Origin of the sequence: Azospirillum agricola (assembly GCF_017876095.1) — a bacterium.
Lineage (GTDB): Bacteria > Pseudomonadota > Alphaproteobacteria > Azospirillales > Azospirillaceae > Azospirillum > Azospirillum agricola.
In genome coordinates, this window is record NZ_JAGINM010000009.1 from 111856 (window position 1) to 220517 (window position 108662).

Annotated in this window: 112 protein-coding genes (1 of these 112 running past the window's edge); 43 read left to right on the forward strand and 69 right to left on the reverse strand. The window is 70.0% G+C overall.

Translation table 11 applies throughout. The features are described 5' to 3' along the window. Nucleotides 1-72: 72 nt before the first annotated feature. Together J2847_RS15315 and J2847_RS15320 are read left to right on the forward strand one after the other, a co-directional pair. Nucleotides 73-2412, forward strand: coding sequence for a mechanosensitive ion channel domain-containing protein (locus J2847_RS15315; RefSeq protein WP_209779796.1), 2340 nt, complete (start codon nt 73-75; stop codon nt 2410-2412). A gap of 131 nt (nt 2413-2543) precedes the next feature. Further along, nucleotides 2544-3014: a low affinity iron permease family protein gene (locus J2847_RS15320; protein WP_209779797.1), complete on the forward strand. Its 471-nt coding sequence runs from the start codon at nt 2544-2546 to the stop codon at nt 3012-3014. Nucleotides 3015-3032: 18 nt separating this feature from the next. Here the strand turns inward: J2847_RS15320 and J2847_RS15325 are convergent, their stop codons facing one another. Both J2847_RS15325 and J2847_RS15330 read right to left on the reverse strand, forming a co-directional pair. Continuing rightward, a complete protein-coding gene (locus J2847_RS15325) occupies nt 3033-3575 on the reverse strand; it encodes a DUF2244 domain-containing protein (RefSeq protein WP_209779798.1) in 543 nt (180 codons plus the stop codon). 91 nt (nt 3576-3666) lie between these two features. Next, complete coding sequence (locus J2847_RS15330) at nt 3667-4092, reverse strand: hypothetical protein (protein ID WP_209779799.1); 426 nt, start codon at nt 4090-4092, stop codon at nt 3667-3669. A gap of 326 nt (nt 4093-4418) precedes the next feature. Here J2847_RS15330 and nth point away from each other — a divergent pair, with 326 nt between their 5' ends. After that, nucleotides 4419-5066, forward strand: a complete 648-nt coding sequence (nth, locus tag J2847_RS15335; RefSeq protein WP_233474550.1) for an endonuclease III — start codon at nt 4419-4421, stop codon at nt 5064-5066. 102 nt (nt 5067-5168) lie between these two features. On the opposite strand, the gene J2847_RS15340 is transcribed toward nth, so the two are convergent. From J2847_RS15340 to J2847_RS15355, 4 genes are all read right to left on the reverse strand, one after another. After that, nucleotides 5169-6014: a bactofilin family protein gene (locus tag J2847_RS15340; RefSeq protein ID WP_209779800.1), complete on the reverse strand. Its 846-nt coding sequence runs from the start codon at nt 6012-6014 to the stop codon at nt 5169-5171. Nucleotides 6015-6137: 123 nt separating this feature from the next. Further along, entirely contained in the window at nt 6138-6815 is a 678-nt protein-coding gene (locus tag J2847_RS15345; RefSeq protein ID WP_209779801.1) for an EI24 domain-containing protein, read from the reverse strand. A 143-nt stretch (nt 6816-6958) separates the two neighbouring features. After that, on the reverse strand, nt 6959-8215 hold the full coding sequence (fabF, locus tag J2847_RS15350; RefSeq protein ID WP_209779802.1) for a beta-ketoacyl-ACP synthase II: 1257 nt from the start codon (nt 8213-8215) through the stop codon (nt 6959-6961). After that, nucleotides 8212-8715 carry a winged helix-turn-helix transcriptional regulator gene (locus J2847_RS15355; protein WP_085555513.1) on the reverse strand — a complete coding sequence of 168 codons (504 nt, stop codon included), beginning with the start codon at nt 8713-8715 and terminating at the stop codon, nt 8212-8214. The genes fabF and J2847_RS15355 overlap by 4 nt, the downstream gene beginning before the upstream one ends. Before the next feature lie 138 nt (nt 8716-8853). Here J2847_RS15355 and J2847_RS15360 point away from each other — a divergent pair, with 138 nt between their 5' ends. Beyond that, nucleotides 8854-9849: an adenosine kinase gene (locus J2847_RS15360; RefSeq protein ID WP_209779803.1), complete on the forward strand. Its 996-nt coding sequence runs from the start codon at nt 8854-8856 to the stop codon at nt 9847-9849. A 66-nt stretch (nt 9850-9915) separates the two neighbouring features. Here J2847_RS15360 and J2847_RS15365 read toward each other — a convergent pair whose 3' ends face one another. Beyond that, nucleotides 9916-10404: a hypothetical protein gene (locus tag J2847_RS15365; protein WP_209779804.1), complete on the reverse strand. Its 489-nt coding sequence runs from the start codon at nt 10402-10404 to the stop codon at nt 9916-9918. A gap of 140 nt (nt 10405-10544) precedes the next feature. Between J2847_RS15365 and J2847_RS15370 the strand changes: the two genes are divergently transcribed. From J2847_RS15370 to J2847_RS15385, 4 genes are all read left to right on the forward strand, one after another. Further along, nucleotides 10545-11090: a hypothetical protein gene (locus J2847_RS15370; RefSeq protein WP_209779805.1), complete on the forward strand. Its 546-nt coding sequence runs from the start codon at nt 10545-10547 to the stop codon at nt 11088-11090. A gap of 95 nt (nt 11091-11185) precedes the next feature. Continuing rightward, entirely contained in the window at nt 11186-12103 is a 918-nt protein-coding gene (locus J2847_RS15375) for a sulfite exporter TauE/SafE family protein (RefSeq protein WP_085555516.1), read from the forward strand. Beyond that, nucleotides 12103-12870 carry a TIGR02186 family protein gene (locus J2847_RS15380; protein ID WP_209779806.1) on the forward strand — a complete coding sequence of 256 codons (768 nt, stop codon included), beginning with the start codon at nt 12103-12105 and terminating at the stop codon, nt 12868-12870. The genes J2847_RS15375 and J2847_RS15380 overlap by 1 nt, the downstream gene beginning before the upstream one ends. A 27-nt stretch (nt 12871-12897) precedes the next feature. Continuing rightward, nucleotides 12898-13401, forward strand: coding sequence for a universal stress protein (locus tag J2847_RS15385; protein ID WP_085555518.1), 504 nt, complete (start codon nt 12898-12900; stop codon nt 13399-13401). A 30-nt stretch (nt 13402-13431) separates the two neighbouring features. Here the strand turns inward: J2847_RS15385 and phoB are convergent, their stop codons facing one another. The 6 genes from phoB to J2847_RS15415 form a co-directional block, all read right to left on the reverse strand. Then, the gene (phoB, locus tag J2847_RS15390; RefSeq protein ID WP_209779931.1) at nt 13432-14136 is read right to left on the reverse strand and encodes a phosphate regulon transcriptional regulator PhoB; all 705 of its coding nucleotides are present in this window, start codon (nt 14134-14136) and stop codon (nt 13432-13434) included. A gap of 118 nt (nt 14137-14254) precedes the next feature. Further along, the gene (gene pstB / locus J2847_RS15395) at nt 14255-15073 is read right to left on the reverse strand and encodes a phosphate ABC transporter ATP-binding protein PstB (protein WP_209779807.1); all 819 of its coding nucleotides are present in this window, start codon (nt 15071-15073) and stop codon (nt 14255-14257) included. Nucleotides 15074-15076: 3 nt separating this feature from the next. Next, the gene (gene pstA, locus J2847_RS15400; protein WP_209779808.1) at nt 15077-16375 is read right to left on the reverse strand and encodes a phosphate ABC transporter permease PstA; all 1299 of its coding nucleotides are present in this window, start codon (nt 16373-16375) and stop codon (nt 15077-15079) included. Next, the gene (pstC, locus tag J2847_RS15405) at nt 16368-17750 is read right to left on the reverse strand and encodes a phosphate ABC transporter permease subunit PstC (RefSeq protein ID WP_209779809.1); all 1383 of its coding nucleotides are present in this window, start codon (nt 17748-17750) and stop codon (nt 16368-16370) included. Before pstC ends, pstA begins: the two co-directional genes overlap by 8 nt. Before the next feature lie 121 nt (nt 17751-17871). Next, nucleotides 17872-18912 carry a PstS family phosphate ABC transporter substrate-binding protein gene (locus tag J2847_RS15410; RefSeq protein WP_411800589.1) on the reverse strand — a complete coding sequence of 347 codons (1041 nt, stop codon included), beginning with the start codon at nt 18910-18912 and terminating at the stop codon, nt 17872-17874. Between the two features lie 183 nt (nt 18913-19095). Then, nucleotides 19096-20658, reverse strand: a complete 1563-nt coding sequence (locus tag J2847_RS15415) for an ATP-binding protein (protein ID WP_209779811.1) — start codon at nt 20656-20658, stop codon at nt 19096-19098. Between the two features lie 130 nt (nt 20659-20788). Here J2847_RS15415 and J2847_RS15420 point away from each other — a divergent pair, with 130 nt between their 5' ends. Continuing rightward, the gene (locus J2847_RS15420; RefSeq protein ID WP_233474552.1) at nt 20789-21433 is read left to right on the forward strand and encodes a helix-turn-helix domain-containing protein; all 645 of its coding nucleotides are present in this window, start codon (nt 20789-20791) and stop codon (nt 21431-21433) included. Then, nucleotides 21430-21960 carry a GNAT family N-acetyltransferase gene (locus J2847_RS15425; protein ID WP_209779812.1) on the forward strand — a complete coding sequence of 177 codons (531 nt, stop codon included), beginning with the start codon at nt 21430-21432 and terminating at the stop codon, nt 21958-21960. The genes J2847_RS15420 and J2847_RS15425 overlap by 4 nt, the downstream gene beginning before the upstream one ends. 86 nt (nt 21961-22046) lie before the next feature. Here J2847_RS15425 and J2847_RS15430 read toward each other — a convergent pair whose 3' ends face one another. Further along, nucleotides 22047-24311 carry an NADP-dependent malic enzyme gene (locus J2847_RS15430; RefSeq protein WP_209779813.1) on the reverse strand — a complete coding sequence of 755 codons (2265 nt, stop codon included), beginning with the start codon at nt 24309-24311 and terminating at the stop codon, nt 22047-22049. Between the two features lie 314 nt (nt 24312-24625). On the opposite strand from J2847_RS15430, the gene rph reads away from it, so the two are divergent. The 4 genes from rph to J2847_RS15450 all read left to right on the forward strand — a co-directional run bounded on the left by rph (nt 24626) and on the right by J2847_RS15450 (nt 27703). Continuing rightward, nucleotides 24626-25345, forward strand: coding sequence for a ribonuclease PH (gene rph, locus J2847_RS15435; RefSeq protein WP_209779814.1), 720 nt, complete (start codon nt 24626-24628; stop codon nt 25343-25345). 31 nt (nt 25346-25376) lie between these two features. Then, nucleotides 25377-25976 carry an RdgB/HAM1 family non-canonical purine NTP pyrophosphatase gene (gene rdgB / locus J2847_RS15440; protein ID WP_209779815.1) on the forward strand — a complete coding sequence of 200 codons (600 nt, stop codon included), beginning with the start codon at nt 25377-25379 and terminating at the stop codon, nt 25974-25976. Beyond that, nucleotides 25973-27130, forward strand: a complete 1158-nt coding sequence (hemW, locus tag J2847_RS15445) for a radical SAM family heme chaperone HemW (protein ID WP_325169419.1) — start codon at nt 25973-25975, stop codon at nt 27128-27130. The genes rdgB and hemW overlap by 4 nt, the downstream gene beginning before the upstream one ends. 78 nt (nt 27131-27208) lie before the next feature. Further along, the gene (locus J2847_RS15450; protein ID WP_209779816.1) at nt 27209-27703 is read left to right on the forward strand and encodes a dihydrofolate reductase; all 495 of its coding nucleotides are present in this window, start codon (nt 27209-27211) and stop codon (nt 27701-27703) included. 15 nt (nt 27704-27718) lie between these two features. Here J2847_RS15450 and J2847_RS15455 read toward each other — a convergent pair whose 3' ends face one another. The 7 genes from J2847_RS15455 to J2847_RS15485 all read right to left on the reverse strand — a co-directional run bounded on the left by J2847_RS15455 (nt 27719) and on the right by J2847_RS15485 (nt 34130). Then, complete coding sequence (locus J2847_RS15455; RefSeq protein WP_209779817.1) at nt 27719-28645, reverse strand: ParB/RepB/Spo0J family partition protein; 927 nt, start codon at nt 28643-28645, stop codon at nt 27719-27721. Continuing rightward, nucleotides 28642-29439 (reverse strand): ParA family protein, encoded by a 798-nt coding sequence (locus J2847_RS15460; protein ID WP_085555530.1) that lies wholly within the window; start codon nt 29437-29439, stop codon nt 28642-28644. Before J2847_RS15460 ends, J2847_RS15455 begins: the two co-directional genes overlap by 4 nt. A 49-nt stretch (nt 29440-29488) precedes the next feature. After that, a complete protein-coding gene (gene rsmG, locus J2847_RS15465) occupies nt 29489-30118 on the reverse strand; it encodes a 16S rRNA (guanine(527)-N(7))-methyltransferase RsmG (protein WP_209779818.1) in 630 nt (209 codons plus the stop codon). Then, nucleotides 30118-32025, reverse strand: a complete 1908-nt coding sequence (gene mnmG, locus J2847_RS15470; RefSeq protein WP_411800587.1) for a tRNA uridine-5-carboxymethylaminomethyl(34) synthesis enzyme MnmG — start codon at nt 32023-32025, stop codon at nt 30118-30120. The genes rsmG and mnmG overlap by 1 nt, the downstream gene beginning before the upstream one ends. Before the next feature lie 141 nt (nt 32026-32166). After that, the gene (mnmE, locus tag J2847_RS15475; RefSeq protein WP_209779820.1) at nt 32167-33498 is read right to left on the reverse strand and encodes a tRNA uridine-5-carboxymethylaminomethyl(34) synthesis GTPase MnmE; all 1332 of its coding nucleotides are present in this window, start codon (nt 33496-33498) and stop codon (nt 32167-32169) included. Between the two features lie 24 nt (nt 33499-33522). Next, entirely contained in the window at nt 33523-33882 is a 360-nt protein-coding gene (locus J2847_RS15480) for a (2Fe-2S) ferredoxin domain-containing protein (protein WP_209779821.1), read from the reverse strand. Continuing rightward, nucleotides 33879-34130, reverse strand: a complete 252-nt coding sequence (locus tag J2847_RS15485; RefSeq protein ID WP_085555534.1) for a DUF6489 family protein — start codon at nt 34128-34130, stop codon at nt 33879-33881. The genes J2847_RS15480 and J2847_RS15485 overlap by 4 nt, the downstream gene beginning before the upstream one ends. A 191-nt stretch (nt 34131-34321) precedes the next feature. On the opposite strand from J2847_RS15485, the gene J2847_RS15490 reads away from it, so the two are divergent. From J2847_RS15490 to J2847_RS15500, 3 genes are all read left to right on the forward strand, one after another. Continuing rightward, entirely contained in the window at nt 34322-36433 is a 2112-nt protein-coding gene (locus tag J2847_RS15490; protein ID WP_209779822.1) for a thioredoxin domain-containing protein, read from the forward strand. Between the two features lie 67 nt (nt 36434-36500). Then, nucleotides 36501-36992, forward strand: coding sequence for a methylated-DNA--[protein]-cysteine S-methyltransferase (locus J2847_RS15495; RefSeq protein WP_209779823.1), 492 nt, complete (start codon nt 36501-36503; stop codon nt 36990-36992). Between the two features lie 51 nt (nt 36993-37043). Further along, on the forward strand, nt 37044-38018 hold the full coding sequence (locus J2847_RS15500; RefSeq protein WP_209779824.1) for a quinone oxidoreductase family protein: 975 nt from the start codon (nt 37044-37046) through the stop codon (nt 38016-38018). A gap of 9 nt (nt 38019-38027) precedes the next feature. Here the strand turns inward: J2847_RS15500 and dnaQ are convergent, their stop codons facing one another. From dnaQ to J2847_RS15525, 5 genes are read right to left on the reverse strand one after another with little or no spacing between them, the layout of a single operon-like run. Continuing rightward, the gene (gene dnaQ, locus J2847_RS15505; RefSeq protein WP_209779825.1) at nt 38028-38711 is read right to left on the reverse strand and encodes a DNA polymerase III subunit epsilon; all 684 of its coding nucleotides are present in this window, start codon (nt 38709-38711) and stop codon (nt 38028-38030) included. Next, nucleotides 38704-39363 (reverse strand): dephospho-CoA kinase, encoded by a 660-nt coding sequence (gene coaE / locus J2847_RS15510; RefSeq protein WP_209779826.1) that lies wholly within the window; start codon nt 39361-39363, stop codon nt 38704-38706. The genes dnaQ and coaE overlap by 8 nt, the downstream gene beginning before the upstream one ends. 7 nt (nt 39364-39370) lie before the next feature. Next, entirely contained in the window at nt 39371-40210 is an 840-nt protein-coding gene (locus J2847_RS15515) for a shikimate dehydrogenase (protein WP_209779827.1), read from the reverse strand. Beyond that, nucleotides 40207-40824, reverse strand: coding sequence for a Maf family protein (locus tag J2847_RS15520; protein ID WP_209779943.1), 618 nt, complete (start codon nt 40822-40824; stop codon nt 40207-40209). The genes J2847_RS15515 and J2847_RS15520 overlap by 4 nt, the downstream gene beginning before the upstream one ends. Further along, the gene (locus J2847_RS15525) at nt 40821-41675 is read right to left on the reverse strand and encodes a pyruvate, water dikinase regulatory protein (protein WP_085555542.1); all 855 of its coding nucleotides are present in this window, start codon (nt 41673-41675) and stop codon (nt 40821-40823) included. The genes J2847_RS15520 and J2847_RS15525 overlap by 4 nt, the downstream gene beginning before the upstream one ends. Before the next feature lie 448 nt (nt 41676-42123). Here J2847_RS15525 and hemE point away from each other — a divergent pair, with 448 nt between their 5' ends. The 4 genes from hemE to rho all read left to right on the forward strand — a co-directional run bounded on the left by hemE (nt 42124) and on the right by rho (nt 46376). Beyond that, nucleotides 42124-43161 carry a uroporphyrinogen decarboxylase gene (gene hemE, locus J2847_RS15530; protein WP_209779934.1) on the forward strand — a complete coding sequence of 346 codons (1038 nt, stop codon included), beginning with the start codon at nt 42124-42126 and terminating at the stop codon, nt 43159-43161. Between the two features lie 118 nt (nt 43162-43279). Continuing rightward, nucleotides 43280-44350, forward strand: a complete 1071-nt coding sequence (gene hemH / locus J2847_RS15535; RefSeq protein WP_209779828.1) for a ferrochelatase — start codon at nt 43280-43282, stop codon at nt 44348-44350. A 39-nt stretch (nt 44351-44389) separates the two neighbouring features. Beyond that, nucleotides 44390-44818, forward strand: a complete 429-nt coding sequence (gene hemJ / locus J2847_RS15540; RefSeq protein ID WP_085555544.1) for a protoporphyrinogen oxidase HemJ — start codon at nt 44390-44392, stop codon at nt 44816-44818. Nucleotides 44819-45119: 301 nt separating this feature from the next. Beyond that, the gene (gene rho / locus J2847_RS15545; protein WP_085555545.1) at nt 45120-46376 is read left to right on the forward strand and encodes a transcription termination factor Rho; all 1257 of its coding nucleotides are present in this window, start codon (nt 45120-45122) and stop codon (nt 46374-46376) included. A gap of 109 nt (nt 46377-46485) precedes the next feature. Here the strand turns inward: rho and secB are convergent, their stop codons facing one another. Beyond that, complete coding sequence (gene secB / locus J2847_RS15550) at nt 46486-46989, reverse strand: protein-export chaperone SecB (protein WP_085555546.1); 504 nt, start codon at nt 46987-46989, stop codon at nt 46486-46488. A 122-nt stretch (nt 46990-47111) separates the two neighbouring features. Beyond that, the gene (locus J2847_RS15555) at nt 47112-47732 is read right to left on the reverse strand and encodes an FxsA family protein (protein WP_209779829.1); all 621 of its coding nucleotides are present in this window, start codon (nt 47730-47732) and stop codon (nt 47112-47114) included. A gap of 200 nt (nt 47733-47932) precedes the next feature. On the opposite strand from J2847_RS15555, the gene J2847_RS15560 reads away from it, so the two are divergent. Beyond that, nucleotides 47933-48607 carry a Tim44/TimA family putative adaptor protein gene (locus tag J2847_RS15560; protein WP_209779830.1) on the forward strand — a complete coding sequence of 225 codons (675 nt, stop codon included), beginning with the start codon at nt 47933-47935 and terminating at the stop codon, nt 48605-48607. A gap of 29 nt (nt 48608-48636) precedes the next feature. After that, a complete protein-coding gene (gene mltA / locus J2847_RS15565) occupies nt 48637-49860 on the forward strand; it encodes a murein transglycosylase A (RefSeq protein ID WP_411800590.1) in 1224 nt (407 codons plus the stop codon). Between the two features lie 63 nt (nt 49861-49923). Here mltA and J2847_RS15570 read toward each other — a convergent pair whose 3' ends face one another. From J2847_RS15570 to hisB, 7 genes are all read right to left on the reverse strand, one after another. Beyond that, nucleotides 49924-50295, reverse strand: coding sequence for a histidine triad nucleotide-binding protein (locus J2847_RS15570; protein WP_209779832.1), 372 nt, complete (start codon nt 50293-50295; stop codon nt 49924-49926). Between the two features lie 58 nt (nt 50296-50353). Further along, complete coding sequence (locus tag J2847_RS15575) at nt 50354-50719, reverse strand: phosphoribosyl-ATP diphosphatase (RefSeq protein WP_209779833.1); 366 nt, start codon at nt 50717-50719, stop codon at nt 50354-50356. After that, entirely contained in the window at nt 50712-51500 is a 789-nt protein-coding gene (hisF, locus tag J2847_RS15580; RefSeq protein ID WP_209779834.1) for an imidazole glycerol phosphate synthase subunit HisF, read from the reverse strand. The genes J2847_RS15575 and hisF overlap by 8 nt, the downstream gene beginning before the upstream one ends. Beyond that, entirely contained in the window at nt 51500-52246 is a 747-nt protein-coding gene (gene hisA, locus J2847_RS15585; protein WP_085555553.1) for a 1-(5-phosphoribosyl)-5-[(5-phosphoribosylamino)methylideneamino]imidazole-4-carboxamide isomerase, read from the reverse strand. The genes hisF and hisA overlap by 1 nt, the downstream gene beginning before the upstream one ends. Beyond that, the gene (locus tag J2847_RS15590) at nt 52243-52791 is read right to left on the reverse strand and encodes a GNAT family N-acetyltransferase (protein ID WP_209779835.1); all 549 of its coding nucleotides are present in this window, start codon (nt 52789-52791) and stop codon (nt 52243-52245) included. The genes hisA and J2847_RS15590 overlap by 4 nt, the downstream gene beginning before the upstream one ends. Before the next feature lie 3 nt (nt 52792-52794). Next, nucleotides 52795-53439: an imidazole glycerol phosphate synthase subunit HisH gene (gene hisH, locus J2847_RS15595; RefSeq protein WP_209779836.1), complete on the reverse strand. Its 645-nt coding sequence runs from the start codon at nt 53437-53439 to the stop codon at nt 52795-52797. 70 nt (nt 53440-53509) lie between these two features. Further along, the gene (hisB, locus tag J2847_RS15600) at nt 53510-54133 is read right to left on the reverse strand and encodes an imidazoleglycerol-phosphate dehydratase HisB (RefSeq protein WP_209779837.1); all 624 of its coding nucleotides are present in this window, start codon (nt 54131-54133) and stop codon (nt 53510-53512) included. A 158-nt stretch (nt 54134-54291) separates the two neighbouring features. Between hisB and J2847_RS15605 the strand changes: the two genes are divergently transcribed. The 3 genes from J2847_RS15605 to hslU all read left to right on the forward strand — a co-directional run bounded on the left by J2847_RS15605 (nt 54292) and on the right by hslU (nt 57824). Continuing rightward, nucleotides 54292-55830 (forward strand): serine protease family protein, encoded by a 1539-nt coding sequence (locus J2847_RS15605; protein ID WP_209779838.1) that lies wholly within the window; start codon nt 54292-54294, stop codon nt 55828-55830. Nucleotides 55831-55929: 99 nt separating this feature from the next. Continuing rightward, a complete protein-coding gene (hslV, locus tag J2847_RS15610) occupies nt 55930-56493 on the forward strand; it encodes an ATP-dependent protease subunit HslV (RefSeq protein ID WP_085555558.1) in 564 nt (187 codons plus the stop codon). Nucleotides 56494-56507: 14 nt separating this feature from the next. Beyond that, complete coding sequence (hslU, locus tag J2847_RS15615; RefSeq protein ID WP_209779839.1) at nt 56508-57824, forward strand: ATP-dependent protease ATPase subunit HslU; 1317 nt, start codon at nt 56508-56510, stop codon at nt 57822-57824. A 67-nt stretch (nt 57825-57891) separates the two neighbouring features. Here the strand turns inward: hslU and J2847_RS15620 are convergent, their stop codons facing one another. The 7 genes from J2847_RS15620 to J2847_RS15650 form a co-directional block, all read right to left on the reverse strand. Beyond that, nucleotides 57892-59082 carry a PAS domain-containing sensor histidine kinase gene (locus J2847_RS15620; RefSeq protein ID WP_209779840.1) on the reverse strand — a complete coding sequence of 397 codons (1191 nt, stop codon included), beginning with the start codon at nt 59080-59082 and terminating at the stop codon, nt 57892-57894. Between the two features lie 121 nt (nt 59083-59203). Continuing rightward, nucleotides 59204-59602 carry a helix-turn-helix domain-containing protein gene (locus J2847_RS15625; protein ID WP_209779841.1) on the reverse strand — a complete coding sequence of 133 codons (399 nt, stop codon included), beginning with the start codon at nt 59600-59602 and terminating at the stop codon, nt 59204-59206. A 24-nt stretch (nt 59603-59626) separates the two neighbouring features. Then, nucleotides 59627-60199 (reverse strand): Smr/MutS family protein, encoded by a 573-nt coding sequence (locus J2847_RS15630; protein ID WP_209779842.1) that lies wholly within the window; start codon nt 60197-60199, stop codon nt 59627-59629. Between the two features lie 124 nt (nt 60200-60323). Further along, nucleotides 60324-60869 (reverse strand): RNA 2',3'-cyclic phosphodiesterase, encoded by a 546-nt coding sequence (gene thpR / locus J2847_RS15635; RefSeq protein WP_085555563.1) that lies wholly within the window; start codon nt 60867-60869, stop codon nt 60324-60326. A gap of 37 nt (nt 60870-60906) precedes the next feature. Continuing rightward, nucleotides 60907-61950, reverse strand: a complete 1044-nt coding sequence (locus J2847_RS15640) for an NADP(H)-dependent aldo-keto reductase (protein WP_209779843.1) — start codon at nt 61948-61950, stop codon at nt 60907-60909. A 12-nt stretch (nt 61951-61962) separates the two neighbouring features. Next, nucleotides 61963-63132, reverse strand: a complete 1170-nt coding sequence (locus tag J2847_RS15645; protein WP_209779844.1) for an FIST signal transduction protein — start codon at nt 63130-63132, stop codon at nt 61963-61965. A 7-nt stretch (nt 63133-63139) separates the two neighbouring features. Beyond that, complete coding sequence (locus J2847_RS15650) at nt 63140-63775, reverse strand: arylesterase (RefSeq protein ID WP_233474553.1); 636 nt, start codon at nt 63773-63775, stop codon at nt 63140-63142. Nucleotides 63776-63863: 88 nt separating this feature from the next. Here J2847_RS15650 and J2847_RS15655 point away from each other — a divergent pair, with 88 nt between their 5' ends. From J2847_RS15655 to J2847_RS15665, 3 genes are all read left to right on the forward strand, one after another. After that, nucleotides 63864-64652 carry an ABC transporter ATP-binding protein gene (locus J2847_RS15655; RefSeq protein WP_233474554.1) on the forward strand — a complete coding sequence of 263 codons (789 nt, stop codon included), beginning with the start codon at nt 63864-63866 and terminating at the stop codon, nt 64650-64652. A gap of 5 nt (nt 64653-64657) precedes the next feature. Beyond that, nucleotides 64658-67252, forward strand: coding sequence for an ABC transporter permease (locus tag J2847_RS15660; RefSeq protein ID WP_233474555.1), 2595 nt, complete (start codon nt 64658-64660; stop codon nt 67250-67252). 143 nt (nt 67253-67395) lie between these two features. Further along, complete coding sequence (locus J2847_RS15665; RefSeq protein WP_209779845.1) at nt 67396-68121, forward strand: Bax inhibitor-1/YccA family protein; 726 nt, start codon at nt 67396-67398, stop codon at nt 68119-68121. Between the two features lie 133 nt (nt 68122-68254). On the opposite strand, the gene J2847_RS15670 is transcribed toward J2847_RS15665, so the two are convergent. From J2847_RS15670 to dnaK, 3 genes are all read right to left on the reverse strand, one after another. Next, the gene (locus tag J2847_RS15670; RefSeq protein WP_209779846.1) at nt 68255-69388 is read right to left on the reverse strand and encodes a GGDEF domain-containing protein; all 1134 of its coding nucleotides are present in this window, start codon (nt 69386-69388) and stop codon (nt 68255-68257) included. A 196-nt stretch (nt 69389-69584) separates the two neighbouring features. After that, nucleotides 69585-70742, reverse strand: coding sequence for a molecular chaperone DnaJ (gene dnaJ, locus J2847_RS15675; RefSeq protein WP_209779847.1), 1158 nt, complete (start codon nt 70740-70742; stop codon nt 69585-69587). 151 nt (nt 70743-70893) lie between these two features. Beyond that, nucleotides 70894-72819: a molecular chaperone DnaK gene (dnaK, locus tag J2847_RS15680; RefSeq protein WP_209779848.1), complete on the reverse strand. Its 1926-nt coding sequence runs from the start codon at nt 72817-72819 to the stop codon at nt 70894-70896. A 611-nt stretch (nt 72820-73430) separates the two neighbouring features. Here dnaK and J2847_RS15685 point away from each other — a divergent pair. Beyond that, nucleotides 73431-73634, forward strand: coding sequence for a hypothetical protein (locus J2847_RS15685; RefSeq protein WP_085555572.1), 204 nt, complete (start codon nt 73431-73433; stop codon nt 73632-73634). Nucleotides 73635-73698: 64 nt separating this feature from the next. Here J2847_RS15685 and J2847_RS15690 read toward each other — a convergent pair whose 3' ends face one another. Further along, nucleotides 73699-74211, reverse strand: coding sequence for a hypothetical protein (locus tag J2847_RS15690; RefSeq protein ID WP_209779849.1), 513 nt, complete (start codon nt 74209-74211; stop codon nt 73699-73701). Between the two features lie 135 nt (nt 74212-74346). On the opposite strand from J2847_RS15690, the gene J2847_RS15695 reads away from it, so the two are divergent. After that, nucleotides 74347-75225 carry a DUF1848 domain-containing protein gene (locus J2847_RS15695; protein ID WP_209779850.1) on the forward strand — a complete coding sequence of 293 codons (879 nt, stop codon included), beginning with the start codon at nt 74347-74349 and terminating at the stop codon, nt 75223-75225. A gap of 7 nt (nt 75226-75232) precedes the next feature. On the opposite strand, the gene J2847_RS15700 is transcribed toward J2847_RS15695, so the two are convergent. The 4 genes from J2847_RS15700 to J2847_RS15715 form a co-directional block, all read right to left on the reverse strand. Beyond that, the gene (locus J2847_RS15700) at nt 75233-75598 is read right to left on the reverse strand and encodes a response regulator (protein WP_209779851.1); all 366 of its coding nucleotides are present in this window, start codon (nt 75596-75598) and stop codon (nt 75233-75235) included. A 160-nt stretch (nt 75599-75758) separates the two neighbouring features. Continuing rightward, a complete protein-coding gene (gene grpE / locus J2847_RS15705; RefSeq protein ID WP_267912535.1) occupies nt 75759-76433 on the reverse strand; it encodes a nucleotide exchange factor GrpE in 675 nt (224 codons plus the stop codon). Continuing rightward, nucleotides 76423-77463, reverse strand: coding sequence for a heat-inducible transcriptional repressor HrcA (gene hrcA, locus J2847_RS15710; protein ID WP_209779852.1), 1041 nt, complete (start codon nt 77461-77463; stop codon nt 76423-76425). Before hrcA ends, grpE begins: the two co-directional genes overlap by 11 nt. A 156-nt stretch (nt 77464-77619) precedes the next feature. Next, on the reverse strand, nt 77620-78366 hold the full coding sequence (locus tag J2847_RS15715; RefSeq protein ID WP_085555578.1) for a creatininase family protein: 747 nt from the start codon (nt 78364-78366) through the stop codon (nt 77620-77622). 221 nt (nt 78367-78587) lie between these two features. Between J2847_RS15715 and J2847_RS15720 the strand changes: the two genes are divergently transcribed. Continuing rightward, nucleotides 78588-80117, forward strand: a complete 1530-nt coding sequence (locus J2847_RS15720) for a YifB family Mg chelatase-like AAA ATPase (protein ID WP_209779937.1) — start codon at nt 78588-78590, stop codon at nt 80115-80117. 42 nt (nt 80118-80159) lie between these two features. Here the strand turns inward: J2847_RS15720 and J2847_RS15725 are convergent, their stop codons facing one another. Together J2847_RS15725 and J2847_RS15730 are read right to left on the reverse strand one after the other, a co-directional pair. Next, the gene (locus J2847_RS15725; protein WP_209779853.1) at nt 80160-80396 is read right to left on the reverse strand and encodes a helix-hairpin-helix domain-containing protein; all 237 of its coding nucleotides are present in this window, start codon (nt 80394-80396) and stop codon (nt 80160-80162) included. Between the two features lie 33 nt (nt 80397-80429). After that, on the reverse strand, nt 80430-81989 hold the full coding sequence (locus J2847_RS15730; protein ID WP_325169420.1) for an alpha/beta hydrolase: 1560 nt from the start codon (nt 81987-81989) through the stop codon (nt 80430-80432). Between the two features lie 281 nt (nt 81990-82270). Here J2847_RS15730 and J2847_RS15735 point away from each other — a divergent pair, with 281 nt between their 5' ends. Further along, nucleotides 82271-82489, forward strand: a complete 219-nt coding sequence (locus tag J2847_RS15735) for a hypothetical protein (protein WP_209779854.1) — start codon at nt 82271-82273, stop codon at nt 82487-82489. Between the two features lie 406 nt (nt 82490-82895). Continuing rightward, a complete protein-coding gene (locus J2847_RS15740) occupies nt 82896-83270 on the forward strand; it encodes a helix-turn-helix domain-containing protein (RefSeq protein WP_085555581.1) in 375 nt (124 codons plus the stop codon). Nucleotides 83271-83303: 33 nt separating this feature from the next. Here the strand turns inward: J2847_RS15740 and J2847_RS15745 are convergent, their stop codons facing one another. From J2847_RS15745 to rsmI, 6 genes are all read right to left on the reverse strand, one after another. After that, nucleotides 83304-83921 carry a pyroglutamyl-peptidase I gene (locus J2847_RS15745; RefSeq protein WP_209779855.1) on the reverse strand — a complete coding sequence of 206 codons (618 nt, stop codon included), beginning with the start codon at nt 83919-83921 and terminating at the stop codon, nt 83304-83306. A 15-nt stretch (nt 83922-83936) separates the two neighbouring features. Then, nucleotides 83937-84935: a tryptophan--tRNA ligase gene (gene trpS / locus J2847_RS15750; protein WP_209779856.1), complete on the reverse strand. Its 999-nt coding sequence runs from the start codon at nt 84933-84935 to the stop codon at nt 83937-83939. 457 nt (nt 84936-85392) lie between these two features. Then, a complete protein-coding gene (gene gshB, locus J2847_RS15755) occupies nt 85393-86340 on the reverse strand; it encodes a glutathione synthase (RefSeq protein ID WP_209779857.1) in 948 nt (315 codons plus the stop codon). A gap of 34 nt (nt 86341-86374) precedes the next feature. Next, nucleotides 86375-87208 carry a SirB1 family protein gene (locus tag J2847_RS15760; protein ID WP_209779858.1) on the reverse strand — a complete coding sequence of 278 codons (834 nt, stop codon included), beginning with the start codon at nt 87206-87208 and terminating at the stop codon, nt 86375-86377. Between the two features lie 23 nt (nt 87209-87231). Next, the gene (locus J2847_RS15765; protein ID WP_209779859.1) at nt 87232-87600 is read right to left on the reverse strand and encodes a YraN family protein; all 369 of its coding nucleotides are present in this window, start codon (nt 87598-87600) and stop codon (nt 87232-87234) included. Next, the gene (gene rsmI / locus J2847_RS15770) at nt 87593-88546 is read right to left on the reverse strand and encodes a 16S rRNA (cytidine(1402)-2'-O)-methyltransferase (protein ID WP_325169425.1); all 954 of its coding nucleotides are present in this window, start codon (nt 88544-88546) and stop codon (nt 87593-87595) included. Before rsmI ends, J2847_RS15765 begins: the two co-directional genes overlap by 8 nt. Nucleotides 88547-88671: 125 nt before the next feature. Between rsmI and J2847_RS15775 the strand changes: the two genes are divergently transcribed. Then, nucleotides 88672-89757 carry a penicillin-binding protein activator gene (locus J2847_RS15775; RefSeq protein WP_325169421.1) on the forward strand — a complete coding sequence of 362 codons (1086 nt, stop codon included), beginning with the start codon at nt 88672-88674 and terminating at the stop codon, nt 89755-89757. Nucleotides 89758-89807: 50 nt separating this feature from the next. Here J2847_RS15775 and holA read toward each other — a convergent pair whose 3' ends face one another. From holA to J2847_RS15795, 4 genes are read right to left on the reverse strand one after another with little or no spacing between them, the layout of a single operon-like run. Beyond that, nucleotides 89808-90833 (reverse strand): DNA polymerase III subunit delta, encoded by a 1026-nt coding sequence (gene holA, locus J2847_RS15780; RefSeq protein WP_209779861.1) that lies wholly within the window; start codon nt 90831-90833, stop codon nt 89808-89810. A 36-nt stretch (nt 90834-90869) separates the two neighbouring features. Further along, nucleotides 90870-91430, reverse strand: a complete 561-nt coding sequence (gene lptE, locus J2847_RS15785) for an LPS assembly lipoprotein LptE (protein WP_233474556.1) — start codon at nt 91428-91430, stop codon at nt 90870-90872. Further along, complete coding sequence (gene leuS / locus J2847_RS15790; protein WP_209779862.1) at nt 91417-93987, reverse strand: leucine--tRNA ligase; 2571 nt, start codon at nt 93985-93987, stop codon at nt 91417-91419. Before leuS ends, lptE begins: the two co-directional genes overlap by 14 nt. 59 nt (nt 93988-94046) lie before the next feature. Next, on the reverse strand, nt 94047-94586 hold the full coding sequence (locus J2847_RS15795) for a DUF3576 domain-containing protein (RefSeq protein WP_085555591.1): 540 nt from the start codon (nt 94584-94586) through the stop codon (nt 94047-94049). Nucleotides 94587-94888: 302 nt separating this feature from the next. Between J2847_RS15795 and J2847_RS15800 the strand changes: the two genes are divergently transcribed. Both J2847_RS15800 and J2847_RS15805 read left to right on the forward strand, forming a co-directional pair. Continuing rightward, complete coding sequence (locus J2847_RS15800; RefSeq protein ID WP_209779863.1) at nt 94889-96088, forward strand: porin; 1200 nt, start codon at nt 94889-94891, stop codon at nt 96086-96088. Nucleotides 96089-96392: 304 nt separating this feature from the next. Further along, entirely contained in the window at nt 96393-97496 is a 1104-nt protein-coding gene (locus J2847_RS15805) for a porin (protein ID WP_209779864.1), read from the forward strand. A gap of 111 nt (nt 97497-97607) precedes the next feature. Here the strand turns inward: J2847_RS15805 and J2847_RS15810 are convergent, their stop codons facing one another. Then, entirely contained in the window at nt 97608-98156 is a 549-nt protein-coding gene (locus tag J2847_RS15810; RefSeq protein ID WP_209779865.1) for a hypothetical protein, read from the reverse strand. A 113-nt stretch (nt 98157-98269) separates the two neighbouring features. Here J2847_RS15810 and J2847_RS15815 point away from each other — a divergent pair, with 113 nt between their 5' ends. Next, nucleotides 98270-98998 carry a YggS family pyridoxal phosphate-dependent enzyme gene (locus J2847_RS15815; protein WP_209779866.1) on the forward strand — a complete coding sequence of 243 codons (729 nt, stop codon included), beginning with the start codon at nt 98270-98272 and terminating at the stop codon, nt 98996-98998. Here the strand turns inward: J2847_RS15815 and J2847_RS15820 are convergent. The 3 genes from J2847_RS15820 to ribA form a co-directional block, all read right to left on the reverse strand. Continuing rightward, nucleotides 98983-99528 carry a L,D-transpeptidase family protein gene (locus J2847_RS15820; RefSeq protein WP_209779867.1) on the reverse strand — a complete coding sequence of 182 codons (546 nt, stop codon included), beginning with the start codon at nt 99526-99528 and terminating at the stop codon, nt 98983-98985. The genes J2847_RS15815 and J2847_RS15820 overlap by 16 nt on opposite strands. Further along, the gene (locus J2847_RS15825) at nt 99525-100487 is read right to left on the reverse strand and encodes a hypothetical protein (protein ID WP_209779868.1); all 963 of its coding nucleotides are present in this window, start codon (nt 100485-100487) and stop codon (nt 99525-99527) included. The genes J2847_RS15820 and J2847_RS15825 overlap by 4 nt, the downstream gene beginning before the upstream one ends. 218 nt (nt 100488-100705) lie before the next feature. Further along, nucleotides 100706-101890 carry a GTP cyclohydrolase II gene (gene ribA / locus J2847_RS15830; RefSeq protein WP_209779869.1) on the reverse strand — a complete coding sequence of 395 codons (1185 nt, stop codon included), beginning with the start codon at nt 101888-101890 and terminating at the stop codon, nt 100706-100708. 218 nt (nt 101891-102108) lie between these two features. Here ribA and J2847_RS15835 point away from each other — a divergent pair, with 218 nt between their 5' ends. Next, entirely contained in the window at nt 102109-102684 is a 576-nt protein-coding gene (locus J2847_RS15835; protein WP_209779870.1) for a glycosyl transferase, read from the forward strand. A 76-nt stretch (nt 102685-102760) separates the two neighbouring features. Continuing rightward, nucleotides 102761-103456, forward strand: a complete 696-nt coding sequence (locus J2847_RS15840) for a response regulator transcription factor (RefSeq protein ID WP_209779871.1) — start codon at nt 102761-102763, stop codon at nt 103454-103456. On the opposite strand, the gene J2847_RS15845 is transcribed toward J2847_RS15840, so the two are convergent. After that, on the reverse strand, nt 103438-104181 hold the full coding sequence (locus J2847_RS15845; protein ID WP_209779872.1) for a hypothetical protein: 744 nt from the start codon (nt 104179-104181) through the stop codon (nt 103438-103440). The two genes, J2847_RS15840 and J2847_RS15845, sit on opposite strands and share 19 nt — an antisense overlap. Before the next feature lie 260 nt (nt 104182-104441). Between J2847_RS15845 and J2847_RS15850 the strand changes: the two genes are divergently transcribed. Both J2847_RS15850 and J2847_RS15855 read left to right on the forward strand, forming a co-directional pair. Then, nucleotides 104442-105302: an MBL fold metallo-hydrolase gene (locus J2847_RS15850; protein ID WP_209779873.1), complete on the forward strand. Its 861-nt coding sequence runs from the start codon at nt 104442-104444 to the stop codon at nt 105300-105302. 180 nt (nt 105303-105482) lie between these two features. Next, entirely contained in the window at nt 105483-106334 is an 852-nt protein-coding gene (locus J2847_RS15855; RefSeq protein ID WP_209779874.1) for a YcbK family protein, read from the forward strand. 33 nt (nt 106335-106367) lie between these two features. Here the strand turns inward: J2847_RS15855 and xth are convergent, their stop codons facing one another. Together xth and J2847_RS15865 are read right to left on the reverse strand one after the other, a co-directional pair. Beyond that, nucleotides 106368-107162, reverse strand: a complete 795-nt coding sequence (xth, locus tag J2847_RS15860; protein WP_209779875.1) for an exodeoxyribonuclease III — start codon at nt 107160-107162, stop codon at nt 106368-106370. Between the two features lie 8 nt (nt 107163-107170). Then, nucleotides 107171-107854, reverse strand: coding sequence for a fumarylacetoacetate hydrolase family protein (locus tag J2847_RS15865; RefSeq protein WP_209779876.1), 684 nt, complete (start codon nt 107852-107854; stop codon nt 107171-107173). Nucleotides 107855-108288: 434 nt separating this feature from the next. Between J2847_RS15865 and J2847_RS15870 the strand changes: the two genes are divergently transcribed. Beyond that, nucleotides 108289-108662, forward strand: partial view of a MarR family winged helix-turn-helix transcriptional regulator gene (locus tag J2847_RS15870; RefSeq protein WP_223677803.1) — the 5' portion only. 121 nt of this gene lie beyond the right edge of the window; 374 of the gene's 495 nt are visible here — the first part of the coding sequence; its start codon is at nt 108289-108291; its stop codon lies beyond the right edge, outside the window.

The window sequence follows — 108662 nt, forward strand, 5'->3', positions numbered from 1 at the left end:
AGCGGGTAAGGGGAGATTAACTTCCCGAAGCTCCGATGACTGCCGAGTGACCCGTTGATGGATCGGTACCGAATGCCTGCCGCACGCTCCCGCTGGTCGGCCCGCCTTCTCGGCGGATTGGCGGCCCTGCTTCTGCTGGCCCTGTCCTGTGGATTGTCCGCGCCCGGCTTCGCCGCGGCCCCCGCCGCCGGCGGGGCGCCGCTCCCCGTGGCGGCCCCGTCGGCATCCGGCGGCACGCCGGTCGCGGCCGGCGAGCCGACGATCCAGCAGCTGGAGGCGATGGTCTCCACCCTGGAGAATCCGGAGGCGCGGACCCGGCTGGTCGAGCAGCTCCGCGCGCTGGTCGCCGCGCAGAAGGGGCTGACCCAGGCCAAGGAGGCGGAGGGCGAGTCGGCCCTGCCGCAGACCATCGGCGCCAAGGCGCTGTCCTTCCTGGCCGAGCGCATGGACGTGGTCAGCCGGCAGCTCGTGCAGGTCGCCAACGTCTTCGCCGACCTGCCGGGCGCCATCTCCTGGGTGCAGCGCCAGATCGAGGATCCGTCGGCGCGCGAGCGCTGGGTGCAGATCGGCATCCAGCTCGCCCTGATCCTCGCCATCGGGGCGGTGGTCGGGTTCGGCGTCCGCCGGCTGCTGAACCGGCCGCGCCACGCGCTGGCCTCCCGCCCGGTCTCCTCGACGCTGGTGCGCATCCCGCTGCTGCTCGGCCGCGCGCTGCTGGAGCTGGCGCCGATCGTCGCCTTCATCGTCGTCGCCTACACCATCCTGTCGGTGACGGAGCCGGGGCCGCGCGTGCGGCTGGTCGCGCTCGCCGTCGTCAACGCCACCGTGATCATCCAGGTGCTGCTGATCGGCGTGCGCCTGCTCTTCGCGCCCGATGCGGCCAACCTCCGCCTGATCCGCACCAGCGACGAGGGCGCGCGCCGGGCCTACATCTGGACGCGCCGCCTGATCGCCGCCGCCGTCTACGGCTATTTCCTGGCCGAGGGCGCCTATGTGCTGGGCCTGCCGCTCGGCGCCTACGGGGCGCTGCTGAAGCTGCTGGGCGTGGTGATCGCCGGCATGCTGATCGTGCTGATCCTGCAAAACCGCGTCGGCGTCGCCGAATGGATGCGCGGCAACCCGCTGTCCGGCAACGGCGACCCGCTGACCACCGCCCGGCGCGAGGCCGAGGGGCAGGGGGCGGTGCTGCGCACGGCGCGGCGGCGCTTCGCCGACATCTGGCATGTGCTGGCGATCCTGTATGTGGTCGTCACGCTGGGCGTCTGGGTGCTGAACGTCTATGGCGGCTTCGAGTATCTCGCCCGCGCCACCGCCATCACCGTGGTCGCGGTCGCCGTCGCCCGGCTGCTGGTCGGCGGGCTGAACCGCACCCTGCGGCGCGGCCTGCGCATGAACCGCGAGATGCAGGGCACCCTGCCGCAGCTGCACGAGCGCGCCTATTTCTACCTGCCCATCGTCCAGCGCTTCGGCAAGACGGTGATCTGGGTGGTGGCGCTGGGGGTGGTGCTGAACGGCTGGGGCATCGACACGCTGGCCTGGGCCGAGTCGGCCATCGGCCGGCGCATCGTCGGCAGCGTCATCTCGATCAGCCTCCTGCTGGCCGGCGCCGTGGTGGCCTGGGAGGTCGTCAGCGCGATGATCGAGCATTTCCTCGCCTCGACCGACCGCAACGGCACGAAGATCGAGCGCAGCGCCCGCATGCGCACCCTGCTGCCGCTGCTGCGCAACGCCTTCCTGATCCTGCTGGTCACGATGGTGTCGCTGATCACGCTGTCGGAACTGGGCGTGAACATCGCGCCACTGCTGGCCGGCGCCGGCGTCGTCGGTCTGGCCATCGGCTTCGGGTCGCAGACTCTGGTCAAGGACATCATCACCGGCCTGTTCATCCTGTTCGAGGACACGGTGTCGGTCGGCGACTCGGTGGACGTCGGCGGCGGCCATTCCGGCACGGTGGAGGCGATCTCGATCCGTTCCATCCGCCTGCGCGACGGGTCGGGCGCCGTGCATTCCGTGCCGTTCAGCGCCGTGACCACGGTGAAGAACATGAGCAAGGACTTCTCCGTCACCCTCTTCAACGTGACGGTGTCCAACCGCGAGGATCCCGACCGCATCATCGCCGTGCTGAAGGAGATCGGCGCCTCGGTGCAGGCCGAGCCGCAGTTCGCCGCCGACATCCTGAACCCGCTGGAGGTGCTGGGCGTCGACAAGCTGTCGGACACCGGCATCAACATCCTGGCCCAGTTCAAGACCCGCCCGACCCGCCAGTGGGGCGTCGCCCGCGAGTTCAACCGCCGCATGAAGAAGCGGTTCGACGAGCTGGACATCTCCATGCCGACCCAGTCGATGCAGCTCGTCGTCGGCCAGAACACCCACGACCGCGCGCTGGCGGAGGCGCTGAGCCAAGGGTCCTGACGCGAAAGACCGGCGAGCGCCCTACGCCGAACGAAACATGAAACGTTCGGCGGGCCCGCGCGTTTATTCCCCACGGCCGTTCCCTCGCGGGACGGCCGGTCCGGGACGACGCGGCGTGGAGTGGACGTTCGATGAGCGAGGTGTTTTCCCGTTTCGCCCGCTGGATGGAGCAACTGTCCGGACGGCCGGGCGCCTTCGTCACCGCCTTCGGCGTGGTGCTGCTGTGGGGCGCCACCGGGCCACTGTTCCACTTCTCCGACACATGGCAGCTGGTCATCAACACCGGCACGACGATCGTGACCTTCCTGATGGTGTTCGTCATCCAGAACGCCCAGAACCGCGACACCCAGGCGATCCACCTGAAGCTCGACGAGCTGATCCGCGCCAGCAAGGCCGCGCGCAACGGCATGATCGATCTGGAGAATCTGCCGGAAAGCGATCTCAGGAAGGTCAAGGACAGCTTCGAGAAGCTGGCCAGGACCGCCGACTGCCTCGACCACCGGATCGACGAGAAGGTCGAGAAGGCGGTCGAGCGCGAGGTGGAACGCGAAGTCGACGAGGAATTGACCGAACGCGGCCTCACGACCGACGGCCGGGGCTGACGCCCCGCCTCGCCGACCCTATCCGGCGGGGGCCGGCGGGCAGGGCGGGCGGCGCCACGCCCGCAGCGCCTCGTCCAGAGCGCGCGCGAAGGCCGTCCGCTCCGCCGGCGACAGGAAGGCGCCGACGCCGACCGACTGCCCGTGCGAGGACAGCGTGACCCGGGGCCCCTCCGCCGACCGCTCGTCGTGGCTGACCCTCAGCCAATGGGGATGGAAGCGCCAGCGCCGTTCCGGCGCCTTCCAATGGACCCGCTGCACCGTAAGCTCGGCCTCGGTCAGGCGGACGCGCTCGTACTGGCGGGCGGCGCGGTAGTTCACGCGGAAGGCCAGCCACAGCACCAGCACGTCGAGCCCGCAGAAAGGGATGACCGGCCACGCCCCGTTCGCGGCGAAGACGCCGGCCACCATGAGATTCAGCAGGATGACGACGCCCATCAGCGTCCGGAAGCCGCCGCGCCCCAGGCTGCGGTGGGGGTGGAGGATGGCGTCGAAGAACAGGCGGGACGGTCCGACGCTCGCGGATGCATCCCCGGGCGTGTCGGTTGGCCGGTCGCTGGGCATCGGCGGATGGTAACGGAGAAGCCCCGGCGGAGAAACGGCGCGATCGGGGGATCGCGCCTCGCGTTCAGCACGCCGACGTCATGCCGCGACCCTACGCCGCCCGCGACACCAGCGGAATCACCCCGCCATGGAGCACCCAGGCCATGGCGCTCCCGCAATCCGCCTCGAAGCCGTCGGGCTGGACGAAGATGCGCACCTGATCGTCGGTGCCGGCCTCGATCATCGCGTCGGCGAGGACCGACGCCCATTGCCAGTCGCTGAGCAGGATGGCGCAGCGCTGGTGCCCGCAGGTCCGCGCCAGCCGCATCAGCCCGACCAGCAGCTCCGGGCGGAAGCCGCCCTCGGCCTGGAAATGGTCGAACTCGATCAGGCTGGTCCAGGCGCGCTTCTGAAGGGCGTAGGCCGCGCATTCATGCTCAACCCGGCGGATCAGCGTGTCGCGCTGCCCGACGGAAAGGGCGCCCTGAAGCCGCAGACGCAAGCCCCAGTCCAGCACCTCCACCTGGAAGCTTCCCATGTCCGCCTTCTCCCCCAGCCCGGGACCGAGTCCCGCCGCCATCGCCGCCGATCAAGACCGCCGCCAATCGTTTCGGAAACGGTTCTTTTTCTTGGGCGTCCGCCGAACAAACCGGCGACGATCACAGGAATAGCAAAACGGAGAACCGGACGAAAGGCCGGATTCTTTACGAAATCTGTCGAAGCATGTTGACGCTCAAGGAAACCACTGCCGGTTTACACGAAGGAGACTCGAAATGTGATGAAATTCGCGAAAAATATACTCCGCTTCCCGGCAATCCGCCGCCCCGGCGCAGCCGCCGCTGGCCGGGGCGGCGGCTTGCGGCTATGCTCGCGCCCATGAAGCCCGTCGCCATCCAGGAATTCTTCCGCCGCCTCGCCGCCGTCAACCCGGAACCGCGGAGCGAGCTGGAGTACGTCAATCCCTACACGCTGCTGGTCGCCGTCGTGCTGTCGGCCCAGGCGACCGACGTCGGCGTCAACAAGGCGACCGGACCGCTCTTCCGCACCGTCACCACGCCGCAGGCGATGGTCGCGCTGGGGGAGGAGGGGCTGCGGGGCTTCATCAAGACCATCGGCCTGTTCAACACCAAGGCCAAGAACGTCATCCGCCTGTCGGAGCTGCTGATCGAGCGCCACGGCGGCGAGGTGCCGTGCGACCGCGAGGCGCTGGAGCAGCTTCCCGGCGTCGGCCGCAAGACCGCCAACGTCGTCCTCAACGTCGCCTTCGGCGTGGAGACCATCGCCGTCGACACCCACATCTTCCGGGTCGGCAACCGCACCGGGATGGCTCCCGGCAAGACGCCGGACGCGGTGGAGGCGAAGCTGCTGAAGGTGGTGCCCAAGCTCTACCGGCGGCACGCGCACCATTGGCTGATCCTGCACGGCCGCTACGTCTGCAAGGCGCGCAAGCCCGACTGCCCGGTCTGCACGGTCGCCGACCTCTGCGCCTTCAAGGACAAGATCATCGCCTGACGGGCGCGGCTCCCGGTTTTTCCGCCGCGCCGGGCTCTTCTCATGAAAACGCCCGGCGCGGCGGGTGCCGGCCGGGCGCGTTCGGGCGCGGGCGTGCGACGGTCAGATGGCGTCCGCCGGAACCGCGACCGGGATCTCGACCGGAGCCGGAGCCGGAGCCGACGTCGGTGCCGGGGCGGCGGCATTGGGGGCCGCGCTGTAGATCTGGATGTCGCCGCGCAGCTGGCCGCCGGCCTCGACCGCCAGCTCACCATACTTGATCGAGCCGGTGATCTTGCCGGTCGAGCGCACGGTCAGCCGGCCGCGCACGGCGATGTCGCCCTCGAAGCGGCCGCCGATGTCGGCCTCGTCGATCTCGACCGAGCCCTTGAACAGGCCGCCGTCGGCGATCTCGATGGAGCGGCCCTCGCGCAGCTTGGCCTCCACCGTGCCCTCGACCACCAGCACGTCGCAGGAGCCGATCTCGCCCGAGAGCGAGATGTCGCGGCCGACGATCAGGCGGCGCTGCTCCGGCAGGGGAGCCAGCGGGGCCGCCGCCGGGGCACCCAGCGGCGCGCCGAGCGGGGCGGAGGGGTTGCCGAGACCGGCCGGCTGGCGCGGGGACACGCCGGGGACGTCGACGGTGCGGCGCGGCACGTCGGTCTTGAAACCGGCGCCCGGAAGGGACGGAACGGTCGGGGGCTTCGGGCTGCTGCTGTTCATCTCGGGTCCCTTGACGGAAGGCGTCGGAGCGGAAGAGGGGGGCTGGGCGGCGGCCAGGGCGGCGCTCATGCCTCCAGCCGGCGCGGGTGCTGACGCTGGTTGGGGAGCGGACGGCGCGGGCGTCGCCAGCGAGGCCAGGGGCGACAGGGTGGTGGCCGGCTCGGCGGGCCGGGCGACGGGCGCGGGAGTCGCGGCGACGCTGTCGGGTTTGGGCGCGGCGGGCGGAGTCTTTCGTCCGAACAGCATGAACGGTGATCCCCAATCAGGAAACGCGGGTGGGCTGACGGCCGGCGCCGCGCGTGGACACGGCGTTCCGTCGGATCGTCCGGTGAGCCCGGACGCGACCGCGCCGCTAGCGGCGTAACACGGTCATCCGGCCCGCCGCAAGGGGCCTGTCATGGACTGGAGGACATGGACCATGAAGGCACTGGCGACGACCGGGACCAGCAGGTTGACGAAGGGAATCGACGAAAGAAAGGCGATGATGACGCCGGCCAAAAAAGGTTTCAGCGGGTACGACCGCCGCAACGCCCGCGCTTCGCGCCGGTCCATCCGGCGGTGGGCCACCATCTCGAAATACTCGCGGCCCAGCAGATAGCCGTTGACCGTGTAGAAGACGACGAGATTCAGGCCGGGGGCGGCGATGTAGAGCGGCAGGGCGACGAGGTTGACCACCAGCACCAGCGCCAGGAAGCGCAGCGCCGTCCACAGATCGGCCAGCCAGCCGCTGGGGCGCGGCGGCGGCAGGTGGGGGTAGTGGCGGGCCTCGACCCGGCCGACCACCTCGTCCAGGAAGAAGCTCGACACCGTGCCGACCGTGGCCGGAAACAGCAGCCACGCCAGGATCAGCACGACCAGCCCGCCCAGCAGGTCGACGACGCCGTCGACCCAGACGTTGCCGGTCAGCGGCGTGTGGAACAGCGCCCACCAGACGGAAACGGACAACAGGGCGTAGGCCAGCGCCGAGGACAGCACGGCGATCCACACCACCCGGCGGGCGCGCGGGTCGGAAAGCTGGCCGAAGGCGAGGAACAAAGCGCGGATCATGCGGGGTTCCGTGTAAGGAAAGGGCGGCGCCCGCTTATCTACGGTGCCGCCTCCCCGCGTTCCAGGCCGCACCGCCCGATTTCCCGGCCACGCCATGCCCGTGCCAAGCGCGGGCATGGCGGAACGGGGAAACCGACGCCCCGTCAGGGCGCCGGGCTGAACAGCAGGGCGGCGTTGGTCCCGCCGAAGCCGAAGGAGTTGGACAGGACGTGGCGGATCCGCCGCTCCTTGGGAACCAGCGGCACGAGGTCGAGATCGCAGCCCTCCGACGGGTTCTCCAGGTTCAGCGTCGGCGGCGCCACCTGGTCGCGCAGCGCCAGGATGCCGTAGATCGCCTCCACCGCGCCCGCCGCGCCCAGCAGATGGCCGGTCGCCGACTTGGTCGAGGACATCGACACCGAGCCGGCCGCCGGCCCGAACAGCCGCTTGACCGCAAGAATCTCCACCGGGTCGCCGGCCGGGGTCGAGGTGGCGTGGGCGTTGACGTAATCCACCGCGTCCGGCGCCACGCCGGCCCGCTTCAGCGCGGCGCGCATCGCCCGGAAGGCGCCGTCGCCGTCCTCGGCCGGCGAGGTGATGTGGTGGGCGTCGCCCGACATCCCGTAGCCCGTCACCTCGGCGTAAATCGTGGCGCCGCGGCGCCTGGCGTGCTCCAGCTCCTCCAGCACCAGCACGCCGGCGCCCTCGCCCATGACGAAGCCGTCGCGGTCGCGGTCCCACGGGCGCGACGCCCGCGCCGGGTCGTCGTTGAAGCCGGTCGACATGGCGCGCGACGCGCAGAAGCCGGCGATGCCGAGCCGGCAGATCGCCGCCTCGGTGCCGCCGGCCAGCATGACGTCGGCGTCGTCCGACGCGATCAACCGCGCCGCGTCGCCGATGGCGTGCGCGCCGGTGGCGCAGGCGGTCACCACCGCGTGGTTCGGCCCCTGGAATCCGAAGCGGATCGAGACGTGGCCGGACGCCAGATTGATCAGGTTCGACGGCACGAAGAAGGGCGAGACGCGGCGCGCGCCCTTCTCGTGCAGGGTCAGCGCCGTCTCGGCCAGACCGGGCAGGCCGCCGATGCCGGAGCCGATCATCACCCCGGTGCGCTCCAGCGCCTGCTGTTCGGTCGGGCGCCAGCCGGAATCGGCGACGGCCTCCTCGGCGGCGGCCAGCGCCAGCAGGATGAAGCGGTCCATCTTGCGCTGGTCCTTGGGCGGCACCACCGCGTCGGGGTCGAAGGCCCCCTCGCCGGCGGCCGGGATGTGCCCGGCGATGCGGCAGGGCAGGTCGCCGGTCTCGAAGCCGGACAGCGCGCCGATGCCGCTGTCGCCGTTCAGGATGCGGCGCCAGTTGTGGGCCACGCCGGTTCCCAGCGGAGTGACAGCGCCCAGGCCGGTGACGACCACTCGTCTCATCGAACGTCTTCCCTGTGTTGTGTGCCGGTGTGGTGTTGTGTGCCGGTGTGGTGCGTGCCCGCATGGCTCGCCATGTCGGCCGCGACCCGCCCGGCGGCAATGGGGCGGCCGCTGTCGCGGTCGACCAGCAGCGGACGGACGGTCGCCCCGCTGTCCTTGCAGACCAGCCGGAAGGCCCCCTCCGGCATCAGCCAGCGGTTGCCCCACTCCGCCATCGCCAGCAGCACCGGCAGGAAGTCGCGGCCCTTGTCGGTCAGCCGGTACTCGTGGCGCAGCGGACGCTGCTGGTAGGGGTGGCGCTCCAGCAGCCCGGCCTCGACCAGCGCCCGCAGGCGGCGGGCCAGCATGTTGGTGGCGAGCCCGACGCCGCGCTGGAACGCGTCGAAGCGGGTGCTGCCGAGCATGGCGTCGCGCAGGATCAGCAGCGTCCACCAGTCGCCGACCGCGTCGAGGCTGCGGGCGATGGGGCAGGGGGCGTCGGCGAGGCGGGTGCGCTTCATGGCGGCGACTGTCCCACAGTCACTTTCATGATGCAAGCGACCGCCCGGCCGGCGCGCTTGTGAACGCCGCCGCCGCCGCTATACTCGCGCCGCAACGCGAATCCCTCCCCGACACGCATATCACATCAAGGAGCGCCCATGGCCTCGGCCGCCTACGACGTCACCGGCATCGGCAACGCCATCGTGGACGTCATCGCCCACGCCGACGACGCCTTCCTCGCCGCCAACGCCATCGAGAAGGGCGCGATGACCCTGATCGATTCCGCCCGCGCCGAGGAGCTGTACGGCCGCATGGGGCCGGGCGTCGAGGTGTCGGGCGGCTCGGCCGGCAACACCATGGCCGGCATCGCCCTGCTGGGCGGCAAGGGCGCCTACATCGGCAAGGTCGCCAAGGACCAGCTCGGCGACGTGTTCGGCCACGACATCCGCGCCTCGGGCGTCGCCTTCGCCAGCGCGCCGCTGCTTGGCGGCGCGCCGACCGCGCGCTGCCTGATCCTGGTGACGCCGGACGCCCAGCGCTCGATGAACACCTACCTCGGCGCCTGCGTCGAGCTGGGCCCGGAGGACGTCGACGAGGCGCTGATCGCGTCGTCGCAGGTGACCTATCTGGAAGGCTACCTGTGGGACCCGCCCGGCGCCAAGGAGGCCTTCCGCAAGGCGGCCGCCATCGCCCACGCCGCCGGACGCAAGGTGTCGCTGTCGCTGTCCGACAGCTTCTGCGTCCACCGCCACCACGCCGAGTTCGTCGATCTGGTGGAGACGCACGTCGACATCCTGTTCGCCAACGAGCACGAGATCGCCGCCCTCTACGGCACCGACCGCTTCGAGGACGCGCTGGAGGCGGTGAAGCGGCTGGGCAAGACCGCCGCCCTGACGCGCAGCGAGAAGGGCTCGGTCATCGTCTCGGCCGGCTCGGTCGTCGAGGTTCCGGCGGAGCCGGTCGGGCGCGTGGTCGACACCACCGGAGCGGGCGACCTCTACGCCGCCGGCTTCCTGTTCGGCTTCACCCGCGATCTTCCCCCGGCGGTCTGCGGGCGCATCGGCGCCATCGCGGCGGGCGAGATCATCAGCCATGTCGGCGCCCGGCCGGAGGCCGACCTGCGCGCGCTGATCGCCGCCAAGGGCCTGCTGTAACGCGTCCTGCGTCCCAAAATGCAGTTGCGGCGCACCGCGATTGCATTTTGGGAGGCGACCGCGCTCCTACATCTGCCCCTCCACCTCCGGCCGCTCCGGGGTGGTGACCCTCTTCGCCAGCAGATCCGAGGCCGCTTGCGGATCGGGGGCGGCGACCGCCCAGCGCGCCGGCCGGTCGTCGCGCGGCACCGCGAGAAGCCACAGCTTGTCCTTCTCGCCGAAGCGTTCGCTCAGAAGCTCATACTCCCGCCGCCCCTCGCTGCGCAGCGCGTTCAGCCGCGCCTGCGCCGCCTCGACCTCCTCCTGCTTGTCGGCCAGCGCCTTTTCCAGGTGACGCAACGCCCCGTCCTGCTGGCGCACCGAGCGGTGAACGCTGTCGAGGTCGCGCTCCAGATCGGCGTGGCGCTTGTCGAGCGCGGCGCGGCGGCGCCGGACCGTCAGGACATGGCGCGCGGCGCGCGCGGCCGAGGCCAGGATCCAGGCCAGACAGGCCAGGAACAGCAGCGTTTCCAGCACCGGAACCATCAGATCCACGCGGCCGAAGGCGGCGTTCATGACGGGCACTCCAAAACCGTGGCGTCTCCGGCGACGGGCCGCTTCCGCGAAGGCTCCGGCAGCGCCGCGACCGGCATGATCCTTGCTGCTCCCGTGCCCGGATGAGGGAACGGCAGCAATCGGCATGCCAGGAGGCGGCGATGACGATCGAAGGATTTTTAGGAGCGGTCCTGCCGGTCGCGGCGATGTTCGGGGTGACGGCGCAGCTCGCCTTGCTCGGCGTCCGCCGCGGCTGGGAGGCTCTGGCCGGGCTGGACCGGGCGCGCCGGGCGCTCACCCCCCTGCACGAGCGGTGGACGGCGGAGAACGAAGCCCTCCAGGAGGTCCGCCGCAAGGTGGAGGACGCCGAAAAGCGCCTCTCCATCGCCGAGCAGACCCTGCGGCAGACACAGCGCGAGATCGCCAGGACGGAGGGCGCGCCTCCCAGCTTCCTCCACCGCCTGGGCCAGCCCGGACCCGGCGTCCGGCCCTTCCGGGCCGAGGTCAGCTTCGACAGCGCCAGCGCGCGCGCCGTCGGACGCGCGGTCAACCCGGTCTGGTTCCAGGCCAACCGGCTGATCATCCACGCCACCGACCTCGACGCCGCCCGGCGCGAGGCCGACCGCGCCTTTCCCGACAAGGGCGGCTTCATGAAGAGCTTCAACGCCTCCGCCGGCGCCATGGCCCGCGCCTCCTCCGGTCGCTGACCTCAGCGCCCCGGTCGCGCGGCGTCGACCCGGCTTCCGCCGGCCGGCCGGGTCGGGTAAGCTGCCCCACCTTTCCTGGCCGGCGATCCCCTCCCATGCAAGTCTATCTGCCGATCGCCGAGATGTCGGTCAACGCGCTGCTGGTGCTCGGCATGGGGTGGCTGGTCGGCTTCCTGTCGGGCATGTTCGGGGTGGGCGGCGGCTTCCTGATGACGCCGCTGCTGATCTTCATCGGCGTGCCGCCGGCCGTCGCGGTCGGCACCCAGGCCAACCAGCTGGTCGCCGCCAGCGTGTCGGGCGTGCTGGCCCACTGGCGGCGCGGCAACGTCGACGTCAAGCTGGGCGTGGTGATGCTGGCCGGCGGCGTGGTCGGCACGGCGCTCGGCGTCTGGATCTTCGCGATCCTCCAGCGGCTCGGCCAGATCGACATCGCCATCACCCTGTCCTACGTCTTCTTCCTCGGCACCATCGGCGGGATGATGCTGGTGGAGAGCAGCCGCGCCCTCATCCGGCGCCGCGCCCCCACCGCAAGGCGCGGCAAGCTGCACCGCCACATCTGGCTGCACGGCCTGCCCTTCAAGATGCGTTTCCAGCGCTCCAAGCTCTACATCTCGGCGCTGCTGCCGGCGGGGATCGGGCTGGTCGGCGGCATGCTGGTGGCGATCATGGGCATCGGCGGCGGCTTCCTGCTGGTGCCGGCGATGATCTATCTGCTGAACATGCCGGCGGGTCTGGTGGCCGGCACCTCGCTGTTCCAGATCATCTTCACCACCGCCGCCGCCACCCTGTTGCAGGCCGCCACCAACCAGACGGTCGACGCCATGCTGGCCCTGCTGCTGCTGATCGGCGGCGTCACCGGCGCCCAGTCCGGCACCAAGATGGGAAGCCGGCTGCGCGGCGAGCAGGCCCGGCTGCTGCTGTCCTGCATCGTCGTCGCGGTGGCGCTGAAGCTGGCCTGGGATCTCTTCGCCCGGCCGGAGGATCTCTTCACCCTGACCTCGGGAATGACGTGATGGTTTCGCTGTCGAAACGTCGTCTGGTCCAGGGAGCGGCGGCGCTGGGCGGGCTGCTGCTGGGCGGCACGCTGGCGGCGACGGTGTGGGCCCAGCAGCTCGTCGCCGACCTGTCGAGCCACCTGATCGCCATCACCACCGGCTTCACCGGGACCGAGGTCGTGCTGTTCGGCACCACCGACGGGGCGGGCGACGTCGCCATCGTCGTCACCGGCCCGCGCGTGCCCGCCACCGTCCGCCGCAAGGAGCGGATCGCCGGCATGTGGATCAACACCGACAGCGTGCGCTTCGAGCAGGTCCCCAGCTTCTACACGGTGGCGACCAGCCGGCCGCTCGACCAGATCGTCGGCCGCCCGGTGCTGGAGCGCCACCAGATCGGCCTGCCGCAGCTCCAGCTCGGCCCGCGCGAGACGCTGGAGCCCGACGAGCTGGCGGCCTTCCGCGCCGCCCTGATCCGCAACAAGCAGCGCGCCGGCCTCTACGCCCTGACCTTCGGGCAGGTCGCCTTCCTGGGCGACCGGCTGTTCCGCACCAACATCTATTTTCCAGCCAACGTCCCGACGGGGCTGTACAATGTCGAGGCGCTGCTGATCCGCAACGGCGAGGTGGTGAGCGCCCAGACCACGCCGCTGGTGGTGTCGAAGATCGGCTTCAGCGCCGAGCTTTACGACATCGCCCGCCACCGCCCGGTCGTCTACGGGGTGGCCGCGGTGGTCGGCGCGGTCGCGGCCGGCTGGGCGGCGGGCGCCGCCTTCCGCCGCGTGTGAACGACAAAGAAACAAAGGGGGGTTGAGATGACCGAGACGACCGAAACCTCGCCGCCGACCTCGCCGCCGCCGGTGCGCATCTTCCTGGTCGTCGTCGACGACAGCCCGGAGCTGAAGGTCGCGCTGCGCTACGCCTGCCTGCGCGCCCGCAAGTCGGGCGGCAAGGTGGCCCTGCTGACCGTGCTGGAGCAGGGCGAGATGCAGCATTGGCTGGCGGTGGAGAATTTGATCCGCGAGGAGCAGCGCAACGAGGCCGAGCTGATGCTCCAGAAGCTGGCCCGCGAGGTCAACCAGCTCACCGGCACCCTGCCGGCGCTCTACGTCCGCGAGGGCAACCCGCACGAGGAGGTGCTGGCCCTGATCGCCGAGGAGCCGAGCATCTCCATCCTGGTGCTGGCCGCCGGCACCGACCCGGAGGGGCCGGGGCCGCTGGTCTCCTACTACACCGGGCGGGGGCTGGGGAAACTGCGCATCCCGCTGACCATCGTGCCGGGCGGCCTGAGCAACGACGCGCTGGACGCAATCACGTAAGGATGGGGGCGGGGGGTTCCCGCCATCCCCTCACACCGTCTTGGTGTCGAGCGCGTAGCCGGCCGACCGCACGGTGCGGATCAGGTCCAGCTCGGTCTCCTCGTTCATCGCCTTGCGCAGGCGGCGGATGTGGACGTCGACGGTGCGCGGCTCGACATAGACGTCGTGGCCCCACACCAGATCGAGAAGCTGCTCGCGCGAGAAGACCCGCCCCGGATGCTGCATGAAATGGCGCAGCAGGCGGAATTCGGTCGGGCCGAGATGCACGTCGCGGCCGTTGCGCCGCACGCGGTGGGCCGCCAGATCCATCGTCACGTCGGCGAACTGGAGCGTCTCGTCGGTCATCCCCGGCGAGGCGCGGCGCAGCACCGCGCGCATGCGGGCGACCAGCTCGGTCGGCGAGAAGGGCTTGGTGATGTAGTCGTCGGCGCCGGAGTTCAGGCCGCGCACCCGGTCGCCCTCCTCGCCGCGCGCCGTCAGCATGATGATCGGGATGTCGCGGGTCTTGGCGTTGCGGCGGAGCTGGCGGCAGACCTCCAGCCCGCTCATCAGCGGCAGCATCCAGTCGAGCAGGACGATGTGCGGGGTCTGCTCGCCGGCCAGCAGCAGGGCCTCCTCGCCGTCGGTGGCGGTGGCGACGCGGAAGCCCTCTTTCTCCAGATTGTACTTCAGCAGGGTAACGATGTCGGCCTCGTCCTCGACGACGAGGACGAGCGGCTTCAACGCCGCGTTCATGGTGGCTCCGTTCACTGCGCGCGGCTCGACATTACCCAGCATCTTCGCTTCCTTCAACACGACAGGCTCTTCATGAGCCCCTCCCCACGAGGGGAGAGGGGCTGTCCATGGACAAGGATCAGCCGTAGCGGCCGGTGATGTAGCCCTGGGTGCGCTCGTCGCGCGGGTTGGTGAAGATTTCCTCGGTGTCGTCGCACTCCACCATGTCGCCCAGGTGGAAGAAGGCGGTCTTCTGCGAGACGCGGGCCGCCTGCTGCATGTTGTGGGTGACGATGACGATGGTGAAGTTCTCGCGCAGCTCGTCGATCAGCTCCTCGATGTGCGCGGTCGCGATGGGGTCGAGCGCCGAGCAGGGCTCGTCCATCAGGATCACCTCGGGGCTGACGGCGATGGCGCGGGCGATGCACAGGCGCTGCTGCTGGCCGCCGGACAGGCCGGTGCCGGGCTCGCGCAGGCGGTCCTTCACCTCGTTCCACAGGCCGGCGCGCTGGAGCGACTTCTCGACCACCTCGTCCAGCTCGTCGCGGCCCGACGCCATGCCGTGGATGCGCGGGCCGTAGGCGATGTTGTCGTAGATCGACTTCGGAAACGGGTTCGGCTTCTGGAACACCATGCCGACGCGGGCGCGGAGCTGCACGGCGTCGATCGACCTGCCGTAGATGTCCTCGCCGTCGAGCGCGATCAGGCCCTCGACCCGGCAGTTCTCGATGGTGTCGTTCATCCGGTTGAGGCAGCGCAGGAAGGTCGACTTGCCGCAGCCCGACGGGCCGATCAGCGCCAGCACCTTGTTTTCCTGGATCTCGACGTTGATGCCCTTCAGCGCCTGCTTGGCCCCGTAGAACACCTTGACGTCGCGGGCGATCATCTTGTTCGGCACGGCCGGGGCCGAGCGCGCGGCGGCCGGGGCGCCGGTGTGGGTCTGGGTATGGACGCTCATGGCTTACCACCGCCTCTCGAATTTCTTGCGCAGGAAAACGGCCAACCCGTTCATCAGGATCAGGAAGCCGAGCAGGATCATGATCGCCGCCGAGGTGCGCTCCGTGAAGGCGCGCTCGGGGCTGTCGGCCCACATGTAGATCTGCACCGGCAGCACGGTGGCGCTGTCGGTCCAGCCGTGCGGGATGTCGACGATGAAGGCGACCATGCCGATCATCAGCAGCGGCGCCGTCTCGCCGAGCGCGCGGGCCATGCCGATGATGGTGCCGGTCAGGATGCCGGGCATCGCCAGCGGCAGCACATGGTGCGTCACCGTCTGCAAGGGCGAGGCGCCGATGCCCAGCGCCGCCTCGCGGATCGAGGGCGGCACCGACTTCAGCGCGACGCGGGCCGAGATGATGATGACCGGCAGGGTCATCAGCGCCATCACCAGGCCGCCGACCAGCGGCGCCGAGCGCGGCAGGCCGAAGAAGCCGAGGAACACCGCCAGGCCGAGCAGGCCGAAGATGATCGACGGCACGGCGGCGAGGTTGTTGATGTTGACCTCGATCAGGTCGGTCCACTTGTTCTTCGGCGCGAACTCCTCCAGGTAGACCGCCGCGGCGATGCCGATGGGAACCGACAGCGACATGGTGACCAGCAGCGTCAGCAGCGAGCCGACGATGGCGCCCCAGATGCCCGCCTGCTCGGCCTCGCGGCTGTCGCCGGCGCTGAACAGGGTGGTGTTGAAGCTCTGCACCAGCGCGCCCTTGGCGACCAGCGCGTCGACCGCGGCGATCTTGGCGTCGTTCAGACGGCGCTCGGCCTCGGGGCCGCTGCGGGTGAAGTAGCCCTTCACGAACTGGTCGACCTCGTCGTCCGCGCGCACCCAGACGGTCCGGGTGGTGCCGACGATGGACGGGTCGCGCGTCACCATCGCCTCCAGCTCGTACGGGGCGCCCGACGACAGCAGCTCGTTCAAGGTGCGCCGCGCGCCGCGCTCGGTGATCTCCGGGAACTGCGCGTAGAGCCCCTGGCGCAGGATGGCGGTGTAGTTCCGCTCCTCGACCTGGGCCTTGTCGAAGGTCACCTCGACGCGGACCTGCGCCTGCCAGAAGGCGGTGTAGCCCTTGGTGACGATCGAGCTGAGCAGCACCACCAGCATCAGCGAGGCGATGGCGATGGCGGCGATGCCGGCGATCTTGAAGTTCCGCTCGGCGGCGTAGCGGGCGCGCAGCCGGCGGGCGAAGGCCTCGCTCTGGTAATGGGATTTGGCGGCGGTGACGGACATGGCCCGCGTATCCTGTTGCACGAGATCAGTCATATTTCTCTCGATACTTCTGGACCACCCGCAGGGCGACCATGTTGAGGGAGAGCGTGACGAGGAACAGCACGAGGCCGAGGCCGAAGGCCGACAGCGTCTTGGGGCTGTCGAACTCCTGGTCGCCGACCAGCAGCGTGGCGATCTGCGTCGTCACCGTGGTGACCGCCTCCAGCGGGTTGGCCGTCAGGTTGGCGGTGAGGCCGGCGGCCATCGTCACGATCATCGTCTCGCCGATGGCGCGGCTGACCGCCAGCATCACCGCGGCGACGATGCCGGGCAGCGCGGCCGGCAGCACGACCTGGCGGATCGTCTCCGACTTGGTGGCGCCGAGGCCGTAGGAGCCGTCGCGCAGCGACTGCGGCACCGCGTTGATGACGTCGTCCGACAGCGAGCTGACGAAGGGGATGATCATCACGCCCATGACGATGCCGGCCGACAGCGCCGATTCCGAACTGACGTCGAGGCCGAGATTCTGACCCATCGTGCGGACGAAGGGCGCCATGGTCAGGGCGGCGAAGAAGCCGTAGACCACGGTCGGGATGCCGGCCAGGATCTCCAGGATCGGCTTCAGCCAGGTGCGGACGGTCGGGTTGGCGTATTCCGACATGTAGATGGCGGACATCAGCCCGATCGGCACGGCGACGACCATGGCGATCACGGTGATCAGCAGCGTGCCGGCGAAGAGCGGGATGGCGCCGAAGGAGCCCGACGAGCCGACCTGGTCGGCGCGCATCGCCATCTGCGGGCTCCAGTGGGTGCCGAACAGGAACTCCAGCGGCGACACGGCGGAGAAGAAGCGCAGCGCCTCGAACAGCAGCGACAGCACGATGCCGACGGTGGTCAGGATGGCGACCATCGAGCAGACGATCAGCGCGATGCTGACGACCCGCTCCACCCGGTTGCGGGCGCGGAGATCCGGGCCGATGTGCTGGCGCCCGTAGGCCAGCCCGAGCGCCGCGAGGCTGGAGCCGATGACCAGCAGGCTCCAGCCGCTGATGGCGTGCAGCGCGTTGTAGTGCTTGGCGGCGGCGGCGACGTCGGGATCGGACTCGCGTCCGGTCGAGATGCCGTGGGCGATGTTGAGGATGTCGGCCTTGAGCAGGCTGAGGCTCTGGGTGTCGCCGGTCGTCAGGCGCGACGGCAGGGAGGCCAGGACCATCTGCATGACCAGCCAGCCTTCCGACGCGGTCCACAGCACGAACAGGAACAGGGCCGGCAGGCCGGCCCACAGCGCGACGTAGAAGCCATGGTAGGAGGGGACGGAATGAAGCTCGACGACGCGCCCGCCAACGGAGGCGGCCGCCCGCGTCCGGCCCATCTGGAAGCCGATCACGGTGAGCAGGGCCAATATCAGGACAAGAACGGTGATCTGCATGCGGAACCGCCGGGGCGAGGGCGAAGGTCGGGGGGCGAAGGTCGGGGGCGAAGAGACTGCCCGCCTCGATAAGGCGGGCGGCGGCCCCGATCAAGGCCGCCGCCCGCGCGTCACGGCAGGATCAGAGCTGCAACGGCGTCAGGTTCATGGCCGAGGTGCGGGCCGCGTCGCGGGCGTCCTTCGGCTCGGCGATCAGGCCCTTGTCGGACAGGTAGCCGTCGTCGCCGACCGCGCGCTCCGAGGTGTACTCGGCGATGAACTCGCGGATGCCGGGGATGACGCCGGCGTGCGCGTTCTTCACGTAGACGTACAGCGGACGCGACAGCTCGTACTTGCCGCCGGCGACGTTCTGGGCGGTCAGCTCGACGCCGTCCATCTTGGCGGCCTGGAGCTTGTCGCGGTTCTGGTCGATGTAGCTGTAGCCGAACACGCCGAAGGCCGACGGGTTGGCGTTCAGCTTCTGGACGATCAGGTTGTCGTTCTCGCCGGCCTCGACGTAGCCGCCGTCCTCGCGGATGGTCATGCAGGCCTTCTCGAAGGCCTTGTCGTCGGTGACGATCTTCTTGACCTCGGGAACCTTCTTGCAGCCCTCGAGCATGGCCAGCTCGTTGAAGGTGTCGCGCGTGCCCGAGGTCGGGGGCGGGCCGAGCACCTCGATCTCGGCGTTGGGCAGCTTCGGATCGATGTCCGACCACTTCTTGTAGGGGTTGGCGACCATCTTGCCGTCGACCGGCACGTCCTTGGCCAGCGCCTTCCAGATGACGGCGGTGGTCAGCTCGACCGCCGGGGCCTTCTTGGAGTAGGCCAGCGCGATGCCGTCGAAGCCGATCTTCAGCTCGGTGATCTGCGTGACGCCGTTGGCGGCGCACTGCTCGACTTCCGACTTCTTGATGCGGCGCGAGGCGTTGGCGATGTCCGGGTGGGCCGGGCCGACGCCGGCGCAGAACAGCTTCAGGCCGCCGCCGGTGCCGGTCGACTCGACGACCGGGGTCTTGAACTTGCCGCCCTTGCCGAAGGCCTCGGCGACGGCGGTGGTGAAGGGAAACACGGTCGAGGAGCCGACCGCGCGGATCTGGTCGCGCGACTGGGCCTGGACGGTGCCGGTGGCGGCGACGGACAGAGCCACGGCGGCGGCCGCGGTGAAGACGTGCTTCCTGGTGATCACGGGTAATCCCTCCGATGAACCGGTGGCCGATGGCCGGTGGAGTTGGGGCGCGGCCCGTTGGCCTTGCGCCGGGTTGCGGCCGGGTCCGTGCCCGGTCGCGTTGGGCCGGACCTTAGTCGGGGAGGGCGACGCAATGATTACGGTTCAATGACAGTTTCGTGACGGCGACCGCCGAATGTCCTAGCCGGCCGTCCGCCGTTCCGCCGGCACGGCGGCGCCGTCGGCGACGGAAGGCAGGGAGGGGGCGGCGGCGGGCAGATAGACGGTGAAGGCGCTGCCCACCCCGACCTCGCTCTCGATGGTCAGCCGGCCGCGATGACGGTTGAGGATGTGCTTGACGATGGCCAGCCCCAGCCCGGTGCCGCCCATCGCCCGCGAGCGCGCCGCGTCGACCCGGTAGAAGCGTTCGGTCAGGCGCGGCAGGTGGGTGCGGGCGATGCCCTCGCCCTGGTCGCGCACCGCCACCGACACCATGGCGGTGCCGCCGCGGCCGCCCCGCCGCCCGGCGGCGGGCAGGCCGGTGAAGCCAACCGCCGCCCCGTCGACCAACGCCGCCGACACCGTCACGTCGGTGTCCTCGCGGGTGTACTTGATCGCGTTGCTGACCAGATTGAGGAAGACTTGCGTCAACTGGTCCTCGTCGCCGATGACCGCCGGCAACCCCTCCGGCGTGTCCAGCCGCAGGCGGATCCGGCGCTGGGCGGCCTTCAGCTCCAGGCTGGCGATGACGTTCTCCAGCTCCTCCACCACGTCGACGCGGCCGTTCGGCGGCATGTGCTCGTCCAGCTCGATGCGCGACAGCGACAGCAGGTCGCTGACCAGGCGGGTCATCCGGCTGGCCTGATCCTGCATGATCGAGAGGAAGCGCTCCTGCGCCTCGGAATCGTCGCGGGCGGGACCGCGCAGCGTCTCGATGAATCCCAACAGCGAGGACAGCGGCGTGCGCAGCTCGTGGCTGGCGTTGGCGATGAAGTCGGCGCGCATCTGCTCGGACCGGCGGGCGGCGGTGACGTCGTGCAGCGTCAGGATCGCCATGCGCGCGACGGTCGCGGCCGGGGCCGGAGCCTCGGTTTCGGCGTCCGGATCCAGCCCCAGCCCCAGCCCCACCCCCGGATCCGGGGCGGGCAGGGTGCGCTGGAACGGCTTCACCTGCGCCTCGAAGCTGCGCTCCACCGGAACCGGCAGGGTGAACTCGATGACGCGGGAGGCACCGCCGCGCAGCACGGAATCCACCGCCTCCAGGACGTTCGGGTTGCGCAGGGTCGAGGCCAGCTCCCGCCCGACCACCTTGTCGCCGAACAGGCCGCGCGCCGCGAGGTTGGCGCGGGTCACCTGCCGCTCGGCGTCGATCAGCAGCAACGGGTCGTGCAGCGCGTCGAAGATGGAATCGTTGGCGTCGAGCTGCGCCTGGACCCGTTCGGTCCGCCGCGCCCCCAGCCGTTGCAGCCGGGCGACGGCGGCGGTCAGGCCGGCCAGCGCCGACGGAACGCCGGGCGGGGTCGCCGGGACGTCCCCGCTTTCCCCGCCGAGCCGGTTGGCATAGTCGGTGACGGCGGCGATGTCGCGGTGATAGCCCCGCGCCGCCAGGACCGCCCCGGCCAGCCCCAGCGCCCCGACCCCGAAAGCCGCGAGGCCGGACAAGCCGCCGGTGCGAACCGCCAGCGCCAGGACGGCCAGCAGAGGCGCCAGCATCAGGATGAGGGCGAGGATCAGGCGGGGGGACGGCATCGCCTTGAGGCGCATGGGCGGCACCGGGTCGGGGGAGGGGAGGAACGATCCGCCCTTCTACACCATCACGAAAGCCCGTGCGCGACGGTCAAAAAAGATTCACATCGCGCGGCATCCCGGATCCGGCGGCGTTGACTCCGGTAAAATGGACGTTCATTCTATTATAATGGAAAACACCGGATCGACCATCGACGCGCGCCTCGCCGCCCGACTGCGGGGACTGCGGGGCGAGCGCAACCTCACCCTCGACGGACTCGCCGCGCGGGCCGGCGTCAGCCGCTCGATGATCTCGCTGATCGAGCGCGGCCAGAGCAGCCCGACCGCCAGCGTGCTCGAACGGCTGGCCGCCGGCCTCGGCGTGACGCTCGCCTCGCTGTTCGCGGAGGAGGAGCGGCCCGACGCGTCCCCCGTCGCCCGGCGGGCCGACCAGACCGTCTGGCGCGATCCGGAGAGCGGCTATCTGCGCCGCAACCTGTCGCCCCCGGGTTTCCCGTCGCCGATCGAACTGGTCGAGGTGGTCCTGCCGCCCGGCACCCGCGTCGCCTACGACAGCGCGCAGCGCGCCGCCGCCGTCCACCAGCAGCTCTTCATCCTGGAGGGGGAGATCACGCTGACGGTGGGCGACGACCTCCACCGGCTGGCGGCCGGCGACTGTCTGGCGATGCGGCTCGACCGGCCCACCCGCTTCCACAACCCCGCCACAATCCCGGCACGCTACCTCGTGGCCCTCACCACCGAAACCGCGCCGGCCGGGCAGGGCGACGCCAAACGCCGAGGAGTCTCTCCATGAACGAAGACAGCCCCCGCATCCGCCGGCTCGGCGCCGAGGAGGCGGCTCGCCGGAACACCGAACTGGCCGGGCTTCTCATCGATTGCGTGGAGGGCGGGGCCTCCGTCGGATTCCTGCTTCCGGTCGACCGGGAAAGGACCGGCGCCTTCTGGCGCATGGTCGCCGAGGGGCTGGCCGCCGGCACCCGCATCCTGCTGGTCGCCGAGGACCGGGCGGACGGCAGCCTGCTGGGCACCGTGCAGATCGTGCTCGGCCAGCCGGAGAACCAGCCGCACCGTGGCGACCTGTCCAAGATGCTGGTCCATCGCCGCGCCCGGCGGCGGGGAGTCGGCGCCGCCCTGATGAACGCCGCCGAAGAGGCGGCGCGCTCGGCCGGCAAGACCCTGCTGGTGCTCGACACCTCGACGGAGGAGGCCGAACGCCTGTACGAGCGCGCCGGCTGGGTGCGGACCGGAACGGTCCCCGGCTACGCCCTCATGCCCGACGGCCGTCCCGGCCGGACGACCTTCTTCCACAAGCATCTCTGAGTTCGAAAGGCACACCCGTCATGACCGGGCTTGGCCGGGCATGACGGGTGGAGTGCCCAAGCCCCCCTCGGAGGGCGGAGCCGTCCTTACCAGGGCAGCGAGTCGTGCGCCGCCAGCGCGGCGGCCGTCACGATGTCGTTGACCGACGAGCCCATGCTGACGATCTGCGCCGGCTTGTCCAAACCGATCAGCAGCGGGCCGATCATCTGCCCGCCGGCCATCTTGTTCAGCAGCTTGGCCGAGATGTTGGCCGAATGCAGGCCCGGCATGATCAGCACGTTGGCCGGGCCGGACAGCCGCGAGAAGGGGTAGACCCGCTTCATCAGGGTGTAGTCCAGCGCGACGTCGGCCGACATCTCGCCGTCATACTCGAAATCGACGCGGCGGTTGTCGAGGATCGCCGCCGCCTCGCGCAGCGGGTCGGTGTTCGGGTGCGGCGTCTGCCCGAAGTTCGAGAAGGAGAGCAACGCCACGCGCGGCTCGTGCCCCATCTGGCGGGCCTTGGCGGCGGCGCCGATGGCGATGTCGGCCAGCGTCGCCCCGTTGGGACGCACATGCACCGTGGTGTCGGCGATGAAGACGGTGCGGTTGCGCGTCACGAAGACGTGCAGGCCGAACACCGGCTCGTTGGCCTTGGGATCGATGACCCGGCGGATCTCCTCGAAGGCGACGCCGAAGCTGCGGGTCAGGCCGGTCACCATGGCGTGGGCGTCGCCCTGTGCCACCATGCAGGCGGCGAAGACGTTGCGGTCCTGGTTGACCATCCGCTGGCAGTCGCGCAGCAGCCCGCCCTTGCGCTGCAAACGGCGGTACAGGTGATCGCTGTAGCGGCGGTTGGCGTCGGACAGGCGGGCGTTGTGGATCTCGAACTGGACGTTCGGCTGGCCCATCGCCACGAGCTGTTCCCGGATGACCTCCTCGCGGCCGATCAGCACCGGCGTGCCGTAGCCGCCGGAGCGGAAGGCCATGGCGGCGCGGATGGTGCGCTCCTCCTCGCCCTCGGCGAAGACGACGCGGCGCGGGTTGGCCCGCACCTTCTCCAGGATCAGTTCCAGGCTGTCGGCGGTCGGATCCAGGCGGGTGCGCAGGGAATGCCGGTAGCCCGAGATGTCGACGATCGGCTTGCGCGCCACCCCGGATTCCATGGCGGCCTGCGCCACGGCGGCCGGGACGGTGACGATCAGGCGCGGGTCGAAGGGCACCGGGATGATGTAGTCCGCGCCGTAGCGCAGGCGGCGGCCGGAATAGGCGGCGTCGACCTCGTCCGGCACGTCCTCGCGCGCGAGCGCCGCGAGCGCCTTGGCGGCGGCGACCTTCATCGCCTCGTTGATGGTGGTGGCGCGGACGTCGAGCGCGCCGCGGAACAGGTAGGGGAAGCCGAGGACGTTGTTGACCTGGTTCGGGTAGTCGGAACGTCCCGTCGCGACGATGGCGTCGGCGCGCACCGCCTTGACCTCCTCCGGGGTGATCTCCGGGTCGGGGTTGGCCAGCGCGAAGATGATCGGCTTGGCCGCCATCGACTTGACCATCTCCTGGGTCATCGCCCCCTTGGCCGACAGGCCGACGAACACGTCGGAGCCGGCGACGGCCTCCTCCAGCGTCCGCTTGTCGGTGTCCACCGCGAAGGAGGACTTCCACTGGTTCATGCCCTCGGTGCGGCCGCGATAGACCACGCCCTTGGTGTCGCACAGGATGATGTTCCCGCGCGGCACGCCCATGGTGCAGAACAGCTCGGCGCAGGCGATGCCCGCGGCGCCGGCGCCGTTCACCACCATCGTGACGTCCTTGATGTTGCGCCCGGTGATGTCGCAGGCGTTGATCAGGCCGGCGGCGGCGATGATGGCGGTGCCGTGCTGGTCGTCGTGGAAGACCGGGATGTCGAGCAGCTCGCGCAGCCGCTCCTCGATGATGAAGCAGTCGGGCGCCTTGATGTCTTCCAGATTGATGCCGCCGAAGCTGGGGCCGAGGAAGCGCACGCAGTTGACGAACTCGTCGACGTTCTTGGTGTCGACCTCCAGGTCGATCCCGTCGACGTCGGCGAAGCGCTTGAACAGCACCGCCTTGCCTTCCATCACCGGCTTGCCGGCGAGCGCCCCCAGGTCGCCCAGCCCCAGCACCGCCGTGCCGTTGGAGATGATGGCGACGATGTTGCCCTTGGCGGTGTAGTCGTAGGCGAGCGACGGATCCTCGGCGATGCGCAGGCAGGGAACCGCCACGCCGGGGGAGTAGGCGAGCGCCAGGTCGCGCTGGGTCGTCAGCGGCTTGGTCGGGGTGATCTCCAGCTTGCCGGGGCGCCCGCTGGAATGCAGCAGCAGGGCTTCCTCGTCGGTGACGCGCTTGGTCTCGGACATGGGGTGTCGTGTTCCTCAACGGATGTCTGATGCCCGCCGGTCGTCTTTGATCCTGAAGCGGTGGCGCTGCCGACGGTGGGGGCCGGATGTTAGTCTCCCGATGCACCACTCGCCAAGCCCGCTATCGCACGAATCATGCAAAAACCCCTGTATCTACGACATATCACGTCATGTCAGCGCTAACCTGTGCCGCTTTTTTCCCCATCCTCCCGCCTTACGCATGCCCCGGATGCGAGGCTGGACGCGATGGGGCGGAGCCGGTAGCTTGCCGGCCATTCACGAACACCCCGACAACCGATTTCTGGATGATGCCCATGCGCCCCTCCGGCCGCGCCTTCGACCAACTGCGCACCGTTTCGCTCGAACCCGGCTTCAGCAAATACGCCGAGGGCTCCTGCATGGTGCGGTTCGGCAACACGCATGTGCTGTGCACCGCCAGCGTCGACGAGACGGTGCCGCGCTTCCTGAAGAACACCGGGCTGGGCTGGGTCACGGCGGAGTACGGCATGCTGCCGCGTTCCACCCACAGCCGCACCGACCGCGAGGCCGCCAAGGGCAAGCAGTCGGGCCGCACCCAGGAGATCCAGCGGCTGATCGGCCGCGCGCTGCGCGCCGTCACCAACCGCGCGGCGATGGGCGAGAAGCAGATCAAGATCGACTGCGACGTCATCCAGGCCGACGGCGGCACCCGCACCGCCGCCATCACCGGCAGCTACGTCGCCCTGCATCTGGCCTTCCAGCACCTGATCCAGATCGGCGCGCTGAAGAGCATGCCGCTGACCGATCAGGTCGCCGCCGTCTCCTGCGGCATCTACAAGGGCAACGCGGTGCTCGACCTCGACTATCCCGAGGACTCGTCCGCCCAGGCCGACGCCAACTTCGTGCTGACCGGCAAGGCCGGCATCGTCGAGATCCAGGGCACCGCCGAGGAAACCCCCTTCAGCGAGCCGCAGTTCAACGAGCTTCTGGCGCTCGCCCGCAAGGGCGTGAACGAGCTGGTGGCGCTCCAGAAGTCCGTGCTCGGCATCGCCTAACTCCCGGACCATTCATCGAGAGGGCCAGTCCATGACCGCTCCCCGCCGTTTCACCGGCGACACGCTCGTGATCGCCAGCCACAACAAGGGCAAGGTCCGCGAGATCGCCGACCTGCTCGGCCCCTACGCGGCGACCTTCACCACGGCCGGGGAGCTTGGCCTACCCGAGCCGGAGGAGACCGGCACCAGCTTCGTCGCCAACGCCGAGCTGAAGGCGAGGGCGGCGGCGGCCGCCGGGCATGTCGCGCTCGCCGACGACAGCGGTCTGGTGGTGCCGGCGCTGAACGGCGATCCCGGCATCTACTCCGCCCGCTGGGCCGGGCCGGAGAAGGACTTCGCCATGGCGATGCGCAAGGTGGAGGAGGGGTTGGCCGGCAAGTCCGACCGCTCCGCCTATTTCGTCTGCGCCCTGTCGCTCGCCTGGCCGGACGGCCATGTCGAGACGGTGGAGGGCCGCTGTTACGGCACGCTGGTGTGGCCGCCGCAGGGTCCGCGGGGCTTCGGCTACGACCCGATGTTCCGCCCGGACGGCTTCGATCAGACCTTCGGCGAGATGGATCCGGCCCGCAAGCACGAGATGAGCCACCGCGCCGACGCCTTCCGCCAGCTCGTGGAGCGCTGCTTCCGGTGACCAGCGACCCCGGTTTCGCCATCTACGTCCATTGGCCGTTCTGCAAGTCGAAGTGCCCTTACTGCGACTTCAACAGCCATGTCCGCGAGCGGGTCGATCACGCCCGCTGGCGCGCCGCCCTGGTCCGCGAGCTGGAGCATTACGCCGGCCTGACCCGTGGGCGGACCGTCACCTCGGTCTTCTTCGGCGGCGGCACGCCGTCGCTGATGGAGCCGGAGACGGTCGGCGCCGTGCTCGACCGCATCGCGGCGTTGTGGCCGGTAACGCCGGGCCTTGAGGTGACGCTGGAAGCCAACCCGACCTCGGTCGAGGCCGACAAGTTCCGCGCCTTCCGCAACGCCGGAATCAACCGGGTGTCGCTCGGCATCCAGTCGCTGAACGACACGGACCTCCGCTTCCTCGGCCGCCAGCACAGCGCCGGTGAGGCGACCGGCGCCATCGCGCTCGCCGCCCGCCTCTTCGACCGCTTCTCCTTCGACCTGATCTACGCCCGGCCCGGCCAGAGCGTCGCCGCCTGGGAGGCCGAGTTGCGTCAAGCGCTCGACCACGCGGTCGGTCACCTGTCGGTCTACCAGCTCACCATCGAGGAGGGGACGGCCTTCTTCCCCCTCCACGCGCGCGGCGATCTGGTGCTGCCCGACGAGGATCTGGCCGGCGACCTCTACGAGGCGACGCAAAGCCTGCTGTCCGGCGCCGGTCTGCCGGCCTACGAGATCTCCAACCACGCCCGCCCCGGCGAGGAAAGCCGCCACAACCTGACCTACTGGCGCTACGGCGACTATGTCGGCGTCGGTCCGGGCGCCCATGGCCGGCTGACGCTGGAGGGCGGGAAATTCGCCACCCGCGCCCACCGCGCCCCGGAAATCTGGCTGGAGCGTGTCGAGCGCGACGGCCACGGCGCCGCCTCTCCCGATCCGATCGACCGGACCGCGCGCGGGACCGAACTGTTGATGATGGGCTTGCGCCTGACCGAGGGCATCCGGCTCGCCCGCCTCGCCGAGGAAACCGGCCGCGATCCTTTGGACGTCCTCGACCAAGCCGCCCTCAAGCGCCTGATCGACGGCGGCTTCCTGGCCCTTGACGCCGAACGGCTCCGCGCGACCCATGAGGGCCGTCAGCGGTTGAACGCCGTGCTGGGCAGCCTGCTCGCCTGATTCCTCTTCTCCGCGAGAGAAGGGGGAGGGCCGGGGCGGGGGCCCCGTGTCCCTTCACCAAGGAGGAGCTTCCCCGCCATGCTCATCAGCCTCATCGTCGCCGCTTCCACCAACGGCGTGATCGGCCGCGACGGCGGTCTGCCCTGGCATCTGCCGAGCGACCTGAAGCGTTTCAAGGAGCTGACGCTCGGCAAACCCATTCTGATGGGCCAAAAGACCTGGGAATCGCTGCCGCGCCGCCCTTTGCCCGGCCGCGACAACCTCGTGGTCAGCCGCCATCACCCGGCCGGAGAGCACGACGGCGCCCGCTGGTTCACCAGCTTGGACGGCGCCGTCACCTGGGCACGGGAAACCGGCGCGGCGGAACTCTGCGTGATCGGCGGCGCCGCGCTGTTCCGCGAGGCGCTGCCCATCGCCAACCGCCTGCATTTGACCCGCATCGAGCGGGACATCGACGGCGACACGATCATGCCGCCGTTGGGGCCGGGCTGGATCGAAACATGGAAAAGCGACCGCTTCGAGGAAAACGGTCTGCCCTTCCGCTACATCGATTGCGAGCGCATCCCGGCCTGACCGGCCGGAACGGTCTCAGTCCTCGCCACCCAGACGGTGCAGCACATCGTCCAGCTGGTCGAGCGTCTGGTAATGGATGGTTATGGTGCCGCGCTGCCCCTGCGGGTTGATCGCCACCTTCAAGCCGATCCTGGCCGAGATTTCCTCTTCCAGATTGATCAGGTCGACGTCCTTCATCGCCGGAGCGGGAAGCGGGGAAGGGGCGGATCCGGCGGCGCCCTTGCGGGGCTTGGGCTGGTCGCCGCCCCGCATCAGCTCCTCGGTCTGCCGCACGTTCAGGCCGCGCTGCACCACCTCGCGCGCCACCGAGACCGGATCCGTCGAGGTCAGCAGGGCGCGGGCGTGACCGGCGGTCAGCGCACCGTCCTGCACCATGCCCTTGACGGGATCCGGCAGGGCCAGCAGACGCATCATGTTGGCGACGTGGCTGCGGCTCTTGCCGACGGCGCGGGCCAGATCCTCCTGGGTGTGCTCGAACTCGTCCATCAGGCGGCGGTAGCCCTCCGCCTCTTCCAGCGGGGTCAGATCCTGGCGCTGGATGTTCTCGATCAGCGCGATTTCCAGCGCCTCGCGGTCGCTGAGATCGCGGATGACGACCGGCACCTCGTGCAGGCCGGCGATCTGCGCGGCGCGCCAGCGGCGCTCGCCGGCGATCAGTTCGTAGGAGTTGGCCGCCTCGCCGTCGCGGCGCACCAGCAGCGGCTGAAGGATGCCCTTGTCGCGGATCGACTCGACGAGGCCCTGGATCGCCTCCTCGTCGAACTTGCGGCGCGGCTGGTAGCGGCCGGGATGAACGAACTCGATGGGCACCTGTTTGGACTGGCGCACCTTGTCGAGCTGCGAGTAATCCTCCGTCGCCTCGCCGAAGAGGGCGGACAGGCCACGGCCGAGACTGGCGCGGCGCGCCCCCCCGCCATCCAAACGCTTGGCGTCGTCGATCATGCGCACAGCCTCTTTTCGCGGCGCAGCACCTCGCCCGCCAGATGGATGTAAGCCTGGGATCCCGGGCAGCGCATGTCGTAGATCAGCACCGGCTTGCCGTGCGACGGCGCCTCGGAGACCTTGACGTTGCGCGGGATCACGGTGTCGTAGACCTTCTCGCCGAAGAAGCCCCGCACGTCGGCTGCGACCATGTCGGACAAATTGTTGCGTTTGTCGAACATGGTCAGCACGACCCCGTGGATGTCGAGGTTCGGGTTGAAGGCGCGCTTGACCCGCTCGATGGTGCGGATCAGGTGGCTGAGCCCCTCCAGCGCGTAGAACTCGCACTGCAACGGCACCATGACGGCGTGCGAGGCGACCAGCGCGTTCAGCGTCAGCAGGCCGAGCGCCGGCGGGCAGTCGATCAGCACATAGTCGTATTCGAGCGCGCTGTTGGCGACCGCCTCGCGCAGCCGGAACTCGCGCCGCTCGGCCGAGACCAGCTCGATCTCGGCGCCCGACAGATCGACCGACGAGGTGATGATCGACAGGTTCGGCACCGCCGACGCGATTGCCGCGTCCTCCAGCGCCACATTGTCGAACAGCACGTCGTAGATGCCGACGCGGCGGTCCGAGCGCGGAATGCCGAGGCCCGTCGAGGCGTTGCCCTGCGGGTCGAGGTCGATGACGAGCACGCGCTTGCCGATGACGGCGAGCGCGGTGGCCAGATTGATGGTCGTCGTCGTCTTGCCGACGCCACCCTTCTGGTTCGCGATCGCGACCACGCGGGCGAGGGAGCTGGTGACGGCGGACATGGCAGCCTCTTGGGAAGCCTGGGGGCGGGAAGAGGGCGGATTCGCGGTATCAGCCATGGTCGGTCTCGCCACGCTCGATGCCGCTCACGCGCAGGATGGTGCCGGTCGGGTCGCTGCGGCTCTCGAAACGCTCGGTCCGCATCTTCCAATATTTGGTGGTAGCGGTCAATTCGTCGTCCAGGGTCTGGCCCTTCAGGAACAGGCCGGTGCCACGCGATCCCAGGAAGGGAAAGGACCAGCCCAGCAGATCCGCCAACGGCGCCAGGGCGCGGGCGGTCACAACGTCGGCCTCGATGCCGGTGACGGTTTCGATCCGCTTGTTGTGGACGGTGACCGAAGCCCCGGCCACCCGCGCGGCCTCGCGCAGGAAGGCGGCCTTGCGCGAATCGCTCTCGACCAGATGGACCTCGGGAACGCCGAGGATGGCGAGAACCAGACCGGGAAAGCCGGCGCCGCTGCCCAGATCCACCAGCACCCGTGTGCCGTCCGGCAACAGGGGCTGGAGCTGGGCGGAGTCGAGGAAATGGCGGCGCCACAGATCGGGCAGGGTGGAGGGGCCGACGAGGTTGATCCTCGGTTGCCACTTCCTAAGCACGGTTTCATAGGCGGCAAGACGGTCCAATGTTTCACGTGAAACACCGATGTCATCCTGGAAAGCCTGCGCGTCGAACACCGCCATCACTCCGCCGCCTGCAAATCGCGCCGCTTCACATGACGCAGCAGCGCCACCAGCGCCGCCGGGGTCATGCCGGGAATGCGCGCCGCCGCGCCGAGCGTCGCCGGCCGTGACTGACGCAGCTTCTGCCGTATCTCGGCCGACAGGCTGCCGATGCCGTCGACATCGAGATCGTCGGGCAGGGCCAAAGCCTCGTCCTTGCGGAAGGCGCGGATGTCGGCCTCCTGGCGTCCGAGATAGCCGGCGTACTTGCCGTCGATCTCCAGCTGTTCCGCAATGTCGGCCGGGATCTCGGCCAGTTCCGGCCACAGCCGGGCGAGCACCGTCAGATCCATGTCCGGATAGCGCAGCAGGTCGGCGGCGCTGCGGCGAACCCCATCCTGATTCACCGCGATGCCCTGGCGGGCCAGTTCCACCGGCGTCGCCTGCAAGGCGTTGACCAGAGCCCGGCCGGCCTGGAGCGCCTCGCTCTTGGCGGCGAACACATCGCGGCGATGCGACCCGACGCACCCGATGGCGACACCCTTGGCGGTCAGGCGCTGGTCGGCGTTGTCGGCGCGCAGCAGCAGCCGGTACTCGGCGCGCGAGGTGAACATCCGGTAAGGCTCGTTGGTGCCGCGCCCGATCAAATCGTCGATCAGGACGCCGATGTAGCCGTCGGCGCGGTCGAGCACGAAGCCGTCGGCGGATCCACCGGCCGCCCCACCAGCCACCCCGCCAGCCACCAGGGCGGCGTTGATCCCGGCCATCAGCCCTTGGGCCGCCGCTTCCTCATAGCCGGTGGTGCCGTTGATCTGGCCGGCGAGGAACAGGCGCGGCGCCCGGCGGGTTTCCAGCGTCGGCTTCAACTCGCGCGGATCAACGTAATCATACTCGATGGCGTAGCCGGGACGGATCATCTCGGTCCGCGCCAGACCCGGCATGCTCTTGAGGATGCCGAGCTGGACGTCGCGGGGCAGGGAGGTCGAGATGCCGTTCGGGTAGACGGTGTGGTCGTCCAGCCCCTCCGGCTCCAGGAAGATCTGATGCCGTTCCTTCTCGGCGAAGCGCACCACCTTGTCCTCGATGGACGGGCAGTAGCGCGGGCCGGTTCCGGTGATCTGGCCAGAGTACATCGGCGCGCGGTGCAGGTTGGCGCGGATCAGTGCGTGCGCTTCCGGCGTCGTCCAAGTGATCGCGCAATCGACCTGCGGCGTGTCGATCCGTTCGGTGAGGTAGGAGAAGGGCGGCGGCGGCAGATCGCCCGGCTGCTTCTCCAGCGCGTCCCAATCGATGGTGCGCCCGTCGAGGCGCGGCGGCGTCCCCGTCTTCAGCCGGCCAAGCGGAAAGCCCAGCCGGGCCAGCGTGTCGGACAGACCGAGGGAGGGCGCCTCGCCGACCCGGCCGGCGGGGGTGCGCTCCTCGCCGATGTGGATCAGGCCACGCAGGAAGGTGCCGGTCGTCAGCACCACCGCGCCGGCGGCGATGGACTCGCCGGAGCCGGTCACCACACCGGCGATCCGTCCCCCGGCGTCGACGATCAGGTCCTCGGCACCGCCGGCCTCGATGAACAGGTTGGGCTGCTCGGACAGCAGGGACTGCATCGCCTGACGGTACAGCTTGCGGTCGGCCTGGGCGCGCGGGCCGCGAACGGCGGGGCCCTTGCTGCGGTTGAGGATGCGGAACTGGATGCCGCCACGGTCGATGGCCTTCGCCATCACGCCGTCGAGCGCGTCGATCTCCCGCACCAGATGCCCCTTCGCCAAGCCGCCGATGGCCGGGTTGCAGGACATCTCGCCGATGGTTTCCACCTTGTGGGTCAGCAGCAGCGTGCGCGCGCCCAAGCGCGCTGCGGCAGCGGCCGCTTCACAGCCGGCGTGACCGCCACCGACAACGACGACATCGAAGGTACGGGAGGAAAAAGTATGCATGGCCGGGACCATAACCGAAGCGTCCCGCCACGCCAAGACCCTGCTCCCGCCGCCGGATCGCGGCACCCATGTTTCACGTGAAACACGGGCGCCGAATCGCCGCCCGCAGCGGCCGCCCGCACCGGTCCATTCGCCGCCGGTCTATTTGCCGATGCAGAAATCCCGGAAGATGATGTCCAGCAAATCCTCGACATCGACCCGCCCGGTGATACGGCCGAGCGCGCGGCTGGCCAGCCGGATGTCCTCCGCCGCCAGCTCCGGCAGGGGCGCCGACAGGGCGCGGAGCAGGGCGAGCCGGCACTCGTCGAGGGCGGCGCGGTGCCGCGCGCGGGTCAGGCTGGGTGTGCTGCCCACCGCCAGCCGGTCGGCGCTAAACGCCGTTAAACGCTTTTCCAGCTCGGCCAGCCCGTCGCCGTTGCGGGCGGAAAGCAGCACCGGCGTCACACCGGCGATCACCGGAACGGGAGCGCCGGACAGGTCGCTCTTGTTCACGACGACGACCGTGTCGGCGTCGATCAGGGCGACGGTGGCGGGGTCGAGGCCGGGCAGGGCGGTGGCGTCGAAGACGGCGACCTTCACGTCGGCGCGCGTCGCCCGGTCCCTCGCCCGCCGGATGCCTTCCTCCTCCACCTCGTCGTCGGCGGCCTCGCGCAGGCCGGCCGTGTCGGCGAGCACCACCGGATAGCCGCCGAGGTCGAGATGGACCTCGATGACGTCGCGCGTCGTGCCGGCGCGGGCCGAGACGATGGCCGCGTCGCGGCGGGCCAGCGCGTTCAGCAGGCTCGACTTGCCGGCGTTGGGCGCGCCGACGATGGCGATGTGCAGCCCCTCGCGCAGCCGCTCCCCACGGCCGCCGTCGTCGAGATGCCCGGCGATCTCCGCGACCAGCCTCTCGACCACGGGGCGCACCGCGTCGGCCACGCCGCCGGGCAAATCCTCGTCGGAGAAGTCGATGTCGGCCTCGATGTGGGCGAGCGACCGGGTGAGCCGGTCGCGCCAACCCTCGTAGAGCCGGCCGAGCGCGCCCTCCATCTGGCGCAGGGCCTGCCGGCGCTGCGCGGTGGTCTCGGCGTCGATCAGGTCGGCGACGGCTTCCGCCTCGGTCAGGTCGAGCTTGCCGTTCTCGAAGGCGCGGCGGGTGAACTCGCCGGGCTCGGCCAGCCGCAGGCCGGGCAGGGCCGACAGCGCCTCGATCACGCCGGACACCACCGCGCGCCCGCCATGGAGGTGAAGCTCGACCACATCCTCGCCGGTGAAGCTGGCGGGGGCGGCGAAGCGCAGCACCAGCGCGTCGTCCAGCGCGTCGCCGGTCGCCGGATCGCGCAGGCTCGCCAGCACGGCGCGGCGCGGTTCCGGTGGCGGACGGCGGGTGAGGGCGGCGAGGGCGGCGCCCGAGGCCGGCCCCGAAACGCGAACCACCGCCACACCGGACCGGCCGGGGGCGGTGGCGAGCGCGAAGATCGTCGCGGTCATGGCAATGCCATCGTCATGAACTGATCAGCCGCGCTGGTCGGGACGGAGTTCCCGCTGTTCGGCCGTCAGCATCAGACGGTCGACCCGGCGGCCGTCCCGCAGATGGGTCAGCAGGATTTCGTCGACGTCGGCGGTGCTGCGGTAGGTGTACCAGACGCCCTCCGGATAGATGACCAGGGTGGGGCCGAGCTCGCAGCGGTCGAGACAGCCGGCCGAATTGACGCGGACCTTGCCGTCGAACCCCAGTTCGCGGGCGCGGGCCTTCATGTAGTCGCGAAGCTTTTCGGCCCCATGGGCGGCGCAGGAACCGCGCTTGTGACCGTCGGGGCGGCGGTTGGTGCAACAAAAGACATGGGCTTCGAAATAGGGTGTCTGATCGCTCACTTTCGTCCTTCCTGCCCCAGGGCCGAGGCCATCTGGGTCCAAAACATCTTCTGAATCTGCTCCATGCCCTGGATGCCGGCGGGAAGCCAGGTCTTCAGCATGGTTTCGGGGTCCATGGCGTGGAGATTGGCCTGCATGCGGTCCTGGATCTCCCGCATCATGGCGTCCTGCATCGGCTTCACGTCGGGCAGGCCGAGGAAATGCCTGGCCTCCTCGGGTGTGCAGTCGATGTCGATGCTGATCTTCATGCCCAAACCCTTTCGACGCGGGCGGGCCGGGGGCCCGCCAAGGTGAGTGTTCGAGGGTGAATTTTTAGGGTTGAGCGCCGCATCGCCTCATGCCCCACTATACAGATAGGGTGCGTTGGCGCAACGCCACCTCCGCGCCATTTGGTTTCCGAACGTCTCGTTGTCCAACGCCTCACCGATGGGAACCCGCCATGACGGCCGAACCGCCGGGTGCCAGCCTGCCCAGTGCCAACCAGCCCAGCGCCAACCAGCCCAGCGCCAACCGGCTGGGCCGGGAGACCAGCCCCTACCTGCTCCAGCACAAGGACAACCCCGTCCACTGGATGCCCTGGGGACCGGAGGCCTTCGCCCGCGCCCGCGCCGAGAACAAGCCGGTGCTGCTGTCGGTCGGCTACGCCGCCTGCCACTGGTGCCACGTCATGGCCCATGAAAGCTTCGAGAATCCCGCCATCGCCGGGCTGATGAACGAGCTGTTCGTCAACATCAAGGTCGACCGCGAGGAACGTCCCGACGTCGACCAGATCTACCAGTCGGCCCTGGCGCTGCTCGGGCAGCAGGGCGGCTGGCCGCTCACCATGTTCCTAACCCCCGAGGCGGAGCCCTTCTGGGGCGGCACCTATTTTCCGCCGGCGCCGCGCTACGGCCGCGCCGGCTTCCCCGATGTGCTGCGCGGCGTCGCCGGGACCTACGCCGAGGAGCCGGACAAGGTCACCCGCAACGTCTCCGCCCTGAAGGACGCCCTGAACGGGATGGCCGAGAACCGCGCCGCCGGAACCGCCGAGACCATCGGAGCCGGCGTGCTCGACGAGATCGCGGCGCGCCTGCTGCGCGAGGTGGATCCGGTCCATGGCGGCATCGGCTCGGCCCCGAAATTCCCCCAGGTCCCCCTGTTCGAGCTGCTGTGGCGGGCGTGGCAGCGCAGCGGAAAGGCTCCGTTCCGCGAGGCGGTGGTGACCACGCTCGCCAACATGGCGCAGGGCGGCATCTACGACCATCTCGGCGGCGGCTTCGCCCGCTACTCGGTCGACGAACGCTGGCTGGCGCCGCATTTCGAGAAGATGCTGTACGACAACGCCATGCTGCTCGACCTGCTGACCCTGGTCTGGCAGGAGACGCGCGATCCCCTGTTCGAGACGCGCATCCGCGAGACGGCCGGCTGGGTGCTGCGCGAGATGGTCGCCGAGGGCGGCGGCTTCGCCGCGACGCTCGACGCCGACAGCGAGGGAGAGGAAGGCCGCTTCTACGTCTGGAGCGAGGCGGAGATCGACCGGCTGCTCGGCTCCGAGGCCGGCTTCTTCAAGCAGGTCTACGACGTCACCGCCCATGGCAACTGGGAGGGCACCAACATCCTGAACCGGCTGGGCCGGCTGGATCTGGCCGGCGCGGAGGCCGAGGCGAAGTTGGCGGCATCCCGCGACACGCTGCTGCGGGCGCGGGCGCGTCGGGTGCGGCCGGGCTGGGACGACAAGGTTCTCGCGGACTGGAACGGGTTGATGATCGCGGCGCTGACCCACGCCGGGATGGCGCTGAACGAGCCGGACTGGATCGCCGCCGCCGGGCGGGCCTACGCCTTCGTGCGCGACCGGATGCAGGACGGGAACCACCGGCTGCACCACAGCTGGCGCGGCGGCCAGACCCGCACCCCCGGCATGCTCGACGATTACGCCGGAATGGCCCGCGCCGCCCTGGCGCTGCACGAGGCGACGGGGGATCCGGCGGCGCTCGACCAGGCGCGGGCCTGGGCCGCGGTGCTCGACGCCCATTTCTGGGACCAGGGGAAGGGCGGCTATTTCTTCACCGCCGACGACGCCGAAGGGCTGATCGTCCGCACCAAGAGCGCCTTCGACAACGCCACGCCCAACGGCAACGGCACCATGCTGGCCGTGCTGGCGACGTTGTTTCACCGCACCGGCGAGGACCGTTACCGGGAGCGCGCCGAGGCGCTCGCCGCCGCCTTCTCCGGCGAGTTGAATCGCAACTTCTTCCCGCTGCCGACCTTCCTCAACGCGGTCGAGCGGCTGCACGCGCCCTTGCAGATCGTCATCGTCGGCCCGCCCGGCGCGGCGGAAACCGAGGCGCTGCGCCGGACCGTGCTGGAACGGTCGCTGCCCAACCGCATCCTGACGCTGCTGCCGCCGGGGGCGGATCTGCCCGCCGGCCATCCCGCCCAGGGCAAGGGCATGAGGGACGGCCGGGCCACCGCCTATGTCTGCGCCGGCATGACCTGCTCGGCGCCGGTCACGACGCCGGCGGATCTGGCCGTGGCCCTGCCGTCCGCCCATCCCACGCAGGACCGGCCATGACCGGAGCCGGCCCTTCACCCAGCCACAATCCATTATCCAGCCCCAATCCATTATAAGGAGTCTCGCGATGGGACGTTTGACCGTCGGCAGCCCGCTCGGGGACCTGCTGCTGTCCAGCGCGGACGGCGCCCTGACCGGGGTGAGCTGGGGCCGCGTCGACGGCGACCGGCCCGACGCCGTGCTCGACGCGGCGGCGCGGCAGCTGGAGGCGTATTTCGCCGGAACGCTCCGCCACTTCGATCTTCCGCTGAAGCCGGCGGGGACGCCGTTCCGCCAGAGCGTCTGGTCGGCGATGCTGGCGATCCCCTATGGCGGCACCGCGACCTATGGCGGCATGGCCCGCGCGCTGGGCAGCGGGCCGCGGGCCATCGGCGGGGCTTGCGGCGCAAACCCGATCCCGATCATCATTCCCTGTCACCGCGTGCTCGGCAGCGGTGGTGCCGCCGGCGGCTATTCGGGGCAGGGCGGGCTGGAGACGAAAGCCTGGCTGCTCGACCTGGAATGCCGCCACGCGCCGGAGCGGCCGGAACCGGCCAGGGCGCAGCTCGCCCTGCTGTGACGGGCGCATGAGAGACACCGACGAACCACAACGATAGGGAACGACGCCACCATGGTTCACGCGATCCGCATCCACGAGCAAGGCGGGCCCGAGGTTCTGCGCTGGGAGGAGATCGAGGTCGGGGACCCCGGCCCCGGCCAGGTCCGCATCCGCCAGACGGCGGTCGGGTTGAACTACATCGACACCTACCATCGGTCGGGCGCCTACAAGCTGCCGGCCTTTCCGGCCATCCTCGGCACCGCCGCGACCGGCGTCGTCGAGGCGGTCGGGCCGGACGTCACCACCCTGAAGGCGGGCGAGCGCGTCGGCTACGCGCCGCTGATCGGCGCCTATGCCGAGGCACGGCTGGTCCCCGCCGACCGGCTGGTGCCGCTGCCCTCCTGGATGGACGAGCAGGCGACCGCCGCCATGCTGCTCCAGGGGCTGACCGCGCAGTATCTGCTGCGCTCGACCTACGCAGTGCAGCCGGGCGACACCATCCTGGTGCAGGCGGCGGCCGGCGGGGTCGGGCTGCTGCTCTGCCAATGGGCCAAGCATCTCGGCGCCACCGTCATCGGCACCGTCGGCTCGGACGAGAAGGCCGAGCTTGCCAAGGCGCACGGCTGCGACCACGCCATCGTCTACACCCGCGAGGATTTCGTGACACGGGTGAAGGAGATCACCAACGGGCAGGGCGTGCCGGTGGTCTATGACGGGGTCGGCCGGACCACCTTCCTGAAGGGGCTCGACTGCCTGCAACCGCGCGGGCTGATGGCGCTGTTCGGCGCCGCGTCGGGCGCCCCGGAGCCGCTGGATCTCGGGGTGCTGGCGGCCAAGGGATCGCTCTACGTGACCCGGCCGACGCTGTTCACCTACGTCGCCAAGCGCGAGGATCTGATGGGGGCGGCGGCGGATCTGTTCGACGCCGTGAAGGCCGGCGGCGTGACCATCAAGGTCAACCAGAGCTTCCCGCTGCGCGACACCGCCGCCGCGCACCGGGCGTTGGAAGCGCGGGAGACCACCGGCTCGACGGTGCTGCTTCCGTAAAGGACGGGACTATTCCGCCAGCCAGAGCGGGTTCTTCAGCTTCTTGAGGAGATCGGCGTGCGCGGCGGTCTCCTCCTCGCTGACGGCGAAAACACGGGCTTCGCGGAAGGGACGGTCGATGCGGACGGACGAACCGCCGCCGCCCTTCGCCGCCGGGCCGGAGGCGAGCGCCAGACCGGCCTGCCGGCCGCCGAGCAACTCCAGATAGACGTCGGCCAGAAGCTGCGCGTCGATCAAGCCGCCATGCAGCGTGCGGTTCGAATTGTCGACCCCGAAACGTTTGCACAGCGCGTCCAGCGTGGCCGGCGAGCCGGGGAACTTCTTGCGCGCCATCGCCAGCGTGTCGATGGCCCGTTCCTTCGGCATCGTCGGATAGCCGGCGATCTTCAGCTCCCAGTTCAGGAAGGCCATGTCGAAGGCGGCGTTGTGGATCACCAACGGCGCGTCGCCGATGAATTCGACGAAGCTGGCGGCGACGTCGGCGAAGACCGGCTTGTCGGCCAGGAATTCGTTGCCAAGCCCGTGGACCGCGAAAGCCTCGGCCGGCATGTCGCGCTCGGGATTGATGTAGACGTGGAAGCGCTCGCCGGTCGAGACATGGTTGACCAGCTCGACGCAGGCGATCTCGACCAGCCGGTGCCCCTCCTCCGGCTTGAAGCCCGTGGTCTCGGTGTCGAGAACGATTTCACGCATGATGTGTCCGCCCTGATTTCCCAAACTTCGGTTGGTAGCCGCGCACCGGCCAGTGCCGGCCGCGGCGCCCGCGAAGGTCGCGCACAATGCACCGAAGCGCTTGCCGCGTCACCAGGCGACCGGCCCCGGTCGGCACGACATAATCGGCGCGCCGCCGCTTTTCCCCGTCCGGGGTCTGGCGGGCGAGGATGCCGGCGAACTTCTCCACCGTCATGCCGGGGCGGGCGAGGACCCGCGCCTTCTGCACGACGAAGGGGGCCGAGACCACAACGGTGACGTCGACGCGGTTTTCACCGCCGGTCTCGAACAACAGGGGAATGTCGAGCACCGCGACCCTGGCGCCGCGCCGCGCCGCGCGGGCGAGGAAGTCGCGCTGCGCCGCCTGGACCATCGGGTGGAGGATGGCTTCCAGCCGGCTCAAGGCCGCCGGGTTGCCAAACACGGCGGTCCCCAGCGCCCGGCGGTCCACCGCCCCGTCGATCACCGCGCCGGGAAAGGCGGCATCGATGGCCGGCACCGCGCGGCCGCCCCTGGCGAGCAGGCCGTGAACCACCGCGTCGGAATCGCAGACCGGCGCGCCCATCGCCGCCAGTATGCGGGCGGCCGTGCTCTTGCCCATGCCGATGGAGCCGGTCAGGCCCAGCACGATCATCGACCGCTCACCCTTCCAGCACGAAGCGGGCCAGATCCGCCGTCACCTCCGGCTCGACGCCGAACCAGGCCGCGAAGCCGGGGCGGGCCTGGTGCAGCAGCATGCCGATGCCGGTGACCACCGGGTTGCCGCGCCGCCGCGCCGCCGCCAGCAACGGGGTGTCCAACGGCACATAGACGATGTCGTTGACGACCGCCGCGACGGGCAGGGCGCGCAGGTCGAGGTCGAGCGGCGGCTGGCCGGTCATGCCCTGGGTGGTGGTGTTGACCAGCAGGGCGGCGCCCTCCAGCGCCGTTTCACGTGAAACCCACGGCGCCACCGTGATCGGCCCGCCGATGTCGGCGGCCAGTTCCTCGGCGCGCGCGTCGGTGCGGTTGATCAGCCGAACCTCCGGCGCGCCGGCGTCGAGCAGGGCGACGACCACCGCCCGCGCGGCACCGCCGGCACCGACCACCACGGCGGGCCCCCGTTCGGCGCACCAGTCCGGCCGGTCCGCCTTCAGGCTTTCCAGGAAACCGAAGCCGTCGGTGTTGCCGCCCTCCAGCGTGCCGTCCTCGTGGACGACGATGGTGTTGACGGCGCCCATGCGCCGCGCGGTGTCGTCCAGCCGGTCGACGGTGCGGAAGGCGATCTCCTTCAGCGGCACCGTGACGTTGCAGCCGCGAAAGCCCAAGGCGGGCAGGGCGCGGATCGCCTGTTCGGCGCGCTCCGGCGCCACCGCCAGCGGGACATAGGCCCCGTCGATGCCGTAGCGTTCCAGCCAATGCCCATGCAGCCGGGGCGAGCGCGAATGGCCGATCGGCCAACCCATCACCCCGGCCAGCTTCGCCTTGCCGCTGATCGTCATTCCGTCCCCGCTCCGTGCACGCGCAGAAACCCGAGCAGCGGCAGCAGCGGCAGCCCGAGGATGGTGAAGAAGTCGCCGTCGACTTTTTGGAACAGCTGGGCACCCAGCCCCTCCAGCTGGTAGGCGCCCACCGAATGCAGCGCGTCGTCGCCGACGCGATCGAGATACTCGTCGAGGAAGGCGTCGCTGAAGCGCCGCATGGTCAGCTTCGCGCGGTCGATCTTGTGCCAAAGCCGCTCGCCGTCGCGCACCACCACGGCGCAGCTCACCAACTGATGGGTCTTGCCGCGCAGGGCGAGAAGCTGGTCGCGGGCGGCGGCGCGGTCGGCCGGCTTGTCGAACCAGACGCCCTCGCACTCCAGCATCTGGTCGGCGCCGATCACCAGCGCGCGCGGATGGCGGCGGGTGACGCGCTGCGCCTTCAGCTCGGCCAGGGCCTCGGCCACCGCGTCGGCCGGCACGCCCTCGGCGCGGCCGGCGAGCTTCACCTCCTCCTCGTCGACCAGCGGCTTGTCGAGGATGGCGGTCAGGCCGGCGCGCTCCAGCATCGCGGCGCGGGTACGCGAACCGGAGGCGAGGACCAGCGTCGGCGCGCCTGCGGCGGAAGCGCTCACGAGATGCCGCCCTCGGGCTTGCGCCCGTCCGGCATCAGGCCGCCGGTCTGGCGGCGGGCGAGCAGCATCATGATCTCCGACGCCGTCTCCTCGATGGAGCGGCGCGAGACGTCGATGACCGGCCATTTGCGGCGGCTGAACAGGCGGCGCGCTTCCGTCACCTCGTTGCGGACGATTTCCGGATCGGCGTAGGTCGAGGTCTCGCCCTGGTTGAGAAGCTTCAGGCGGTTGCGGCGGATCTGGACCAGCCGGTCGGGATCCTTGGTCAGCCCGACGATCAGCGGACGGGTCAGCAGATCGACCTCCGCCGGCAGGCTGGTGCCGGGGACCAGCGGGATGTTGGCCGCCTTGATGCCACGGTTGGCCAGATAGATGCAGGTCGGCGTCTTCGAGGTGCGCGACACGCCGATCAGGATGACGTCGGCCTCGTGCAGGTCCCAGTTCGACTGGCCGTCGTCGTGCGACAGCGCGAAGTCCACCGCGTCGATGCGGCTGAAATATTCGGCGTCCAGCGCGTGCTGGCGGCCGGGCTGGCGCTGGGATTCGACGCCGAGATAGGCAGCGAGCGCGTTGATCAGCGGATCCAGCACCGGGATGCAGGGCACCTGCATCTCGCGGCAGAAATCCTGGAGCCTGCGGCGCAACGTCTCATCCACCAGGGTGAACATGACGAGGCCGGGCTTGTCCTTGATCCCCTCCAGCACGAGGTCGAGCTGACGGTCGGTGCGGACCAGGTTCCAGAAATGCTCGACCGGACGCACGTCGTCGAACTGGATCACGCAGGCGCGCGCCACGCTGTTGATCGTCTCGCCCGTCGCATCGGACACGAGATGTAGATGGAACTGTTTCATCCGTCCCCAACATGCTGTGGAGAATTCGGCGCCAACCTGTGGACAACCGGATCCCCCTCCGTTCCATACAGAATCCGGGACTCCCCGTCCCCCTCGCGGCCCCCCGCCGAACAAGTCGGCCGACCGGTCCGCAAGCTGGGAGAATCCGCCGTTCGCCACGGTGTTATCCACGGGACTCCCGCGCTTCCATCTATAGCATTTCCGCCGTTTCCGCGGGTAGCCCTCCGAATCGTCCACAGGCTGACGCACAGCCCCGGATCCGGCCCCGGATCTGTGGATGAATCCGGGGAGGACGGGGATCACCGTTATCCACAGGCATCCACCACCTCCTCTTCCTTTCTCCCTTTAAAAAGAATAGTGAAGAGGTAGGAACAAACCCGACCGGGAACGCATCGTCTTGTCCGCTTCCAGCACGCCCGACACCGCCGCCAAGCCCGCCCTGAAGCCGATGCTCGCCGCGCTCGCCGGCGAGACGCGGTCGCGTCCGCCTTTCTGGCTGATGCGTCAGGCCGGCCGTTACCTGCCGGAGTACCGCGAGCTGCGGGCGAAGGCCGGCAGCTTCCTCGACCTCTGCTACAACCCCGACTTCGCGGTCGAGGTCACCCTCCAGCCGTTGCGCCGCTATGGCATGGACGCGGCGATCCTGTTCTCCGACATCCTGGTGGTGCCGCACGCGCTCGGCCAGCCGCTCGCCTATCTGGAGGGGGAAGGGCCGAAGCTCGACCCGATCCGCAGCGCGGCGGAGCTGTCCCGCCTGTCGCGCGACCGCTTCCACCAGACGCTGGAGCCGGTCTACGAGACGGTGCGGCGGCTCACCACGGCCATCCCGGCCAACGCCTCGCCCGACACCACGCTGATCGGCTTCGCGGGGGCTCCCTGGACCATCGCCTGCTACATGGTCGAGGGGGGAGGGTCCAAGGAGTACGCCCACGTCAAGCGCTGGGCCTACGGCGATCCGGCGGGCTTCGCGCGGCTCATCGACCTGCTGGTCGAGGTCACCGCCGATTACCTGTGCGCCCAGATCGAGGCCGGGGCGGAGGTGGTCCAGCTCTTCGACAGCTGGGCCGGGGTCCTGCCGATCGGTCCGTTCCGCCGCTGGGTCATCGAGCCGACGCGGCGGATCGTCGCACTGGTCAAGGCGCGCCACCCCGACACGCCGATCATCGGCTTCCCGCGCGGGGCCGGCCACGCCTATCAGGACTATGTGGCGGACAGCGGGGTCGACGCCGTCGGGCTCGACACCACCGTGTCGCCGCTGTGGGCGGCGCGCAACCTCCAGACCCGTCTGCCGGTGCAGGGCAATCTGGATCCGATCCTGCTGGCGACCGGCGGCAAGGCGCTGTGCGAGGGGGCGGCGGAGATCCTCGAAGCCTTCTGCGACCGCCCCTACGTCTTCAACCTGGGCCACGGCGTCATCCAGACCACGCCGCCGGAGCATGTCGGCGCGCTCGCCGACCAGATCCGCCGCTGGCCGGAGCGCGGCTGAGGGCTGGAGGCGGTCCGCCCTCGGATCCGCCCCCGCCGAGGGCCGGCGGTCAAGCCGCCGAGAAAGTTGAGGGCAGGGGACTGGACACGGACGCGGCGACGCTCCAGTTTACCGCTCCATGCCCGCGCCCTCGTCCCCCCCGCGACGCCTTGCCGTCGTCCTCTTCAACCTCGGTGGCCCCGACGCCCCCGAGGCGATCCGGCCGTTCCTGTTCAACCTGTTCGCCGACCCGGCGATCATCCGGTTGCCGAACCCCCTGCGCTTCCTGGTCGCCAGCCTGATCTCCGGGCGGCGGGCCAAGCCGGCGACGGCCATCTACGCCCATCTCGGCGGCAAGTCGCCGCTGCTGGAAAACACCGAGGCGCAGGCCGCGGCGCTGGAAGCCCAGCTCGGATCCAACCCGGGATTGGCTGGAACGGAGTCGCGGGTCTTCATCGCCATGCGCTACTGGCACCCGATGAGCGCCGAGACGGCGGCCAAGGTGAAGGCGTACGACCCGGATCTGGTCGTGCTTCTGCCGCTCTACCCGCAATTCTCGACGACGACGACCGCGTCGAGCGCCAAGGCGTGGCGTCAGGCGGCCGATACGGTCGGGCTGACGGCGCCGACCCGGCTGGTCTGCTGCTACCCGACCCAGGCCGGCTTCATCGATGCCGCCGCCGACCGGATCCGGCCGCTCTACGAGGCGGCGCGGGCGTTCGGGACGCCGCGCGTCCTGTTCTCCGCCCACGGGCTGCCCAAGAAGGTCGTGACCGGCGGCGACCCCTACCAGTGGCAATGCGAGCGGACCGCCGAGTCCATCGCCGCCGCGCTCGGCGTCGACCATCTCGACTGGGTGAGCTGCTACCAGAGCCGGGTCGGGCCGATGGAGTGGATCGGGCCCAGCACCGACGAGGAGATCCGGCGGGCCGGACGCGACGGCGTGCCGATCCTGGTGGTGCCGATGGCCTTCGTGTCGGAGCATTCCGAGACGCTGGTCGAGATCGAGATCGAGTACCGCCACCTGGCCAAGGAGGCCGGCGTGCCGCATTTCACCCGCGTGCCGACGGTGGGCGTGCACCCCGCCTTCATCGAGGGGCTGGTGCGGTTGGTCGGCCAGACGCTGGTCAGCGACAGGCCGGCCTGCTCGCAGAACGGCGGCCGGCTCTGCCCCGCCACCTTCTCCGGCTGTCCGCAGCCGGGGCGCTGACCCAACGAAGACACCAAGACGGAACGAGGGGGTTGTCCGGTGCTGTATCTGTGGATCAAGGCGCTGCACGTCGTCAGCATCATCGCCTGGATGGCCGGGCTGCTCTATCTGCCGCGCCTGTTCGTCTACCACACCCAGGCGGCCCCCGGATCCGAGGCGTCGGAAACCTTCAAGGTCATGGAGCGGCGCCTGCTGCGCGCCATCATGGATCCGGCGATGACCGCCGCCTACGTCTTCGGCATCACCATGATCGTGCTGGAGCCGGCCTGGATGAAGCAGGGCTGGCTGCACGGCAAGATCCTGCTGGTCCTGCTGATGACCGCCGCCCACATCATGATGGGCCGCTGGCAGAAGGCCTTCGCCCAGGACCGCAACACCCGGTCGCAGCGCTTCTACCGGATCGCCAACGAGGCGCCGACCCTGCTGATGATCGGCATCGTCGTCCTGGTGATCGTCAAACCCTTCTGATTCGGGGAAAAAAGCGGGGGTTCCACGGCCCGGCGGTTCCGCTTTCGTTTGACTTGGCGCCGCCGATCCGATAAGTCTGTTTCAACCACGGGGTTTTTCGTCCCGTGGCACCCCACACCCACATCTGCCGATCCGACGCTCTGTTCTTGAGCCGGGCACGGTGGCTGGCGAGTCCCTTCACGCTCGCACGGCGCCACCCGCTGCCCAACCGACGCGACCGCTTCGCGCCAAGCGCTGTCGGCCGGGATTCCAGGCACTCCCCCGCAAAGACCCATCAGACGATGATCTCACAGGCATCCCCATGCATCTCCAAGAGCTGAAGTGCAAAAGCCCCGCTGAACTTCTGGCGTTCGCGGAGGAGTTGCAGATCGAAAACGCCAGCACCCTGCGCAAGCAGGACATGATGTTCGCGATCCTCAAGCAGCTGGCCGAAAACGACGTGCCGATCTTCGGCGACGGGGTGCTGGAGGTGCTTCAGGACGGTTTCGGGTTCCTGCGCTCGCCCGAGGCGAACTACCTGCCGGGTCCCGATGACATCTACGTCAGCCCGAGCCAGGTCCGCCGCTTCGGCCTGCGCACCGGCGACACGGTGGAGGGGCAGATCCGGTCGCCGAAGGACGGGGAGCGCTACTTCGCGCTGCTCAAGGTCAACACGATCAACTTCGACGCGCCCGACAAGGTGCGTCACCGCATCAACTTCGACAACCTGACGCCGCTCTACCCGGAAGAGCGCATCCGGATGGAGGTCGAGGACCCGACCAAGAAGAACCTGACCGGCCGCATCGTCGATCTGGTCTCCCCGCTGGGCAAGGGGCAGCGCGGCCTGATCGTGGCGCCGCCGCGCACCGGCAAGACGGTGATGCTCCAGAACATCGCCCATTCCGTCGCCACCAACCACCCGGAAGCCTACCTGATCGTCCTGCTGATCGACGAGCGTCCGGAAGAGGTGACCGACATGGCGCGCTCGGTGCGCGGCGAGGTCATCAGCTCCACCTTCGACGAGCCGGCGACCCGTCACGTCCAGGTCGCCGAGATGGTGATCGAGAAGGCCAAGCGGCTGGTCGAGCACAAGCGCGACGTCGTCATCCTGCTGGATTCGATCACCCGCCTGGCGCGCGCCTACAACACGGTGGTGCCGTCGTCCGGCAAGGTGCTGACCGGCGGCGTCGACGCCAACGCGCTGCAACGGCCCAAGCGCTTCTTCGGCGCCGCCCGCAACGTCGAGGAGGGCGGCTCGCTGACCATCATCGCCACCGCGCTGATCGACACCGGCAGCCGCATGGACGAGGTGATCTTCGAGGAGTTCAAGGGCACCGGCAACTCGGAGATCGTGCTGGACCGCAAGCTCTCCGACAAGCGCACCTTCCCGGCGATCGACATCTCGAAGTCGGGCACCCGCAAGGAAGAGCTGCTGGTCGACAAGGGAACCATGTCGAAGATGTGGATCCTGCGCCGGATCCTGATGCCGATGGGCGTCACCGACGCGGTCGATTTCCTGGTCGACAAGCTGAAGCACACCAAATCGAACAGCGAATTCTTCGAGAGCATGAACCAATAGTCCGGCGGGACTTGCGCATGAAAAAGGCGGGGGGCCGAAAGCCTCCCGCCTTTTTCATGCGTGGGTCATGCCCGACCGGATCCGGTGGCCGATCCCCGGACCGCTGTCCTCAGAACGGCGGCTGCTGGGGCTGCTGCTCGGCGGCGGCCTGGGCGCCGCCCTGGCGGTGGTACAGGTCGGCGAAGTCGATCGGGTTGACCAGCAGCGGCGGATAGCCGCCGTCGCGGGTCGCCGTCGACACGATGGCGCGGGCGAAGGGGAACAGCATGCGCGGGCCTTCGATCATCAGCACCGGGCGGTGATGCTCCTGCGGCAGGCCGGGGAGCTGGAACAGGCCGCCGTAGGACAGCTCGACGATGAAGGCGACGGTTTCGCCCTGGCGGGCCTCGCAGCGGAGCTGGAGGGTGACCTCGTAGACGTCCTCGCCGACCATCTGGGCCTGCACGTCGACGCCGATGTTGACCTGCGGCTGCGGCTGGTTGGGCAGCAGGCTCTGCGGGGCGTTGGGGTTCTCGAAGGACAGGTCCTTCACATACTGGGCCAGGACATGCATCGGCAGCGAGGACGCCTGCTGGGACGGCTGTTCGGCGCCGTTGATCTGCGGATCGGACATAACAAGCTCCTGAATCGCCGGCCCGGCCGTCCTGGGGGCGGCGGGCCGTGACGGGTTTGGGGTGGAAACGCTTTCGCCAGACGGCTGGCTATCACGGATCCGGCGGCCTGCCAACGGAAAGGTCAGGGCCGGCCGGACCCATCGGGAGGGGCCTTTCCCCATTGGGATTCGGACAGGCGCCGGGTTCCCTCGGCCTCCGCCGGGGCGTCCTCCGACACGTCGCGGTAATCGCCGTCGATCACCCCCGGTTGCGGCTGGAACGGGCCGCCGCGATGGCCGTCGGCGCCGAAGCCGGCCCCGGCTCCCGAGGCGGATCCGGCCCCGAAACCACCGGCCGGACAGCCGGATCGAGCTCCGGATCCCGCCCCGCCGAAGACCTGGAAGCGGCTCTGGCCGGCCATCATCCGCGCCAGCAGCCAGCGGCCGGCGCCACGGCGCAGGGGGCGGATCAGCAGGGCTAGCCCGAGCAGGTCGGTGAGGAAGCCGGGGATGAGCAGCAGGATGCCGGCGGCGACCTCGCAAAATCCGTCGAGCACGGTGCCGATCGGCGCCTCGCCCCTCGCGGCGGCGGCCTGGGCGCGGGTCAGCGCGGTCAGGCCGCGATGGCGGATCAGGAAGATGCCGAGCAGGGCGGACAGGACAAGCAGCCCGATGGTCGGCCCGGCGCCGATCCAGTCGCCGACCTGGATGAAACCGACGATCTCCAGGATCGGCAGAAGGAGGATCAACAGCAGGGGATTCATGGCTGTCCTTGCTCTTCGGGCGTTCAGGCCCTATCTACACTTGACTAGGACGTCCGGTCGATGGCCTGGAATTGGTGGCCGGGACGTCCATATGGTCGATGGTTCGAGCTACACGTAATGTGGCTCCACCGGCGGGTCCAGGGGTGCCGTCCCGAATGGGGCCCCAGGTCCGGCAAGGTCGAAATCGGAAGGATCGAACGATGGGAGATGGGTTCGTGTTCATCGAGATCGTAATCTTCGCGATGATCGCGGCGTTTCTCGTCTATCGGCTGCGCAGCGTCCTGGGCCGCCGCACCGGCGAGGAGCAGCAGCGGCCGAATCCCTTCACGCCGAACGCCAGCCGGCCGGACAACGTCGTGGCGATGCCCGACCGCAACCGCCCGCGTCCCGATGACGCACCCGTGTCGGACGAGCCGGTGTCGCTGGCCGTGGCGCTGGAGCAGATCAAGGCCGCCGATCCCAGCTTCGACGAGAAGCATTTCCTGGAAGGCGCCAAGGCCGCGTTCCGCATGATCGTCGAGGCCTTCGCCCGTGGCGACACCGCGACGCTGCGTCCGCTGCTGGCCGACGACGTGTACGAGAATTTCGCCCGCGTCATCCGCGACCGTCAGGCCGCCGGGGAGAAGCACGAGGTTCTGGTCGAGATGATCCGGGAGGCCGACGTCGCCGAGGCGCGGCTCGACGCCAGCCGCACCGCCATCGTGACGGTCAAGCTGGTCTCCGACCAGATCAACGTCGTGCGCGACCGCAACGGCGCGGTGGTCGACGGCGATCCGAACGCGGTGGTCGAGGCGACCGACATCTGGACCTTCAGCCGCAACACCCGCGCCCGCGATCCGAACTGGGCGTTGACCGAAATCCACGTCGCCACTTGATCCGGGGCCACTTGATCCCGGGCCACGTGATCCGGCGCCTTCCGGCCCGTGCCCTGGCCTTCGCCGGGGCCGTGGCCTTGTGGCTCGCCGCCTGCGACCGCAAGGAGGAGGCCAAGGCGCCCCCGCCGCCCGAGGCGCTGACCCTGACCCCGGTCGCCTTCGCCGACCTGCCGGGATGGAGCGCCGACCGGCTCTCGGAGGCGTTGCCGGCCCTGGCGAAATCCTGCGGGCGCTTCGCCGCCTTGCCGGTGGACCGTGCGGTTGGGCCGGGCGGGGTAGGGGGACGCGTCGGCGACTGGCGGGAACCCTGCGCCCGGCTCGCCGCCGTTGCGGCGGGCGATGACGCCGCCGCGCGGGCCTTCTTCGAATCGCACTTCACCCCCTACGCCGCCGCCAACAACGACGACCGCAAGGGGCTGTTCACCGGCTATTACGAGATCGAGCTGGAGGGCAGCCGCAGCCCGGATCCGGTCCACGCCACGCCGCTCTACAAGCGCCCCGACGATCTGGTGATGGTCGATCTCGGCGAGTTCGCCGAGCGCTGGAAGGGCGAGCGCACCGCCGGCCGCGTCGTCGACGGACGCCTGAAACCCTTCGAGGACCGCGCCGCCATCGAGGCCGGCGCCCTGCGCGGCAAGGGGCTGGAGCTGGTCTGGGTGAAGGACCCGGTCGCCGCCTTCTTCCTGCACATCCAAGGCTCCGGCCGCGTCCGCCTGCCCGACGGGACGGAGATGCGCGTCGGCTACGCCGGGCAGAACGGTCACAAATACGTCGCCATCGGCAAGGAGTTGATCGACCGCGGCGCGCTGACGCGGGAGGAGGTCTCGCTCCAGACCATCCGCGCCTGGCTGCTCGCCAATCCCGGCGAGGCGGCGGCGGTGATGAACAGGAACCCCTCCTACGTCTTCTTCCAGACGCTGAAGGGCGACGGTCCGAACGGCGCCCAGGGCGTGGCGCTGACGCCGGGGCGCAGCCTCGCGGTGGATTCCAAGTTCCTGCCCTACGGCGTGCCGGTCTGGCTCGACGCGCAGGACCCGCTCGACGCCGCGCAACCGCTGCGCCGGCTGCTGGTGGCCCAGGACACCGGCGGCGCCATCCGCGGCCCGGTGCGGGGCGACGTCTTCTGGGGCCATGGCGAGGAGGCCGAGCGCAAGGCCGGCGTCATGAAGAGCCCCGGCGGCTACTTCATCCTGCTGCCGAAGACGGTGGCGGTGACCGCCCAAAACGCAACCCAAGCCACCGCCCAAAAATGAAAAGGGGCGCCGGATCCGGTCCGGCGCCCCTTTTCATGTTTCACGTGGATCACTCGAACCGGATCAATCCGGCTTGACCATCCGTCCCAGGTCGTGGCCGGCGAGGATGTGGATGTGCAGATGCGGCACATCCTGGCGGGCGGCGGCGCCGCAGTTGGAGATGATGCGGTAGCCGGGCTCGGCGGCGCCGACCTGACGGGCGATGTCGCCGACCGTGCGGAACAGGGCGGTGATCTCGGCGTCCGACGCGTTGGCGGTGAAGTCGTCCATGTCCACATAGGCGCCCTTGGGAATCACCAGGATGTGGATCGGCGCCAGCGGCTGGATGTCGTGGAAGGCGAGCACATGCTCGGTCTCCAGCACCGTCTTGTTGGGAATCTCGCCGCGCAGGATGCGGGCGAAGACGTTGTTCGGGTCGTAGCTCTTGCTGGCCATGGACGTGCGTTCCCCCTTGGTCCGATGGATGTCCGATGAGAGTCCGACGAGGGGCCCGTCAGGGCTTGCGGGCTTTCTTCTCGTCGATGCCGCTGGTGCCCTCGCGCTGGGCCAGCTTGTCCCAGACCTCGGCCGGATCCAGCCCGGCGTCGGCCCACAGCACCAGCAGATGATAGAGCAGATCGGCCGATTCCGAGGCGAGGGCGGCCTTGTCGCCGCGCACCGCCTCCAGGATGGCCTCGACCGCCTCCTCGCCGACCTTCTGGGCGATCTTGGCGGTGCCCCGGCTGTAGAGCTTGGCGGTGTAGGAGCTTTCCGGGTCACCGCCCTTGCGTGCCAGAACGGTGGCGTAGAGCCGGTCCAGCACCTCGGCGGAATTGGAGGCGGATCCGGCGGCCGGCTTGGCGTTCTTTCCGTCAGCCATGGCGCGCGGCCCCCGCCATCAGCGCCGGGCGCACCGGGATGCCGGCCCCGGCGAGCGCCGCCTTGGCCTGCCCGATGGTGTAGGTGCCGAAATGGAAGATCGAGGCGGCGAGCACGGCGGTGGCGTGGCCCTCGCGGATGCCCTCGACCAGATGGTCGAGCGTGCCGACGCCGCCCGACGCGATCACCGGCACGCGCACGCTGTCGGCGACCTTGCGGGTCAGCGCCAGGTCGAAGCCGCTCTTGGTGCCGTCGCGGTCCATCGAGGTCAGCAGGATCTCGCCGGCGCCGTTGCCGACCATGCGCTGCGCCCATTCCACCGCGTCGAGCCCGGTGGCGTTGCGCCCGCCATGGGTGAAGACCTCCCACTTGCCGGGGGAGACCTGCTTGGCGTCGATGGCGACGACGATGCATTGCGCGCCGAACTTCTCGGCCGCCTCGCGCACGAACTCCGGCCGGTGGATGGCGGCGGTGTTGATCGACACCTTGTCGGCGCCGGCCAGCAGCAGCTTGCGGATGTCCTCGACCACCCGCACCCCGCCGCCGACGGTCAGCGGCATGAACACCTGCTCGGCGGTGCGGCGCACCACGTCGTAGATGGTGTCGCGGTTCTCGTGGCTGGCGGTGATGTCGAGGAAGGTCAGCTCGTCGGCCCCCTCGCGGTCGTATACGCGGGCCTGCTCGACGGGATCGCCGGCGTCCACCAGATCGACGAAGTTGACCCCCTTGACGACCCGGCCGTCCTTGACGTCCAGGCAGGGGATGACGCGCATCTTCAGCATCAGTCGGCGTCCTCGACGGCGGGGGCGGAGAGCAGGGCGAGCGCCTCCTGCGGGTCGATGCGCCCGTCGTAGAGCGCGCGGCCGCAGATGACGCCCTCGATGCCGGTGTCCTCCTCCAGCTTCAGCGCGCGGAGATCCTCCATCGACGACACGCCGCCCGACGCGATGACCGGCGTCGTCAGGTGGAAGGCGAGGTCGGAGGTGGACTCCACGTTCACGCCGCCCATGGCCCCGTCGCGGTTGATGTCGGTGTAGATGATGGCGGCGACGCCGCAATCCTCGAACTTCAGCGCGAGGTCGAGCGCCTTGATGTCCGAGGTCTCGGCCCAGCCGGCGACGGCGACGTAGCCCTCGCGCGCGTCGATGCCGACGGCGACCTTGCCGGGGAACTCGCGGCAGGCGGCCTTGACCAGATCCGGGTCGCGCAGCGCCACGGTGCCGAGGATGACGCGGCTGACGCCCTTCTCCAGCCACATGCCGATGGTCTTCAGGTCGCGGATGCCGCCGCCGAGCTGCACCGGGATGGTGACGGCCTGGAGGATGCTCTCCACGGCGGCGCCGTTCACCGGCTTGCCCTCGAAGGCGCCGTTGAGATCGACGAGGTGGAGCCATTCGAAGCCCTGGCTCTGGAACAGCCGTCCCTGGTCGCCGGGGTTGGTGTTGAAGACCGTGGCCTGGCTCATCTCGCCGCGCAGCAGGCGGACGCAGGCACCGTCCTTGAGGTCGATGGCGGGGTAGATGATCATCGCGGCGTCTCGTCCTGTGGCGTGGCTTGATCGAGGTCTTTGGAATAGAAATATCCGGCGGTGCGAACGCCCTTCACCAGCGCGTAGAAGGGGTGGGTGCCCCAGCGCTTGAAGCCGAGCGTCTCGTACAGCGCGATCGCCGCCTCCTGGGTCTCGCGGACGTCCAGATTGAGGGCGCGGAAGCCGCAGGCGACCGCCTCGGCCTCCACCGCCTGCGTCAGGCGGCGGGCCAGCCCGTGGCCGCGCGCCCAGGGGGCGACGAAGGCGGTGGTCAGCGACGCGGCGTGGCCCTGCGCCTCGTTGTTGCGCGGCGGCTTGACGAGCTGCGCCGATCCGGCGATCACCCCGTCGAGCCGGGCGACGAACAGGATGCGCTCGGGCACGACCAGCACGCCCTTCCAATAGCGCTCCATCACGTCGCGCGGCGGCGGCTCGACCCAGCCGAAGCCGCCGCCCGCCTTGATGGCGTCGTCGGCGGCGTCGCACAGGTCGTGCAGGTCGCCGGTCTTGAGCGCCTCCACCCGCTCGATGGCGATGTCCGCCATCGTTCAGGCCTTCCAGCGCAGGAAGTTGGCGATCAGGGCGAGGCCGGTCGCCTGGCTCTTTTCCGGGTGGAACTGGGTGCCGACCAGATTGTCGCGCCCGACCACCGCGGCGAACGGCCCGCCATACTCGGCGGACGCGATCAGCGTCTCCGGGTCGGCCAGCTTGAACTGGTAGGAATGGACGAAATAGGCGTGCGCGTTCTCCGGCAGCCCGGCCAGCACCGGGTGGGGGCGGCGGACGTTCAGCTCGTTCCAGCCCATGTGGGGAATCTTCAGGGCCGGATCCGCCGGCTCCAGCGTCGCCACCTCGCCCTTGATCCAGCCCAGCCCCTCGGTCACGCCGTATTCGCGACCGCGCTCGGCCATCAGCTGCATGCCGACGCAGATGCCGAGGAAGGGGCGGGCGCGGCGGTGGACGACCTCCTCCAGCGCTTCCAGCATGCCGGGGACCTCGGACAGGCCGCGCTTGCAGTCGGCGAAGGCGCCGACGCCGGGCAGCACCACCCGGTCGGCGCGCCGGACCGCGTCGGCGTCGGAGGTGACGAGAACCGTGGTGGAGGCTTCGGCTTCGCCGGCCGCCCGCTCGATCGCCTTGGCGGCGGAGCGCAGGTTGCCGGAGCCGTAGTCGATCAGCGCGACCGTTTGCATGGAGGTGGGGAACCTTACGTCAGATCGGATAGAGCCCAGTCGGAGGGGGCGGCGTTCCTGGGCAGGACCCTCAGAGGGAGCCGCCGAGCGTGCCCTTGGTGGAAGGCACGGCGTCGCGCTTGCGCGGGTCGATGTCGACACCGGCGCGCAGCGCGCGGGCAAGCGCCTTGTAGCAGCTTTCCACGATGTGGTGGTTGTTCTCGCCGTAGAGAGTCTCGACGTGCAGGGTCACGCCGGCGGCCATGGCGAAGGCCTGGAACCACTCGCGGAACAGCTCGGTGTCGAAATCGCCGATCTTGTCGCGGGTGAAGGCGACCTTCCAGATCAGGTAGGGCCGGTTGGAGAAGTCCAGCGCCACGCGGGTCAGCGTCTCGTCCATCGGGACGTAGGAATGACCATAGCGCTGGATGCCCTTGCGGTCGCCCAGCGCCTTCGCCACCGCCATGCCGATGGCGATGCCGCTGTCCTCGGTCGTGTGGTGGTAGTCGATGTGCAGGTCGCCGTCGGCCAGCACCGTCAAATCCATCAGGCTGTGGCGCGACAGCTGCTCCAGCATGTGGTCGAGGAAGCCGATGCCGGTCTTCACGTCGTAGACGCCGGTGCCGTCCAGGTTCACCGCGACCCGGATGCGGGTCTCGGTCGTGTTCCGCTCGATCGAGGCGCGGCGGGCGCCGTGGGAAGGGCTCTGGTCCATGGGGTTTTTGTAGCAGGAAGCGCCGGGGGGCGCCAGCGGCCGCAAGCCTTGTCAAGTGGGTCCATGGTCCGAGGACCAACCCGACGATTGTCGTACGATGGTGTGCGGGTTAGAGTGTTTTGCACCGATTGCGTGCATAACAGGATATGGAAGCCCCCTTGCGCCGTCTTGTTCCGGCCTTGCTGCCCGCTTTCGTCGTGCCGCTGCTCGGCGGCTGCCTGGCCTCCACGCCGCCGTCGCGGCCGCCGCTGGCGCCGCCCGTCGCCGCCGGAACCACCGAGCCGCTGCGCTTCGCCGAGCTGTCGATCGGCTCGATGCGGCGCGGGACCGAGATCGGCCGCTATGTCTGGGGCATCGACTGCGCGCCGCCCTACGACACCGTGTATTGGACCAGCGGCGCCAACATGCGGCGCGGCTCGACCTTCGACGAGCGCTTCGACGAGGTGATGGCCGCCGCCGGCTTCGACGTGGTCGGGCGGCAGGGGGGACCGGACGCGCCCGGCGTCACCCGCAACCGGGCGCGCTTCACCGTGCAGGGCGACCTGCGCGACGTCCGGCTGGAGCTGTGCCACCGCTCCAACTGGCTGACCGGGGCCGACAAGGGCAGCTCGGGCAGCGGCAGCGCGCGCGTGGATTGGACCGTCTACGACGCGCGCAGCGGCCGTCTGGTCCACCGTGTCTCCACCACCGGCACCAGCCGGCAGGATGGCGGCGTTCCCCAGGGCGACACGCTGCTGGTCGAGGAGGCCTTCGCGGCGGCGGCGGAACGTCTGGCGGCCGACAGCGGCTTCCGGGCGGTGCTGACGCGCGGCGGGCCGCCGGCCGGCGGCCGTTCACCCGTCCCCGGCGGCGCGTCGGCGGCGGGGTCGGCGGCGGGGTCGGCGGCGGGGCTTCCACCGCTGGACGCGCCGCGCATCGACACGGCCCTGATCATTCGGACACCGGCGGCCGATGGCGATGGGGCGGAGGATCCGACCGCCCGTGCCGGCGCCGCCCAGGTGCGGGCGGGGGAGGGCCATGGGCTGGTCATCGGCGAGGCGCCGGGCGAGACCGGCCGGGATTCCCTGCTGCTGGTGCCCGGCGTCGGCCCCGACGACGGCGTCACCGTGCGGCCGGCGCGCGGCGTCACCCTGGACGGCCGGGTCGAGGGGCGCGACGCCGCCAGCGGGCTGGCGCTGGTCCGGGTTCCGGCCCGGCTGACGGCGGTTCCCGTGCGGAGCGGGGCGGTCGAGGTCGGCGAGCGGATCAGCGTGGCGATGCGGCGGGGCGAGGTCTCCGCGGCCGGCATCGTCGGCGCCGTCCGTCCGGATCCGGCGCGCGGGATCGCGGTGATCCAGGCGGATCTGGGCTCGGTCGCCCTGTTCGGCGCGCCGGTCGCGGCCGGCGACCCGCTGATCGACGAGGCCGGGGCGGTGGTCGGGGTGGCGCTCGGCCCGCAGGCGATGTCGGCGGCGACGCCGCCGGGGCTGGTCGCCTTCCTGCCGGTCGGGCCGCTGCTGGCCCGGATGGGGGCGGATCTGCTTGACGCAAGTCCGGCGCCCCTGCGCCGGTCCCGAACGGCGGCGGAGTTGCGTCAACCGGACAGGGACGGGCGGGGAAGCCGGTTGCGTCGGGCCGGGCGTGACGGGGCGTTCGACGAAGAGCCTGACGGCGAAGGTGACGGGGAACTTGACGAGGCGGGCGACCCTCCCACATAGACCGGATGCCGGGCGCGCATCATCCTGAACGGGCGGAAACGGTTCCGGTTCTGGGACCGGATCCGGGCGCGGCCCATCCTTTTCACATCATGGTTGCGTATGACCTTCTCAGCTTCCAACCCCCATGACCCGATCCAGTGGCACGGCACGACCATCCTGTCGGTGCGCAAGAACGGGCAGGTGGTCATTGCCGGCGACGGGCAGGTGTCGGTCGGCCCGACGGTGATGAAGTCGAACGCCCGCAAGGTGCGCTGGCTGGCCGGCGGCACGGTGATGGCCGGTTTCGCCGGCGCCACCGCCGACGCGCTGACCCTGTTCGAGCGGCTGGAGGGCAAGCTGGAGCAGCATCCCGGCCAGCTCACCCGCGCCTGCGTGGAGATGGCGAAGGACTGGCGGACCGACCGCTATCTGCGCCGGCTGGAGGCGATGATGGCGGTGGCGGACAAGAGCGTGAGTCTCGTGCTGACCGGCAATGGCGACGTGCTGGAGCCGGAGGACGGGCTGATCGGCATCGGGTCGGGCGGATCCTACGCCCTGTCGGCGGCGCGCGCGCTGATCGACATCGACGGCATGGACGCCGAGGCGGTGGCCCGCAAGGCGATGAGGATCGCCGCCGGCATCTGCGTCTACACCAACGAAAACGTCACGCTCGAAAAGCTCTGACCGGGAACCCCGCCATGACCGCCTCCTTCACCCCCCGCGAGATCGTTTCGGAGCTCGACCGCTACATCGTCGGCCAGAACGACGCCAAGCGCGCCGTCGCCATCGCGCTGCGCAACCGCTGGCGCCGCCAGCAGCTGCCCGAGGCGCTGCGCGAGGAGGTCCTGCCCAAGAACATCCTGATGATCGGCCCGACCGGCGTCGGCAAGACCGAGATCGCCCGCCGCCTCGCCAAGCTGGCCCAGGCGCCCTTCCTGAAGGTCGAGGCGACCAAGTTCACCGAGGTCGGCTATGTCGGCCGCGACGTCGAGCAGATCGTCCGCGACCTGGTGGAGGCCGCCATCGGCCTGACCCGCGAGCGCCTGCGCAAGGAGGTCGAATCCAAGGCCGAGCTGCGCGCCGAGGAGCGCGTGCTCGACGCCCTGTGCGGCGAGAGCGCCAGTGCCGACACCCGCGCCAAGTTCCGCAAGATGCTGCGCGAGGGCACGCTGAACGACAAGGAGATCGAGATCCAGGTCGCCGACACCGGCACCGCCGGGATGCCGACCTTCGACATTCCCGGCATGCCGGGCGCCCAGATGGGCATGCTGAACCTGAACGACATGTTCGGCAAGATGATGGGCGGCCGCACCAAGACCCGCCGGCTGACCGTCGCCGAGAGCCACACCGTGCTGATGGCCGAGGAATCCGACAAGCTGCTCGACAACGAGAAGGTGGTGTCGGAGGCGATCCGCGCCGTCGAGCAGAACGGCATCGTCTTCCTCGACGAGATCGACAAGATCACCGCGCGGTCCGACGCGCGCGGCGGCGCCGACGTCAGCCGCGAGGGCGTGCAGCGCGACCTGCTGCCGCTGATCGAGGGGACGACCGTCTCGACCAAGCATGGCGCGGTGAAGACCGACCACATCCTGTTCATCGCGTCCGGCGCCTTCCACGTCGCCAAGCCGTCCGACCTGCTGCCCGAGCTTCAGGGCCGCCTGCCGATCCGCGTCGAGCTGAAGGCGCTGACCCGCGACGACTTCAAGCGCATCCTGACCGAGCCGGAAGCCAGCCTGATCCGCCAGTACCGCGAGCTGCTGGGGACGGAGGAGGTCGATCTGGTCTTCACCGACGACAGCATCGACGAGCTGGCCCTGCTGGCGACGGAGATCAACGCCTCGGTCGAGAACATCGGCGCGCGGCGCCTGCACACGGTGCTGGAGCGTCTGCTGGAGGAGATCAGCTTCGCCGCCAACGACCGGGCCGGCGAGACCGTCACCATCGACGCCGCCTACGTCCGCGAGCGGGTCGCCGGTCTGGCGAAGAACGCCGACCTGTCGAAGTTCATCCTGTAAGGCGGTTCCGTCCGCTCCCTTTCGTCATGCCCGTGCCGAGCACGGGCATGATGGCGGAAGGGGGGTTCTACAGCGGCAGCAGGCGGGTCCTGGGAAGACGCATCGTCACCACCGTTCCGGCCCCGGCCTGGGAACGGATCGCCAGCGAGCCGCCGTGCCGTTCGGCCAGGGAGCGGGCGATGCTGAGGCCGAGGCCGATCCCCTCGTAAGCGCGGTCCAGACCGCACTCGCCCTGGACGAAGGGCTGGAACACCCGTTCCATCAGCTCGTCGCCGATGCCGCAGCCGGTGTCGCGCACCTCGATCAGCAGGTCGCCCTCCGCGTCCAACCCGGCGCTGACCCCGACCATGCCGTTCTCCGGCGTGAACTTCACCGCGTTCGACAGCAGATGCAGCAGGGCCTGCTTCAGCGCGCGCGGGTCGGCGGTGAGGGGCGGCAGTTCGCCGGGCGGCGTCATGGTCACGGTCAGCCGGCCGCGTTCCGCCCGCTTGGCGATCAGCCGCAGGCAGGAGGCGACCAGCTCGGCCGGGTCGACCAGCGTCTCCTCCAGCGCGCCGCACCCGGCCTCGATGGTGGCGATCTCCAGAAGATCGTTGATGTTGGCGAGCAGCAGTTCGCCCGAGTGCCGGATCTCCTCGACGCCTGCCAGGAGCAGCGGGTCATGGGAGCGGCCCTCCATCCGCTGGCGCAGCAGGTCGGCGAAGCCGAGGATGCCGGTCAGCGGGGTGCGCAGCTCGTGGCTCATGTTCGCCAGGAAGGCGGTCTTGGCGCGGTCCGCCAGCTCGATCGCGGTCTTGGCCTCGCGCAGCGCGCGTTCGGTCTCCTTGGCGGCGGAGATGTCGCGCAGCATGGCGACGAAGATCCGGTAGCCCGGCAGGTCGATGTCCGACAGGGTCAGCCAGAGCGGAATCTCCACCCCGTCGCGGCGGCGGCCCGTGACCTCGCGCCCGATGCCGACGACGTGCGCCTTGAGGGTGGACAGGTAGCGCGAGAGGTAGGCGCCGTGCGAGGCGCCGGCCGGCATCAGGCGGTCGATCGGCTGGCCGACCAGCGCGCCCGGCTCGTACCCCAGCAGCCGCTCGGCCGAGCGGTTGGCCGACAGGATGGTGCCGGTGGCGTCGGCGGTCAGGATCGCGTCCACCGCCTGTTCGACGATGGCGCGGTTGCGCGCCTCGCTGCGGCGAAGCGCCTCCTCCGCCGATATCGTCCGTGCCGGCGGGGCGGGTGGAGGAATGGATGAAGGAATGCGGTCGGTCATGTCGCGGTCGTCCCGGCGCTGTGCCTGCCTTACGAAAGACATAGCTCCGTAGAACGGGAATTTCGACTCTCAACAATGCCGCAGGCGGGCAGAATACCGGCGGTCGGCCACCCGGATCCGGTCAGCGCCGCCGCGCCGCGCCGCGGCGGCGGCCGCCCTTCTGTGGCGGCACCGTGTCGAGAATGGCGAGAAGCCGCTCGATCGCCGCGTCGTCGAGGTCGCCGATGCGTTCCGACAGTCGGTTGGCCAGCTCCGTCGCCCTGGCGCTGAGGCCGGAGGTGTCGACCGTCACGCGGGGATGCGACAGATCCGCCAGCCGTTCCAGATCCTCCGCCTCGTCCCAGATGATGCCGAAATAGGCGCAGATCTGGCGGACGAGCTGGGGCGAGGGCTGGCCGCGCTTGCCGTGCTCCAGCGCCGACAGGTAGGCGGAGGAGATGGACAGATCCGTCGCCATCTGCTTCAGCGTCACGCCCTTGGCGTCGCGCAGCGAACGGACCCGTTCGCCGAACGGGGTCATCGAAGACAATCCTTGTTGAACCGCTCAGTCCTTACGGTCGCGGCGGCGCTTGATCAAGACATAGAGCGCGCCGTCGCCGCCGTCCCTGGGCTGCGCCGGCTGGATGGCCAGCACCATCGGGCGCAGCGCCGGGTCGCCGAGCCAGCGGGGCGCCGCCTGCCGCAGCACGCCGGCCCCGCCGGTGAAGCTGCCCTTGCCGGTGATGACCAGCACGCAGCGCCGGCCCTCGTTCCAGGCGCGGTGGACGAAGGAGGCGAGCGCGGTGTGCGCCTGGGCCTGGGTCATGCCGTGCAGGTCGATCCGCCCCTCGATCTCCAGCTCGCCACGGCGGAAGCGGTCGCCGGTGCGGCGGTCGATGTTGGCGGTCGATCCGGGGGTCAGCGGCGGCAGCGGCGCGCGCGACGGCCGGTCGGAGGCCTTGTGCTGTCTGGCCGTCGGCGGCGGGGCGAGGCTGGTCGCCACCGGCTCGTCATGGCCGGGGAAGGGGGGCGGATCCGGTTCGGGCCCGACCGTCCGGCCCGGCATCGGCTCCGCGTCGCGCATGGCGATCCGCCACAGGCGCCGCTCGTCGGGCGTGGGCAGGCGGCGGCGGGTCATCGGCGCGGAACCTTCTTCGGGCTGGAGCGGCGGGAACGGAAAAACGGGACCGGGCCGGATAAATCCCGGCGCGGCCCCTGTGTCAATGTGTGTTGCCGCAGCGCGAGGAAAAAGAGCGCCGGCCTTACGGTTCCCTGCCCAGCGGGTACGCGCGCAGCGCCTCGTAGACCGAGCCGCCGTTGCCGAGATGGCTGCGGTAGAGCGTCAGGTGGTCGACCGCCATTGGTCCGGCGCGGAACAGGCCGCGCTCGCCCAGGAAGCGGGCGACGCGGTCCTGCGGCGGGTCCTTCAGCCGGGCCAGGGTGACGTGGGGGCTGAACTTGCGCTCCTCCGCCGGCAGGCCGCAGCGGACCAGGGCGGATTCCACCTTGGCCTGGAGATGGTTGAGCGCCTCGTTGCGCTCCACCCCGGCCCATAGGACGCGGGCGCGCCGGCCGCTGCCGAACACGCCGACCCCGTCCAGCGTCAGGGCGAAGGGCGGGGCGCGCACCCCGGCCAGGGCCTCGTCGATGTCGAAAGCCTGGTCCTCCGGCACCTCGCCGATGAAGCGCAGGGTGAGGTGCAGGCTGGCCGGATCCATCCAGCGCGCCCCCGGCACCCCGCCGGACAGGCCGGCGAGGCGCTGGCGGATCTCCTCCGTGACGTCGAGGGCGACGAACAGACGGATCATGGGCGCATCCTTGGGAGTGAGGCTGTGGAAGAGGCGATCAGGGGCAGGGATCGGGCAGGCGTTCGTGGACCGCGTCGATCTCCGCCAGAACCTCGTCGGACAGGGTGACGTCGATGGAGCCGATGTTGGAGAGCAGCGTCTCCATCGTCGTGGCGCCGATCAGCGCGGAGGCGACGAAGGGCTGGCGCAGGGTGAAGGCGATGGCCATCTGGGTCGGCGACAGGCCGTGGCGCCGGGCGATGTCGAGATAGGCCCCGGTCGCGGCGTCGGCGTTGACGGTGGCGTAGCGCGACGGACGGTGGTCGATGGCGCGGCGCGAGCCGGGCGGCACGGCGCCGTTCAGGTACTTGCCGCTCAGCGTGCCGGCGGCGAGCGGCGCGTAGGCGAGCAGCCCGACATCCTCGCGCAGCGACACCTCCGACAGCCCCTGCTCGAAGGTCCGGTTCAGCAGGTTGTAGGCGTTCTGGACGCTGGCGACGCGCGGCAGGCCGGCGACCTCGGCGGCGCGCAGGAAGCGCATGACGCCCCAGGGGGAATCGTTCGACAGGCCGACGTGGCGGATCTTGCCGGCGCTCACCAGTTCGCCGAGCGCCGCCAGCGTCTCCTCGATCGGAACGTCGTCCTTCTCGGGCTTGTGGCTGTAGAGGCGGGCGCCGAAGCGGTTGGTCACGCGGTCGGGCCAGTGGATCTGGTAGAGGTCGATGTAATCGGTCTTCAGCCGCGCCAGGCTGGCCTCGACCGCCGCGAACAGGTTGGCGCGGTCGAGCCGCGACTTCCCATCGCGGATCCAGCCGAAGCCGCCGGCCGGGGCGCCGATGATCTTGCTAGCGAGCACGATCTTGTCGCGGCCGCCGCGCGCCTGGAACCAGGAGCCGATGATCTCCTCGGTCTTGCCGTAGCTGTCGGCGGTGGGCGGCACGGCGTACATCTCCGCCGTGTCGAAGAAATTGATGCCGCGGTCGACGGCGGCGTCCATCTGGGCGTGGCCCTCGGCCTCGCTGTTCTGGCGGCCCCAGGTCATGGTGCCCAGGCCGATGGCGCTGACCGACAGGCCGGTGCGGCCAAGCGAACGATACTGCATCCGAAACGATCCTTACAGGAAAAGGGTCAGTACGCCTGTGTAACCATACAGGCGGTTGTGGGAAATTTCACCGGAGGCGAAGAAGCCGGTCAGCGGCACGTCGCCGAACGCCTCGCGGATCAGCGACAGCTCGGTGTTCGCCTCGCCGAACAGGCTGGGGCCGCGGGCGATGCAGCTGACATAGACCGCCCCCCTGGGCGTCGTCCTCACCCGCTTCCTCAGGCCGTCCAGCATCCGGCGCATGTCGGCGGCGGCGCTGGCGCGGTCGCGGCGGGTGAACAGGATGGGCTGGCCGGTCGTCACCCGCTCGGCGATCGACAGCCAGCCGGCGCGCGGGTCGATGGCGATCAGGTCGCGCACCAGATAATCCTGGGTGTCGGAGCCGGCGATCGGCAGTCCGGCGCAGATGGTGCCGGCCACTTGACGCAAGTCGGCGGCCAGCTCCGGCCCGATGTCCTCCTTGAACACGTCGAGCGCCGGGCGGCCGTCGATCTCCAGGATGACGTTGTCGTCGCTGGCGGTGACGCTGCGCTTCGGCCCGATCGGCAGGCAGCCCTGGGTGCGCGCGGTGGCCACATTGACCGAGGGGGCGAACAGCACGCCGGACACACCGTTCTCGGCCACGGGGCCGCCGTCGAGCGGGTCGGTGAATTGCGGGAAGACGGTGCGCGACGCGCTGGTGCCGCCGACCAGGAAGGCGCTGGTCGTCTCCGACAGGCTGGCGACGAGGTCGGCGAGCTGCGGCGTGCGCGGGTCGGCGTGGACCAGCGCCAGCGAGGCGCCGTGCTTGTCGAGCCAGCCGCCGGCCGAACGGCGCAGCGGCTCCAGGTTGCCGTTCACCGCCGGGAACGGGCGGAAGCCGTCGGCGGGCAGGCGGGCGGCCATGACGGCGATGCCCGGCTCGTCGAAGATCACCTCGCCGTTGGCGCAGACGCCGATGCCGACCGTGCCGGTCCAGTCGCGGATGCCGGTGATGGCGCGCAACAGCGTGACGATGCTGCCGGCGTGCTCGGCGAAGCCGTCGGTGACGTAGAGGAAGCCGAGGTTGCAGCCGGTCACCGGCCCCAGCCGGTCGAGGCAGGCCTTGGTCGTCGGTCCCCAGTCGGTGCCGGCGGCGCTGGCCGCGCGGAAGAAGACCTCTCCGGACGTCTCTTCGGACGTTGCGTGGGTGGCTGTGGTCATGGCGGCCTCAGCCTCCGGTCTTGGGCAGGGAATCGAGCAGGCGGGTGACGTCGGGCAGGATGCGCTCGACGATGACCGCCACCCCCTGGGCGTTGGGGTGCAGCCCGTCGGCCTGGATCAGCGCCCGTTCGGTCGCCACCCCGTCGAGGAAGAAGGGGTAGAGCGGCACGCCGTGCGTCTTCGCCAGCTCCGGGTAGAGCGCGTTGAAGCGCTCGGTGTAGGGGCGGCCGAGGCTGGGCGACGCCAGCATGCCGGCCAGCAGGGTCGGGATCCTGCGCTCGTTCAGCCTGGTCAGGATGGCGTCGAGATTCGCCTTGGCGGCGGCGGGGTCGAGGCCGCGCAGCATGTCGTTGGCGCCCAGCTCGACCAGAGCCGCGTCGGGCTTGTCGGCGAGCGCCCAGTCGAGCCGCGCCAGCCCGCCGGCCGTGGTGTCGCCCGACACGCCGGCGTTGACGACGGTGACCGAATAGCCCTTGGCGGTCAGCGCCTTCTGGAGCTGGCTGGCGAAGCCCTGTGGCTCCGGCAGGCCGTAGCCGGCGGTCAGGCTGTCGCCGAGCGCCAGCAGCTTGACGGGAGCGGCGGCGGCCGAGGCGGGAGAGGTGGCCGGAAGGATCGTCATCGACACCCCTGCGGCGAGCAGCATGGCGAAAGCCGCGTTGAGAAGGCCCGTGTTGAAAGCGCGGCGGGCCGTGCCATATGGCGAACGTCCGTTCCGCATGATCGAGAGACGCATGTCCAAGGTCCAATCCGCTGCAACGTCGTCCGAAACCATCGCCGATCGAACCATCGTGGATCTCGACGACGTCCACTTGAGATTGGACAGCGGGGCCGGACCCGTCAACATCCTGAGGGGCGTGAATCTTCACGTCGGCCGCGGCGAGCGGGTCGGGGTGGTCGGTCCCAGCGGCTCCGGCAAATCGACGATGATGATGGTGATGGCCGGTCTGGAACGCCCGAGCGGCGGCCGGATCCGGGTCGCCGGGCAGGATCTGGGCGCGCTCGACGAGGACGGGCTGGCGCGCTTCCGCCGCGACCATGTCGGCATCGTCTTCCAGGCCTTCCATCTGGTGCCGACGATGACGGCGCTGGAGAATGTGGCGATCCCGCTGGAGTTCGCCGGCGTGCGCGACGCCTTCGACCGCGCCCGCGCCGGGCTGGAGTCGGTCGGGCTCGGCCACCGCATCCATCATTATCCGGGGCAGCTGTCCGGCGGCGAGCAGCAGCGCACGGCGCTGGCCCGCGCCTTCGTCGCCGAGCCGTCGCTGCTGCTCGCCGACGAGCCGACCGGCAACCTCGACATCGACACCGGCGCCACCATCGTCAAGCTGCTGTTCGACCTCGCCGAGCGGCGCGGCACCACGCTGGTGCTGATCACCCACGACCCGGCGCTGGCGGCGCGCTGCGACCGCACGGTGCGGCTGGCCGACGGCAGGATCGCCGACGACGGGCTCGGCGGCGGTGATTTGGACGGCGCCGCCCTGGCGGCCCGCCGCGAGCGCGCCCGGCTGGCGGGGGAATGACGGGGATGGCGACGGAAAACGCTGCCATGGGGAGCGGGGTGATGGGCGGGGCCGGCACCTTGCGGCTCGCCCTGCGGCTGGCCCGGCGCGAACTGCGCGGCGGGCTGAAGGGGTTCTGGATCTTCCTGGCCTGCCTGACGCTGGGCGTCGCCGCCATCGCCTCGGTCCAATCGGTGTCGAGCGGCCTGCTCGACGGGCTGGCCAGCGACGGGCGGTCGATCCTCGGCGGCGACGTGGCGCTGCGCCAGCTCTACACCCCGCCGACCGACGAGCAGAAGGCGGCGCTGGCCGGGGCCGGCCCCAACGTCGCCCGCGTGTCGAATTCGGCCGAGATGCGGGCGATGGCGCGCGCCGACGACGAGGTCCGCGCCTCGCTGGTCGAATTGAAGGCGGTGGACGATGTCTACCCGCTCTACGGCACCCTGACCCTGCGCGGCGGCGGCGACCTGAAGGAGGCGCTGTCCCGGCGCGACGGGCGCTGGGGGGCGGTGGTCGAGGCCAGCCTGACCGACCGGCTCGGCGTCGGGATCGGCGACCCGATCCATCTCGGCGACAGCGTCTACCGCGTCGCCGGGGTGATCGACCGCGAGCCGGACCGGGCATCCTCCAACGCCTTCTCGCTGGGTCCGCGCCTGATGGTGGCGCTGGACTCGCTGCCCGACACCGGCCTGCTGCAACCGGGCAGCCTGACCTGGTGGAGCGCCAAGGTCGCCCTGCCGGTCGGTACCGACCTCCGGGCGTGGCAGGACTCCCTGAAGGCGCGTTTCCCCGACGCGCCCTGGCGGGTGCGTGACTTCACCAACGCCTCTCCGCAGATCGAGCGCTTCATCGACCGCATGACGCTGTTCCTGACGCTGGTCGGGCTGACCGCCCTGCTGGTCGGCGGGGTCGGGGTCGGCAACGCGGTGCGCAGCCATCTCGATTCCCGCGCCCGCACCATCGCCATGATGAAGTGCATCGGCGCGCCCGGCGCGCTCGTCTTCCAGCTCTATCTGGCGCAGATCCTGGCGCTGGCTCTGGTCGGCATCCTGCTCGGGCTGGCGCTGGGGGCGGTGGCGCCGCTGGCGCTCGGCCGGCTGCTGGAGGATGTGCTGCCGGTCTCGGCCCACATCGGGGTCTATCCCGGCGCGCTGGCGCTGGCGGCGCTCTACGGCGTGCTGACGGCGCTGACCTTCTCGCTGTGGCCGCTCGGCCGCGCGCGCGAGGTGCCGGCCGGCGCCCTGTTCCGCGACGTCATCACCCCGGCGGGCGGGCGGCCCAGGGCGCCCACCCTCGCCGCCATGGCGCTGTCGGTGCTGGCGCTGGCCGGGCTGGCGGTGGCGACCGCCGACAACAAGCTGTTCGCCGCCTGGTTCGTCGCCGGCTCCATCGCCACCTTCGTCACCTTCCGGCTGGCGGCCGGGCTGGTGACGGCGGGTGCGGCGAAGGTCGGCGCCAGGGCCGGAGGGTTGCGGCGGCCGGGGCTGCGGCTGGCGCTCGCCAACCTGCACCGGCCGGGCAACCCGACGGCGGCGGTGGTGCTGTCGCTGGGTCTCGGCCTGACCGTGCTGGTCGCCATCGCGCTGGTCCAGGGCAACTTCGCCCGCCGGGTGTCGGAGACGATCCCCAAGGACGCCCCGAGCTTCTTCTTCGTCGACATCCAGCGCGACCAGTTCGACCCGCTGCGCGATCTGGTGACCGGCGTCCCCGGCACCAGCGCCTTCGAGGCGGTGCCCAGCCTGCGCGGCCGCATCGAGAGCGTCGACGGGGTGGAGGCCGAGAAGGCGCTGGCCAACCCGGAGCAGGCCTGGATCCTGGCCGGCGACCGCGGCATCACCTACGCCGCGAACCTGCCGGCGCGCTCGCAGGTGGTCGCCGGCTCCTGGTGGGCGGCCGACTACAAGGGGCCACCGCTGATCTCGATCCACCAGAGCGTCGCCGAGGCCTTCACCATCGGTCCCGGCGCCAAGCTGGCGGTCAACATCCTGGGCCGGACCATCGAGGCGACGGTCGCCAACGTCCGCGCCGCCGATTTCAGCAGCATGGCGATCAACTTCACCATGGTCTTCGCCCCCGGCACGCTGGAGGGCGCCCCGCAGACCTGGATCGCCACCGTCCGCGCCACGCCGGACGCCGAGGAGGCGGTCCAGCGCGCCGTGTTGCAGCGGTTCCCCAACATCACGCTGGTGCGGGTGAAGGACGCGCTCGACACGGTGGGCGACATGCTGAGCCACATCGGCACGGCGGTGCGCATCGTCGCCGGCATCACGCTGGTCGCCGGCACGCTGGTGCTGGCCGGGGCCGTCGCCGCCGGCCACCGCCGCCGGGTCTACGACGCCGTGGTGCTGAAGGTGCTGGGGGCGACGCGGGCCGACGTGCTGCGCGCCTTTTTGCTGGAATACGGCCTGCTCGGCCTGATGACCGCCGCCATCGCCGGGGCGATCGGCACGCTGACCGCCTGGGCGGTGATGCGGTTCCTGATGCGCTGGGAGTGGAGCTTCCTGCCGTCGGCCGTGGTGACGACGGCGCTGCTCAGCACCGCGATCACGCTGGCCTTCGGGTTCTATGGTACCTGGCGGGCGCTGGGGCAGCCGGCGGCGCCGTTGCTTCGCAACGAATGAGGAGGGTCGGGACGTTCCAAAGTCACGGGTTCATGAAAGCTTTTTCATCCCGTGGACGAGTTTCCGATTCCTGTTGAACGGCATGGCGGACTCGCCAATATGTCAGGTCGACGGGACAACCTTCTTTCACCGAGGATACGACCATGGCTGACCCGACCTTTAACCGCTTCGCGACCGTGGGCCGCGCGACAGATCGGGGATACTTCGACGAAGGCCTGCGGCAGCACATGCTGCGCGTGTACAACTACATGGGCGCCGGCCTGATCCTGACGGGTCTGGTCGCGATGCTCGTGTCGTCCAGCCCGGCCATGATGGCGGCGATCTTCGGAACGCCGCTGAAATGGGTGGTGATGCTGGCGCCGCTGGCCTTCGTGATGGTGCTGTCCTTCGGCATTCAACGCCTGTCCTTCGCGTCGGCGCAGCTGGTCTTCTGGGCCTACTGCGGCGCGATGGGCCTGTCGATGTCGGCGATCTTCCTGGTCTTCACCGGGGCGTCGATCGCGCTGACCTTCTTCGTCACCGCCGCGACCTTCCTGTCGATGAGCCTGTACGGCTACACGACGAAGGCCGACCTGTCGAAGATGGGCTCCTTCCTGATGATGGGCGTGATCGGCCTCGTCATCGCCGGTCTGGCCAACATCTTCTTCCAGTCGCCGGCCCTGCATTTCGCGATCTCGGCCATCGGCGTGCTGATCTTCACCGGCCTGACCGCCTACGACACCCAGGCGATCAAGGAAAGCTACGCCGAGGGTTACGACCACGAGAGCACCGGCAAGCTGGCTCTGATGGGCGCCCTGACGCTGTACCTGGACTTCGTGAACCTGTTCCAGTTCCTGCTTCAGTTCCTGGGCGTGCGCAACAACGACTGAGCGTGACCAACCGTCGGATCGGTTGATCGAAACGACGAACCTTGAAACGACGAACCGCCCGGAAGCAGCCGCTTCCGGGCGGTTTTTCTTTGGGGGAGAGGGTTGGGGGCGCGTGTTCCCCGCCTGGGCATCCTCACGCCGGCTCGGTGCTGACCACGCGGTCCTTGCCGGCCTGCTTGGCCTGGTACATGCGCTGGTCGGCCAGTTCCACCAGGGCTTCCCAGTCGATGGAGCGGTCGGCGTGCTGCTCGGCGATGCCGATGCTGGCGGTCTGGAGGGCGCCGTCCGGCCGCTTGCCGAAGCCGGCGGCGCGCATCCGTTCGACCGCGATCATCGCGCCGTCGATCGGCGTGTCCGGCATGATCACCAGGAACTCCTCGCCGCCCCAGCGGACCAGCGCGTCGGATTCCCGCAGCAGGCTGCGGATGGTGGTCGCGGCGTGGCGCAGCACGCGGTCGCCCTCGTCGTGCCCGAAACGGTCGTTGACCGTCTTGAAGTCGTCGAGATCGACGAAGATCGCCGACAGGGGCTGGTTCGACCGCTGGGCGTGCGCCATCTGAAGCCGCAGCAGCTCTTCGCCGATCCGGCGCGACAGCGCGCCGGTCAGCACGTCGTGCGCCGCCTGCTCCAGCAGGGCGATCATGAAGTGGAGCTGGCTGATGGCGGCCAGCGTCGCCACCACGGCGATCAGCACCAGCAGCCAGAGCGCGCTGATGTAGGACGGGAAGGGCAGGACCAGCGAGCCGTAGAAGCCGGCGCCGAGATGCGCCGCCAGCATCGGGGCGGCGAAGAGGGCGCCCTCCTTGGCGGTCAGAGGGAAGACGCTGAGGCCGGCGACCATGACGAAGGGCAGATAGCCGTAGCCGGCCGTCACCGCGATGCGCAGGTCGTCCATCCCCTGCTCGTAGAGCAGCGGGTGCGAGATGGTGAAGAACAGGGTCGGGATCGCCAGCAGCGCGGCCAGCCGCCACCACGCGTCCTTGATGTCGTCGCAGGGGCGCGGGTCGAGGGCGAGCGCCAGGAAGGCGCCGCTGGCGGTCAGCCGCAGCGCGGCGAGGGCGGCGGACAATGGCCAGTTGAACACCGTCACGTCGATGATGATCCACAGCGGCGTCAGCAGTCCGAAGACCATCGCCACCATGCGGACGCGCGAATGGATCATCGCCGCCCGCCGCCGGTTCAGGATGGGCGAATGCCCGGACGGCACAATCAGATCCCTGATCTGGTCGCCCCGGATGAAATCCGCGAAGGACGGTTTACCGAGCATGACGCGGCTTGTTCCCAGCACAGTCAAAGGGGAAACGCGTTGGCAAGTTGCACAGGCACGTTTCGCCCGGCAATGGCTTTCGCCAAAAAAGGTACCCTATCAGGGTGGGGCGGCTGGGACAAACATCATACAAAAAAAGAGGCGGCATTGCGCCGCCTCCGTTTCGTTTCATGGGCTTTGAAGCTTTTTGAAACTTTCAATCCTTCAGGTCTTCCCACAATTCCTTCACCTTGGCGAAGAAACCTTCCGATTGTGGGTTCGAACCTTCTTTCCCGCCACTCTCGAACTCGCGCAGCAATTCCTGCTGGCGCTTGGTGAGGTTGACCGGCGTCTCCACCACCGCCTGGATGTACATGTCGCCGCGCTGGGGGCTGCGCAGCACCGACATGCCCTTGCTCTTGATGCGGAACTGGTGGCCGGACTGGGTGCCCGGCGGCACCGTCACCTTGGTGCGGGTGCCGTCGATGGTCGGCACCTCCACCGTGCCGCCCAGCGCCGCCGTGGTCATCGGGATCGGCACGCGGCAGTGGATGTTGGCGCCGTCGCGCTGGAAGATCGGGTGGGGGGCGATGGCCAGGAAGATGTAGAGGTCGCCCGCCGGCGCCCCGCGCAGCCCCGCCTCGCCCTCGCCGGCCAGACGGATGCGGGTGCCGTCCTCGACGCCCGCCGGGATGTTGACCTGGAGGGTCTTCTCCTTGCGCAGGCGGCCGGCGCCGCCGCAGGTCTTGCAGGCGTCCTTGATGACCTTGCCGGCGCCGTGGCAGCCGGGGCAGGTGCGCTCGATGGTGAAGAAGCCCTGCTGCGCGCGCACCTTGCCGTGGCCCTGGCAGGTCGGGCAGGTGATCGGCTGGGTCCCCGCCGCCGCGCCCGAGCCGTTGCAGCCGTCGCACTGGACCGACGTCGGCACGCGCACGTTGGTCTGGGTGCCCTTGAAGGCCTCCTCCAGCCCGATCTCCAGATTGTAGCGCAGGTCCTGGCCGCGCCCCGAGGCACCGCCGCCGCCACGCCGGCCGCCCATGAACTCGCCGAACATCTCGTCGAAGATGTCGGCGAAGCCGCCGGCCCCGCCGCCGAAGTCGAAGTTGAAGCCGCCGGCCCCGCCGCCCGGCCCGCCGCGTCCGCCGCCATTCTCGAAGGCGGCGTGGCCGAACCGGTCGTAGGCCGCGCGCTTCTGGTCGTCCTTGAGGATCTCGTAGGCCTCGCTGACTTCCTTGAACTTGTGCTCGGCCTCCTTGTCACCCTGGTTGCGGTCCGGGTGGTACTGCATCGCCATCTTGCGGTAAGCCTTCTTCAGCTCATCCGCGCTGGCGCCTTTTTCCACACCGAGCAGCTCGTAATAATCCTGTTTCGCCATGGGGGCCGACCGCCTTACGTCTGGTCCAAACTGTCCGGGTCACGCTGCAACCTGACCCCAGCATACCGAAGGCCCGCCGCCGGGGAAAGGCGGCGGGCCAACGATGCTCGCGTCAGGTCCGTATCAAAAAGAAGCCGCCCAAGGAATGGGCTTAGGCCGACTTCTTCTTGTCGTCCTGGACCTCCTCGAAGTCGGCGTCGACGACGCCCGGCTCGTTCGGCTTGGCGCCCGAGGCACCGGTGTCGTCGCCGCCCGCACCCGGAGCCTCGCCCTGGCCGGCCTTGTACATCGCCTCGCCCAGCTTCATCGAGACCTGGGCCAGGGCCTCGGTCTTGGCCTTCAGCGTCTCCAGGTCGTCGCCGTCGAGCACGCCCTTCAGCTCGGCGACGGCGGCCTCGGCGGCGGTCTTGTCGGAGGCCGGGATCTTGTCCGCGTTCTCCTTGATGGTCCGCTCCGTGGTGTGGATCAGCGCGTCGGCGTGGTTGCGGGCGTCGACCAGCTCACGGCGCTTCTTGTCCTCGGCCGAATGGGCTTCGGCGTCCTTCACCATCTTCTGGATGTCGGCGTCCGATAGGCCGCCCGAGGCCTGGATGCGGATCTGCTGCTCCTTGCCGGTCGCCTTGTCCTTGGCGGTGACGCTGACGATGCCGTTGGCGTCGATGTCGAAGATCACCTCGATCTGCGGCACGCCGCGCGGGGCCGGCGGGATGCCGACCAGATCGAACTGGCCCAGCGCCTTGTTGTCCTGCGCCATCTCGCGCTCGCCCTGGAAGACGCGGATGGTGACGGCGTTCTGGTTGTCCTCGGCGGTCGAGAAGACCTGGCTCTTCTTGGTCGGCACCGTGGTGTTGCGGTCGATCAGGCGGGTGAAGACGCCGCCCAGCGTCTCGATGCCCAGCGACAGCGGGGTGACGTCGAGCAGCAGGACGTCCTTGACCTCGCCCTTCAGCACGCCGCCCTGGATGGCGGCGCCGATGGCGACCACCTCGTCCGGGTTGACGCCGCGGTGCGGCTCACGGCCGAAGAACTGCTTCACCGCGTCGATGACCCTGGGCATGCGGGTCATGCCGCCGACCAGGATCACCTCGTCGATCTCGCTCGCCTTCAGGCCGGCGTCCTTGAGGGCGGCCTTGCAGGGCTCGATCGTGCGCTGCACCAGATCGTCGACCAGGGCTTCCAGCTTGGCGCGGGTGACCTTGATGTTCAGGTGCTTCGGGCCGGTCTGGTCGGCGGTGATGAAGGGCAGGTTGACCTCGGTCTGCGTCGTCGAGGACAGCTCGATCTTCGCCTTCTCGGCGGCCTCCTTGAGGCGCTGGAGGGCGAGCTTGTCCTTGCGCAGGTCGATGCCCTGCTCCTTCTGGAACTCCTCGGCCAGATACTCGATGACGCGGCTGTCGAAGTCCTCGCCGCCGAGGAAGGTGTCGCCGTTGGTCGACTTCACCTCGAACACGCCGTCGCCGATCTCCAGCACCGAGATGTCGAAGGTGCCGCCGCCGAGGTCGTAGACCGCGACGATGCCGGTGCCCTTCTTCTCCATGCCGTAGGCGAGCGCGGCGGCCGTCGGCTCGTTGATGATGCGCAGGACTTCCAGCCCGGCGATCTTGCCGGCGTCCTTGGTGGCCTGGCGCTGGCTGTCGTTGAAGTAGGCCGGGACGGTGATGACCGCCTGCGTGACCTTCTCACCCAGATAGTTTTCCGCCGTCTCCTTCATCTTGCCGAGGATGAAGGCGCTGATCTGGCTCGGGCTGTACTTCTTGCCGTGCGCCTCGGTCCAGGCGTCGCCGTTGTCGCCGGAAATGATCTTGTAGGGAACGAGGCCCTGGTCCTTCTTGGTCAGCGGATCGTCGTAGCGGCGGCCGATCAGACGCTTGATCGCGAAGAGGGTGTTTTCCGGGTTGGTGACGGCCTGGCGCTTGGCGGGCTGGCCGACGAGGCGCTCGCCGCTCTGCGTGAAGGCGACCATCGACGGCGTCGTGCGGGCGCCCTCGGCGTTCTCGATGACCTTGGCGGTGCCGCCTTCCATGACGGCGACGCAGGAGTTCGTGGTGCCGAGGTCGATACCAATCACTTTGCTCATGTTCAGCCTCTTGTGTTCGGCAGATGCGTGGCGGCCCGTCGGTTCCGGCACCGCCGCGATCCCCTGGGATCGGTGGAACGGTTTGGGTGGATCACTGCTGGCGGAGATATAGGCGGGCGCGTTTCGGGCTGCAACGGTGTGCTGGTCGGTTCAACCCGCAAAAGCGGGGAAAAGCACGCCGGGCGGGATGGCCGGGTGAGTCACGGCGACGGTCTCGCTTCAGAATAGAATACCCGCGTATTCAAGGACGCATCGTATATATCCGGGTATTCACCACATTTGAATCATATCGTTTCCCCTGTTACAAGTCTTTAACCGAGAGACCGATAAGTAGACAAGGTCATTAACCTTTCATTAACAAGAAACCGTGTGATTATTATCCAGGAATCAATTGCCAGTTGCCGCGTCTATTCAATGTCCCAAGATTCTAATAGTGAAATCGAGAAAGGATGATGCTACCTTCTTTGGGGGTAAGGGAGACGCCGTTCGCCCTGTTTCCGGTTCGGCTCGGCTCGTTTCAGCCATGCCGGCTGGCGGCGGCTTGCCCTTTCATTTTCCAGGCAGCGCCGGGCAAGGCGACCAGCGGCACAAGAGCGTGAAAGGGAAGCGCGATGACGGATGAACGACGTGACGTGGCTCTGGCCATCAAGTCCTGCCTGGACAGCCTGATGAGCGACGCGGCGCGCTGCGACCTCGACGACCTCGCGCGCTTCCTCAGCCTCGCGTCCCTGGCCGCCGAGGAGGCGGCCGTCGCCCACGATCCCAAGGCCACGCGCCTGAAGGTGCTGATGGCGAGCGGCGCCGGCCACTGCTGAAGGGCTGTCGCCGTCCCGGCCGCGGCGACGGGCATGGGGGTGCCCGCCGACCGACGCCGCGGCGTTACAGGATGTCGGCGGCGCGGATCGCCTCGTCGATCCGACCCAGCATCGCGGCGCAGGATTCGTCGCCGTCCAGGATGGCGGGCAGGGCGAAGCTGAACATCGCCACCGCCGCGCGGCCGTCTCGGGCGGCGCCGACCAGCCAGAGATAATGGGTCTCCGCGCGGCTGTCCTCGTCGGTCATCATCATCGCCTGCGCGACCGTCGCGCCGTCCTCGCGGGTTTCGACGCTGCGGTCGCTCGCCCTTGAATCCTGGGGGCGGACGAAGCGCAGCGCCATTTCCTGCAAGGTGGCGGCGACGTTGCCGGCGTCCGGCTTCGGCGTGACCCGGTCGGTCACCAGCCGCAGGGTTCCGCCGGCCGGCGGCGGCGGACGGAAGGTGGCGACGGGCTGGCCCTCATGCTCCTCGACGTCGGCGGCCCAGCCGGGGAGCAGGCGGAAACGGACGGTGTCGTTCCAGCCGATGATCCGGCCTTCGGTGGTTTCGCCGCCCTGCGCTCGTTCGCCGCTCATGCCTTGTCCCCTGGTCCGGTCGCGGCGCACTGTAGGCGCTCGAATGAACCGCGCCAATCGCCATGTGCCGGCCATCGGGAATGGCTTCTTTGACCCGGCCTTGATGCGCGGGCGGCGGATGCCCATCCTGGGTCGATGATCGTTTCGTGCAGCTACAAGACCGACATCCCGGCCTTCTACGGCCGCTGGTTCCTCAACCGCCTCGCCGCCGGCTCCTGCCGGGTGGTCAATCCCTATGGCGGGCAGACCTACCGCGTCGATCTGACGAGACCGGCGGTGGACGGCTTCGTGTTCTGGACGAAGAATCTCGGGCCGTTCCTCGACGGGCTCGGCGCGGTGTCGGAGGCCGGTTTCCCCTTCATCGTGCAATACAGCGTCACCGGGCTGCCGACCGCGCTGGAGCGCTCGGTTCCCGATTGGCGGGTCGCCGTCGATCACATGAGGGCGGTGCGCGACCGCTGGGGGCCGCGCGCGGTGGTCTGGCGCTACGATCCGGTCGCCGTCACCGACGCCACGCCGCCGGCCTGGCACCGCGAGACCTTCGCGCGGCTGGCCGGCGCGTTGCGCGGCGTCAGCGACGAGGCGGTCCTGTCCTTCCTGCAACCCTACCGCAAGACGGCGCGCAACCTCGCCGCCGCCGGCATCGGCTGGCGCGACCCGGAGGCGGAGGAGAAGCGCGCCCTGCTGGCCGATCTCGCCGGCATCGCGGCGGGGGAGGGGATGGCCCTGACGCTCTGCACCCAGCCGGATCTGGCCGGGGTGGCGGGGGTCGGGGCGGCGCGCTGCGTCGACGCGGCGCGGCTGTCGGAGGTGGCCGGGCGGGTTCTGGCGGCGCGGGAGAAGGGCAACCGGCCCGGTTGCCTCTGCGCCGAAAGCCGCGACATCGGCGATTACGACACCTGTCCGCACGGCTGCGTCTATTGCTACGCCGTGGCGGACCGGGCGACGGCGCGGCGGCGCTTCGCGGCGCACGACCCGGAGGGCGAGTTCCTGTTTCCCCGCCCTGTCCGATGACGCTGCCTTACGGGCAGACCTTCTTGACCGTCTCGACCAGCTTTTCCGGGTTGAAGGGCTTCACCAGCCAGCCGGTGGCCCCGGCCTCGCGGCCGGCGGCCTTCTTGGCGGGGTCGGCCTCGGTGGTCAGCAGCAGGATCGGCGTGGCGCGGTTGCCGGCGTTGGCGCGGATGGCCTTGGTCAGCGCCAGACCGTCCATGCCCGGCATGTTCAGGTCGGTGATGACGCAGTCGAACTTCCGCTGGTTGACCAGCGCCAGGGCGGCGAGGCCGTCCGCCGCCTCGGTCACGGCGTAGCCCGCCTTTTGCAGCGTGAAGCCGACCATGTCGCGGATGGTCTTGGAATCGTCGACGGTCAGGACGCTCTTGGGCATGAGGCTTTTCCTCTTGGGGGCCGCATTGGTTCGGGCCGTAAGGATTGCGCGTCCGGAAGGCGTAGGAAGTTTCGCGGCCCGCGTCAACAGGCGCCCGCAAGGCGCCCGCGAGGCCGGTCCTTGTCCGGCCGGCCTCGCGGATCGTTTCAGAACCGAACCGTTACGCCTTCGTATCGATGTGCTGGCCGCCCGGCTCGTTGGCGCCGCCCTTGGCGACGCCGACCATGGCCTCGCGCAGCAGGCGGCCATGGATGGTGTAGCCGGGCTGGAGCACCTGCACGACGGTGCCGGCCGGCTTGCCGGTGTTCTCGATCTCGAACATCACCTGATGGAAGTTCGGGTCGAACATCTCGCCGGCCGGGTCGATGCGCTTGACGCCGGCGCGGTCGAAGGCGGCGAAGAGCTGGCGCTCGGTCGCCTCGACGCCGACGGCGAGTCCCTTCAGCATCTCGTCCTGCTCGCGGCCCTCGGCGGGAACGGCGTCGAGCGCGCGGCGCAGATTGTCGGCCACCGCCGCCAGCTCCTTGGCGAAGCTCGTCACGGCGTATTTGCTGGCGTCCTCGCGGTCGCGCTGGGCGCGGCGGCGGGTGTTCTCCGTCTCGGCCATGGCGCGCAGAAGCTGGTCCTTCAGCGTCGCGACCTCGGCCTCCAGCGCGGCGACGCGGTCGTCGCCGGTGCCGGCTGCGGCGGCTTCGGGAGCGGGGGCGGCGGTCGGCTCGACCTCGGCGTCGGCGGGCTTGTTCTGCTCTTCGCTCATGGGATTCTCGGCTTCTTCGTTCGGTCGATTGAGGCGGGTGAAAGGGGGCGGTGGGGCCGGCGCGGGATCAGCCGACAAGACGGCTGACCACCTTGGCGGTGTAGTCCACCAGCGGGATGATGCGGGCGTAGTTCATGCGGGTCGGGCCGATGACGCCGATGGCGCCGATCACCTGTTCCCGGCTGTTCTGGAAGGGCGAGATGATCATCGTGCAGCCGGAATGGTTGAACAGCACGTTCTCGGCCCCGATGAAGATCTGCACGCCGTCGCCCTTGCCGGTGGCGTCCAGCATGCGCAGCATGGCCTCCTTGGTCTCCAGCGCCTCGAACAGGGAGCGGACGCGCTCCAGGTCGGTCAGCGCGGTGACGTCCTCCAGCAGCTTGGACTGGCCGCGGACGATGAGCTGCCCGGCGTTGGCCCCGCTGGTGCCGGCCCAGGTCGCCAGCCCGGCGGAGACGACGCGGCGCGACAATTCGTCCAGCTCGGTCTTCTGCTCGCGGATCTCGTGCAGGACCTCCTGGCGGGCCTCGTCGAGGGTGCGGCCGACCAGCCGGGCGCTGAGATAGTTCGACACCATCTGCAAGGTCGAGGCGGGCAGGCCGAGCGGCACCTCGATGACGCGGTTCTCGACCAGCCCGTCCTCGTTGACCAGCACGACCAGCGCGCGGCCGGGCCCCAGCGAGACGAATTCGATGTGCTTGAGCGGCCGGTCGGTCTTGGGCGCCATCACCAGCCCGGCGCAGTGCGACAGGCCGGACAGCATGGTCGAGGCCTCCGACATCACGTCGGGCAGGGCGCGGCCGGAGGCGGAGCATTTCGCCTCGATCGACACCCGCTCGTCCTCGGTCAGCGAGCCGATCTCCAGCAGCCCGTTGACGAACATCCGCAGGCCGGCGTCGGTCGGGATGCGCCCGGCCGAGGTGTGCGGGGCGTAGAGCAGCCCCTGCTCCTCCAGGTCGGCCATCACGTTGCGGATGGTCGCCGGCGACAGCGCCATGCCGAGCCGCCGCGAGATCGTGCGCGAGCCGACCGGCTCGCCCGACGCCACGTAGGCATCGACGATCAACCGGAAAATCTCGCGCGACCGCTGGTTCAACTCGCTGATCATGGCCCGTACGCAAAAGAACGGCGCCGACGCGGTTGCGTCAACGCCGTCCGAATTTAGGAGGGTCGGGCGCTCGAATCAACGTGCGGGGTGCGGTCTCCGGGCAATCGGCCGCCGTCCTTCGCCCGTGGCGCGAGGGCAAGGACGGCGGCGGACCGCTCAGGCCTCGGCGAGGAAGGCCCGGTACTGCGCGGCGATGGCGCCGACCGCCGCCTCGTGGAACTGCCGGCCGTGCTCCGGGCGGGCGAGGCCGGGGGCCGAGCCGATGCGGCCGTCGGGGTAGCGGCGGCGGAAGTCGCGGGCGTCGTGGAAGCCGCCGGCCGGGGCCTGCTCGGGCTCCATCGCCACGCTCTTGATGGAGTCCGGGTAGGCGTACTGGGTCAGCGACACCTCGCTGGGGGTGGCGTGCGAGCCCTCCTTGCCGGGGTAGAACTCGCGCGACAGGCGGCCGACCTCGGCGTTCTCCCACCAGTTGACCAGGGTGCAGCGCAGATCCGGGGCGTCGCGGCCCTTCAGCGCGCGCTGCTCGGCGTAAATCTCGTAGAAGGCGGCGCGCACGGTGGCGATGTTGCCGCCATGGCCGTTGACGAAGAAGAAGCGCTCGAAGCCGTGCTCGGCGAGCGAGCCGACATAGTCGCGCAGCAGCGCGATCAGGGTCGAGGGCTTCAGCGTCATGGAGCCGGGGAACTCCATGTGGTGCACCGCCATGCCCACCGGGATGGTCGGGCCGACCAGGGCGCCGGTCGCCTCGCCGACGCCGCGCGCGATGACCTCGGCGCAGATGGCGTCGGTGCCGACGAGGCCGTTGGGGCCATGCTGCTCGGTCGAGCCGATCGGCATGACGATGCCCTTGGAGGTCTTCAGATAGGCCTCGACCTCGGCCCAGGTGCTCAGGTGAAGCTGCACGGTGATGATTCCTCGATGCGGGGGGCCGGCGCGGACCGGCGAACCCGGAATGGCAAGCCCAGACAGGCAATCCTAGAGCGTCGACGTCCACGGGCAACCGTTCAAAGCGGGGAGCGGCCTCGCGGCGTCCTCGGAGCGGAGCGGGACTCCGCATCCCACGCTGGCGCTTTTCCGGCTCCGCCCATACAGTGGCGTGCATTTCCGACGATCGAGGTGTGGCGGTGGTTGCGCGCGTCAACACGGTGGCGTTCCAGGGCATCGAGGTGCTGGGCATCGACGTGCAGGTCCAGATGTCCGGCGGGATCGTCGCCTTCACCGTGGTCGGCCTTCCCGACAAGGCGGTGGGCGAGAGCCGGGAGCGGGTGCGCGCCTCGCTGCACGCGCTGGGGCTGGCGCTGCCGGCCAAGCGGATCACCGTCAACCTCGCCCCCGCCGACGTGCTGAAGGAGGGCAGTCATTTCGACCTGCCCATCGCGCTCGCCCTGCTGACCGTGATGGGCGTGCTGCCCGACGTCGAGATGGCCCGCTACGTGGCGCTCGGCGAGCTGGCGCTGGACGGGGCGCTGAGCCCGGTGGCGGGGGTGCTGCCGGCGGCGATCGACGCGCTGGCCCGCGACCGCGGGCTGATCTGCCCGGAGCCCTGCGGCGGCGAGGCGGCCTGGGCCGGGCCGGGGCTGGACGTGCTGGCGCCGCCGACGCTGCTGGCCCTGATCAACCATTTCAAGGGCAGCCAGGTGCTGACCCCGCCCAGGCCGCGCGTGCAGGAGGCGGAGGCGCTGGCGCCCGACCTGCGCGACGTCAAGGGCAACGAGACCGCCAAGCGCGCGCTGGAGGTCGCCGCCGCCGGCTCGCACAATCTGCTGATGATCGGGCCGCCCGGATCCGGCAAGTCGATGCTGGCGGCGCGGCTGCCCGGCCTGCTGCCGCCGCTCGACCCGGCGGAGGCGCTGGAGGTGTCGATGATCCACAGCGTCGGCGGCCTGCTGGAGGGCGGCAAGCTGCTGCGCCAGCGGCCCTACCGCGCGCCGCACCAGTCGGCCAGCCTGCCGGCGCTGGTCGGCGGCGGCTCGCGGGCGAAGCCGGGGGAGATCTCGCTGGCGCACCAGGGCGTGCTGTTCCTCGACGAGCTGCCGGAGTTCCCGCGCCCGCTGCTGGAGGCGTTGCGTCAACCGCTGGAGACCGGCAAGGCGGTGGTCAGCCGCGCCAACCACCACGTCACCTACCCGGCGCGGGTCCAGCTCGTCGCCGCGATGAATCCCTGCCGCTGCGGGCATCTCGACGACGCGTCGCTGGCCTGCGCCCGCGCGCCGAAATGCGCGGCGGACTACCAGTCGAAGATCAGCGGCCCGCTGTTCGACCGCATCGACCTGCACATCGACGTGCCCGCCGTCAGCCCGGCCGATCTCAGCCTGCCGCCCCCGGCGGAAGGCAGCGCCGAGGTCGCCGCCCGCGTCGCCGTCGCCCGCGCCATCCAGGCGGAGCGCTACGCGGCGCTCGCTCCGGCCGGGCGGGCGCCGCCGCGCACCAACGCCGAGGCGGACGGCGAACTGCTGGAAAGGGTTGCCGGTCCCGACGCCGCCGGCCGCACCCTGCTGACCGAGGCGGCCGAGCGGCTGAAGCTGTCGGCGCGCGGCTACCACCGGGTGATGCGCGTGGCGCGGACGCTGGCCGACCTGGACGGCGTCGACGGCGTGCGGCGACGCCACGTCGCCGAGGGGTTGAGTTATCGCCGCATCGCGCCGGGGCGCTGAGCGGGCCGCTGTCTTCAGGCCGCTGTCTTCAGGCCAGTGTCTTCAGGCTGGAGTCCGGGCCAGGGCGATGGCCGCCTCGATGGCCTTGCGCGCTTGCGGGCTGTTCTTCCAACAGCTGCTGCCGAGCATGGACGCGGCGGCGGCGCACAGGGCGGCGGCGTCCTGCGCGGCCAGCGTGGACAGCCGCTCGATGCCAAGCTGTTCGAGCCGCGCGATCACCGTCGGGCCGACGCCCTTCACGGACAGCAGGCGGTCGCGTTCATCGCTGGGGAAGGGCATCGCGGGTTTCCTGGAAAAGAGGAGGGACGGGGGTCACGGCCCGTCGAACTGGGGCGGCCTGGCGGCGCCGGGGCAGATGTTGGCGGGCAGGGTCTCGGTCTCGACGAAGGTGACGGCGGCGGCCATCGCGCAATCCTCGCCGGAGGTGACGAGATGGCCGGCGCTGCGGAACACCAGATGGCGGCTGCGCGGCAGGGTGGCCGCCGCCCGCTCGCCCCACTCCGGCGGCGTCACCGGGTCGTAGGCGCCCGACAGCAGCAGCACCGGCAGCGGGCTCGCCACTGGCAGGCGCTCCGTCGGCTCCTGCGTTCCCGCCGGCCACAGGCGGCACACGCGCCGGCCGGGGTCGTCGGCGGCGATCGTGCCGTAGGGCGGGAAGCGGCGGGCGCTTTCGGCGCGCCTGGCGGGATCGGCCGGGTTCACCGTCTCGCGGCATTCGACGGAGAAGGCGAGGCCGTCGGCGATCTCGGTGTCGCCCAGCCAGCTCGACGGCACCCATTCCGCGACCATGTCGTAGCGGCCCCGCGCGGTGCGGTCGATCATCGCCGGCACCGAGGGCACCGCCTCGCCGGTGGACATCGCCTCCATCCCGGCGGCGATCAGCGCGGCGCCGGTCAGGCGCAGGGCGCGGCGCGCCTCGAAGTCGCCGACGATGAGGTCCACCGGGTTGCGGTCGAGCCGCTCCACCAGATCGAGGAAGCGCTTTTCCAGATTGGGGTAGGCGGCCCGGCAGGCGCGGTTGGCGGCGCAGTCGTCGAACAGCCGGCGGAACACGCGCTGGGCCAGCCAGGGCGCCTCCTCCTGCGCGTTGACGTCGGGCGGGTAGACCGAATCGAGAACGGCGCTGCGCACGCGGGGACCCTGCCGGCGCAGGATCTCCAGCGCGACGCGGGTGCCGTAGGACACCGCGAACAGGTTGACGCGCTGGGCGCCCAGCGCGGTCGCCACGTCCAGCGCGTCGTCGGCGGCGATCGGGGTGGAGAACTGGGCGCTGTCCAGCCCGGTTGCCTTGAAACGGTTCAGGCAGGTGGTGACCGCCGCCCGTTCGGCCGCCGCCCGCTGCTCGCGCGGCATCGGGCGGATGTGCGGAGTGGCGCCGGCGGCGTCCAGCTCCGGGCAATCGGTGTCCGGCTCGGCCCGGCCGACCCCGCGCGGGTCGAACAGGATCACGTTGCGGGTGCGGCGGAAGGCGGCGGACAGCTCCCACCACACCTCCATCCGTTCCTCCACCGCCTCGCCGCTGCCGAAGGGGGAGGCGCCGGGTCCACCTTCCAGGAACAGGACCGGGTCGGGAGCGGGCTGGCGCGCGGTGCTCAGCAGGACCGCGACCGGCAGGCGGAAGCCGCCCGCCGCCACGCGGTCGCGCCGTTCCGGAACGGCGACGGTGCCGCACAGCGCGGCCTCGCCATCCGGAACGCTGAACCAGCAGGGGCCGGGGGTGAAGCGCGCCTGGGTCGCCGTCTGGGCCGCCGCCGGGGCCGGACCGGCCAGGGTCGCGGCTGCCGACGCCGCAGCCACCAGGATCGCGAGGGCCGGCCCCGACAGGGCGATCCGCGACCACCAGGGCCGCGCGGGACGGGCGCAGACGGGCACGGGCGAGGACTCGCGTGAAGGGAAACAGGCGGGGTGGACGCGGGGGGCCCCCGGAACCGGATTGTTTGACCGAGCCACCACCAATTGTCCAGTCGCGCCGGTCCCCCGGCTTTCGCGCCACAAAACACCGATGGCACGGTGCAAAATTGTCACAGCGGCGTTTGGGCGCTGTCGAGCGGACCCGGATCACCGCTTGACGCAACACATCCGAGAGCGGAATTATTGCGACACCCGACGCCGGATGGTCCGATGGCGGGAATTCATGCGGAAGGAACAAGACCATGCCGACCTTGTGGACGGCGTTGCGGAGCCGCTGGCTCGATTCCGGCGGCGGGACGGACCGGCTGGAAGACGGGCTGGGCGAGCATCTGCGGCGCGACATCGGCCTGACCGCCGGGAGCCCGGCCGCCGGGGAGCGGCGGTTCGATCCGACCTATCCCATCCGCGATCGGAACCTTTCTGACGCGCGGACATTTTTGACGTTGCAACCGTATCGCTGACCGGCGATACCGGATCCGCCGGTGCGTTCGCCCCGGCGCCACTCAACCCCTGGAGCATCGCGATGAAAACCCTCGTAACCGCCTGGATCGCCCGATCCGGCGACCCGGCCGCCCCGGCCGCCACCCATGCCCAAAACCGCAACATGCGCGTCCCGACCTTCAAGCCCTTGGGCGAACGTGACTTCCGGACATCGAGAGGATCCCATGAGTGTCTTTCTGGGCTTTTGCGGTCACCGTCTCTTCGTTGAACACGCCCTCTGGGCAGCGCCGAACGGGTCGTTCGACCTGCGGCGGGAAAACGGGGAAGTCATCCTATGGCTTGGACGCCTGAACATCATCTACACACCGGCCCGCTGGGGACCACCGTCGCGCGCGCGGTAGCGCCGGACGTCGCGGAGGCAGTCTGATGCCGGCCCGCGTCCGTCACGACGAGGTTGCCACCGTCGTCCAGGTGCTTGAGGCGTTCCGCAAGCTCGACCCCGACCTGCCGATCCAATACGCGCTGAGTTTCATGACCATCGCGCAGAGCGAAGGCATTTCGATCGGAGAGCTGGCGGAACGCCTGGGCATCGCCCAATCCTCGGCGTCGCGCAACGTCGCCGCGCTCAGCCGCTGGCACAGCTTCGGCAAGGCCGGGCTGGATCTGGTGCAGGCGCAGGAGGATCCGCGCGAGCGCCGCCGCAAGATCGTCACCCTGACCGACGCCGGCCGCGCCTTCCTGGCCGGGCTGCGGGTCATCGTCAACCCGCCGGACAGCCGCCGCGCCGCCAAGCTGGCCTGAGCGCGCCGCCCCGCGTGCTGGTCGTGGGTAGGATCAGCCGATTCCGGCCAGGGCGCGGCGCAGCATGTCCACCAGCACCCGCCCGGCAAGCTCCTGGCGCTCCAGCGCCAAGCCGCGGCGCTCCCTGACCGCCTGCGCCTCGTCCGGCAGCGGCGGCATGTGGAAGAAGCCCATCGGCGCGTCCATCCCCGCCGTCTCGATGATGTGGCGGGTCCGGTAGAACAGGTGGTTGCCGAGAAAGCCGCCGGAAAAGTCACCGAACGTCACCGGCAGACCGGCCATCGCCAGCTCCCGCATCACGCGCGGCACCGGCAGGGTGGAGCCGTAGGCGGTCGGCCCGTCGGCAACGATGGCATGCTCCTCGCGCAGCGTTCCGGCGGCGTCGGCCTGCGCGCTCTCGTCGCGGTTCCAGGCGAGGCGCTCGATCCGGATGGAGTCGGTGCGCTCGGACAGGGCGAAGGCCAGCACCGCCATCGGCCGGTGGCGGTCGAGCAGCGCCGCCATCTCCTCGCCGCAGACGTCGTACAGCGGGGAGAGGGTGGCGGTGACGACCCCCGGCTCGCCGGCCAGCCGTTCCATCAGCAGGGCGGTCGGGTCGACCGTCCGGTCGCCGAAGGGCTGGAAGCCGGTGAGCAGGATGGGGGCCGTCATCGCGGGCACGCCGTCTTATGGCCGCAGCAGGCCGATGATGTCCTTGACGTCGTTCAGGTTCTTCTCGGCGATGGCGGCGGCGCGCTCGCCGCCCTTGCGCAGCAGGCGGTCGATCTCCGCCTTGTCGGCCAGCAGCTCCTGCATGCGGGTGGTGATCGGCGCCAGCTTGGCGACCGACAGGTCGACCAGCGCCGTCTTGAAGCCGGAGAACTGGGCGCCGGCGAACTGGGCCAGAGTCTGCTCGCGGCTCTGGCCGGCGAGCGCGGAGTAGATGGTGACGAGATTGTCGGCCTCGGGCCGCGCCTCCAGCTCGGTGACGGTCTCGGGCAGGGGCTCCGGGTCGGTCTTGGCCTTGCGGATCTTCTGCGCGATGGTGTCGGCGTCGTCGGTCATGTTGATGCGCGAATATTCGGATTCATCCGACTTCGACATCTTCTTCTTGCCGTCGCGCAGGCTCATGACGCGGGTCGCCTCGCCGAGGATCTGCGGCTCGGGCTGCGGGAAGAAGTCGGTCTCGTAGCGGCGGTTGAAGGCGCCGGCGATGTCGCGGGCCAGCTCCAGATGCTGCTTCTGGTCCTCGCCGACCGGCACGTGGGTCGCCTTGTAGAGCAGGATGTCGGCGGCCATCAGCGTCGGGTAGGCGTAGAGGCCGAGGTTGGCCATGTCCTTCTGCTTGCCGGCCTTTTCCTTGAACTGGGTCATCCGGTTCAGCCAGCCGAGCGGCGTGTGGCAGGACAGGATCCAGCTCAGCTCCGAATGGCCCGGAACGAAGGACTGGTTGAACAGGATGTTCTTGTCCGGGTCGATGCCGGCGGCGATGTAGGCCGCGGCGACCTCGCGGATGTTGTTGCGCAGGACCTCGGAATCCTGGTCGATGGTCAGGGCGTGCAGATCGACGACGCAGAAGATGCACTCGTAGCTGTTTTGCAGATCCACCCAGTTGCGCAGCGCCCCCAGATAGTTGCCGAGGTGAAGCTGCCGGGTCGGCTGCATGCCGGAGAAGATGCGGTTCACGGGTGGTCTCGCTCGAAAACTCTGGGAGGCCGGAGTTATCGCCCCCCCCGGCGCGGTGGTCAAGGCGCGGCGCGCAAAACCGGCGCGGCGAAAGGGGGTATTGCGCGCGCCGCAGCTGGTCGCATAGGCGAGACAGAGGCCTTGACCAACCCCATCGGTTGAGAGGAATGCGCTTCCATGCCACCGAAATACGGTGTGGTCGGGAGGGGGCGGACTGGCCGCCCCCGCCACACAGGAGGAGATGCAGGATGCGCGACATCCTCACTCTTCTGGTCCTGCTGCTGGAGATCATCAAGCGTCTGCTTGATCTCTTCCGCTAAGGACCGGACCTGGGGGCGGCGGGAACCAGCCGTCGCCCTACTGGTCACAAAGATGTGGCGGCCCCCTCGGCAACGCAAGGGGACGGCCATCACCGGAAACATGAAAAGTTGCAAATGATCGCTGGTTCTTCCCGCGTTCAGGCGGTCGCGCGGCGGCGCTCGATGGCGTCCCACAGCAGGGATTCCAGCTGCACGCCGTCCAGGCGGTTGATCTCCTGGATGCCGGTCGGCGAGGTGACGTTGATCTCGGTCATGTAGTCGCCGATCACGTCGATGCCGACGAAGAGCAGCCCCTTCTCGCGCAGCACCGGGCCGATGGCGGCGCACATCGCGCGCTCGCGGTCGGTCAGCTCGGTCTTCTTCGCGCTGCCGCCGGCGTGGAAGTTGGCGCGGGCCTCGCCCTCCTGCGGCATGCGGCTGACGGCGCCGGCCGGCTCGCCGTCGATCAGGATGATGCGCTTGTCGCCCTGGCGGATCTCCGGCAGGTAGCGCTGGACGATCACCGGCTCGCGGTAGAGCTGGGTGAAGAGTTCCAACAGGGAACCCAGATTCTCGTCGTCCGGCTTCAGGTGGAAGACGCCGGCCCCGCCGTTGCCGAACAGCGGCTTGACGATGATGTCCTTGTGCTCGGCGCGGAAATCCAGGATCGACTGCTTGTCGCTGGTGATCAGCGTCGGCGGCATCAGGTCGGGGAAGCGGGTGATGAAGATCTTCTCGGGCGCGTTGCGCACCTCGGCCGGGTCGTTCAGCACCAGAACCTTGGGCTGCACATGCTCCAGCAGGTGGGTCGAGGTGATGTAGGCCATGTCGAAGGGCGGATCCTGCCGCAGCAGGATGACGTCCATCGTCGACAGGTCGGTCAGCACCGGCTCGCCCAGCGTGTAGTGCGCGCCGCGCTGGCGGACGACGGTCATTTCGCGGACGCGGGCGGTCAGCCGGTTGCCGGTCAGGATCAGGTCGCGCGGGTGGTAGTGGTACAGGCGATGGCCGCGCTTCTGCGCCTCCAGCGCCATCATGAAGCTGGAATCGGTGTCGATGTTGATCGACTCGATGGGGTCCATCTGGAACGCGACGGCGAGGCTCATGGCGGGTCTCCGGCCACTCAGGTCGTTTCGGTGTTCAGTTCAGGCGTTTCTTCAGCTGCTGGATCAGCGAGGCGGTCTGCATCCGGTGATGCTCGTCGCCGGTCAGCGCCATGAAGGTCTCAAGCGCGACGATGGCGTCCCTGATGTTGCCGGTGTGGGCTTCCAACAGGCCGGTCTCGCGCCACAGCGCCGGCTCGTGCGGGGCGAACAGGCGCATGCCCTCCAGCACCTCCAGCGCCTTGGGCACCGCGTGGGCCGACAGGTGGCGCAGCTTGATGTTGTTCTGGAGCCGCAGCAGCACGTCGCGGTTCGACACCGGCTGGTAATGCTCGGGCTCCAGCTCGGCGGCGCTGCCGGCGGTGGCCTTCAGCAGGTCGCGCAGGTCGACGACGGTGCGGATCTGCCCGTCGTTGAAGGGATCGACGATGGCGCGGGCCGGTCCCTGGTCGATGCGGACGAGGAAATGGCCGGGGAAGTTCAGCCCGACCATCGACCAGCCCTGCGAGCGGGCGGCGTGCATGTAGAGGATGCCGAGCGCCACCGGAAGCCCGCGCCGCCGGTCGATCACCCGCAGCAAATTGGCGTTCTGGAGGTCGTCGTAGGTGTCATGGTCGCCGGAATAGCCGTGCCGTTCGCCGATCACCCGGCGCAGCCGTTCGATGCGGGAGTCCAGGCTGTCGCCGTCGGGGGCGTCCTGCGCGGCCATATCCTCGACGATCGCCCGGATGTGGCGGCGGTAGCCGTCGAGGTCGCTGTTGGGCAGCTCCAGGGCGCCGAGCGCCAGGGCGGCTTCGGCCAGATCGATCTCGTCGTCCGGCTGGTCGCCGGTGCGACGCAGGATCTCGCGGGCTTCGGCTGTGCTGGTCAAAGAGCTGTCCTTCGTCTCGCTCGTCAGATCCGCCACGCGTCGATCAGGTGACGGGGCCACGCCCAAGGCGTAACGAGCATCACGTCGAAGCGCAAGACATAGCCGGCGTATCGGGGGTTCGCCGCCAGATAGACATGGGCCGCGCGGGCCAGACGGCCACGCTGGCGGGCGTTCACCGCCTCGTTGGCGGTGTCCCAGTCGCCGCGCGCCTTGACCTCGATCACGGCGATGGTCTGGCCGCGCCGGGCGACGATGTCGATTTCCCCCATGGGGGTGCGCAGCCGGTTGGCGAGGATGCGGTAGCCCTTCAGGCGCAGCGACAGCCGGCACAGGCTTTCGGCGAAACGGCCGAACGCCTCGGCCCGGCGGCGCAGCGCGTCGAGCTCAGACATGGCCGCTTCCCTTGGCCCCGCTTCCCCTTGGCCCGTCCCCGTCCTCGCGCGCCAGTTCGAGCGCGCGGGCGTAGACCCCGCGCTTGGGCTGGCCGGTGCGGGCGGCGACGTCGGCGGCGGCGTCGCGCACCGACAGGCGGGTCAGCGCCTCGCGCAGCAGGGCGTCGATGTCGGCCTCGCCGGGGGTCTCCTCGGCGCCCGGCGGGCCGATCACCAGCACGACCTCGCCGCGCGGCGGGCCGGCTTCGGCGTAATGGGCGGCCAGCTCGGGCAGGGTGCCGCGCCGGACCTCCTCGTAGAGCTTGGTCAGCTCGCGGGCGACGGCGGCCTCGCGCGGGCCCAGGATGTCGGCGAGGTCGGCCAGGGATTCCGGCAGGCGCTGCGGGGATTCGAAGAAGACCAGCGTGGCCGGCACGCCCTTCAGCTCGCCGGCGGTGGCGCGCCGGGCGCTGCTCTTGTTGGGCAGGAAGCCCGCGAACAGGAAGCGGTCGGTCGGCAGGCCGGAGAGCACCAGCGCCACCAGCGGCGCCGAGGCGCCGGGCAGGGTGGTCACGGCGACCCCCTCCGCCACGCACTCCCGCACCAGCTTGTAGCCGGGGTCGGAGACCAGCGGCGTGCCGGCGTCGGTGACCAGCGCGATGGCCTCGCCGCTTTTCATGCGTTCGATGAGGATCGGACGCATCTTCGCCGCGTTGTGCTCATGGTAGGAGACGAAGGGGGTGTGGATGCCGTGGATGCCCATCAGCTTGGCCGTGACCCGCGTGTCCTCGCAGGCGATCGCCGAGGCGCGCGTCAGGACGTCGAGCGCGCGCAGCGTGATGTCGGCGGCGTTGCCGATCGGCGTCGCGACGACATAAAGGCCGGGCGCGAGTTTACTTGACGGGCCGGTGCCGCTACCTTGAGCGCCACTTTGGGCCGCAGCGGATGTGGAGACGATCGGTGGCACGCTTGGCAACAGCTTTCTCACGGGGTCTGAAACGTCACGGCGTGGCAGCCTTGGTGGTCGCCGGGTGGCTTTCGGCCTGCTCGACTGTAACGGCCCCACCGCCGGTGGCACAAGCGCCGCAACCGGTGGCGCCGGTTCCGTCGGCGGTCGTGCCGCAGACGGTCAAGGTGGCGCTGCTGCTGCCGCTGACCGGGCCGAGCGCCCAGATCGGCCAGCCGATGCTCGACGCCGCCCAGCTCGCCCTGTTCGACACGGCCGGCGACCAGTTCGAGCTGCTGCCGCGCGACACCAAGGGCACGCCCGCCGGGGCCGCCGAGGCGGCGCGGCAGGCCATCGCCGAGGGCGCCCGGCTGATCCTCGGCCCGCTCTTCGGGGCGGAGGTCGCGGCGGTGCGGCCGGTGGCGCAGAACGCCGGCATCGACGTGCTGGCCTTCACCAACGACTGGACCCAGGGCGGCGCCGGCACCTATGTCATGGGCTTCGTGCCGGGCGATCAGGTCAACCGCGTCGCCGGCTTCGCCCGCTCGCGCGGCGTCACCCGCTTCGTCGCGCTGGCCCCGCGCACGCCCTACGGCGACGCCGTGGTCAGCGCGCTCCAGGCCACCAGCCAGCGGCTGGGTGGCACCGTGACGCAGGTGGAGCGCTACGACCCGGCGGTGCCGGACCTGTCGATCCCGGCCAAGCAGGTGGCGCAGGGGCCGGGGGCTGGCGCCGGCCAGCCGCAGGCGGTGCTGCTGGCCGAGGGCGGACCGCGCGCCCAGGGCATCGCCTCGGCGCTGGCCGCCAACGGGGTGGCGCCGCAGCAGGTCAAGCTGCTCGGCACCGGCCTGTGGGACGACACGCAGGGCGTCGCCGCGCTCGGGCAGGAGCCGGCGCTGGTCGGCGCCTGGTACGCCGCCCCGGCGCCGCAGGCGCGCGCCGAGTTCGAGAGCAAGTTCGAGCGGACCTACGGCCGCAAGCCGCCGCGCATCGCCACGCTGTCCTACGACGCGACGGCGATCGCCGCGGTGCTGGCGCGCACGAACGGGCCGGCGGCGCCGTTCGACCGGATGGCGATGACCAACCCCAGCGGCTTCGAGGGCATCGACGGGCTGTTCCGCCTGACCCCGACCGGTCTGGTCGAGCGCGGTCTGGCCGTGCTGGAAGTGACCCCGAACGGCGCCCGCGTCGTCGATCCGGCGCCGCCGAACTTCGACGTGCTGGGGCAGTAAGGGGCTGTCGTCTCCCTCCTCCGCGCGAGCGGGGGAGGGGTAGGAGACCGCTACCGCCGCGCCGCCAGCGAGGCGAGCTGGAACAGCACCCGCGCGCAGATCGTCTGGTCGGGCATGTTGGTCCGCTTGCAGTCGGCCTCGGCGTCGACCAGCCGTTCCAGCGCCTGACGGACGGCGTTGGGCGACCAGCGGCGGGTCTGGCCGATGAGGCGGCTCTTCAGCTTGAAGAAGACCGGCGGACGGATCGACTCGACGGCGGCCTCGGCCGACTTGCCGGCGGCGATCTGGGCGCACAGCAGTTGCAGGCGCTGGAAATGCCGCTGCGCCCCGCGCAGGATCGGCACCGGCGAGGTCCCTTCGGCGAACAGCCGGGCCAGCGAGCGGTCGAGCGTGACGAAGTCGCCCTCCGCCGCCGCCCAGACCGGTTCATCCATCGACAAGGCGGCGCTGTCGCCGATGCAGGCCTGGGCGTCCTCCAGCGTCACGCGCCTGGTCCCGCCCATGTAGAGCGCCAGCTTCTCCGCCTCGTTGCGCGCGACCATGCGGTCGCCGACGAGGTTGGCGGCCAGGAAGGTCAGCGCGTCGGGATCGGCGGTCAGGCCGTGGCCGTGCAGGATGTCGGCGATGACCCGGCCGAGCGACGCCTCCTCCTCGACGTAGCAGGGGATGGCGGCGGCGGCGTCCTCCCCCTCGAACAGCAGGCGCAGCTTGGAGCGGGCCGACAGGTCGCCCGATTCGACGAGGATCAGGCTGTCGCCCGGCGGCGGGGCGTCGAGGAAGGCGGCGAAGGCGGCGGTGGCGTTGTCCTCGGCGTCGCGCACGCGGATCAGGCGGCGCCCGCCGGTGAAGGACAGGGCGGCGGCCTCGTCGGCCAGCCGGGCCGGGTCGTCGGCGACGGCGCGGCCAAGGAACTCGGCGACGCGGAAGGGATCGGCCAGATCGTCGACCACGGTCTTGCCCAGCGTCTGGGCGCGGTCGCGCACGAGGCCCGAGTCCGGGCCGTAGAGCAGGACCGCCCGGATCTTCGGATCGGGCTTGCGCAGGAAGCCGTCGATCGCCCTGGCTTGCAGCTTCACCGGCGGCCTCCGGTCGATGGGACGCGGGTCGCCGGGTTACGACCCACGGCCGAGATGCATCGCGACGCGGGTCGTGATGTCGTTGGAGATTTCCAGCAACGCCCGGTCATAGGCGTTCTCCACCGTCAGCAGCCCGGCGTAATGCTGCTCCAGGATGTTGTAGCTGATCATCGACCGGGAGCTGGACGCGAAGACCACCTGTCCGTTGGTGGTGTCGGTCAGCCGGTAGGGCGCGTTGACCAGAAGCTGGGAACGGACCGCCGAGGCGTCCTTCTGCAAGGCCAGCTTCTGCTCGACCGCCGTCACGGAGACGTCCAGGCGGTAGCGGGTCTTTTCCGGCCGGCTCGACTCGTAGAAACGGTCGATCAGCAGGTTGCGCAGCTTCTGCCCTTCCCGATCGGGGATCGAGGCGATGTCGACGCTGTGCAGCTTCTCCGACGCTCCGGCCCCGATGCCATGGTCGCCGTAGAGCGGCTGGAAGCCGCAGGCCGCCGTGGCGGTGACGGCGAGGGCGAGAAGCCCCCGCGTCATCACGCGGCCCAGGGCATGGCGCAGGGCCGGGAAGCGGCGGAAACCGCCAAGGTCAGACGACGACATTGATCACCCGGTTCGGGACGACGATGACCTTGCGCACCGGCTTGCCCTCCAGCGCGCGCTGCACGTTCGGGTCGGCGAGCGCGGCCTGTTCGGCGGCGTCCTTGGCCATGTCACGCGGCAGCTCCAGCGTGGCGCGCAGCTTGCCGTTGACCTGGACGGCCATCTTGACGCTGTCCTCGACCACCAGGGCGGCGTCGGCTTCCGGCCAGGGCTCGTCGGTCAGCAGGGTCGTGCGGCCCAGCTGGACCCACAGCTCCTCGGCGAGGTGCGGCATCATCGGGCCGACCAGACGGACCAGCGACTCGAAGCCCTCGCGCAGGACCCAGGCCTCGCCCTCACCCTTGCCGTCCAGCTCGCCGAGCGCGTTCGACAGCTCGCGGACGCGGGCGACCGCCTTGTTGAAGCGGAACTTGTCGAGGTCGTCCGACACGCCGGCGATGGTCTTGTGGACCAGCCGGCGGGCGGCGTCGGCCTTGGGGCTCAGCGTTTCGGGCTTCGGCGCGCCGGCCGGGGGCAGGGCGACGGGCGCCTCGGTGATCATCCGCCACAGGCGGTTGATGTAGCGCCAGGCGCCGTCGATGCCGGCCTCGGTCCATTCCAGGTCGCGTTCCGGCGGGCTGTCGGACAGCATGAACAGGCGGGCGGCGTCGGCCCCGTAGGTGCCGATGATGTGCGCCGGGTCCACCACGTTCTTCTTGGACTTCGACATCTTCTCGACGCGGCCGACATTGACCGGTGCGCCGGTGTCGGCGCGGACCCACTGGCCGGCGTCGTTCCTCGTCAGGTCGGTCGGGGCCAGCCACGCGTTGGTGTCGGCGTCCTTGTAGGTCTCGTGGTTGACCATGCCCTGGGTGAACAGGCCGGTGAAGGGCTCGTCCAGGTTCAGGTAGCCGCAGGTCTTCAGCGCGCGGGTCCAGAAGCGCGAGTAGAGCAGATGCAGGACCGCGTGCTCGATTCCGCCGATGTACTGGTCGACGCCGAGCCAGTAGTCCACCGCGTCGCGGGTGAAGGCGGTGCCCTCTTCCTTGGGCGAGCAGAAGCGGGCGAAATACCAGGACGACTCGATGAAGGTGTCGAAGGTGTCCGTTTCGCGCACCGCCGGTTTGCCGCAGTCCGGGCAGTTCACATGCTTCCAGGTCGGGTGGTGCGACAGCGGGTTGCCGGGCTTGTCGAAGGTCACGTCCTCGGGCAGCACGACGGGGAGCTGCTCGGCCGGGACCGGGACGATGCCGCAGGCGTCGCAATGGATGACCGGGATCGGGCAGCCCCAGTAGCGCTGGCGCGACACGCCCCAGTCGCGCAGGCGGTACTGGGTGGTGCGCTCGCCCTGGCCGGTCGACTCGAGCCGTTCGCCGACCGCCTGCTTGGCGGCCTCGCTGTCGAGCCCGTCGAGGAAGCGCGAGTTGCGCAGCAGGCCGGGGCCGGTGTAGGCGTCGTCGCCGACCGTGAAGGTCGCCGGGTCGGTCCCCTCGGGCACCACCACCGGCAGGACCGGCAGGCCGTACTTGCGGGCGAAGTCGAGGTCGCGCTGGTCGTGCGCCGGGCAGGCGAAGATCGCGCCGGTGCCGTATTCCATCAGCACGAAGTTGGCGACGTAGACCGGCAGCTCCCAGCTCGGGTCGAGCGGGTGGACGACCTTCAGCCCGGTGTCGAAGCCGCGCTTCTCCGCCGTCTCGATGGCCTCCTCGCTGGTGCCCAGCCGGTTGCACTCGGCGATGAACTCGGCGAGATCCGGGTTGGCGGCGGCGAGTTCGGCGGCCAGCGGATGGTTGGGCGAGATCGCCGCGAAGGAGGCGCCGAACAGGGTGTCGGGCCGGGTCGTGAAGACCTCCAGCGTGTCGGCGCGGTCCTTGATGGCGAAGCGGAAGCGCAGGCCGGTCGACTTGCCGATCCAGTTCTCCTGCATGACGCGGACGCGCTCGGGCCAGCGGTCCAGCGTCTCCAGCCCCTTCAGCAGATCCTCGGCGAAGGCGGTGATCTTCAGGAACCACTGCGACAGCTTGCGCTTCTCGACGAGCGCGCCGGTGCGCCAGCCGCGGCCGTCGATCACCTGCTCGTTGGCCAGAACGGTGTTGTCCACCGGGTCCCAGTTGACCCAGGATTCCTTGCGGTAGGCGAGGCCCGCCTTCAGGAAATCGAGGAACATCCGCTGCTCGTGGCGGTAATACTCCACGTCGCAGGTCGCGATCTCGCGGTCCCAGTCGATCGACAGGCCCATCGTCTTCAGCTGGCCGCGCATGGTCGCGATGTTCTCGCGGGTCCAGCTCGCCGGATGGGTCTTCTTCTCCAGCGCGGCGTTCTCGGCGGGCAGGCCGAAGGCGTCCCAGCCCATCGGGTGCAGGACGTTGAAGCCCTTGGCCCGCTTGAACCGGGCGATCACGTCGCCGATGGTGTAGTTGCGGACGTGGCCCATGTGGATGCGCCCCGACGGGTAGGGGAACATCTCGAGGACATAGTATTTGGGCCGCGAGGCGTCCTCGCGCGCGGTGAAGCAGCCTTGGCTGTCCCACGCGCTCTGCCACTTCGCCTCAGTTTCCTTGACATTGTAACGCGACATGGACGCGACGCCGTTTTCCGTGTGTGCCGATCAGCTTGAAATGCGGGTGCCGCCGCGCGTCAGCGCGTGGCGGCCGCCTGCGAGACGCGGAGCTGGCGGGCGCGGGTCAGCACCGCGTCCTCCAGCGTGCCGGCGGTCTCCGGCCCGACGTTGGCGTCGCGCCATTCGCTGCCGTTGCGCTGCTGCTTGAAGACCGAGACGCGCACGCCGTCGGCGCGCAGCTGGCGGTCGAGGATGTAGAGGTTGACCTTGAAGCGCTCGTTCGGCGAGTCCGGCGGGGTGTACCAGTCGGTCAGGATCACGCCGCCGAACGGGTCGGCCGAGGCGATCGGCATGAAGGACAGGGTGTCGAGCGAGGCGCGCCACAGGAAGCTGTTGACGCTGAGGCCGTTGGCGCTGTCCTGCTCGCCGCCGCGCTTGTTCTTGCCGAACAGGTTGAGCCCGCCGTCGGTGCCGAGCAGGCTGCCGAACTTGTAGTCCTTGTTCTTCATCTGCTCCTCCACCGTCTCGGTCTTGCCGCCCCAGCTGGAGCAGCCGGCGACGGTGACGGAGGCCGCGAGCAGGACGGGGACAAGGCGAAGTGCGGTCAAGCGGCGCATGGTCGGAAACCCGGATCAGACAAGAGGGCACCGTGCGCCTGGTCGCGCGCGGAATGCCGGTGAAAAGACCATAAATGGACGGGCCGGCGCAACAGCGGAAGCGGGCGCCGGGCCGTTGCGCGCTGACTCGGTGTGCGTTGCGGAACGGCCATTCCCAGTGTGCTCCGTGCGACACACTGTCCCCCCAATGCAGCATTCCGCCCGATTTGACGCTTGCTGGCTCGGGCCGGGGTGCGTACGAAAGTCTCAGCCAGGACGTCAACCAGGCTGAAACATCTGCTGCCAGGATGGAGGCAACTATCATGAACCGTTATCTGCTGGCCGGCTCCGCCGCCGTTGCTCTCGCTCTCGGTGCTGGCGCTGCCAACGCCCAGGCCAAGTTCGATGTGAAAGTCGGCGGCGACTTCTACTTCGAAGGCGGCTACGTCGACCAGGACCTGGACACGGGCCTCCGCTCGACCGAGTTCACCAACCGGATGCGCATCAACATCATCCCGTCCGCCAAGGCCGACAACGGTCTGGAGTACGGTGCCCGCCTGCGCTTCCGCGCCGCCAGCGGCCAGAACAACGGCCGCACCACCGACGCCGACCGCGCCTACCTCTTCGCGCAGGGCACGTTCGGTCAGGTCCGCCTGGGCGTCCAGAATTCCTTCAACGACGAGACCTACGTCACGGCTCCGCAGGACTACCTGCCGCTCGGCATCTATGACGGCGTCACGTCCTACCTGAACCTCAACACCGACATCGCTGCGAACACGTCGGGCAACACCCTTCCGGGTCCGGCGCAGATCAACGGCAGCCTGATCGGCCAGTCGCTGGTCGTCGAGAAGAACGCGACGAAGATCGTCTACTTCTCGCCGCGCTTCGCCGGCCTGCAGCTGGGCGCCAGCTACCTGCCGCGCAACGACAGCTCGCACACCGACGTGAACCGCGCGAAGGTGACCGGCACGGTCGCCGGCCAGTTCAACACCACCTTCCAGGATCTGGTCGAGGTTGGCGCGAACTACAACAACACCTTCGGTGGCGTCTCGGTGAAGGCCAGCGCCGGCTACTTCTGGGGCCAGGCCGCCGACAACGTCACCGTCGCCGGTGTGTCGTCGAACTACAAGGACCTGAACGCCTGGCAGGTCGGCGCCCAGCTGGGCTACGCCGGCTTCAGCGTCGGCGGCAGCTACGTCGATTACGGCAAGTCGGGCCAGAACGAGCGCGCCGGTTACTTCACCGAGAACACCCGCAGCTGGGTTGTCGGCGTTCAGTACACCACCGGCCCGATCGTCGTCGGCGCCAACTACAAGAACGGCAAGGACGCCGGTTCGCTGGCCGTTGCCGGCGAGCGTGAGCTCCAGGTCTACGAAATCGGCGTCGGCTACACCGTCGCTCCCGGCCTGACCCTCCAGGCCCAGTACGACTACTTCAAGGCTGACAGCGACCTGTCGACCGCGGCCGTTGACCGCGACGACAAGGGCAACGTCGTCATCCTGCGTTCGGTCCTGGCGTTCTAATAAAACGTCCGGCAACGGAACAGGAAAGGGCGGTGGCTTCGGCCACCGCCCTTTTTTTGTGCCCAATCTTTGCACCCATCGCCTGTTCGGTGGGCAGTGAATGTGCTGTTTTTGCGGCAGTGCCATAATAGTGTTGTATATCAACGGGTTATCTGTGTGTCGTCAATGCCACTGTGTGGCGTGAGGGAGTGTTTCATGACACTTTGCCTCTTGCCTGCGGAAACGGGGCGCGGTTAAGTCAAAGTCACAAAGACAACCGCTCGACCCCGCAACAGGGGTGCCTGCCTAAAAGGATGGACAATCCATGAAGCGTTCTCTCGTTATCGGCTGCGCCGCCGTCGCCCTCGCGGCTGGTTGCGGCTCCGCCTCGGCCCAGTCCAAGTTCGACGTCCTGCTGGGCGGCGACGCCTTCTTCCAGGGCGCCTATGTCGACCAGGACCGCGACCAGGGTCAGCGCACCACCGAATTCTCCAACCGTCTCCGCCTGACCATCACCCCGACGGCCAAGGCTGACAACGGTCTGGAATACGGCGCCCGCCTGCGTCTGCGCGCGGTCGGCAACGGCAACAACCGCACGACCGACAACGACCGTGCGTTCATGTTCGTCAACGGGTCCTTCGGCTCGATCCAGGCCGGCGTGACCAACGGCCTGTCGGACGACTCGGGCATCATCGGCCCGAACCCGGACGGCATCGAGGGCTCGCCCGACGGCTTCGTCACCACCTTCTACACCTTCCCGGGCCTGGCCGGCGCCGGCGCGCTGCCCTACGTCATGGGCAGCCTGCGCACCCTGGAGTCGGGCGACGCCAGCACCAAGCTGGTCTACCAGACCCCGACCTTCGCCGGCTTCAAGCTGGGCGCCGCCTACACCCCGGTGATGGGCAGCAGCAACACCAACGTCAACCGCCAGAAGAACACCACCAACTACCGGGACGTCGGCGAAGTCCAGGCCACCTACACCGGCGCGTTCGGCGCCGTCGCCATCGAGGCGAGCGCCGCCTACCAGTTCGGCAAGGCCGACTTCAGCAACACCGAAGACCTGTCGTCGGTCCACGCCGGCCTGAACGTCGGCTTCGGCGGCTTCAAGATCGGCGGCAGCTACGCCTTCAGCGGCGACAGCGGCTACGCCAAGGGCGCGACCGGCATCGACGACGCGCAGGTCTGGATCGTCGGCGTCAACTACACCACCGGCCCGCTCATCCTGGCCCTCAACTACACCGACGCCAAGGGCATCGACAGCAACTACTTCGGCGTCAACGCCCGCACCCACCTGTGGCAGGCCGGCGTGACCTACACCGTCGCTCCGGGCCTGACCACGGGTCTGGAATACAGCTATTTCGACAACAAGGTTGGCACGCTCAACAACGATGCCAATGTGTTCCTGTGGGACACCCGCTTCGCTTTCTAAGCGATCGGTTCCTGGCAGCACAAACGTGGGCGGCGGAGCAATCCGCCGCCTCTTTTTGTTTCGGGCCGCCCTTGCCCCAGGGCGCCCGTCGGGCGGTTCGGCCGGGCCGGATCACGGCTTCTTCGGCGCGGCCGCGTCGGTGTCGCACATCATCAGCAGGACCGACGTCTCCATCGGCACCCAGACCATCAGCAGGCGCCGTTTCTCGCGGTCGGCGAGGAAGACGATGGTTTCCGGATCGACCACGGCCTTGGGCTTGACCTCGCCCACCAGATAGCCGGTCCGCCCGAAGCCGATCATCGTCCCCTGGAAGATGCGGTCGAGCCGCGTCTGGTCGTCCTTGGCGACTTCCCAGCCGAATTGCTCCTGGCGCACGCAGCGGCGGCCGTATTCGCCGATGATCCTGCCCAGATAGTCGCGGTAGGTGCCGTCGTCCGTCAGCAGGTAGGCCGGTTCGCCGAAACGGACCTGGGCCATCGGCGAGCCCTGCATCGTCTTGGACTGGGCCGGCTTCGCCGGCTTGGCCGGAGCCGTCGCCTTTGGGGCCGCCTTGCCGGACTCCTGGGCCAGGGCGGGGGCCAACGCGGGGGCCAGGGGGGAACCGGCGGCGACCAGGACCGCGAACAGGGCGGGCAGGAGGGGGCGGAACGGGCTCCGCATGCGGAGGTCTCCTCGGACGTGCGTCGTGTTGGGATGCTTGCGTTTCCCAGGCCTGTCGGCTACCACGCCGGACGGTCCCCTGTACACCGGGACCGTCCAGATTGAGGGCCGCCATGACGCCGACGCAGGGCATCGAACCGCCGCATTCCTCACCCGATCCCGCCGCGACGGGCGTCACCGGGCGCCTGGCCGAGGTGCGGCGCTCCATCGCCGCCACCGCGTCCGCCTGCGGACGCGCCGCGGACGCCGTGACGCTGGTCGCGGTGTCGAAAACCCACCCGGCCGAGGCGGTGGAGGAGGCGCTGGCGGCCGGCCAGCGTGTCTTCGGCGAGAACCGCGTGCAGGAGGCCAAGGGAAAGTTTTCCGCCCTGAAGGCCCGTTTCCCCGACCTGGAGCTGCATCTGATCGGCCCGCTCCAGACCAACAAGGTCAAGGACGCGGTCGCCCTGTTCGACGTGATCCAGACGCTGGACCGCCCCAGGCTGGCCGAGGCGTTGGCCGAGGAGATGGCGAAGACCGGCCGTCGGCCGCGCTGCCTGATCGAGGTCAACAGCGGCGAGGAGCCGCAGAAGGCCGGCATCCCGCCGGCCGGGGTCGAGGCGTTCTTGGCGGATTGCCGCGACCGCCTCGGGTTGCCGGTCACCGGTCTGATGTGCATCCCGCCGGTCGACGAGGAGCCGGCGATGCATTTCGCCCTGCTGTCGGAGATGGCGCGGCGCCTCGGTCTCGCCGAGGTCAGCATGGGGATGAGCGGGGATTTCGAGACCGCGGTCCGCTTCGGCGCCACCCATGTGCGGGTCGGCACCGCGATCTTCGGGGCGCGGCCCTACCCGGCGGCCTGAGCGGCCCCGTCCGGCAATTGCGGGGCCGGGACGCTCAGCGCGCTTCCCGGTCCGCAGTCCCTCAGCAGGCGCAGCAGGTCGTCGAGGGCGAGCGCGACGCAGCCCTCGGTCGGCGTCCAGCCCGGCCGCGCGACATGCAGGAAGACGGCGCTCCCCCGGCCCGGAACGACCGGGTCGTCGTTGTGCCCCATCACCACGATGACGTCGTAGACGCCGTCCTCGCGCCACAGCGCCTCGTGGCTGGCGGGGTAGGGGCGCGTGACCGGACGGTTGTAGGCTGGGTCGCCGGGGGCGTCGCACCAGCCGTCGTCGGCGGCGATGGGCCGGGCGGGCAGCCCGGTGTCCGGCCGTTCCAGCCGGTCGCTCCGCCACAGGACGCGGCGCAGCGGAAAGCGGCCGACCGGCGTGCCGCCGTCGCCCTCGCGCTTGTCGGCGCGGATGCCGCCACGGCCCAGCGCGCAGCGGACACGGCCGCCCGGCCAGACCAGATGACCGTCCGGCTCGACCGCGATCTCGACCGGACCGCTCACCCCGACACCCGCAGGGTGGGGGCGGCGGACTGCGCGGCCTTGCGGGATTGTTCGTACTTGGCAAGGTTGCGCATCATGGTTTCCGACAGCGTGTCGGGAGACACGGCCGGGATGGCGCCGGGAGCGGCGGCGTTGCCGTTGGCCGGCGGCGCCGGGTTCCCATTCGCGGCGGGCGCCTGCCCGGCGGCTTGGGCTTGGGCCTGGGCCTGAATCTGGGCGTTCGTTCCGGCATTCCCGTGGGCAAGTCCCTGGGCGCTCACCGGGACGGAGCCGGGCAGCGGGGCGGTGAATTTCGGAACGCTGTGCTTGACCATCGTCGAGCTGGCGAGCGGGGTGTCGCGCGGCGGCATCTTGCCGGGAGGGGAGAACGCCCCGTGCGCCGATCCGGCGGCGAGCTGGGCGGCCAGCGACGGCGCCCCGGCTTCAGCCCCGGCGGTTCCGGTGGCGCCGGGCTTCACGGGTTGCCCGGCCGCCGCCGCGGGGAATGCCGGCGTTGCGGCCGTCTGGACGGCCTGCGGCCCTCCACGCAGCTCCACGGGGGAGCCGGCGGTGGCCGGCCCCCCCGCGGCGGCCGCGACGGCAACGGAGTCGGTGGGATGGGCATCGCCCCCGAAGCCGAGCGACGCCATGATCTGGTCGCCGATGTCCTGCCCCTGGGCCTCCTCCACCACGGCGTTGGCGATCGCCGTCATGCCGCCCAGCGGGCCGCCGTAGAGGATGCCGCCGATCACGCGCGATGAGGGCTGGATCGTGTCGCCGGTCAGGTTCCGGTAGATGGTGTTGACGATCGGGATGTGCTGGAGCGGGTTGATGACGTCGAGGAAGTCCCAGAAGGACATCTCGCCCCGGATCTCCACCCCGCCGCCCATGTGACCATCGTTGATGATCGGCGACGGCCGCTCGCGCGGCGCCGTGCGTTGCGCGGCGCTGCTGTCGATGGTGGTGGCGTCGATGGCCATGGGCGGTCTCCCGGCGCTGAGGTCACCCGTCGGACAAGCAAGCCTTGTGCCAGCCTTGACGCCGCGACGGGCGGTCCTTTCGGTCCCTCCACCCGGAATCCGATTCCGGTCCGCCGGCCCGGGGGCCGCTTCCGGGCGGAGGGGCGGCAAGAACTGCCGGGGCGGGGTGCGATTCCTGCCCGCCTCCTTCCGGCGGCCGGGCCGGCCGGAACCAGGCTTCAGAACATATGGCCGCTGCGTTCCGCCTTGGTGCGGAGATAGCCTTCGTTGTGGCCGTTGGCCGGGAAGATGTGGGCGACGCGCTCGACCACCGCGATGCCGCAGCGGGCGAGCTGGCGCAGCTTCTCCGGGTTGTTGGTCATCAGCCGCACCGAGCCGAAGCCGAGCTGGCGCAGCATCTCCGCCGCCGGCAGATAGACGCGCTCGTCGGCCTCGAAGCCGAGGATCTCATTGGCGTCCACCGTGTCGAACCCCCGGTCCTGGATGCGGTAGGCGCGCAGCTTGTTGACCAGCCCGATGCCGCGGCCCTCCTGGGCGAGGTAGAGCAGCACGCCGCTGCCCTGCCGGGCGATCTCGGCTATCGCGCCGCGAAGCTGGTCGCCGCAGTCGCAGCGGAGGCTGCCCAGCAGGTCGCCGGTGAAGCATTCCGAATGCAGGCGGGCCAGCACCGGCTGTTCGGGGTCGGGATCGCCGATGACGATGGCGAGATGCTCCGGCCCGCCGTCGGCCGGGCGGAAGGCGTAGATGCGGGTGTCCTCGGCTCCGCTCAGCGGCACCCGCGCGTCGGCGACGCGGCGCAGCGTGCGCACGACATGGACGCGGTAATCGGCGACGTCGCGGGCGCGGACCAGCAGCAGGTCATGCTCGGCCGCCCACTCGTCGGCGCTGGTGCCGGGGTCGGGGACGTCGGCGGTGATGGCGGCGGGCAGCAGCCGGGCCAGCCGGGCGAGGTCGACCGCCGCCGCCTCGCGCGTGCCGGACGGCATGGCGGTGGCGGTCAGGCCGGCGGGCAGGGTGGTGGCGTCCGGACGGTGCTCGGGGTCGGCCAGCGCGTGCGCCTGATCGGCGGTCAGCCCGCCGGCGCAGCCCAGCCCGACCACGCCGGGGGCTGCCCCGCCAGGGGCGGCCACGCCCGGCGCCTCGTCGCCGTCCTCGACCAGCCCCAGCACGATGGCGCGGCGGCGGGTGACCGCGAGGCTGGGGGTGCCGCCGGTCAGCGCCTTGAGCCGTTCCACCGCGTCGATCGGCACGGATTCGACGGACACCGCGGCGCCGACCGTGCCGTCGGCGGTCTCGATGGCGACCACCTCGCCCCGTCGGAGAGCGGCCAGCGCACGGTCCACCGCGCGCACGGCGGCTTCGTCGATCGTGGGAACGGTGTCGGTGCGGCGTTGGGCGTGCATCTTGCGGGGTACTTCGTGGCGAAAGGCGGAAGATGGTGCGGGCGGCGGGCGAAGCAAAGCGCAGGAGGCGCGCCCCTGTCCAGCGTTTCCCGCGCGCCACTCCGTTGCCGGAACCGCAACGATCCCCGTGACGCGGTCGTGGTTCCGACGAACGGGCAGTGCCCGCGGACCGCCGCGTCGCGCTAGGATGGAGAAAAACAGCGAGGGAGCGTGTTTCCGTGACGACGAGCGACCCACCGGATCCGCAACGGCCGGTTCCGCAGGCCCAGGTCCTGCATGTGGTGTTGCCGGCCGGCCTGCCGCCCGGCTCCTACAGCCTGCGCATGGTGGAGGCGCTGCGCTCGGCCGGGCAGGGGATGACCGTCCACGCGCTGCCCGGCCCGCACCCGCAGGTCGATCCGTCGGCCATCCTCGCGGCCGACGTCGCGCTGTCGCGCCTGCCCGACGGGGCGCCGGTGCTGATCGACGGTTCGGCGCTGGCCAATCTGGCGGCGACCCTGCCGACCGACGACCGCCGGCTGCGCTTCACCGCGCTGGTCGACCGGCTGCACTGGACCGACGACGGGTTGAGCCCGGAGGAGGCGACGGCGCGCCGCCATCTGGAACAGGGGGCGCTGGCCCTGATGCGCCGGGTCGTGGTGCCGGACGCCGCCGTCGCCGCCGCCGTCGCCGAGCTGGGGATTCCGCCCGACCGGGTGACCCGCGCGGAGGCCCGGGAGGAGGAGGTGCCGGCGCTGTTGACGCAACTGCCCGGCTTCGCGGCCGGCGCGGTGCCGCGTGAGGGCGGCGCGTGACGACGACGCGTGGCGACAGGGACTCGGGCGCCATGCTAAGGTCCCGGCCTTTCCGACGGTCCGGTTCCGTGCCCCCATGACGCCTCCCAAACGCATTCTTCTGGTCGATGACGACACGGCGCTCCGCCAATCGCTGGCCGAGCAGCTCCGTCTGCTGGAGGAGTTCGAGACGGCCGAGGCCGGCGACGGCGCCGCGGCGCTGGAGGCGGTGCGGCAGGGAGGGGGCGGCTTCTCCGCGATCCTGCTCGACGTCGGCCTTCCCGACATGGACGGCCGCGACGTCTGCAAGCTGCTGCGGCGCGCCGGGGTGCGCTGCCCGATCGTCATGCTGACGGCGTCGAGCACCGACGCCGACACCATCCTGGGGCTGGAATCCGGGGCCAGCGACTACATCGCCAAGCCGTTCCGGCTGGGCGTGCTGATCGCGCGGCTGCGCGCGCAGCTCCGCCAGTTCGAACAGAGCGAGGACGCCGTCTTCGCCATCGGCCCCTACAGCTTCCGCCCGGCCGCCAAGCTGCTGCTCGACGAGGCGGCGAACCGGAAGGTCCGGCTGACGGAGAAGGAGACGGCGATCCTCAAGTACCTCTACCGGTCCGGCGATCTGGTCGTCGGGCGCGACACGCTGCTCGGCGAGGTGTGGGGCTACAACGCCGGGGTCACCACCCACACGCTGGAGACGCACGTCTACCGCCTGCGCCAGAAGATCGAGCGCGACCCGTCCAACGCCGAAATCCTGGTGACCGAGCCCGGCGGCTACCGTCTGGTGCCGTAGGAGCCGCCCTTGCAGCCGCCGGTGCCGCGCCCGGCGATGGTGATCTCGCCGGCGTAGCCCGGCCAGCGGCGGCGTTCGCGTTCCAGCGCCGGGGGGCGCTTTCCCGGGCTTCCCCACAGGCCGCGGCCGCGCGGCACCACCGGCAGCAGGCGCAGCTTGCGGCCGACGATGGCGAGCCGGCGGCGCCAGTGGCCGACGATGTGCGCCGACACGCCGACGCGCCGGGCGATCTCCTGGTCGGACAGCAGGGCGCTGCCGGGATCCTGCAACAGCTCCAGCACGGCGCGCCGCTTGTCGCCGCTGGTGTGGCGGGAATGCTTGCGCTCCAGCGCCTTGCCCATGTCCCACAGCTTTTCCGCCGTGTCGCGCGCCAGGCTGCGCCAGCGGTCGGCCTCGTCCCTGTGCCGGTCGCTGTCGCCCGCCGCCTTGTCGAGCTGGCGGCGCAGGGTGGCCAGCTCCAGCTCCAGGTCGCGGACCTGGCGGCGCAGCCCCTGGACGATCTGGTCGGGCGGCGGCGGCTGGGCCGGGGCGGCGGGGGTGACGACGATGGCGGGGTCGGGAGCCGGACCCGCCGGGTCGGAGGGGCGCGCCCGCTCCGCCAGATCGCGGAAGGAAAGGCCGGCGCGCGACAGCATGATCCGGGCCGCGCGCAGGGCGGACAACGCCTCGCCCTGATGCTCCGACTCGGCCATGGCGAGGACTTTGGCGAGCTTGTCTGGGTCCATCCGTCGTCGGGTCCGTCGTCGGGTCCGGCGGCGCATCCCGGGGCGAGGGGGCGGCCGCAAGAAGGGAGCCGCGCAGTGCGCGACCACCGGCACGCTACCACATCTTATAGGTTCGGACACACGCCCATCGTGGGGGCGCCGGAGGAGAAGGGAGGCGATCGATCGGGGAGGAGGGGTAGGAAAGCCTCCCATCGGCGCTTAGGCCGTTCGGGTGGTTTTTGCTCGACTTAGGTCACTGGCCTCGCCAACATGGCGCCGAAATGACCGCCGGAACCACGACCACGCCCGCCTCGGCGACCACGCCCTTCACCGTCCGTTTCTGGGGCGTCCGCGGCAGCATCGCGTCCCCGGGGCCCGGCACCGTGCGCTACGGCGGCAACACCGCCTGCATCGAGGTGCGCTGCGGCGACGCCCACATCGTCTTCGACTGCGGCACCGGCATCCGCCCGCTCGGCGAGTTGCTGGCGCGCGGCGGCCCGGTGGACATCGACCTGCTGCTGACCCACAGCCATCTCGACCACATCTGCGGGCTGCCCTTCTTCGCGCCGGCCTTCAACCCGGCCAGCCGTCTGCGTCTGTGGGCCGGGCACCTGCCGCCCGAACGGCCGTTCCGCACCGTGCTGTCGGACATGATGACGGCGCCGCTGTTCCCGGTTCCGGTCGACGTCTTCCAGGCCGACTGCGACTTCCGCGACTTCTCGGCCGGCGAGACGCTGGACCTCAAGCCCGGCGTGGTGGTGCGCACGGCGCCGCTGAACCACCCGGACGGCGCCACCGGCTACCGCATCGAGTTCGGCGGGCGCAGCGTCTGCGTGCTGACCGACACCGAGCATCCGGCGCAGGGCCGCGACCCGGTCCTCGTCGAGCTTCTGCGCGGCGCCGACCTGATGGTCTACGACAGCACCTACACCGACGCCGAATACCCGGCGCGGGTCGGCTGGGGCCATTCGACCTGGCAGGAGTGCCTGCGGCTGGCCGAGGCCGCCGGGGTCGGCCGCGCGGTGATCTTCCACCACGACCCCGCCCGCACCGACGACGAGCTGGACGTCATCGCGGCGGAGGCCGAGGCGGTGCGCTCCGGCTCCCTCATCGCCCGCGAGGGGATGGAATTGGCGGTCTGACCCCGGCCAAAGCCACGCTTACCCTTTGATTCCGGTTGATTCGCCGCCGTCGATTCGCAGGGCGGAAACCCCTTGGCCGTGTCGTTCGCGTCACACAGCCCGGATGTCACGGGGACCTCGTGTGACAATTCTGCTAGAACTGCGCCGCGCAACCGTGTGGGGAAGCTCCGGGGGGAAGCGATGCGGTCGATCCTGCGTGCCGTCATTCACCATGCCGCCATCCGTCGTCTTGCCGTGCCGTGCCTGTTCGCCGTCGGGCTTGCCGGCTGCGCCACCGCGCCGGACGGCGCCGCCGGGCTGGGGGAGGGACCCCGCTCCATCGTGCTGACGCACCCCAGCGGGGAGACCGTCGCCGTCACCTACTGGCGGCCGGGCGGCTACGACGCCGACGCGCTGCGCGAGATCGCCATCCTGTTCCGCGACCGCCGCAGCGGCGAGACGATCCCGGTGGATCCGGCGCTCGTGGACATGCTGGTCGAGTTGCGCCGCCGCACCGGCGCGCCGCCGGAGGCGCCGATCCGCATCACCTCGGGCTACCGTTCGACGGCGACCAACGCGGCGCTGGCGCGGACGAACGCCAACGTGGCGGAGAACTCCTACCACATGCGCGGGCAGGCGGCGGATTTCTCCATCCCCGGCGTGTCCCCGGCCCGGCTGGCCGAGGAGGCGGCGGCGATGCAGCGCGGCGGCTACGCGCTCTACCCGCACACCGGCCACGTCCATGTCGACACCGGGCCGTTCCGCACCTGGACGCCGAAGAGCGGCGGCGAGCCGCGCGGCGTTCCGGCGACGCAGGAGGCCAGGGCTCAGGCGCGCAACCGCAACCCGGCGCGGACCCCGGCACGGGTCGAGGTGGCCGAGGCGCCGGTGGCGGCCCTGCGTCCGGCCGGCAAGCCGGCGCCCGAACGCCCCGCCGCCAAGCCGTCGCTCGCCAAGGCCCCGGCGCCGCCCGACCTGTCGAAGGTCCGCATGGTGCTGGCGCAGCTGAAGGACCAGCCGGCGCCTGCGGGCAAGGACCGGAAGAAGAACTGAGGGGATGGGCACGCCGTCCGCGTGCCCGCCCCGTCACACGTCGAGATCGACGATCACCGGCACATGGTCGGACGGCTTGGGCTCCCAGCCGCGGGCGTCGCGCAGCACGCGCTGGCCGCGCAGGGCGTCCTTCAGCGGCGGCGTGACCCACACATGGTCGAGGCGCCGGCCGCGGTTGGACGCCGCCCAGTCCTTCGCCCGGTAGCTCCACCAGGTGTAGAGCTTCTCGTCGGGCGGCACGAAGTGGCGCATGGCGTCCACCCAGCCGACCGAGTTCTGCATCGCCGTCAGCTTTTCCACCTCGATGGGCGTGTGGGAGACGACGGACAGCAGCTCCTTGTGGCTCCAGACGTCCTGCTCCAGCGGCGCGATGTTGAGATCGCCGACCAGCACCATCCGGCGGTCGGGCGACCGTTGGGTGCGCAGCCAGTCGGTCATCTCGTCGAGGAACTGGAGCTTGTGGGCGAACTTCTCGTTCACCGCCGGGTCGGGAATGTCGCCGCCGGCCGGGATGTAGACGCTGTGCAGCTCGATGCCGCCCGGCAGATGGGCGAGCGCGTGGCGGCAATCCTGCTTGCCGCACCAGTGCTGCACGTCGTGCGACTCGAAGGGCAGGCGCGACAGGATGGCGACGCCGTTGTAGCTCTTCATGCCGTGGACGTGGGTGTGGGCGTAGCCGCGCTCGACGATGGGCGCCAGCGGGAAGTCGGCGTTCACCACCTTGGTTTCCTGGAGGCAGATCACGTCCGGCCTCTCCTCCTCCATCAGGCGGAAGAGGAGATCCAGACGCATGCGGACGGAATTGATGTTCCAGGTCGCGATGCGCATCGGGCGGCTCAGCCGATGGTGAGCGTCAGGGTGCCGACGCCCTCGACCGCGCCGGTCAGCACGTCGCCGGCCACCACCGGGCCGACGCCCTCCGGCGTGCCGGTGTAGATCAGGTCGCCGGGCTGAAGCTCGACGAGGCCGGACAGGTAGGAGATCGTCTCCGCCACCGACCAGATCAGGTCGGACAGGTCGCCCTTCTGGCGCAGCGCGCCGTTGACCGAGACGGTGATGGCGCCCTTGTCCGGGTGGCCGATGTCGGCGACGGTGCGGATGGCGCTGCACGGGGCCGACTGGTCGAAGCCCTTGCCCATGTCCCAGGGCTTGCCCTCCTTCTTCGCCGCGTTCTGGAGGTCGCGCCGGGTCATGTCGAGCCCGACCGCGTAGCCGAACACATGCTCCAGCGCCGTGGCGACCGGGATGTCGCGGCCACCCTTGGCGATGGCGACGACCAGTTCGATCTCGTGGTGCAGATTGGCGGTCTTGGGCGGGTAGGGGGTGGTGGCGCCGTCGGCGACGATGGCGTCGGCCGGCTTCAGGAAGAAGAAGGGCGGCTCGCGGTCGGGGTCGGCGCCCATCTCGCGCGCGTGGGCGGCGTAGTTGCGGCCGACGCAATAGATGCGGCGCACCGGGAACGGATCGCCGCCCGTCACCGGAACGGAGGGCTGGGTCCACAGGGGAATGGCGTAGGCCATGGCAGCGGCTCTTTCGCGTTGGGAACGTCGGAGGAACGTTTCCAACAGGTAACCTGAAAGCGCGCGGCGGACCAAGCCTCTCCGGCGCGCGGAACGCGCGGGGCTGGGACGCGGGGACGGCGTGCAATCCGGAAGCGGGCCGATTCGGAAGGCCGGACACGAAGACGCCCGGTCTGGGGGGGACCGGGCGTCGGAAGCTCCGTTTACGGAACCCGCTTGCGGCAGGGGAAACCGTGCGGCGGGCGATCGTTTCCGTATTCGGGCACGATCACTTCTTGACTCTTCAAGATGGAGTTTGTTTGGTGGGCAACCAATGCGTATAATGCATGTCAGATATGCATCGACCGTGGACTGTGCGGTTCTTGCTGACAAAGATACCCCTTGGCCCCATTTTATCCGTTGATCCGACAGTTTCTTGAAAGATGGCACAAGCGGTGACTGACAACGAGCGTTCCACCCCCGCCGACCGGCGTTCGCGCCTGCGCCCCGGCAAAAACGGCAAGCTCGCCCTTGGACCCCTTCCCGAGCTCGTGGGCTACAACCTGCGCAAGGCTCAGGTGGCGGTGTTCCAAAGCTTCCAGACCGCCGTTTCCCCCCATGACATCACGCCCGGCCAGTTCGGCGTGCTGATCATGATCCGGGAGAACGAGGGCCTGTCCCAGTCCGACCTCGGCACGGCGGTCGGCATCGACCGCTCGACCATGGTGGCGGTGATCGACCGGCTCGAGTCGCGCGGTCTCGTGGTGCGCGCGCCCTCGCCCAACGATCGCCGCTCCTACGCGCTGCGCCTGTCGCCGGAAGGCCAGTC

Excerpts from the sequence above, each read along its gene's own strand:
- J2847_RS15315 (WP_209779796.1), top strand. The coding sequence starts at position 73 with ATGCCTGCCGCACGCTCCCGCTGGTCGGCCCGCCTTCTCGGCGGATTG.
- J2847_RS15320 (WP_209779797.1), top strand. The coding sequence starts at position 2,544 with ATGAGCGAGGTGTTTTCCCGTTTCGCCCGCTGGATGGAGCAACTGTCC.
- J2847_RS15325 (WP_209779798.1), bottom strand. The coding sequence starts at position 3,575 with ATGCCCAGCGACCGGCCAACCGACACGCCCGGGGATGCATCCGCGAGC.
- J2847_RS15330 (WP_209779799.1), bottom strand. The coding sequence starts at position 4,092 with ATGGGAAGCTTCCAGGTGGAGGTGCTGGACTGGGGCTTGCGTCTGCGG.
- nth (WP_233474550.1), top strand. The coding sequence starts at position 4,419 with ATGCTCGCGCCCATGAAGCCCGTCGCCATCCAGGAATTCTTCCGCCGC.
- J2847_RS15340 (WP_209779800.1), bottom strand. The coding sequence starts at position 6,014 with ATGCTGTTCGGACGAAAGACTCCGCCCGCCGCGCCCAAACCCGACAGC.
- J2847_RS15345 (WP_209779801.1), bottom strand. The coding sequence starts at position 6,815 with ATGATCCGCGCTTTGTTCCTCGCCTTCGGCCAGCTTTCCGACCCGCGC.
- fabF (WP_209779802.1), bottom strand. The coding sequence starts at position 8,215 with ATGAGACGAGTGGTCGTCACCGGCCTGGGCGCTGTCACTCCGCTGGGA.
- J2847_RS15355 (WP_085555513.1), bottom strand. The coding sequence starts at position 8,715 with ATGAAGCGCACCCGCCTCGCCGACGCCCCCTGCCCCATCGCCCGCAGC.
- J2847_RS15360 (WP_209779803.1), top strand. The coding sequence starts at position 8,854 with ATGGCCTCGGCCGCCTACGACGTCACCGGCATCGGCAACGCCATCGTG.
- J2847_RS15365 (WP_209779804.1), bottom strand. The coding sequence starts at position 10,404 with ATGAACGCCGCCTTCGGCCGCGTGGATCTGATGGTTCCGGTGCTGGAA.
- J2847_RS15370 (WP_209779805.1), top strand. The coding sequence starts at position 10,545 with ATGACGATCGAAGGATTTTTAGGAGCGGTCCTGCCGGTCGCGGCGATG.
- J2847_RS15375 (WP_085555516.1), top strand. The coding sequence starts at position 11,186 with ATGCAAGTCTATCTGCCGATCGCCGAGATGTCGGTCAACGCGCTGCTG.
- J2847_RS15380 (WP_209779806.1), top strand. The coding sequence starts at position 12,103 with ATGGTTTCGCTGTCGAAACGTCGTCTGGTCCAGGGAGCGGCGGCGCTG.
- J2847_RS15385 (WP_085555518.1), top strand. The coding sequence starts at position 12,898 with ATGACCGAGACGACCGAAACCTCGCCGCCGACCTCGCCGCCGCCGGTG.
- phoB (WP_209779931.1), bottom strand. The coding sequence starts at position 14,136 with ATGAACGCGGCGTTGAAGCCGCTCGTCCTCGTCGTCGAGGACGAGGCC.
- pstB (WP_209779807.1), bottom strand. The coding sequence starts at position 15,073 with ATGAGCGTCCATACCCAGACCCACACCGGCGCCCCGGCCGCCGCGCGC.
- pstA (WP_209779808.1), bottom strand. The coding sequence starts at position 16,375 with ATGACTGATCTCGTGCAACAGGATACGCGGGCCATGTCCGTCACCGCC.
- pstC (WP_209779809.1), bottom strand. The coding sequence starts at position 17,750 with ATGCAGATCACCGTTCTTGTCCTGATATTGGCCCTGCTCACCGTGATC.
- J2847_RS15415 (WP_209779811.1), bottom strand. The coding sequence starts at position 20,658 with ATGCGCCTCAAGGCGATGCCGTCCCCCCGCCTGATCCTCGCCCTCATC.
- J2847_RS15420 (WP_233474552.1), top strand. The coding sequence starts at position 20,789 with ATGGACGTTCATTCTATTATAATGGAAAACACCGGATCGACCATCGAC.
- J2847_RS15425 (WP_209779812.1), top strand. The coding sequence starts at position 21,430 with ATGAACGAAGACAGCCCCCGCATCCGCCGGCTCGGCGCCGAGGAGGCG.
- J2847_RS15430 (WP_209779813.1), bottom strand. The coding sequence starts at position 24,311 with ATGTCCGAGACCAAGCGCGTCACCGACGAGGAAGCCCTGCTGCTGCAT.
- rph (WP_209779814.1), top strand. The coding sequence starts at position 24,626 with ATGCGCCCCTCCGGCCGCGCCTTCGACCAACTGCGCACCGTTTCGCTC.
- rdgB (WP_209779815.1), top strand. The coding sequence starts at position 25,377 with ATGACCGCTCCCCGCCGTTTCACCGGCGACACGCTCGTGATCGCCAGC.
- J2847_RS15450 (WP_209779816.1), top strand. The coding sequence starts at position 27,209 with ATGCTCATCAGCCTCATCGTCGCCGCTTCCACCAACGGCGTGATCGGC.
- J2847_RS15455 (WP_209779817.1), bottom strand. The coding sequence starts at position 28,645 with ATGATCGACGACGCCAAGCGTTTGGATGGCGGGGGGGCGCGCCGCGCC.
- J2847_RS15460 (WP_085555530.1), bottom strand. The coding sequence starts at position 29,439 with ATGTCCGCCGTCACCAGCTCCCTCGCCCGCGTGGTCGCGATCGCGAAC.
- rsmG (WP_209779818.1), bottom strand. The coding sequence starts at position 30,118 with ATGGCGGTGTTCGACGCGCAGGCTTTCCAGGATGACATCGGTGTTTCA.
- mnmG (WP_411800587.1), bottom strand. The coding sequence starts at position 32,025 with ATGCATACTTTTTCCTCCCGTACCTTCGATGTCGTCGTTGTCGGTGGC.
- mnmE (WP_209779820.1), bottom strand. The coding sequence starts at position 33,498 with ATGACCGCGACGATCTTCGCGCTCGCCACCGCCCCCGGCCGGTCCGGT.
- J2847_RS15485 (WP_085555534.1), bottom strand. The coding sequence starts at position 34,130 with ATGAAGATCAGCATCGACATCGACTGCACACCCGAGGAGGCCAGGCAT.
- J2847_RS15490 (WP_209779822.1), top strand. The coding sequence starts at position 34,322 with ATGACGGCCGAACCGCCGGGTGCCAGCCTGCCCAGTGCCAACCAGCCC.
- J2847_RS15495 (WP_209779823.1), top strand. The coding sequence starts at position 36,501 with ATGGGACGTTTGACCGTCGGCAGCCCGCTCGGGGACCTGCTGCTGTCC.
- J2847_RS15500 (WP_209779824.1), top strand. The coding sequence starts at position 37,044 with ATGGTTCACGCGATCCGCATCCACGAGCAAGGCGGGCCCGAGGTTCTG.
- dnaQ (WP_209779825.1), bottom strand. The coding sequence starts at position 38,711 with ATGCGTGAAATCGTTCTCGACACCGAGACCACGGGCTTCAAGCCGGAG.
- coaE (WP_209779826.1), bottom strand. The coding sequence starts at position 39,363 with ATGATCGTGCTGGGCCTGACCGGCTCCATCGGCATGGGCAAGAGCACG.
- J2847_RS15515 (WP_209779827.1), bottom strand. The coding sequence starts at position 40,210 with ATGACGATCAGCGGCAAGGCGAAGCTGGCCGGGGTGATGGGTTGGCCG.
- J2847_RS15525 (WP_085555542.1), bottom strand. The coding sequence starts at position 41,675 with ATGAAACAGTTCCATCTACATCTCGTGTCCGATGCGACGGGCGAGACG.
- hemE (WP_209779934.1), top strand. The coding sequence starts at position 42,124 with ATGCTCGCCGCGCTCGCCGGCGAGACGCGGTCGCGTCCGCCTTTCTGG.
- hemH (WP_209779828.1), top strand. The coding sequence starts at position 43,280 with ATGCCCGCGCCCTCGTCCCCCCCGCGACGCCTTGCCGTCGTCCTCTTC.
- rho (WP_085555545.1), top strand. The coding sequence starts at position 45,120 with ATGCATCTCCAAGAGCTGAAGTGCAAAAGCCCCGCTGAACTTCTGGCG.
- secB (WP_085555546.1), bottom strand. The coding sequence starts at position 46,989 with ATGTCCGATCCGCAGATCAACGGCGCCGAACAGCCGTCCCAGCAGGCG.
- J2847_RS15555 (WP_209779829.1), bottom strand. The coding sequence starts at position 47,732 with ATGAATCCCCTGCTGTTGATCCTCCTTCTGCCGATCCTGGAGATCGTC.
- J2847_RS15560 (WP_209779830.1), top strand. The coding sequence starts at position 47,933 with ATGGGAGATGGGTTCGTGTTCATCGAGATCGTAATCTTCGCGATGATC.
- J2847_RS15570 (WP_209779832.1), bottom strand. The coding sequence starts at position 50,295 with ATGGCCAGCAAGAGCTACGACCCGAACAACGTCTTCGCCCGCATCCTG.
- J2847_RS15575 (WP_209779833.1), bottom strand. The coding sequence starts at position 50,719 with ATGGCTGACGGAAAGAACGCCAAGCCGGCCGCCGGATCCGCCTCCAAT.
- hisF (WP_209779834.1), bottom strand. The coding sequence starts at position 51,500 with ATGCTGAAGATGCGCGTCATCCCCTGCCTGGACGTCAAGGACGGCCGG.
- hisA (WP_085555553.1), bottom strand. The coding sequence starts at position 52,246 with ATGATCATCTACCCCGCCATCGACCTCAAGGACGGTGCCTGCGTCCGC.
- J2847_RS15590 (WP_209779835.1), bottom strand. The coding sequence starts at position 52,791 with ATGGCGGACATCGCCATCGAGCGGGTGGAGGCGCTCAAGACCGGCGAC.
- hisH (WP_209779836.1), bottom strand. The coding sequence starts at position 53,439 with ATGCAAACGGTCGCGCTGATCGACTACGGCTCCGGCAACCTGCGCTCC.
- hisB (WP_209779837.1), bottom strand. The coding sequence starts at position 54,133 with ATGGACCAGAGCCCTTCCCACGGCGCCCGCCGCGCCTCGATCGAGCGG.
- hslV (WP_085555558.1), top strand. The coding sequence starts at position 55,930 with ATGACCTTCTCAGCTTCCAACCCCCATGACCCGATCCAGTGGCACGGC.
- hslU (WP_209779839.1), top strand. The coding sequence starts at position 56,508 with ATGACCGCCTCCTTCACCCCCCGCGAGATCGTTTCGGAGCTCGACCGC.
- J2847_RS15620 (WP_209779840.1), bottom strand. The coding sequence starts at position 59,082 with ATGACCGACCGCATTCCTTCATCCATTCCTCCACCCGCCCCGCCGGCA.
- J2847_RS15625 (WP_209779841.1), bottom strand. The coding sequence starts at position 59,602 with ATGACCCCGTTCGGCGAACGGGTCCGTTCGCTGCGCGACGCCAAGGGC.
- J2847_RS15630 (WP_209779842.1), bottom strand. The coding sequence starts at position 60,199 with ATGACCCGCCGCCGCCTGCCCACGCCCGACGAGCGGCGCCTGTGGCGG.
- thpR (WP_085555563.1), bottom strand. The coding sequence starts at position 60,869 with ATGATCCGTCTGTTCGTCGCCCTCGACGTCACGGAGGAGATCCGCCAG.
- J2847_RS15640 (WP_209779843.1), bottom strand. The coding sequence starts at position 61,950 with ATGCAGTATCGTTCGCTTGGCCGCACCGGCCTGTCGGTCAGCGCCATC.
- J2847_RS15645 (WP_209779844.1), bottom strand. The coding sequence starts at position 63,132 with ATGACCACAGCCACCCACGCAACGTCCGAAGAGACGTCCGGAGAGGTC.
- J2847_RS15650 (WP_233474553.1), bottom strand. The coding sequence starts at position 63,775 with ATGCTGCTCGCCGCAGGGGTGTCGATGACGATCCTTCCGGCCACCTCT.
- J2847_RS15655 (WP_233474554.1), top strand. The coding sequence starts at position 63,864 with ATGTCCAAGGTCCAATCCGCTGCAACGTCGTCCGAAACCATCGCCGAT.
- J2847_RS15660 (WP_233474555.1), top strand. The coding sequence starts at position 64,658 with ATGGCGACGGAAAACGCTGCCATGGGGAGCGGGGTGATGGGCGGGGCC.
- J2847_RS15665 (WP_209779845.1), top strand. The coding sequence starts at position 67,396 with ATGGCTGACCCGACCTTTAACCGCTTCGCGACCGTGGGCCGCGCGACA.
- J2847_RS15670 (WP_209779846.1), bottom strand. The coding sequence starts at position 69,388 with ATGCTCGGTAAACCGTCCTTCGCGGATTTCATCCGGGGCGACCAGATC.
- dnaJ (WP_209779847.1), bottom strand. The coding sequence starts at position 70,742 with ATGGCGAAACAGGATTATTACGAGCTGCTCGGTGTGGAAAAAGGCGCC.
- dnaK (WP_209779848.1), bottom strand. The coding sequence starts at position 72,819 with ATGAGCAAAGTGATTGGTATCGACCTCGGCACCACGAACTCCTGCGTC.
- J2847_RS15685 (WP_085555572.1), top strand. The coding sequence starts at position 73,431 with ATGACGGATGAACGACGTGACGTGGCTCTGGCCATCAAGTCCTGCCTG.
- J2847_RS15690 (WP_209779849.1), bottom strand. The coding sequence starts at position 74,211 with ATGAGCGGCGAACGAGCGCAGGGCGGCGAAACCACCGAAGGCCGGATC.
- J2847_RS15695 (WP_209779850.1), top strand. The coding sequence starts at position 74,347 with ATGATCGTTTCGTGCAGCTACAAGACCGACATCCCGGCCTTCTACGGC.
- J2847_RS15700 (WP_209779851.1), bottom strand. The coding sequence starts at position 75,598 with ATGCCCAAGAGCGTCCTGACCGTCGACGATTCCAAGACCATCCGCGAC.
- hrcA (WP_209779852.1), bottom strand. The coding sequence starts at position 77,463 with ATGATCAGCGAGTTGAACCAGCGGTCGCGCGAGATTTTCCGGTTGATC.
- J2847_RS15725 (WP_209779853.1), bottom strand. The coding sequence starts at position 80,396 with ATGCCCTTCCCCAGCGATGAACGCGACCGCCTGCTGTCCGTGAAGGGC.
- J2847_RS15735 (WP_209779854.1), top strand. The coding sequence starts at position 82,271 with ATGCCGACCTTGTGGACGGCGTTGCGGAGCCGCTGGCTCGATTCCGGC.
- J2847_RS15740 (WP_085555581.1), top strand. The coding sequence starts at position 82,896 with ATGCCGGCCCGCGTCCGTCACGACGAGGTTGCCACCGTCGTCCAGGTG.
- J2847_RS15745 (WP_209779855.1), bottom strand. The coding sequence starts at position 83,921 with ATGACGGCCCCCATCCTGCTCACCGGCTTCCAGCCCTTCGGCGACCGG.
- gshB (WP_209779857.1), bottom strand. The coding sequence starts at position 86,340 with ATGAGCCTCGCCGTCGCGTTCCAGATGGACCCCATCGAGTCGATCAAC.
- J2847_RS15765 (WP_209779859.1), bottom strand. The coding sequence starts at position 87,600 with ATGTCTGAGCTCGACGCGCTGCGCCGCCGGGCCGAGGCGTTCGGCCGT.
- lptE (WP_233474556.1), bottom strand. The coding sequence starts at position 91,430 with ATGTCGTCGTCTGACCTTGGCGGTTTCCGCCGCTTCCCGGCCCTGCGC.
- leuS (WP_209779862.1), bottom strand. The coding sequence starts at position 93,987 with ATGTCGCGTTACAATGTCAAGGAAACTGAGGCGAAGTGGCAGAGCGCG.
- J2847_RS15795 (WP_085555591.1), bottom strand. The coding sequence starts at position 94,586 with ATGCGCCGCTTGACCGCACTTCGCCTTGTCCCCGTCCTGCTCGCGGCC.
- J2847_RS15800 (WP_209779863.1), top strand. The coding sequence starts at position 94,889 with ATGAACCGTTATCTGCTGGCCGGCTCCGCCGCCGTTGCTCTCGCTCTC.
- J2847_RS15805 (WP_209779864.1), top strand. The coding sequence starts at position 96,393 with ATGAAGCGTTCTCTCGTTATCGGCTGCGCCGCCGTCGCCCTCGCGGCT.
- J2847_RS15810 (WP_209779865.1), bottom strand. The coding sequence starts at position 98,156 with ATGCGGAGCCCGTTCCGCCCCCTCCTGCCCGCCCTGTTCGCGGTCCTG.
- J2847_RS15815 (WP_209779866.1), top strand. The coding sequence starts at position 98,270 with ATGACGCCGACGCAGGGCATCGAACCGCCGCATTCCTCACCCGATCCC.
- J2847_RS15825 (WP_209779868.1), bottom strand. The coding sequence starts at position 100,487 with ATGGCCATCGACGCCACCACCATCGACAGCAGCGCCGCGCAACGCACG.
- ribA (WP_209779869.1), bottom strand. The coding sequence starts at position 101,890 with ATGCACGCCCAACGCCGCACCGACACCGTTCCCACGATCGACGAAGCC.
- J2847_RS15840 (WP_209779871.1), top strand. The coding sequence starts at position 102,761 with ATGACGCCTCCCAAACGCATTCTTCTGGTCGATGACGACACGGCGCTC.
- J2847_RS15845 (WP_209779872.1), bottom strand. The coding sequence starts at position 104,181 with ATGGACCCAGACAAGCTCGCCAAAGTCCTCGCCATGGCCGAGTCGGAG.
- J2847_RS15850 (WP_209779873.1), top strand. The coding sequence starts at position 104,442 with ATGACCGCCGGAACCACGACCACGCCCGCCTCGGCGACCACGCCCTTC.
- J2847_RS15855 (WP_209779874.1), top strand. The coding sequence starts at position 105,483 with ATGCGGTCGATCCTGCGTGCCGTCATTCACCATGCCGCCATCCGTCGT.
- xth (WP_209779875.1), bottom strand. The coding sequence starts at position 107,162 with ATGCGCATCGCGACCTGGAACATCAATTCCGTCCGCATGCGTCTGGAT.
- J2847_RS15865 (WP_209779876.1), bottom strand. The coding sequence starts at position 107,854 with ATGGCCTACGCCATTCCCCTGTGGACCCAGCCCTCCGTTCCGGTGACG.